The 113,186-nt window shown below is 60.4% G+C and carries 107 protein-coding genes, 1 other RNA gene and 2 pseudogenes (1 of these 110 running past the window's edge); 40 read left to right on the plus strand and 70 right to left on the minus strand.

Annotated elements, in window-relative coordinates; all coding sequences use genetic code 11:
• Together HU727_RS09320 and HU727_RS09325 are read left to right on the plus strand one after the other, a co-directional pair.
• Nucleotides 1-225 (plus strand): annotated as a pseudogene (locus HU727_RS09320) (hypothetical protein); the annotation flags it as partial.
• Nucleotides 226-238: 13 nt separating this feature from the next.
• Complete coding sequence (locus tag HU727_RS09325) at nt 239-2,419, plus strand: lipase family protein (RefSeq protein WP_186530730.1); 2,181 nt, start codon at nt 239-241, stop codon at nt 2,417-2,419.
• Between the two features lie 123 nt (nt 2,420-2,542).
• Here HU727_RS09325 and HU727_RS09330 read toward each other — a convergent pair whose 3' ends face one another.
• A complete protein-coding gene (locus HU727_RS09330) occupies nt 2,543-3,406 on the minus strand; it encodes a LysR family transcriptional regulator (RefSeq protein ID WP_186530732.1) in 864 nt (287 codons plus the stop codon).
• Nucleotides 3,407-3,421: 15 nt separating this feature from the next.
• Nucleotides 3,422-5,725: a heavy metal translocating P-type ATPase gene (locus tag HU727_RS09335; RefSeq protein ID WP_186530734.1), complete on the minus strand. Its 2,304-nt coding sequence runs from the start codon at nt 5,723-5,725 to the stop codon at nt 3,422-3,424.
• Nucleotides 5,726-5,809: 84 nt separating this feature from the next.
• Here HU727_RS09335 and cadR point away from each other — a divergent pair, with 84 nt between their 5' ends.
• Entirely contained in the window at nt 5,810-6,259 is a 450-nt protein-coding gene (cadR, locus tag HU727_RS09340) for a Cd(II)/Pb(II)-responsive transcriptional regulator (RefSeq protein ID WP_186530736.1), read from the plus strand.
• Between the two features lie 61 nt (nt 6,260-6,320).
• Here the strand turns inward: cadR and HU727_RS09345 are convergent, their stop codons facing one another.
• The 3 genes from HU727_RS09345 to HU727_RS09355 form a co-directional block, all read right to left on the minus strand.
• The gene (locus HU727_RS09345; protein WP_186530738.1) at nt 6,321-7,292 is read right to left on the minus strand and encodes a thymidylate synthase; all 972 of its coding nucleotides are present in this window, start codon (nt 7,290-7,292) and stop codon (nt 6,321-6,323) included.
• Between the two features lie 50 nt (nt 7,293-7,342).
• Nucleotides 7,343-8,158, minus strand: a complete 816-nt coding sequence (lgt, locus tag HU727_RS09350) for a prolipoprotein diacylglyceryl transferase (protein ID WP_101161410.1) — start codon at nt 8,156-8,158, stop codon at nt 7,343-7,345.
• 79 nt (nt 8,159-8,237) lie between these two features.
• Complete coding sequence (locus HU727_RS09355; RefSeq protein WP_186530740.1) at nt 8,238-9,020, minus strand: sulfite exporter TauE/SafE family protein; 783 nt, start codon at nt 9,018-9,020, stop codon at nt 8,238-8,240.
• Between the two features lie 130 nt (nt 9,021-9,150).
• On the opposite strand from HU727_RS09355, the gene HU727_RS09360 reads away from it, so the two are divergent.
• Nucleotides 9,151-9,897 carry an NRDE family protein gene (locus HU727_RS09360; RefSeq protein WP_186530742.1) on the plus strand — a complete coding sequence of 249 codons (747 nt, stop codon included), beginning with the start codon at nt 9,151-9,153 and terminating at the stop codon, nt 9,895-9,897.
• A 194-nt stretch (nt 9,898-10,091) separates the two neighbouring features.
• Here the strand turns inward: HU727_RS09360 and ptsP are convergent, their stop codons facing one another.
• Together ptsP and HU727_RS09370 are read right to left on the minus strand one after the other, a co-directional pair.
• Complete coding sequence (gene ptsP / locus HU727_RS09365) at nt 10,092-12,371, minus strand: phosphoenolpyruvate--protein phosphotransferase (protein WP_186530744.1); 2,280 nt, start codon at nt 12,369-12,371, stop codon at nt 10,092-10,094.
• 22 nt (nt 12,372-12,393) lie between these two features.
• Nucleotides 12,394-12,873, minus strand: coding sequence for an RNA pyrophosphohydrolase (locus tag HU727_RS09370; RefSeq protein WP_003229203.1), 480 nt, complete (start codon nt 12,871-12,873; stop codon nt 12,394-12,396).
• A gap of 143 nt (nt 12,874-13,016) precedes the next feature.
• Between HU727_RS09370 and HU727_RS09375 the strand changes: the two genes are divergently transcribed.
• The gene (locus HU727_RS09375) at nt 13,017-13,673 is read left to right on the plus strand and encodes a histidinol-phosphatase (RefSeq protein ID WP_186530746.1); all 657 of its coding nucleotides are present in this window, start codon (nt 13,017-13,019) and stop codon (nt 13,671-13,673) included.
• A gap of 106 nt (nt 13,674-13,779) precedes the next feature.
• Here the strand turns inward: HU727_RS09375 and HU727_RS09380 are convergent, their stop codons facing one another.
• Nucleotides 13,780-14,193, minus strand: a complete 414-nt coding sequence (locus HU727_RS09380) for a DUF2269 family protein (protein ID WP_186530748.1) — start codon at nt 14,191-14,193, stop codon at nt 13,780-13,782.
• Nucleotides 14,194-14,234: 41 nt separating this feature from the next.
• The gene (gene ilvA, locus HU727_RS09385; protein WP_186530750.1) at nt 14,235-15,749 is read right to left on the minus strand and encodes a threonine ammonia-lyase, biosynthetic; all 1,515 of its coding nucleotides are present in this window, start codon (nt 15,747-15,749) and stop codon (nt 14,235-14,237) included.
• Nucleotides 15,750-16,040: 291 nt separating this feature from the next.
• On the opposite strand from ilvA, the gene rpiA reads away from it, so the two are divergent.
• The gene (rpiA, locus tag HU727_RS09390; protein ID WP_186530752.1) at nt 16,041-16,715 is read left to right on the plus strand and encodes a ribose-5-phosphate isomerase RpiA; all 675 of its coding nucleotides are present in this window, start codon (nt 16,041-16,043) and stop codon (nt 16,713-16,715) included.
• A 144-nt stretch (nt 16,716-16,859) separates the two neighbouring features.
• Here the strand turns inward: rpiA and HU727_RS09395 are convergent, their stop codons facing one another.
• From HU727_RS09395 to HU727_RS09410, 4 genes are all read right to left on the minus strand, one after another.
• Nucleotides 16,860-17,777, minus strand: coding sequence for an SdiA-regulated domain-containing protein (locus tag HU727_RS09395; RefSeq protein ID WP_186530755.1), 918 nt, complete (start codon nt 17,775-17,777; stop codon nt 16,860-16,862).
• A 105-nt stretch (nt 17,778-17,882) separates the two neighbouring features.
• Nucleotides 17,883-18,806: an SdiA-regulated domain-containing protein gene (locus HU727_RS09400; protein ID WP_186530757.1), complete on the minus strand. Its 924-nt coding sequence runs from the start codon at nt 18,804-18,806 to the stop codon at nt 17,883-17,885.
• Nucleotides 18,807-19,071: 265 nt separating this feature from the next.
• The gene (locus HU727_RS09405) at nt 19,072-19,737 is read right to left on the minus strand and encodes a fumarylacetoacetate hydrolase family protein (RefSeq protein WP_186530759.1); all 666 of its coding nucleotides are present in this window, start codon (nt 19,735-19,737) and stop codon (nt 19,072-19,074) included.
• 41 nt (nt 19,738-19,778) lie between these two features.
• Nucleotides 19,779-21,173 (minus strand): D-2-hydroxyglutarate dehydrogenase, encoded by a 1,395-nt coding sequence (locus HU727_RS09410; protein ID WP_186530760.1) that lies wholly within the window; start codon nt 21,171-21,173, stop codon nt 19,779-19,781.
• Nucleotides 21,174-21,377: 204 nt separating this feature from the next.
• Here HU727_RS09410 and serA point away from each other — a divergent pair, with 204 nt between their 5' ends.
• The gene (gene serA / locus HU727_RS09415) at nt 21,378-22,607 is read left to right on the plus strand and encodes a phosphoglycerate dehydrogenase (protein ID WP_186530762.1); all 1,230 of its coding nucleotides are present in this window, start codon (nt 21,378-21,380) and stop codon (nt 22,605-22,607) included.
• Between the two features lie 50 nt (nt 22,608-22,657).
• Here the strand turns inward: serA and HU727_RS09420 are convergent, their stop codons facing one another.
• The gene (locus HU727_RS09420) at nt 22,658-23,083 is read right to left on the minus strand and encodes a DUF4399 domain-containing protein (protein WP_186530764.1); all 426 of its coding nucleotides are present in this window, start codon (nt 23,081-23,083) and stop codon (nt 22,658-22,660) included.
• A 135-nt stretch (nt 23,084-23,218) separates the two neighbouring features.
• On the opposite strand from HU727_RS09420, the gene HU727_RS09425 reads away from it, so the two are divergent.
• The gene (locus HU727_RS09425; RefSeq protein ID WP_186530766.1) at nt 23,219-23,803 is read left to right on the plus strand and encodes a transporter substrate-binding domain-containing protein; all 585 of its coding nucleotides are present in this window, start codon (nt 23,219-23,221) and stop codon (nt 23,801-23,803) included.
• Between the two features lie 116 nt (nt 23,804-23,919).
• Here HU727_RS09425 and HU727_RS09430 read toward each other — a convergent pair whose 3' ends face one another.
• Both HU727_RS09430 and HU727_RS09435 read right to left on the minus strand, forming a co-directional pair.
• Nucleotides 23,920-24,405, minus strand: coding sequence for a 2-thiouracil desulfurase family protein (locus HU727_RS09430; RefSeq protein WP_186530768.1), 486 nt, complete (start codon nt 24,403-24,405; stop codon nt 23,920-23,922).
• 2 nt (nt 24,406-24,407) lie between these two features.
• A complete protein-coding gene (locus HU727_RS09435) occupies nt 24,408-25,040 on the minus strand; it encodes a 2OG-Fe(II) oxygenase (RefSeq protein ID WP_186530770.1) in 633 nt (210 codons plus the stop codon).
• A gap of 108 nt (nt 25,041-25,148) precedes the next feature.
• On the opposite strand from HU727_RS09435, the gene HU727_RS09440 reads away from it, so the two are divergent.
• The gene (locus HU727_RS09440) at nt 25,149-25,880 is read left to right on the plus strand and encodes a DUF2059 domain-containing protein (protein ID WP_186530772.1); all 732 of its coding nucleotides are present in this window, start codon (nt 25,149-25,151) and stop codon (nt 25,878-25,880) included.
• Nucleotides 25,881-25,984: 104 nt separating this feature from the next.
• Here the strand turns inward: HU727_RS09440 and bipL are convergent, their stop codons facing one another.
• Nucleotides 25,985-26,932, minus strand: a complete 948-nt coding sequence (gene bipL / locus HU727_RS09445; RefSeq protein ID WP_186530774.1) for a phospholipase BipL — start codon at nt 26,930-26,932, stop codon at nt 25,985-25,987.
• Between the two features lie 99 nt (nt 26,933-27,031).
• Between bipL and HU727_RS09450 the strand changes: the two genes are divergently transcribed.
• Both HU727_RS09450 and HU727_RS09455 read left to right on the plus strand, forming a co-directional pair.
• Nucleotides 27,032-27,610, plus strand: coding sequence for a DUF6436 domain-containing protein (locus tag HU727_RS09450; RefSeq protein WP_186530776.1), 579 nt, complete (start codon nt 27,032-27,034; stop codon nt 27,608-27,610).
• 102 nt (nt 27,611-27,712) lie between these two features.
• Nucleotides 27,713-30,124 (plus strand): penicillin acylase family protein, encoded by a 2,412-nt coding sequence (locus tag HU727_RS09455; protein WP_186530778.1) that lies wholly within the window; start codon nt 27,713-27,715, stop codon nt 30,122-30,124.
• A gap of 114 nt (nt 30,125-30,238) precedes the next feature.
• On the opposite strand, the gene HU727_RS09460 is transcribed toward HU727_RS09455, so the two are convergent.
• Nucleotides 30,239-31,204, minus strand: coding sequence for a GlxA family transcriptional regulator (locus HU727_RS09460; protein WP_186530780.1), 966 nt, complete (start codon nt 31,202-31,204; stop codon nt 30,239-30,241).
• Nucleotides 31,205-31,406: 202 nt separating this feature from the next.
• On the opposite strand from HU727_RS09460, the gene HU727_RS09465 reads away from it, so the two are divergent.
• On the plus strand, nt 31,407-32,048 hold the full coding sequence (locus tag HU727_RS09465) for an HD domain-containing protein (protein WP_186530782.1): 642 nt from the start codon (nt 31,407-31,409) through the stop codon (nt 32,046-32,048).
• A gap of 142 nt (nt 32,049-32,190) precedes the next feature.
• On the opposite strand, the gene HU727_RS09470 is transcribed toward HU727_RS09465, so the two are convergent.
• The 8 genes from HU727_RS09470 to HU727_RS09505 form a co-directional block, all read right to left on the minus strand.
• A complete protein-coding gene (locus HU727_RS09470) occupies nt 32,191-33,081 on the minus strand; it encodes an ABC transporter permease subunit (protein ID WP_186530784.1) in 891 nt (296 codons plus the stop codon).
• Nucleotides 33,078-33,959: an ABC transporter permease subunit gene (locus HU727_RS09475; protein WP_367617001.1), complete on the minus strand. Its 882-nt coding sequence runs from the start codon at nt 33,957-33,959 to the stop codon at nt 33,078-33,080. Before HU727_RS09475 ends, HU727_RS09470 begins: the two co-directional genes overlap by 4 nt.
• 35 nt (nt 33,960-33,994) lie before the next feature.
• Nucleotides 33,995-35,137, minus strand: a complete 1,143-nt coding sequence (locus HU727_RS09480) for an ABC transporter ATP-binding protein (RefSeq protein ID WP_186530788.1) — start codon at nt 35,135-35,137, stop codon at nt 33,995-33,997.
• 66 nt (nt 35,138-35,203) lie between these two features.
• The gene (locus HU727_RS09485) at nt 35,204-36,301 is read right to left on the minus strand and encodes a polyamine ABC transporter substrate-binding protein (protein WP_186530790.1); all 1,098 of its coding nucleotides are present in this window, start codon (nt 36,299-36,301) and stop codon (nt 35,204-35,206) included.
• A gap of 187 nt (nt 36,302-36,488) precedes the next feature.
• Complete coding sequence (locus HU727_RS09490) at nt 36,489-37,601, minus strand: polyamine ABC transporter substrate-binding protein (protein ID WP_186530792.1); 1,113 nt, start codon at nt 37,599-37,601, stop codon at nt 36,489-36,491.
• Between the two features lie 170 nt (nt 37,602-37,771).
• Nucleotides 37,772-39,136, minus strand: coding sequence for an aspartate aminotransferase family protein (locus tag HU727_RS09495; protein ID WP_186530794.1), 1,365 nt, complete (start codon nt 39,134-39,136; stop codon nt 37,772-37,774).
• 56 nt (nt 39,137-39,192) lie between these two features.
• Nucleotides 39,193-40,551: a glutamine synthetase family protein gene (locus HU727_RS09500; RefSeq protein ID WP_042607058.1), complete on the minus strand. Its 1,359-nt coding sequence runs from the start codon at nt 40,549-40,551 to the stop codon at nt 39,193-39,195.
• A gap of 92 nt (nt 40,552-40,643) precedes the next feature.
• Nucleotides 40,644-41,012, minus strand: a complete 369-nt coding sequence (locus HU727_RS09505) for a glutamine amidotransferase (protein ID WP_186530796.1) — start codon at nt 41,010-41,012, stop codon at nt 40,644-40,646.
• Between the two features lie 278 nt (nt 41,013-41,290).
• On the opposite strand from HU727_RS09505, the gene HU727_RS09510 reads away from it, so the two are divergent.
• Both HU727_RS09510 and HU727_RS09515 read left to right on the plus strand, forming a co-directional pair.
• Nucleotides 41,291-42,667 carry a glutamine synthetase family protein gene (locus tag HU727_RS09510; RefSeq protein ID WP_186530798.1) on the plus strand — a complete coding sequence of 459 codons (1,377 nt, stop codon included), beginning with the start codon at nt 41,291-41,293 and terminating at the stop codon, nt 42,665-42,667.
• A 227-nt stretch (nt 42,668-42,894) separates the two neighbouring features.
• The gene (locus tag HU727_RS09515) at nt 42,895-43,527 is read left to right on the plus strand and encodes a TetR/AcrR family transcriptional regulator (protein WP_186530800.1); all 633 of its coding nucleotides are present in this window, start codon (nt 42,895-42,897) and stop codon (nt 43,525-43,527) included.
• Nucleotides 43,528-43,687: 160 nt separating this feature from the next.
• On the opposite strand, the gene HU727_RS09520 is transcribed toward HU727_RS09515, so the two are convergent.
• The 8 genes from HU727_RS09520 to HU727_RS09555 all read right to left on the minus strand — a co-directional run bounded on the left by HU727_RS09520 (nt 43,688) and on the right by HU727_RS09555 (nt 50,948).
• A complete protein-coding gene (locus HU727_RS09520) occupies nt 43,688-43,903 on the minus strand; it encodes a TOBE domain-containing protein (RefSeq protein WP_003229256.1) in 216 nt (71 codons plus the stop codon).
• Between the two features lie 29 nt (nt 43,904-43,932).
• On the minus strand, nt 43,933-44,739 hold the full coding sequence (gene ssuB / locus HU727_RS09525; protein ID WP_186530802.1) for an aliphatic sulfonates ABC transporter ATP-binding protein: 807 nt from the start codon (nt 44,737-44,739) through the stop codon (nt 43,933-43,935).
• The gene (ssuC, locus tag HU727_RS09530; RefSeq protein WP_186530804.1) at nt 44,736-45,518 is read right to left on the minus strand and encodes an aliphatic sulfonate ABC transporter permease SsuC; all 783 of its coding nucleotides are present in this window, start codon (nt 45,516-45,518) and stop codon (nt 44,736-44,738) included. The genes ssuB and ssuC overlap by 4 nt, the downstream gene beginning before the upstream one ends.
• A 9-nt stretch (nt 45,519-45,527) precedes the next feature.
• Nucleotides 45,528-46,676: an FMNH2-dependent alkanesulfonate monooxygenase gene (gene ssuD, locus HU727_RS09535; RefSeq protein ID WP_186530807.1), complete on the minus strand. Its 1,149-nt coding sequence runs from the start codon at nt 46,674-46,676 to the stop codon at nt 45,528-45,530.
• A gap of 25 nt (nt 46,677-46,701) precedes the next feature.
• Nucleotides 46,702-47,667 carry a sulfonate ABC transporter substrate-binding protein gene (locus tag HU727_RS09540; RefSeq protein ID WP_186530809.1) on the minus strand — a complete coding sequence of 322 codons (966 nt, stop codon included), beginning with the start codon at nt 47,665-47,667 and terminating at the stop codon, nt 46,702-46,704.
• Between the two features lie 100 nt (nt 47,668-47,767).
• The gene (gene ssuE / locus HU727_RS09545; RefSeq protein ID WP_186530811.1) at nt 47,768-48,361 is read right to left on the minus strand and encodes an NADPH-dependent FMN reductase; all 594 of its coding nucleotides are present in this window, start codon (nt 48,359-48,361) and stop codon (nt 47,768-47,770) included.
• A gap of 310 nt (nt 48,362-48,671) precedes the next feature.
• Nucleotides 48,672-49,310 (minus strand): peroxiredoxin, encoded by a 639-nt coding sequence (locus tag HU727_RS09550; RefSeq protein ID WP_186530813.1) that lies wholly within the window; start codon nt 49,308-49,310, stop codon nt 48,672-48,674.
• Nucleotides 49,311-49,604: 294 nt separating this feature from the next.
• The gene (locus HU727_RS09555; protein ID WP_186530815.1) at nt 49,605-50,948 is read right to left on the minus strand and encodes an OprD family porin; all 1,344 of its coding nucleotides are present in this window, start codon (nt 50,946-50,948) and stop codon (nt 49,605-49,607) included.
• A gap of 364 nt (nt 50,949-51,312) precedes the next feature.
• Between HU727_RS09555 and tauA the strand changes: the two genes are divergently transcribed.
• Nucleotides 51,313-52,302 carry a taurine ABC transporter substrate-binding protein gene (tauA, locus tag HU727_RS09560; RefSeq protein ID WP_186531490.1) on the plus strand — a complete coding sequence of 330 codons (990 nt, stop codon included), beginning with the start codon at nt 51,313-51,315 and terminating at the stop codon, nt 52,300-52,302.
• A gap of 154 nt (nt 52,303-52,456) precedes the next feature.
• Here the strand turns inward: tauA and argA are convergent, their stop codons facing one another.
• Both argA and argE read right to left on the minus strand, forming a co-directional pair.
• Entirely contained in the window at nt 52,457-53,758 is a 1,302-nt protein-coding gene (gene argA, locus HU727_RS09565; RefSeq protein ID WP_186530817.1) for an amino-acid N-acetyltransferase, read from the minus strand.
• A 161-nt stretch (nt 53,759-53,919) separates the two neighbouring features.
• Nucleotides 53,920-55,065 carry an acetylornithine deacetylase gene (gene argE / locus HU727_RS09570; protein ID WP_186530819.1) on the minus strand — a complete coding sequence of 382 codons (1,146 nt, stop codon included), beginning with the start codon at nt 55,063-55,065 and terminating at the stop codon, nt 53,920-53,922.
• A 156-nt stretch (nt 55,066-55,221) separates the two neighbouring features.
• Here argE and HU727_RS09575 point away from each other — a divergent pair, with 156 nt between their 5' ends.
• Nucleotides 55,222-56,592, plus strand: a complete 1,371-nt coding sequence (locus tag HU727_RS09575; protein WP_186530821.1) for a CYTH domain-containing protein — start codon at nt 55,222-55,224, stop codon at nt 56,590-56,592.
• Nucleotides 56,593-56,670: 78 nt separating this feature from the next.
• Here HU727_RS09575 and HU727_RS09580 read toward each other — a convergent pair whose 3' ends face one another.
• Entirely contained in the window at nt 56,671-57,153 is a 483-nt protein-coding gene (locus tag HU727_RS09580) for an Lrp/AsnC family transcriptional regulator (protein ID WP_186530823.1), read from the minus strand.
• Between the two features lie 126 nt (nt 57,154-57,279).
• On the opposite strand from HU727_RS09580, the gene HU727_RS09585 reads away from it, so the two are divergent.
• From HU727_RS09585 to HU727_RS09595, 3 genes are all read left to right on the plus strand, one after another.
• Nucleotides 57,280-57,618, plus strand: coding sequence for an ACT-like domain-containing protein (locus HU727_RS09585; protein ID WP_186530825.1), 339 nt, complete (start codon nt 57,280-57,282; stop codon nt 57,616-57,618).
• A gap of 92 nt (nt 57,619-57,710) precedes the next feature.
• Entirely contained in the window at nt 57,711-59,495 is a 1,785-nt protein-coding gene (tfpB, locus tag HU727_RS09590; RefSeq protein ID WP_186530827.1) for a type IV pilus assembly ATPase TfpB, read from the plus strand.
• A 67-nt stretch (nt 59,496-59,562) separates the two neighbouring features.
• On the plus strand, nt 59,563-59,883 hold the full coding sequence (locus HU727_RS09595; protein ID WP_169843014.1) for a DUF2388 domain-containing protein: 321 nt from the start codon (nt 59,563-59,565) through the stop codon (nt 59,881-59,883).
• A 226-nt stretch (nt 59,884-60,109) separates the two neighbouring features.
• Here HU727_RS09595 and gcvH read toward each other — a convergent pair whose 3' ends face one another.
• The 9 genes from gcvH to HU727_RS09640 all read right to left on the minus strand — a co-directional run bounded on the left by gcvH (nt 60,110) and on the right by HU727_RS09640 (nt 69,689).
• On the minus strand, nt 60,110-60,493 hold the full coding sequence (gcvH, locus tag HU727_RS09600; protein ID WP_186530828.1) for a glycine cleavage system protein GcvH: 384 nt from the start codon (nt 60,491-60,493) through the stop codon (nt 60,110-60,112).
• Nucleotides 60,494-60,541: 48 nt separating this feature from the next.
• Nucleotides 60,542-61,624, minus strand: coding sequence for a glycine cleavage system aminomethyltransferase GcvT (gene gcvT / locus HU727_RS09605; RefSeq protein WP_186530830.1), 1,083 nt, complete (start codon nt 61,622-61,624; stop codon nt 60,542-60,544).
• A 155-nt stretch (nt 61,625-61,779) separates the two neighbouring features.
• On the minus strand, nt 61,780-63,396 hold the full coding sequence (locus HU727_RS09610; RefSeq protein ID WP_186530832.1) for an ABC transporter permease: 1,617 nt from the start codon (nt 63,394-63,396) through the stop codon (nt 61,780-61,782).
• 356 nt (nt 63,397-63,752) lie between these two features.
• Nucleotides 63,753-64,757 (minus strand): extracellular solute-binding protein, encoded by a 1,005-nt coding sequence (locus tag HU727_RS09615; RefSeq protein ID WP_186530834.1) that lies wholly within the window; start codon nt 64,755-64,757, stop codon nt 63,753-63,755.
• A gap of 120 nt (nt 64,758-64,877) precedes the next feature.
• On the minus strand, nt 64,878-66,095 hold the full coding sequence (locus tag HU727_RS09620; protein ID WP_186531491.1) for a 2-octaprenyl-3-methyl-6-methoxy-1,4-benzoquinol hydroxylase: 1,218 nt from the start codon (nt 66,093-66,095) through the stop codon (nt 64,878-64,880).
• A gap of 9 nt (nt 66,096-66,104) precedes the next feature.
• The gene (locus HU727_RS09625; RefSeq protein ID WP_186530836.1) at nt 66,105-66,590 is read right to left on the minus strand and encodes a DUF4442 domain-containing protein; all 486 of its coding nucleotides are present in this window, start codon (nt 66,588-66,590) and stop codon (nt 66,105-66,107) included.
• On the minus strand, nt 66,583-67,770 hold the full coding sequence (gene ubiH, locus HU727_RS09630; RefSeq protein WP_186530838.1) for a 2-octaprenyl-6-methoxyphenyl hydroxylase: 1,188 nt from the start codon (nt 67,768-67,770) through the stop codon (nt 66,583-66,585). Before ubiH ends, HU727_RS09625 begins: the two co-directional genes overlap by 8 nt.
• The gene (gene pepP, locus HU727_RS09635) at nt 67,767-69,101 is read right to left on the minus strand and encodes a Xaa-Pro aminopeptidase (protein WP_186530840.1); all 1,335 of its coding nucleotides are present in this window, start codon (nt 69,099-69,101) and stop codon (nt 67,767-67,769) included. The genes ubiH and pepP overlap by 4 nt, the downstream gene beginning before the upstream one ends.
• A 27-nt stretch (nt 69,102-69,128) precedes the next feature.
• Nucleotides 69,129-69,689 carry a YecA/YgfB family protein gene (locus tag HU727_RS09640; protein ID WP_186530842.1) on the minus strand — a complete coding sequence of 187 codons (561 nt, stop codon included), beginning with the start codon at nt 69,687-69,689 and terminating at the stop codon, nt 69,129-69,131.
• 118 nt (nt 69,690-69,807) lie between these two features.
• Here HU727_RS09640 and HU727_RS09645 point away from each other — a divergent pair, with 118 nt between their 5' ends.
• The 4 genes from HU727_RS09645 (at nt 69,808) to HU727_RS09660 (ending at nt 71,223) form a co-directional block, all read left to right on the plus strand.
• Nucleotides 69,808-70,017, plus strand: coding sequence for a TIGR02449 family protein (locus HU727_RS09645; RefSeq protein WP_016985919.1), 210 nt, complete (start codon nt 69,808-69,810; stop codon nt 70,015-70,017).
• The gene (locus HU727_RS09650; RefSeq protein WP_186530844.1) at nt 70,014-70,331 is read left to right on the plus strand and encodes a cell division protein ZapA; all 318 of its coding nucleotides are present in this window, start codon (nt 70,014-70,016) and stop codon (nt 70,329-70,331) included. Before HU727_RS09645 ends, HU727_RS09650 begins: the two co-directional genes overlap by 4 nt.
• Nucleotides 70,332-70,361: 30 nt before the next feature.
• A non-coding RNA gene (gene ssrS / locus HU727_RS09655) (6S RNA) lies at nt 70,362-70,540 on the plus strand.
• Between the two features lie 77 nt (nt 70,541-70,617).
• Nucleotides 70,618-71,223 carry a 5-formyltetrahydrofolate cyclo-ligase gene (locus HU727_RS09660; RefSeq protein WP_186530846.1) on the plus strand — a complete coding sequence of 202 codons (606 nt, stop codon included), beginning with the start codon at nt 70,618-70,620 and terminating at the stop codon, nt 71,221-71,223.
• Between the two features lie 35 nt (nt 71,224-71,258).
• Here HU727_RS09660 and HU727_RS09665 read toward each other — a convergent pair whose 3' ends face one another.
• Nucleotides 71,259-71,414 carry a hypothetical protein gene (locus HU727_RS09665; protein WP_086792358.1) on the minus strand — a complete coding sequence of 52 codons (156 nt, stop codon included), beginning with the start codon at nt 71,412-71,414 and terminating at the stop codon, nt 71,259-71,261.
• Nucleotides 71,415-71,611: 197 nt separating this feature from the next.
• Here HU727_RS09665 and HU727_RS09670 point away from each other — a divergent pair, with 197 nt between their 5' ends.
• Nucleotides 71,612-72,061, plus strand: coding sequence for an EVE domain-containing protein (locus HU727_RS09670; protein ID WP_186530848.1), 450 nt, complete (start codon nt 71,612-71,614; stop codon nt 72,059-72,061).
• 97 nt (nt 72,062-72,158) lie between these two features.
• Here HU727_RS09670 and HU727_RS09675 read toward each other — a convergent pair whose 3' ends face one another.
• Nucleotides 72,159-72,566: a flagellar basal body-associated protein FliL gene (locus HU727_RS09675; protein WP_186530850.1), complete on the minus strand. Its 408-nt coding sequence runs from the start codon at nt 72,564-72,566 to the stop codon at nt 72,159-72,161.
• A 150-nt stretch (nt 72,567-72,716) separates the two neighbouring features.
• Between HU727_RS09675 and HU727_RS09680 the strand changes: the two genes are divergently transcribed.
• Nucleotides 72,717-73,694 (plus strand): NADPH:quinone oxidoreductase family protein, encoded by a 978-nt coding sequence (locus tag HU727_RS09680; protein ID WP_186530852.1) that lies wholly within the window; start codon nt 72,717-72,719, stop codon nt 73,692-73,694.
• Between the two features lie 276 nt (nt 73,695-73,970).
• A complete protein-coding gene (gene glpT, locus HU727_RS09685) occupies nt 73,971-75,320 on the plus strand; it encodes a glycerol-3-phosphate transporter (RefSeq protein ID WP_186530854.1) in 1,350 nt (449 codons plus the stop codon).
• Here glpT and HU727_RS09690 read toward each other — a convergent pair.
• From HU727_RS09690 to HU727_RS09720, 7 genes are all read right to left on the minus strand, one after another.
• Nucleotides 75,296-75,964, minus strand: a complete 669-nt coding sequence (locus tag HU727_RS09690; protein ID WP_186530856.1) for a gamma-glutamylcyclotransferase — start codon at nt 75,962-75,964, stop codon at nt 75,296-75,298. The two genes, glpT and HU727_RS09690, sit on opposite strands and share 25 nt — an antisense overlap.
• Before the next feature lie 197 nt (nt 75,965-76,161).
• Nucleotides 76,162-77,130 carry a CDP-6-deoxy-delta-3,4-glucoseen reductase gene (locus HU727_RS09695; RefSeq protein WP_186530858.1) on the minus strand — a complete coding sequence of 323 codons (969 nt, stop codon included), beginning with the start codon at nt 77,128-77,130 and terminating at the stop codon, nt 76,162-76,164.
• A complete protein-coding gene (gene ubiD / locus HU727_RS09700; RefSeq protein WP_186530860.1) occupies nt 77,130-78,596 on the minus strand; it encodes a 4-hydroxy-3-polyprenylbenzoate decarboxylase in 1,467 nt (488 codons plus the stop codon). The genes HU727_RS09695 and ubiD overlap by 1 nt, the downstream gene beginning before the upstream one ends.
• Nucleotides 78,597-78,676: 80 nt before the next feature.
• Nucleotides 78,677-80,638, minus strand: a complete 1,962-nt coding sequence (locus HU727_RS09705; protein ID WP_186530862.1) for an acyltransferase family protein — start codon at nt 80,636-80,638, stop codon at nt 78,677-78,679.
• A gap of 129 nt (nt 80,639-80,767) precedes the next feature.
• A complete protein-coding gene (gene rho / locus HU727_RS09710; RefSeq protein ID WP_057712815.1) occupies nt 80,768-82,027 on the minus strand; it encodes a transcription termination factor Rho in 1,260 nt (419 codons plus the stop codon).
• 247 nt (nt 82,028-82,274) lie between these two features.
• Nucleotides 82,275-82,604 (minus strand): thioredoxin TrxA, encoded by a 330-nt coding sequence (trxA, locus tag HU727_RS09715; protein ID WP_003206727.1) that lies wholly within the window; start codon nt 82,602-82,604, stop codon nt 82,275-82,277.
• 120 nt (nt 82,605-82,724) lie between these two features.
• Nucleotides 82,725-83,429 carry a FadR/GntR family transcriptional regulator gene (locus HU727_RS09720; RefSeq protein WP_186530864.1) on the minus strand — a complete coding sequence of 235 codons (705 nt, stop codon included), beginning with the start codon at nt 83,427-83,429 and terminating at the stop codon, nt 82,725-82,727.
• A 256-nt stretch (nt 83,430-83,685) separates the two neighbouring features.
• On the opposite strand from HU727_RS09720, the gene HU727_RS09725 reads away from it, so the two are divergent.
• From HU727_RS09725 to ppx, 5 genes are all read left to right on the plus strand, one after another.
• Nucleotides 83,686-84,471: a transporter substrate-binding domain-containing protein gene (locus HU727_RS09725; RefSeq protein ID WP_186530866.1), complete on the plus strand. Its 786-nt coding sequence runs from the start codon at nt 83,686-83,688 to the stop codon at nt 84,469-84,471.
• Between the two features lie 21 nt (nt 84,472-84,492).
• Complete coding sequence (locus HU727_RS09730; protein WP_186530868.1) at nt 84,493-85,161, plus strand: amino acid ABC transporter permease; 669 nt, start codon at nt 84,493-84,495, stop codon at nt 85,159-85,161.
• Nucleotides 85,158-85,808, plus strand: a complete 651-nt coding sequence (locus HU727_RS09735) for an amino acid ABC transporter permease (protein ID WP_186530870.1) — start codon at nt 85,158-85,160, stop codon at nt 85,806-85,808. The genes HU727_RS09730 and HU727_RS09735 overlap by 4 nt, the downstream gene beginning before the upstream one ends.
• A complete protein-coding gene (locus HU727_RS09740) occupies nt 85,795-86,532 on the plus strand; it encodes an amino acid ABC transporter ATP-binding protein (protein WP_186530872.1) in 738 nt (245 codons plus the stop codon). The genes HU727_RS09735 and HU727_RS09740 overlap by 14 nt, the downstream gene beginning before the upstream one ends.
• Before the next feature lie 207 nt (nt 86,533-86,739).
• Complete coding sequence (ppx, locus tag HU727_RS09745; RefSeq protein WP_186530874.1) at nt 86,740-88,242, plus strand: exopolyphosphatase; 1,503 nt, start codon at nt 86,740-86,742, stop codon at nt 88,240-88,242.
• Nucleotides 88,243-88,394: 152 nt separating this feature from the next.
• Here ppx and ppk1 read toward each other — a convergent pair whose 3' ends face one another.
• Nucleotides 88,395-90,620: a polyphosphate kinase 1 gene (gene ppk1, locus HU727_RS09750; protein WP_186530875.1), complete on the minus strand. Its 2,226-nt coding sequence runs from the start codon at nt 90,618-90,620 to the stop codon at nt 88,395-88,397.
• An 18-nt stretch (nt 90,621-90,638) separates the two neighbouring features.
• Nucleotides 90,639-91,652 (minus strand): porphobilinogen synthase, encoded by a 1,014-nt coding sequence (gene hemB, locus HU727_RS09755; protein WP_186530876.1) that lies wholly within the window; start codon nt 91,650-91,652, stop codon nt 90,639-90,641.
• A 207-nt stretch (nt 91,653-91,859) separates the two neighbouring features.
• On the opposite strand from hemB, the gene HU727_RS09760 reads away from it, so the two are divergent.
• Nucleotides 91,860-92,519 carry a DedA family protein gene (locus tag HU727_RS09760; RefSeq protein WP_186530877.1) on the plus strand — a complete coding sequence of 220 codons (660 nt, stop codon included), beginning with the start codon at nt 91,860-91,862 and terminating at the stop codon, nt 92,517-92,519.
• A gap of 169 nt (nt 92,520-92,688) precedes the next feature.
• Nucleotides 92,689-93,357, plus strand: coding sequence for an isoprenoid biosynthesis glyoxalase ElbB (gene elbB / locus HU727_RS09765; protein ID WP_186530878.1), 669 nt, complete (start codon nt 92,689-92,691; stop codon nt 93,355-93,357).
• A 128-nt stretch (nt 93,358-93,485) separates the two neighbouring features.
• On the opposite strand, the gene HU727_RS09770 is transcribed toward elbB, so the two are convergent.
• Both HU727_RS09770 and HU727_RS09775 read right to left on the minus strand, forming a co-directional pair.
• The gene (locus tag HU727_RS09770) at nt 93,486-93,941 is read right to left on the minus strand and encodes a YaiI/YqxD family protein (RefSeq protein ID WP_186530879.1); all 456 of its coding nucleotides are present in this window, start codon (nt 93,939-93,941) and stop codon (nt 93,486-93,488) included.
• 102 nt (nt 93,942-94,043) lie between these two features.
• Entirely contained in the window at nt 94,044-95,942 is a 1,899-nt protein-coding gene (locus HU727_RS09775) for an FTR1 family protein (RefSeq protein ID WP_186530881.1), read from the minus strand.
• A 166-nt stretch (nt 95,943-96,108) separates the two neighbouring features.
• Here HU727_RS09775 and HU727_RS09780 point away from each other — a divergent pair, with 166 nt between their 5' ends.
• From HU727_RS09780 to HU727_RS09800, 5 genes are all read left to right on the plus strand, one after another.
• The gene (locus HU727_RS09780) at nt 96,109-97,512 is read left to right on the plus strand and encodes a COG3014 family protein (RefSeq protein WP_186530883.1); all 1,404 of its coding nucleotides are present in this window, start codon (nt 96,109-96,111) and stop codon (nt 97,510-97,512) included.
• Nucleotides 97,513-97,719: 207 nt separating this feature from the next.
• The gene (locus HU727_RS09785) at nt 97,720-99,114 is read left to right on the plus strand and encodes a COG3014 family protein (RefSeq protein WP_186530885.1); all 1,395 of its coding nucleotides are present in this window, start codon (nt 97,720-97,722) and stop codon (nt 99,112-99,114) included.
• Nucleotides 99,115-99,129: 15 nt separating this feature from the next.
• The gene (locus HU727_RS09790) at nt 99,130-99,501 is read left to right on the plus strand and encodes a YcfL family putative periplasmic lipoprotein (protein ID WP_186530887.1); all 372 of its coding nucleotides are present in this window, start codon (nt 99,130-99,132) and stop codon (nt 99,499-99,501) included.
• Between the two features lie 36 nt (nt 99,502-99,537).
• On the plus strand, nt 99,538-100,125 hold the full coding sequence (lpoB, locus tag HU727_RS09795; RefSeq protein ID WP_186530889.1) for a penicillin-binding protein activator LpoB: 588 nt from the start codon (nt 99,538-99,540) through the stop codon (nt 100,123-100,125).
• Nucleotides 100,126-100,128: 3 nt separating this feature from the next.
• Nucleotides 100,129-100,872, plus strand: coding sequence for a penicillin-binding protein activator LpoB (locus HU727_RS09800; protein WP_186530891.1), 744 nt, complete (start codon nt 100,129-100,131; stop codon nt 100,870-100,872).
• Nucleotides 100,873-101,042: 170 nt separating this feature from the next.
• On the opposite strand, the gene rhtB is transcribed toward HU727_RS09800, so the two are convergent.
• From rhtB to HU727_RS09815, 3 genes are all read right to left on the minus strand, one after another.
• The gene (rhtB, locus tag HU727_RS09805; RefSeq protein WP_186530893.1) at nt 101,043-101,675 is read right to left on the minus strand and encodes a homoserine/homoserine lactone efflux protein; all 633 of its coding nucleotides are present in this window, start codon (nt 101,673-101,675) and stop codon (nt 101,043-101,045) included.
• An 82-nt stretch (nt 101,676-101,757) separates the two neighbouring features.
• The gene (locus HU727_RS09810; protein ID WP_186530895.1) at nt 101,758-102,339 is read right to left on the minus strand and encodes a mechanosensitive ion channel family protein; all 582 of its coding nucleotides are present in this window, start codon (nt 102,337-102,339) and stop codon (nt 101,758-101,760) included.
• On the minus strand, nt 102,339-104,249 hold the full coding sequence (locus tag HU727_RS09815) for an ATP-binding cassette domain-containing protein (protein WP_186530897.1): 1,911 nt from the start codon (nt 104,247-104,249) through the stop codon (nt 102,339-102,341). Before HU727_RS09815 ends, HU727_RS09810 begins: the two co-directional genes overlap by 1 nt.
• Before the next feature lie 50 nt (nt 104,250-104,299).
• On the opposite strand from HU727_RS09815, the gene HU727_RS09820 reads away from it, so the two are divergent.
• The gene (locus tag HU727_RS09820; RefSeq protein WP_186530899.1) at nt 104,300-104,761 is read left to right on the plus strand and encodes a TIGR02444 family protein; all 462 of its coding nucleotides are present in this window, start codon (nt 104,300-104,302) and stop codon (nt 104,759-104,761) included.
• On the opposite strand, the gene HU727_RS09825 is transcribed toward HU727_RS09820, so the two are convergent.
• On the minus strand, nt 104,758-105,897 hold the full coding sequence (locus tag HU727_RS09825; RefSeq protein ID WP_186530901.1) for an AlgP family protein: 1,140 nt from the start codon (nt 105,895-105,897) through the stop codon (nt 104,758-104,760). The two genes, HU727_RS09820 and HU727_RS09825, sit on opposite strands and share 4 nt — an antisense overlap.
• Before the next feature lie 192 nt (nt 105,898-106,089).
• Between HU727_RS09825 and HU727_RS09830 the strand changes: the two genes are divergently transcribed.
• Complete coding sequence (locus tag HU727_RS09830) at nt 106,090-106,755, plus strand: FKBP-type peptidyl-prolyl cis-trans isomerase (protein WP_186530904.1); 666 nt, start codon at nt 106,090-106,092, stop codon at nt 106,753-106,755.
• 60 nt (nt 106,756-106,815) lie between these two features.
• On the opposite strand, the gene rsd is transcribed toward HU727_RS09830, so the two are convergent.
• The 7 genes and pseudogenes from rsd to HU727_RS09860 all read right to left on the minus strand — a co-directional run.
• Nucleotides 106,816-107,274 (minus strand): sigma D regulator, encoded by a 459-nt coding sequence (rsd, locus tag HU727_RS09835; RefSeq protein WP_186530906.1) that lies wholly within the window; start codon nt 107,272-107,274, stop codon nt 106,816-106,818.
• Nucleotides 107,275-107,457: 183 nt separating this feature from the next.
• On the minus strand, nt 107,458-108,009 hold the full coding sequence (locus tag HU727_RS09840; protein WP_186530908.1) for a disulfide bond formation protein B: 552 nt from the start codon (nt 108,007-108,009) through the stop codon (nt 107,458-107,460).
• 226 nt (nt 108,010-108,235) lie between these two features.
• A complete protein-coding gene (locus HU727_RS09845) occupies nt 108,236-109,474 on the minus strand; it encodes a heme biosynthesis protein HemY (RefSeq protein ID WP_186530910.1) in 1,239 nt (412 codons plus the stop codon).
• Entirely contained in the window at nt 109,471-110,613 is a 1,143-nt protein-coding gene (locus tag HU727_RS25715) for a uroporphyrinogen-III C-methyltransferase (protein ID WP_367617002.1), read from the minus strand. The genes HU727_RS09845 and HU727_RS25715 overlap by 4 nt, the downstream gene beginning before the upstream one ends.
• 36 nt (nt 110,614-110,649) lie before the next feature.
• A pseudogene (locus tag HU727_RS25720) lies at nt 110,650-111,396 on the minus strand (uroporphyrinogen-III synthase); the annotation flags it as partial.
• On the minus strand, nt 111,393-112,334 hold the full coding sequence (gene hemC / locus HU727_RS09855) for a hydroxymethylbilane synthase (protein WP_186530914.1): 942 nt from the start codon (nt 112,332-112,334) through the stop codon (nt 111,393-111,395). The gene hemC and the pseudogene HU727_RS25720, both read right to left, overlap by 4 nt.
• Nucleotides 112,335-112,469: 135 nt before the next feature.
• Nucleotides 112,470-113,186, minus strand: the 3' portion of a protein-coding gene (locus HU727_RS09860; RefSeq protein ID WP_186530916.1) for a LytR/AlgR family response regulator transcription factor. Its footprint extends 30 nt past the window's final position; only the last 717 of its 747 coding nucleotides appear in the window; the start codon falls outside the window, past its right edge; the stop codon is at nt 112,470-112,472.

The raw sequence follows: 113,186 nt of genomic DNA on the forward strand, positions 1-113,186 counted from the left end.
GACCAACTAGCGGGTAAGAAGGTGAGGATGCACATCAAATTGGCCAGCGAGGAAGTGCCGGCCTTCAAGGATACGTGGGTCAGGGTGCAGAACGGCTGGAAGCGTTGTATGGGCAAAAACTTTGAGGATCAAGACGCTTATTGCTTTGGCAATTACAAAGACTTCAGCGGCTTTCAAATGCCTGGCGGTAAGCAATGCACCATCTACCCCGGCTGCACCGAATAGGGAGGTTTTCGACATGACATCAATGGAAAAAGAACTGGAATCGCCGCTCAGTAGCCGTGTATTGGCATGTCCGGCACAGGGTCGATGGAGCAGCTTTCAACTGGTCGATGAGTTTGGTTCTGGTGAACCCTATGCAGGACTGGCCTACGTTGTAATTGATTCCGAGGGAAAGAATTACGATGGCAACTTGGACGCCACAGGCTCTGGCAAGATTGCTGATCACTTTGCAGGCCCGATTGCGCTCACTCTCGAAAAAAAATATCAAGGCGAAGATATGGCGTATGTGCGTGCGGTCAACAGACGTCACTACCCCCTCGAAATCACGGAACTTCAAGTACGCGCCGAACAAACCCGCTATGTGAACCACAACTCCACTCGCACCAAAGAAAACCCCGCACGAACCTGCGCCGATGAATTCTTTCAAGTGGAAGTACGCCATCTGGTCCAGCATGTTTCGCATTTACCACCGCAGGTTTACAGCCTTTACCCGACCGGGTCCGGGCCGGCGAAAATCATGGGCAAGCATTATGAACGCGGTGTTGTCCTCATGCCGCTGCAACACACGGTGCTGGAGGTGCGTCCGATGCGGGCGTTGCGGCCCATGCTGTCAACCGACCCGGCGTTCTGCGCGCTCAACCTCTATCAACTGGCGCTTATGGCCACTCTGAGCTATTGCCCCTTTGGTCAGGAGCCGAAAAAACACCCCGTCGAAACAAAGACCGTGAGCTTCCCTGTGAAACCCACCGTGGGTAACTGGTTCGGGGATGCACTGGCCAAATTCGAAGAGCTTGGGAAAGTCGATGCAACGCAGGAAAAAGCGTATTACCCCTTGTTTGAAGATGTGCCGTATTCCCGGCGACTGGAGGTCGTGCCTTTCGACCCGACTCTCTATTCGGCAAACGATCCGCAACTGGGTGTAGATCAGGAACACCCCGCCAACATCCATTTCTTCGACGACAGGATCTCAGGCAAACAGTCTACCGATACCCAAGCCTTTATTACCCACCACGACGAGCTGATCCTGATATCAGTGCGTGGCACCTATGAACTCATCGCGGATGGCTTGCGTGACGCCGATGCCTTTCAAGTGCCGTTCGAAGACACCGACAGCAAGGTTCACCGAGGCTTTTATGAGGCCGCACAGAAGGCAGCTGTGTTCGTCGCGCGATACCTCGACAGGTTCTATGCCGGACAAAAACTACTGATCTGCGGCCACAGCCTCGGGGGCGCAGTGGCGTTGCTGCTCTCGGAAATGCTGCGTCGCAGACCGGAAGGCTACAACATCCAGCTCTACACCTACGGCGCCCCCCGCGCCGGTGACGCAAATTTCACCCTCGGCGCAAAAGATCTGGTGCATCACCGCATGGTCGCCCATAACGATCCGGTGCCGAGCGTACCCGGCACCTGGATGAACACCAAGACGAGTGTTTTCGGCACGGGCGCTGTGCTGACCTTCGTCAACGTGCCCGTCGGCCTGTCGGTATTCGTCGCCGGTATCACCAACTGGACCGGCGAACCTTATGAACATCACGGCACGCTGTACCACGCGATGCAGGTGCAATTTGATCGCAATGAAAAGTCCATGATCCTCTGGAAGCCCGGTTGTGACACCGTGGCCCAGCATGCCGCCTGCTCGGTGGCCATCCAGCTACAAAACGGCCTGCCGGATCGACCTTCGTTGCTGGCTCAGCTGTTCAGTGCCGGCAGCCACTCGATGGTCGGCAGCTACATCCCGGCGTGCTGGGCGACGCTGAAGCGCTGGCAGGAAGCGCAAACGATGAAGCGCCCGATCGTGACAGAGGGGGAGTTCAAGTGGGTAGAAACAGCGCTGCTGAGCATCACAGCGCAGTTGCGGTACAAGCGTGGACAAACACGCCCCGATGCTTACGTTCGCCATGATGAAAAAATCAACGTGGCGCTGAATCTTGAGATCGATCGAATACAAGTGACAATCAAGCGACTGCGCAAATTGCAGTGCGAGCGCACCACCGAACAGCAGGTCTACGGATCGCTCTCGACTCAGCCTGAACAGTTATCTGCAAGCCTGTCGCGCTGGCTTGCCCATGCCGAAAACCAGGTCGTTGAGCAGTTGGCCATGGCGCCGACCAGCAAAAGTGACAACGGACTGCTGGCTTCGATTTACGGCCATACCGTGGGCGCGCCCCATAAGCTGGATATCGATTCGTACATCTGAAACCAATCCAGCATCGTCTCCCTTTGCGAATGTCGCGGGGTAGCGCGCACGCAACGCGTGACTGCTTTCGACATCAAGAGATCGTCCGAAGGCTCGGGCCGCGTTCGGACGATCTTTTGACCTTCAGGCGGGGGACATCTCTTGGGCCAGGCCGAGGAACGCCGCCGGCAACCGCGCATTCTTGCGCTCCTTGAGGCAATACAGGTATTCGGGAATCTGCGGCGCATTCTCGATGGTCAGCACGCGCAGCAGCGGATCGTGCGGCACTTCCTGGCGGGCGATGATGCTGATGCCGATATTGCGCAGCACCGCCTCGCGAATCGACTCGCGGCTGCCGATCTCCAGCAGCGGCCCGAAACTCACCCCGGCGCTGCTCAGCAATTCCTCGGTCAGCTTGCGCGTCGTCGAGCCCGCTTCGCGCATCAACAAGGTATGTCCAGCCAACGCACTCAACCTCACATGCTGCTGCGCGGCCAGCGGATGATTGCGGTGCACCGCCAGCACCAGCGGATCGGTGCCGAGCACCCGGCGAATCAGCCGCGCGTCATCAAGCAATTGCGAAGACGCTGCGACATCGACCCGGTACTCCTCAAGCGCCTCAATCACTTGCTGCGAATTACCGATTTCCACCGACACTTCCACCTGTGGCAGACGCTCGCGGAAGGTCTTCACCAGATCGAGGATGTAATACGGCGCCGTCGCGGCAATGCGTAACGTGCCCTGCACCTGACCGCTGTTGCGCAGGAAGAACTCGATGTCGGCCTCCTGCTGCAGCAGCGCTTTGACCATCGGTAGCAACCGCGCGCCCTCGTCGCTGACACTCAGTCGGCGGCCGCCCCGGTAAAACAGCTCCACTGAATACTGGCTTTCCAGATTGCGGATCTGCGTGGTCACGGTCGGTTGGCTGAGGCCAAGCTTTTTCGCCGCCAGCGTGATGCTGCCCAGCCGGGCCACCATGTAAAACGCCTTCAGCTCGGCACTCAGCACAACCTTCCCTCACGTCTATTTACGCAGCAGGCGTAAACCGTTGAACACTACCAGCAGGCTCACGCCCATGTCGGCGAACACCGCCATCCACATGGTGGCGAGCCCGGCGAAGGTTACCCCAAGAAAGATAGCCTTGATCACCAGCGCCAACGCAATGTTCTGTTTCAGGATGCTTGCCGTGTTGCGCGACAGGCTGATGAAGGCCGGGATCTTGCGCAGATCGTCGTCCATCAGGGCGACATCGGCGGTTTCTATGGCGGTGTCGGTACCGGCCGCAGCCATCGCAAAACCGATCTCGGCGCGGGCCAGTGCCGGCGCATCGTTGATGCCGTCGCCCACCATGCCGACTCGATGGCCCTGTGCATAAAGGTCTTCGATGGCTTGCAGCTTATCGGTCGGCAGCAAGTCGCCACGGGCCTCGTCGATGCCGACCTGTTCGGCAATCGCTCGGGCGGTGTGGGCGTTGTCACCGGTGAGCATCAGGGTCTTTACCCCAAGTTCATGCAACTGACGGATCGCCTCGCGGCTGGTTTCCTTGACCGTATCGGCCACGGCAAACAGCGCCAGCGGGCCGGACTGGTCGAGCAGCAGCACTACGGACTTGCCCTGTTTTTCCAGCGCAAACAGCTTTTCTTCCAGTTGCGGCGAGCACAGGCCCAGTTCTTCGACCAGACGATGGTTGCCCAAGTGGTAGGTCTTGCCGTCGATATCGCCTTTGACGCCACGCCCGCCCAGCGCGGCGAAGTTATCCACAATCAGCGCGGCGAAGTGTTTATCCACAGCGGCGTTGGCGATGGCCAGCGACACCGGATGATCGGAGCGCCCAGCCAGCGCGGCTGCGATGGCCGGCGCCGTGGCATCGGCCGTCGGATCCAGCGACAGGTAATCGGTCTGCACCGGTTTGCCGTGGGTGATCGTGCCGGTTTTATCCAGCGCCAGATAATCAAGCTTGAAACCGCCCTCCAGGTACACGCCGCCCTTGACCAGAATGCCTTTGCGCGCCGCCGCCGCGAGGCCGCTGACGATGGTCACCGGGGTGGAAATCACCAGAGCGCATGGGCAGGCAACCACCAGCAAAACCAGCGCGCGGTAGATCCAGTCGAACCACGCCGCGCCCATGAACAGCGGCGGAATCACCGCCACGGCCAGGGCGAAGACGAACACGGCCGGGGTGTAGATTTTCGAGAACTGGTCAACGAACCGCTGGGTCGGAGCGCGGGCGCCCTGGGCCTGTTCGACCGCATGAATGATTCGCGCCAGGGTCGAGTTATTTGCGGCGGCGGTGACCGTGTACTCCAGCGAACCGGCCTGGTTAATGGTACCGGCGAAGACTTTGTCGCCAATGGTTTTCTCGATCGGCAGGCTCTCGCCGGTGATCGGTGCCTGATCGATGGTAGAACTGCCGCTGACCACTTCGCCATCCAGCGCGATACGCTCGCCCGGCTTGACCCGCACGCGGGCGCCCAGTTCGACGTTTTTCACCGCTTGCTCAAGCCACGCACCGTCAGCCTGCAACACCGTCGCTTGCTCCGGCGTCATTTGCATCAGACCGCTGATGGCGTTGCGCGCACGATCCAGCGAACGCGCTTCAATCAACTCGGCCACGGTGAACAGGAACATCACCATCGCCGCTTCCGGCCACTGGCCAATCAGGATTGCGCCCGTGACGGCGATGCTCATCAGCGCATTGATGTTGAGATTACGGTTCTTCAGGGCGATCCAGCCCTTTTTGTAGGTGCCGAGACCGCCGCTGAGGATTGAGACCAGCGCAACGAGCGCCACCACCCAGTCCGGCGCGGCGCTGGTGAAGTGAATGACTTCGGCTGCCAACGCCGTTACGCCAGACAGCGCCAGCGGCCACCAGTGTTTTTTCAACGGCGGCGGAGCGGGCGTTTCAGCGCCTGCTTCCATGGGCTCGGCGTGCATGCCCAGCGACTTGATGGCTTCGGTGATGGGCGCGGTGTGCGGCAGATTGTGGGTCACGCCGAGCACGCGGTTGATCAGGTTGAATTCCAACTGCTGCACCCCGGCGAGTTTGCCGAGTTTGTTCTGTATCAGCGTCTGTTCGGTCGGGCAATCCATTGCTTCGATGCGAAAGCTGCTCACCCGCGCATCGGCGCTGGTCTTTTCACTGAGTTGAACCCGCGCAGGCGCAGCGGCCCTGGATGAACAGCAGGTGTCTTCGCGTGGCTGAACCGGCGCAGGCGCTTTCGATCCGCAGCAAGCGTCGCCGCCATGCGAATGTTTTTGCACAGGCTGCAATTTATGGCTGGGATCAAAGCCGTCGCCGGTTTTGTGGGTGTGCAGGGAATCGCTCATCGGTTGCGTCCATGAAGGTGCCTGTTGCCAAGTAAAGACCCTGTAGCCACTATAGGGTCAAGCACCCTTTTGGAGAACGCTGCGATGAAGATTGGAGAACTGGCCAGACTCACCGATTGCGCCGTCGAAACCATCCGCTACTACGAGCGCGAAAACCTGTTGCCGGAACCGGCCCGCAGCGACGGCAACTACCGCGTGTACACCCAGGCCCACGCCGAACGCCTGACTTTCATCCGCAACTGCCGCACCCTCGACATGACCCTCGAAGAAATCCGCAGCCTGCTCGCCCTGCGCGACAGCCCGCAGGACCAATGCGAAAGCGTCAACGCACTGATTGATGAACACATCCAGCATGTGAAGGCGCGGATTGATGGGTTGTTGGCCTTGCAGACACAACTGCTCGACCTGCGCCAACGCTGTGGCGAAGGGCCGGGGGTGGATCAGTGCGGGATTCTGCAGCGACTGGAAGTGAGTGGCGGGGTTGTTGCGACGGAGGTTGAGCATTCCCATGTAGGGCGTAGCCACGCGCACTAACGGTTGACGCTCGTTCCCATGCTCTGCGTGGGAACGATCAGTCGAGTATATGTACAGCCTGTCAGACCGCCATCGGCGCAGTCATTGGCGCATGGTGCTCGTAGCCTTCCAGCGAGAAATCGCTCGGCTCCACCAACTCCAGCCACTCCGGCTGATACACGCCAGTCTTGGCAAACTCCGGCACACGATCCGAGATTTTCAGTGTCGGCATGGCAAACGGCTCGCGCTTGAGCTGTTCGTTGAGCATGTCCAGATGGTTTTCGTAGACGTGGGCATCACCGATGAAATAGGTGAACCAGCGCGGCGTGTAGCCGGTCAGGCGACCAATCAGGCTCAGCAGCGCGGCGCCTTCGGTGAGGTTGAACGGCGTACCGAGACCCAGGTCGTTGGAGCGAATGTACAGGGTCAGCGAAATTTCCTTGGTCTCGACATTCGGGTGGAACTGGTAAAGCAGATGGCACGGCGGCAGGGCCATTTCATCGAGCTGCGCGCAGTTCCAGCCGTGGAACAGGATGCGGCGGCTGCCAGGATCCTTGATGATCGTGTCGACGCACTGGCGCACCTGATCGATCGCCTTGTACAACACAACGTAGGCCTGGCCGTCTTCTTCGCCCTGAGCGATCTGCTTGTAGCCGTTGCTCAAGGTTTGTTCGATGGCGGCAGTGTTGCTCAGCGGGATCTGCTTGTACGCCGGCCATTTGCGCCATTGCACGCCGTAGATTTCGCCAAGGTCGTCGTCGCCCTGGCGGAATGGGTTGGCCAGCCACTGCGCGTTTTCGTTGGCGTTCTGGTCCCAGACCTTGCAGCCCAGCGCACGGAATTGCGCGGCGTTGTTCACGCCACGCAGAAACCCGCACATCTCGCCGATGGCGGACTTGAAGGCCATCTTGCGCGTGGTGATCGCCGGGAAACCTTCCTGCAGATCGAAACGCAGCATCGCCCCCGGAAAACTGATGGTGTTGATGCCGGTGCGGTTGGCCTGTTTGGTGCCGTTCTGAATGACGTGCGAGACCAGTTCGAGATATTGCTTCATGAGTTACCTGTGTCCTTGGAGCCCCGGCGTCGCGCGCCGGGGTCCGTAGTTTACGCGGTCGGAGCGAGCGGTGCCGCCGGTGCGCGACGATAGGCCAGCCAGATCAGGAACAGCCCGCCGACGATCATCGGTACGCAGAGCACCTGGCCCATGGTCAGCCAGTTCCAGGCCAGATAGCCCAGTTGCGCATCCGGAACGCGAACGAATTCGACGATGAATCGGAAGATGCCGTAGAACAGCGCGAACATGCCGGAGACCGCCATGGTCGGACGCGGTTTGCGCGAGAAAATCCACAAGATCAGGAACAGCGCCACGCCTTCGAGCGCGAACTGATAAAGCTGCGAAGGGTGACGAGGCAGTTGGGCTGGATCGCTGAACGGCGGAAAGACCATCGCCCACGGCACGTCGGTGGCCTTGCCCCACAGCTCGGCGTTGATGAAGTTGCCAATGCGCCCGGCGCCCAGACCGATCGGCACCATCGGCGCCACGAAGTCCATCAGCTGGAAGAACGACTTGCCATTGCGCTTGCCGAACCACAAGGCCGCGAGCATCACGCCGATGAAGCCGCCGTGGAATGACATGCCGCCCTTCCACACTTCAAAAATCAGCGTCGGGTTGGCCAGGTACGCGCTCAGATCGTAGAACAGCACGTAACCCAGACGTCCGCCGACGATCACGCCCATCGATAACCAGAACACCAGGTCGGAGAGTTTCTCCTTTGTCCAGGTCGGGTCAAAGCGGTTGAGCCGGCGCGACGCCAACAGCCACGCGCCGCCGATGCCGATCAGGTACATCAGACCGTACCAGTGGATTTTCAGCGGACCGATGGCCAGGGCCACCGGGTCGATCTGCGGGTAAGGCAGCATTGCGACTCCTCGTTAGAGTTGAAAGCGAAATTCCCGGGCGACGCTGCCACCTCAGGATTAAGCCAGGATTGCCACACGGTTAAAGCAAAAAGCTCAAACCCACGCAAAACAGCAAAGCGGCGAACAGCCTTTTCAGCAAGCGCGGCGACAACCTGTGCGCCAGACGCGCGCCGAGACGGGCGAACACCATGCTGGTCAGGGCGATGCCCAACAATGCCGGCAGATAAACAAAACCGAGACTATGGGCCGGCAACAACGGATCGTGCCACCCCAGAATCATGAAACTTGCTGCACTGGCCAGCGCGATCGGCAAACCGCAGGCCGACGACGTCGCCACGGCTTGCTGCATCGGCACGCTACGCCAAGTCAGGAACGGCACAGTCAGCGAGCCGCCGCCAATACCGAAAATCGCCGAAGCCCAGCCGATCACGCTGCCGGCCACGGTCAGACCGAGTTTACCCGGCACCGTTCGGCTGGCCCTGGGTTTGACATCCAGCGCCAGTTGCACGGCAATCACCAGGGCGAACACACCAATGATTTTTTGCAGGTTCGGCCCGGAGATCGCTTCGGCCGTGAGCGCACCGAAACCGGCGCCGAGCAGGATTCCGACGGTCATCCACCTGAAAATCGGCCAGCGCACCGCGCCGATACGGTGGTGCTCACGCACGGCATTGATCGAAGTAAAAATGATCGTCGCCAGCGACGTCCCGACCGCCAGGTGCGTGAGAATCGACTGATCGAAACCCTGCAGGGTAAAACTGAACACCAGCACCGGGACGATGATGATTCCGCCGCCGACACCAAACAGCCCGGCGAGCACGCCCGCACAGGCGCCCAGCGCCAGATAGAGCAGAAATTCCATGACTGTCTCCCGAACACGTCCCCGAAACAGGAGCGGCATGGTAACGGATGCGCAGCCTTCTGCTCCACTGGCGATGGATGCACGGACGCCGGATGCGTAGAGTGAGCAAAAAACACACAAGGACCACCTTATGTGCCTGATTGTTTTCGCCTGGCGCCCGGGCCATGCCCAGCCGCTGATCGTCGCGGCCAACCGCGACGAGTTCTATGCCCGGCCCAGCCTGCCGTTGGCCCAATGGCCAGAGGCGCCGCACGTTCATGCCGGGCGGGATCTGGAAGCCGGGGGCACCTGGCTGGGGATCGGCGCCAACGGACGCTTTGCCGCGCTGACCAATATCCGCGATCCGCTGCAGCCGCCGGCAAGCAAGTCGCGAGGAGAGCTGGTGGCGCGGTTTCTCACGGCTGATCTGTCGATTGACGATTATCTGAGCGATGTGGTCGGCCGTGCGCCGGAATACGCCGGCTTCAATCTGCTGCTCGGCAATGCCCATGAACTCTGGCATTTCAATGCGCGGGCCTCGGAGCCGGTGATGCTGCAACCTGGGGTTTATGGATTATCGAATGCGGGCCTGGATACACCGTGGCCGAAACTGCTCAAAGCCAAGGCTGCGTTGAGCGCGGTGCTGGATGATCCGCAACCAGAGCGCTTGTTGGCTTTGCTGGCCGATGCGCAGATTGCGCCGCAGGCGGAGCTGCCGGATACCGGGGTGGGCCTTGCGACTGAATCGCTGCTGTCGAGTGTGTTTATCGCCAGCCAGAGTTATGGCACACGAGCGAGTACAGCGTTGATCGTGCAGGCGGACGGCACGCGGCGGATGGTAGAGCGCAGTTTTGGGCCGTATGGCGGGCATCTCGGGGAAGTTGAGGTTTGTGTCTAACAGCAGCCCCTCACCCCAGCCCTCTCCCGGAGGGAGAGGGGGCCGACCGAGGTGTCTTGCGGTATACATCGACCTGAAAGATCGAGTCGATTATGGATTCAGCAAAGCACTTACAGGTCGACGGAGTTCTGCAGCATCCCCCAATCAGTCCCCTCTCCCTCTGGGAGAGGGCTAGGGTGAGGGGCTTTTGATCTTTAGAGAGCCTTGGTCACCGTCGGCGAATTCATCTTCGCCAAGCCAAGATTCTTCAGCGCCAACTGCAGCGAGCTGTGGATAACTTGCGGGTTGTCGATCTTCATCAACTCCGCCAGCAACTCCTGAGCCTTGCTCAAGTTCACCTGACGCAACATCCACTTCACCTTCGGCAAGTTGGTGGCGTTCATCGACAGGCTGTCAAAACCCATCGCCATCAACAGCACGGCCGCTGCCGGATCACCGGCCATCTCACCGCAGATGCTCACCGGTTTGCCTTCGGCATGAGCGTCGGTGACGACCGTTTGCAAGGCTTGCAGCACGGCCGGGTGCAGGTAGTCATAGAGGTCGGCGACGCGCGGGTTGTTGCGGTCGACCGCCAGCAAGTACTGGGTCAGGTCGTTTGAGCCGACCGACAGAAAGTCCACCATCCGCGCCAGTTCCTTGGTCTGGTAAACGGCAGCGGGAATTTCGATCATCACCCCGATCGGCGGCATCGGCACGTCGGTGCCTTCGTCGCGCACTTCGCCCCAGGCCCGGTGGATCAGGTGCAGCGCCTCTTCGAGTTCGTGAGTGCCGGAGATCATTGGCAGCAGAATCCGCAGATTGTTCAGGCCCTCGCTGGCCTTGAGCATTGCGCGGGTCTGCACGAGGAAGATTTCCGGGTGATCGAGGGTCACGCGGATGCCGCGCCAGCCGAGGAACGGGTTGTCTTCCTTGATCGGGAAGTACGACAGCGATTTGTCACCGCCAATGTCGAGGCTGCGCATGGTCACCGGTTGCGGATGGAACGCGGCTAGCTGTTCGCGGTAGATCGCCAGTTGTTCCTTTTCGCTCGGGAAGCGCTGGTTGATCATGAACGGCACTTCGGTGCGGTACAGGCCGACACCTTCGGCGCCGCGCTTCTGCGCCCGCGCCACGTCCGCCAGCAGGCCGGTGTTGACCCACAACGGCATGCGGTGGCCGTCGAGGGTTATGCACGGCAGGTCGCGCAGGGTATCGAGGCCCAGCGCCAGTTGTTTCTCTTCTTCCACCACTTCGGCGAATTGCTTGCGCAGCACTTCGCTGGGGTTGGTGTAAACCTCGCCACGCGTGCCATCGACGATCATCTCGATGCCATCGACCTTGGCGTACGGCAGGTCGACCAGGCCCATCACCGTCGGAATGCCCATGGCCCGAGCGAGAATCGCGACGTGGGAGTTGCCCGAGCCCAGTACCGAAACCAGACCGACCAGCGTGCCTTCCGGCACTTCGCCGAGCATGGCCGGAGTCAGCTCTTCGCTGACCAGAATGGTTTTTTCCGGGTAGACGAGGTTTTGCTGACGTTCTTCCTGCAAGTAGGCGAGGAGGCGGCGGCCAAGGTCTTTGACGTCCGAGGCGCGCTCACGCAGGTAGGCGTCGTCCATCAGTTCGAAACGGTTGACGTGCTCGGTGACCACCTGGCGCAGTGCGCCCTGGGCCCACTGGCCGGTCTTGATCACCGTGGTGATTTCGCTGCCCAGCGAGGCGTCGTCGAGCATCATCAGGTAGACGTCGAACAGCGCGCGCTCTTCAGGGCGTAACTGCGTCGCCAGTTTCGCCGACAAGGCACGCATGTCGGCGCGTACGCCTTCGATAGCGGTCTTGAACAGCGCCAGCTCGGCGTTGATGTCAGAGATGGTCTTGTCCGGTACCACGTCCAGATCGGCCGGCGGCAGCATGACCACCGCCGTACCGACCGCAGCGCCCGGCGAGCCCGGCACGCCAACAAACTTGGCTTCCTGGATGCCCTTGCCCTGACGGCCCAGACCGCGGATCGAGCCGGTAGCCTCGGCGTGGGCGATAACGCCGGCGAGCTGCGCGCTCATGGTCACGAGGAAGGCTTCTTCACCTTCGTCGAACTGGCGGCGTTCTTTTTGCTGGATGACCAACACGCCGACGACGCGGCGGTGGTGGATGATCGGCGCACCGAGGAACGAGGCGTAGCGCTCTTCACCGGTTTCGGCGAAGTAGCGGTAGCGCGGGTGATCCGCTGCGTTTTCGAGGTTCAGGGGTTCTTCACGCGTGCCGACCAGACCGACCAGGCCTTCGTTGGGTGCCATGCTGACCTTGCCGATCGAGCGCTTGTTCAAGCCCTCGGTGGCCATCAGGACGAAGCGATTGGTCTCGGGATCAAGCAGGTAGACCGAGCAGACCTGGCTGCCCATGGCCTCTTTGACGCGCAACACAATAATCCCCAACGCCGCCTTGAGATCCTTGGCGGAGTTAACTTCCTGGACGATCTTGCGCAGCGTATTGAGCATGGCTCGGGGTCGAACTCCGTCGTCAGTCGCGCGCTAAAAGGCGCGGGGCAAGCTCTTTGAGGGCGCGTCGATACACCTCGCGCTTGAATGTCACCACCTGGCCCAACGGATACCAATAGCTGACCCAGCGCCAGCCATCGAATTCCGGTTTACCGGTCAAATCCATCCGCACCCGCTGCTCGTTGGAGATCAGGCGCAGGAGAAACCATTTCTGTTTCTGGCCGATGCACAGCGGCTGGCTGTGGGTACGCACCAGACGTTGCGGCAAACGATAGCGCAACCAGCCTCGGGTACAGGCCAGTATTTCAACATCTTCACGTTCAAGGCCAACTTCTTCGTTCAGCTCGCGGTACAAGGCGTCTTCCGGCGTCTCTTCAGGGTTGATTCCCCCTTGCGGAAACTGCCAGGCATCTTGATTGATACGGCGAGCCCATAGCACCTGGCCGGCGTCATTCGTCAGAATGATCCCGACATTGGGGCGGAAACCATCGGGGTCGATCACGGCAACAACCTCGCAAACGCATGTCGCCGCATTGTTCCACAAAGCTTGATAAGGCGGCAACGAAGGTTCCTACCTTATGTGCACTCTTGTGAAAAGACCGTATTCTTGTCGCCTTTTTACTGACTTTTCAGCGGGTAACTGCAATGCGCCTGGCTCTATTCGATTTGGACAACACCCTTCTGGGCGGCGACAGCGATCACGCCTGGGGCGATTATCTGTGCGAGCGCGGCTTCCTCGACCCGATCGCCTACAAGGCGCGCAACGACGAGTTCTATCAGGATTACCTGGCCGGCAAGCTGGATAACGCTGCGTACTTGAACTTCTGCCTGGAAATCCTGGGCCGCACCGAGATGGCCGTGCTTGATGCCTGGCACAGCGACTACATGCGCGACTGCATCGAACCGATCGTGCTGCCCAAGGCGCTCGATCTGTTGAAAAAGCACCGCGACGCCGGCGACAAACTGGTGATCATTACCGCGACCAACCGCTTCGTCACCGCGCCGATTGCCGTGCGCCTGGGCGTTGAAACGCTGATCGCCACCGAATGCGAAATGATCGACGGCCGCTACAGCGGGCGCAGCACCGACATCCCGTGCTTTCGTGAGGGCAAGGTGACGCGACTGAATCGCTGGCTTGAAGAGACCGGGTATTCGTTGGAAGACAGCTATTTCTACAGCGATTCGATGAATGATTTGCCGTTGCTGGAGCAGGTGGCGAATCCCGTCGCTGTCGATCCGGATCCGAATCTGCGCGCCGAGGCCGAGAAGCGTGGCTGGCCAGTGATTTCGTTGCGCGGCTGATTATGCCTTCGCGAGCAGGCTCGCTCCCACATTGGATCTGTGTAAGTCACCAATCCCCCTGTGGGAGCGAGCCTGCTCGCGAATGGGGTCGACTCGGTACCAGGCCTTAAACAGGCTTGGCCCCCATCAACGCCGCAATAGCGAGAAATCCGACGCCGCTGACAATCGCCAGCGCCAGATTGAATTTCAGGTTGCCCACTCCACTTGTCCATAGCCGATTAAGCCGAACAAGCAGCCAGACGGCACTGAACGTGGCCACCGCATAGATCACGCCGGACCCCAGAATCCAGAATTGGCCCAATGGCCAGCCAACCAGGTGCGCCAACCACCAGCCGGTGAAAGGCATGCTGAACATGCCAATCAGCATCAGACACCAGACAAACAGCCAGGGACGCTGCATCGTACTGGCCGCCCCTTCGCTGCGATTACGCCAGGTCAGTAAGGCGAGCCCCAGCCCGCTCGCGAGTATGACCACGGTCGCCGCGACGTGAAGGACTTTCAGGGTTGTCAGGGTTTCCATGTATTTCTCATCCGTAGGTCCATGCCCATCAGCGTAGCCGTTCAGCCGAGAAACAGCTGATAGGCCGGGTTGTCGCTTTCATCCCAGTACGGGTAACCGATTTCTGCAAGCGCCGCCGGCACCAGATGCCGTTCGTCATGGGGCACCTGCAAGCCCGCGACCACCCGGCCATCCGCCGCGCCGTGGTTGCGGTAGTGGAACATCGAGATATTCCAGCGTCCGCCGAGTTTGTTGAGGAAGTTGAACAGCGCGCCCGGACGCTCCGGGAACTCGAAGCGCAACACCACTTCATCGATGACATGCGCCGCGTGCCCGCCGACCATGTGGCGGATGTGCAGCTTGGCCAGTTCGTTGTCAGTCAGGTCGACCACCGGAAAACCCTGCTCGGTCAGGCTCGCCAGCAATGCACTGCGCGGGTCATTTTCCGGGTGGGTCTGCACGCCCACAAAAATATGCGCTTCGCTGCCGGTGTTGTAGCGGTAGTTGAATTCGGTGATCTGGCGCTTGCCGACGGCCTCGCAGAACGCCTTGAAGCTGCCGGCCTTCTCGGGGATGGTGACGGCGATGATCGCTTCGCGGCCTTCACCCAGCTCGGCGCGCTCGGCGACGTGGCGCAAGCGGTCGAAGTTGACGTTGGCGCCGGAATCGATGGCCACGAACGTCTGGCCGCTGACGCCGCGCTGCTCGACATACTTCTTGATACCGGCCACGCCCAGCGCGCCGGCAGGTTCGGTGATCGAGCGGGTGTCGTCGTAGATATCCTTGATCGCCGCGCAGATCTCGTCAGTGCTGACGGTGATCACTTCATCGACGTAATCCTTGCAGATTTCGAAGGTGTACTGGCCGATCTGCGCCACCGCGACGCCGTCGGCAAAGATGCCCACGGTCGGCAGCACCACACGCTCGCCCGCCGCCATCGCGGCTTGCAGACAGTTGGAGTCGTCCGGCTCGACGCCGATGACCTTGATGTCGGGACGCAGGTATTTCACATACGCAGCGATACCGGCGATCAGCCCGCCACCGCCGACCGGGACGAAAATCGCGTCCAGTGGCTGCGGGTGCTGACGCAGAATTTCCATCGCCACGGTGCCCTGCCCGGCGATGGTGTGCGGATCGTCGTATGGGTGGATGTAGACGTAGCCTTTTTCATCGACCAGTTTCAGCGAATAGGCCAGCGCCTCCGGGAACGTATCGCCGTGCAGCACGACTTTGCCGCCCCGCGAGCGCACGCCTTCGACCTTGATTTCCGGGGTGGTCTTGGGCATGACGATGGTGGCTTTCACGCCGAGCACTTTCGCCGCCAGGGCCAGACCTTGCGCGTGATTGCCCGCCGACGCGGTGACCACGCCACGGGCGCGTTCTTCTTCGCTCAGTTGAGTCAGCTTGTTGTAGGCGCCGCGAATCTTGAACGAGAACACGGGCTGCAAGTCTTCGCGCTTGAGCCAGATGTCATTGCCCAGCCGCTCGGAGAGCTGGCGGGCGTTCTGCAGCGGGGTTTCTACGGCAACGTCATAAACGCGCGAGGTGAGGATCTTTTTGACGTACTGTTCGAGCATCGGAAAGCATCACTGAGCGGGTTGGGCGGGACCGAGGAGTCTAACCCGGCTTTTGGGCACACGACCACACGAATACAGAGGTTTTAGCCCTGTGGCGAGGGAGCTTGCTCCCGCTGGAGCGCGAAGCGGTCCCCGTGCATTCGCTCTGGCAGATCGCTTGCACCAGTTTTTGCGTCTGCTGCGCAGCCGAGCGGGAGCAAGCTCCCTCGCCACAGGTGTTTCCTCCTGCACCACGGTGGGGCCTATAATGCCGGCCTTTCTGCCCAACCCCTTGCCCGCTTCGGAGCCCACATGACCCAGGATCAACTCAAACAGGCAGTGGCTCAGGCCGCAGTCGACTTCATCCTTCCGAAACTCGACGACAAGAGCATCGTCGGGGTCGGCACCGGCTCCACCACCAACTGCTTCATCGATGCACTCGCCCAGCACAAGGGCGCGTTCGATGGCGCGGTCGCCAGTTCCGAAGCCACCGCCGCGCGCCTCAAGGGTCATGGCATCCCGGTGTACGAACTGAACACCGTCAGCGATCTGGAGTTCTACGTCGACGGCGCCGATGAAAGCGACGCACATCTGAACCTGATCAAGGGCGGCGGTGCTGCGCTGACCCGCGAGAAGATTGTCGCGGCCGTGGCCAAGACCTTCATTTGCATCGCCGACGCCAGCAAACTGGTCCCGGTGCTGGGCGAATTCCCGCTGCCGGTGGAAGTGATTCCGATGGCCCGCAGCCACGTTGCCCGTCAGCTGGTGAAGCTGGGCGGCGACCCGGTTTATCGTGAAGGCGTGCTGACCGACAACGGCAACATCATCCTCGACGTGTTCAATCTGCAGATCACCAACCCGGTTGAGCTGGAAGCGCAAATCAATGCAATTGTCGGTGTCGTCACCAACGGCCTGTTCGCGGCGCGCCCGGCAGACCTGCTGTTGCTGGGCACGAGTGAAGGGGTGAAAACCCTGAAGGCTGAGTAAGCCGGACTGCCCGAATTCATGGGCAGACCAATAAACCTGTGGGAGCGAGCTTGCTCGCGAAAGCGTCGGGTCAGTCAACATATCCAGTGACTGATCAACCGTATTCGCGAGCAAGCTCGCTCCCACAGTGTTTTGTGGTGTTGGTTAGTTTTGTGTGGGCTTTTTGAAGACATAGAACAGGTTCGGCTCGCTGACCAGGTACAACGTCCCGTCATCATCCATTGCGATACCTTCCGCCTGCGGCACGGTTTTCTGCAAACCCTGGCGGCCGCCGCTGATGGACATGGTGCTCAACGGACGCCCGTTCACATCCAGCTCGATAATCAGCCGCGACTCATCCGAAAGCGCCAGCAAATGCCCGCTGCGCTCGTCGTATTGCAGGCTCGACAGATCGCGCACGAACATCCCCGCGTCACGCTTGGGGTTGTTGATCACATGCACCGCGTAGGATTTTTCCGGATTGAAGTGCGGAAAGCCGTGGACTTCGTAAATCAGCATCGGGTCGCGCTCTTTCGCCACGAACAGGCGTTTGCCCACCGAATCGTAAGCCAGCCCCTCAAAGCCCTTGTTGCTGGCCATGTGCACGCCCAAGGTCATTTGCTCGGCATCTTCAGCGTCGAGGAACGTGGTGTCGGCGTCGAGGTGAATCTTGATGAGCCGTTGCTGGCGCTCGTCGGTGATCACGTAAGTGTCGGCGCTGATGTACTCCACCGCCTCCGGATCGCCAAAACCGACCAACGCAATACGCCGCAGGATCTTGCCCTCCAGCGACAGCTCGATCAGTTCGGAATTCTTGTTGGTGACGGTGAACAGGCTTTTGCGCACCGGATCGTAGGTCAGCGCCGAGACGTCATCGTCGAGGCCTTCGATTACCCGCGCTTCGATCTCGACTCGATAGTGGTCCAGGCCAATAGATTCGCTGCTCAGCGGTTGCCAGAGCAGGTGCAGATTGAACCAGGCGCGTTCGAAAAGGCGCATGTATTGCCCGATCACGATCAGCGTGATGAGGGCAATCACCGAGAGGATGACAAACAGAGGCTTGGGACGGGCAAGTCGACGCATTCGGGCGGGCTCGATTCAAAACAGGCCGATGAAATATCACGCCCGTCTGAATTGAAGCTTAATGGCCACTTGCCTCAGACCACAAGCCGACCCTTGCAGGATGCATTACCGGTGTTTTTCGAAGCGATAGAACAGGTTTGGCTCGCTGACGATGTACAGCGTACCGTCCTCGTCCATGGTCACGCCTTCGGCGCGGGGGATGGTGTCTTTCAAACCATTGAAATTGCCGAGCAACGTCATGAAGCTGACCTGATCGCCGGCCTCGTCCAGTTCCAGCAACAGGTGCGAGTCGGCTGACAACACCAGCAGGTGGCCGGTACGGGGGTCCACCGCCAGCGCCGAAAGGTTGCGAATATCCAGCTCATCGCTCGCCAGCTTTTGCTTGTCGCCGGTCAGAGTCTGGCTGCCATCGCTTTTCCAGGTGAACAGCGCCGCAGGTCGCTCTTCACCCAGCACTAGCTGCTGATTGCGCGGATCCCAGGTGAGGGCTTCGAAGGCTTTGTTCTGGTCTTTCGAGGGCCCGAGGTCGTATTTCGGGAAATCGGCAATGTTCAGCTCGCGCGTACCGGCATCGACCTTGACGATCGACAACGTATGTTGACGCTCATCGATAATCGCCAACAGGCCGTTCTCCATCACCGTCAAGCCTTCCGGGTTGCTCCAGCCCACCAGCGGCATCTTGCGCAGCACATCCCCTTGCAGCGTCAGCTCGGCGAGGAAGGGGTTCTTGCCCATCACCGCGAACAGGGTTTTGGTCTGCGGGTTGTAGGCCAGATCCGAAGCCTCGTCCTTTTCCATGCCCGGCAACGGCTTGGCATCGATCACCACCTGATAGTCAGGCAGCCAGACGCTCTCTTTACGCTCGGCCTTGCTCTCGAAACGTTCCAGCACCCAAAGCACGCCGCGATCATCCCAGTGCATGGCAAACGCCAGCCCGTAGGCTGCGGCCACGACCAGCAATAGCCAGACGTACCAGCGCAGGGCGAAACGGGAGCGAGGGGCAGATTTTTGCTGAGTTTGAGATGACATCAAGGGACGCGTTCCGAAAATTCAGGCTAAGGGTAATAGCACAAACAGGCCGGCTCAGACGCCAGAATCAGGGGAATTATCCAGAGGGGATGTGAAAAAAACGGGAAATGGCGGGATTGCCATGTATCAACTATTTCCGGAACAACCTAAAACCCCTTGTGGTAGCGAGCCTGCTCGCGAATGCGTCGAGTCAGACAACATCATCGTCGACTGACGTTTCGCCTTCGCGAGCAGGCTCGCCCCCACAGGGCTCGCAGTGATCGGTTTAGCGCACGCTGCTGGTAAAGCTGCGAGCGCCTGGCAATTCAAGAACAATCTCATCGCCGACATTCAACGGGCCGACGCCCACTGGCGTGCCGGTGAGGATCACGTCACCGGCCTGCAGCGAGAAGCAGCCGGCCATGTGCTGGATCATCGGCACGATCGGGTTGAGCATCGCGCTGCTGTTGCCGTCCTGGCGCACTTCGCCATTGATGGTCAGGCGAATGCCGATGTCGGTGAGGTCGGCAAACGTGCTGCCGACCACAAACGGAGCAATCACTGCCGCGCCGTCGAACGACTTGGCGATTTCCCACGGCAGGCCTTTGGCTTTGAGTTCGGCCTGTTTGTCGCGCAGGGTCAGATCCAGCGCCGGGGCGAAGCCGGAGATGGCGTCGAGCACTTCTTCGCGGCTCGGCTTGGTCGACAATGGCTTGCCGATCAACACGGCGATTTCCGCCTCGTAATGCACCGAGCCACGCTCGGTCGGAATCGTGAAACCGCCTTCCAGCGGCACCACGCAACTGCCTGGCTTGATGAACAGCAACGGCTCGGTAGGCACCGGGTTGTCCAGCTCCTTCGCGTGTTCGGCGTAATTGCGGCCGATGCACACGACTTTCCCTATCGGGAAGTGAATGCGCGTGCCGTCGACGTACTGGTGCTGATAGCTCATTTACCGACTCCTGCCTTCATTGATTCAACAGAGATTACCAATCAAACCGCGAAAATCTTGCCTGGGTTCATGATGCCGTTCGGGTCGAACACGGCCTTGACCGCTTTCATGTATTCGATCTCGACCGGCGAACGGCTGTAGGTCAGGTAATCGCGCTTGGTCATGCCCACGCCGTGCTCGGCGGAGATCGATCCGTTGTACTTCTCGACAGTCTCGAACACCCACTTGTTGACGGTGGCGCACTTGGCGAAGAACTCGTCCTTGCTCAGGTTTTCCGGTTTGAGAATATTCAGGTGAAGGTTGCCGTCGCCGATGTGGCCGAACCAGACAATCTCGAAATCCGGATAATGTTCGCCAACGATGGCGTCGATTTCCTGTAGAAACGCAGGCACTTTCGACACTGTTACCGAGATGTCGTTCTTGTAAGGCGTCCAGTGCGAGATGGTTTCGGAAATGTATTCGCGCAACTTCCACAGGTTCTGCAGCTGGGTTTCGCTCTGGCTCATCACGCCGTCCAGCACCCAGCCCTGTTCGACGCAGTGCTCGAAGGTTTCCAGCGCGCTGTTGGCCACTTCTTCAGTGGTCGCCTCGAATTCCAGCAGGGCGTAGAACGGGCATTCGGTTTCGAACGGCGCTGGCACGTCGCCGCGACCCAGGACCTTGGCCAGAGCCTTGTCGGAGAAAAACTCGAAAGCCGTCAGGTCGAGCTTGCCCTGGAACGCGTGCAGCACCGGCATGATCGAATCGAAATCGGCGGTGCCGAGGACCATGGCGGTGAGGTTTTTCGGCGCGCGGTCCAGACGCATGGTCGCTTCGACGACGAATCCGAGTGTGCCCTCGGCGCCAATAAACAGCTGGCGCAGGTCGTATCCCGTGGCGTTCTTGATCAGGTCTTTGTTCAGTTCCAGCACGTCGCCCTTGCCGGTGACGACTTTCATCCCGGCAACCCAGTTGCGGGTCATGCCGTAGCGAATCACCTTGATCCCGCCGGCATTGGTGCCGATATTGCCGCCAATCTGGCTGGAACCCGCCGAGGCGAAATCCACCGGATAGTACAGGCCGTTTTCTTCGGCGACGTTCTGCAGGTGCTCGGTGACCACGCCCGGCTGGCACACAGCGGTGCGATCGGTGAGGTTCACGTCCAGAATCTGGTTCATGTAGTCGAACGACACGACCACTTCGCCATTGGCAGCCACCGCAGCGGCTGAAAGCCCGGTGCGGCCGCCCGACGGCACCAGCGCAACCTTGCGTTCATTGGCCCAGCGGACGATCGCCTGCACCTGTTCGATGGTCTTGGGAAACACGATGGCGCTCGGCGCCGGGGCGAAGTGTTTGGTCCAATCCTTGCCGTACGCATTCAGGGAGTCGGCATCGGTCAGGACCTTGCCAGGCTCGACCAGGGTCTTCAGTTCATCAATCAGCGCAGGATTGGTCATCGACAGAACTCTCGAACAATTCATGGTCATCCTGAGAACGCTTCACGTCGCAGGTATGAGTGTTTAGCGGGGTGGCTATGCTAGCATACCGACCCCGCAGGACAGTGCCCAAGGCCAGATCCGCGGTGACGGCATTCTTGTCGTCCGGGTCAGCGTCTGCTGGCTATTTCCTGCCAATTTTCTCCGGGATACAGGTTTACGCAGATGAGCAAGACTTCTCTCGATAAGAGCAAGATCAAGTTCCTTCTTCTCGAAGGCGTCCACCAATCGGCTGTCGACGTCCTAAAGGCGGCGGGCTACACCAGCATCGAATACCTGACGGGTTCCTTGCCGGAAGCCCAGCTCAAGGAAAAGATCGCTGACGCTCACTTCATCGGCATTCGCTCGCGCACACAACTGACCGAAGAGATCTTCGATCACGCGAAGAAACTGGTAGCGGTCGGCTGTTTCTGCATCGGCACCAACCAGGTGGACCTGGGCGCTGCCCGTGAGCGCGGTATCGCCGTGTTCAACGCGCCGTATTCCAACACCCGCTCCGTTGCCGAGCTGGTGCTGGCCGAAGCGATCCTGCTGCTGCGCGGTATCCCCGAGAAAAACGCTTCCTGCCACCGTGGCGGCTGGATCAAGAGCGCGGCCAACTCGTTCGAGATCCGTGGCAAGAAACTGGGCATCGTCGGTTACGGCTCGATCGGTACGCAGCTGTCGGTTCTGGCTGAAGGTCTGGGCATGCAGGTGTTCTTCTATGACACCGTGACCAAGCTGCCGCTGGGCAACGCGACGCAGGTCAACAATCTGCACGAGTTGCTGGGCATGTCCGACATCGTCACCCTGCACGTCCCGGAAACCGCAGCGACCCAGTGGATGATCGGCGAGAAGGAAATCCGCGCCATCAAGAAGGGCGGCATCCTGATCAACGCTGCTCGCGGCACCGTGGTCGAACTGGACGCCTTGGCGGAGGCGATCAAGGACAAGCACCTGATCGGCGCAGCCATCGACGTGTTCCCGGTAGAACCACGCTCCAACGACGAAGAGTTCGAAAGCCCGCTGCGTGGCCTCGACAACGTGATCCTGACCCCGCACATCGGCGGTTCCACCGCTGAAGCGCAAGCCAACATCGGTCTGGAAGTGGCGGAAAAACTGGTCAAGTACAGCGACAACGGTACGTCCGTTTCGTCGGTGAACTTCCCGGAAGTGGCCCTGCCGGCTCACCCTGGCAAGCACCGCCTGCTGCACATCCACGAGAACATTCCGGGTGTGATGATGGAGATCAACAAGGTCTTCGCCGAAAACGGCATCAACATCTCCGGTCAGTTCCTGCAGACCAACGAGAAGGTTGGCTACGTAGTAATCGACGTCGACGCCGAATACTCAGAGCTGGCCCAGGAGAAGCTGCAACACGTCAACGGCACCATCCGTAGCCGGGTGTTGTTCTAAGAGCAGCTTGAAGCAGAATAAAAAAGGGAGCCCCGAAGGGCTCCCTTTTTTTATTTCACATTGACCGTGATTTTTTCGGAAACGATGGACGGGTCGAACGGCATGTGGCCGCTGTCGCCGAGAATCAGCTGCAGGGTATGTTTGCCCGGTGCCAGTTTGATCGTCGCTTCAGTCTGCGCCTTGCCGAAATGCATGTGGTGGGCGTCGGTCGGAATCGGTGCGCCTTCCTTTGGCAGGTCGTCGACATCGATCAGCAAATGATGATGGCCGGTGTTCTTGGTGACGTCGCCCGCCGGGGCCAGCGCGATGTTCTTGACGCCGAACTTGACCTTGAACTCCTGGGAGACCGTCGCCCCGTCCTCGGGAGAAACGATGAACACTTCAGCATCCTTCGGCGCCGGCGTCGCCGCACTGGCCAGCACCGAAACACCCATCAGCACACCGGCCAACGCTGCACGTGACATAAAGCTTTTCATTTTCTTCTCCAGTTTTTCCGTAAAATCCGCACGGTCATGACAACTTCATGACCATTCGTTGTCGAAGGCACTCGACAACCATAGCAAAGCGAGCCTGAATCAGAGCATCGCGATAATGATTTCAAAGGAGTGACCATGCGCTTGCTGCCTGGCCTGATCTGCCTGCTACCCCTTTTGAGCCCGCTGGCTCATGCCGAACTGATTGATGACGTCAACGACCGTGGCGAGCTGCGCATAGCCCTTGAGGCTAATACACCGCCCTTCAATTACAAGGAAGGCGACACCCTGACGGGGTTCGAGGTCGAGCTTGGGCAACTTCTGGCCCGGGAGCTGGATGTGCGCGCCGACTTCATCGTCACCGACGAGGGCGATCTGCTCCAGGGCGTTGAAAGCGGCAAGTACGACGTCGCGCTCAATCACATAGCACTGACACCCGAACTCAAGGATCGTTTCGACTTCAGCCAGCCTTACGGCAAGGTCGATGCGCAACGGCTGGCGAAGAAGGATGAGTCACCGCGCCCGATGGTATTGGTGCAGGCGTTGACTGATGAGAAGCCAAAAGCGGCGCAGCCACTGGAATTGGCCATTCCGTTTCAGAAAGGGAATCCGGCGTTTCAGGCCAGCCTTGAAAGTGCGATGCAACGGATCAAGGCCGATGGGCGCCTCGATGCGCTGACCGAGAAGTGGCTCAGCGGGAATGGCCCCGAAAGCTTGAAATAACACAAAACCTGTGGGAGCGCGCCTGCTCGCGAATGCGTCAGGCCAGTCGACAACTTCGGTGCCTGACACGACCTCTTCGCGAGCGGGCTCGCTCCCACAGGTTCTTGCACTGTTCGTCAGATCAGGTTTGCCAGGGCCTGCGCAGCTTGCGGCAGTTCAAGTTCGCTGAAGACTTGAACACCATGGCGCTTGAGCAGCGCCGCCGTCACGCCTTCGCCAGCCACTTTTACCCCACTGAACGTCCCGTCATACGTCAGCAGATTTCCGCAGGATGGACTGTTGGCCTTGAGCACCGCCACCCGAATCCGGTGCGTGCGCACCAACGCCAGCGCCTGCCTTGCACCGTCCAGAAACTGCGCACTGACGTCCTCACCTTCCGTGGTGACCACCGCGGCGACGCCATCCAGCACCTCACCGCCCTGCCCTCCGGGAATCTCCGCCGCCGCCCGGGGCGTCGGCAAACCACCGGCCACTTCAGGACACAACGGCACCACGCGCCCTTGCGCGACCCATTGTTCAAGCAGATCAAAAGGCCCGCTGGCCCCGCCGTCGTAACGCACGCGATGGCCCAGCAGGCAACGGCTGACCAGAATCTTTTCCATGCTCAGAACGGCTCGTTGCCGCGCCGACGGAACCATCCGGTCAGCGACAGACGTTCGCGGTTGGCAGGCAAGACCTCGTGGGGCACTTCGCCGGAGAGAAACACCACCAGGCAACCGCCGGTAGGTTGCACGTCATGGACGCGCTCCTCGTTCAGGTACATACGCAACTGGCCGCCGTCCTCCGGCAGCCAGGCATCGTTGAGGTAAATCACTGCCGAGACCATGCGCCGGTCGTCATCACGAAAGCGGTCGACGTGCTTGCGATAGAACGCACCCGGCGGATACAGGGCGAAATGGCATTCGAAGTCTTCAAGGCCCAGAAACAACCCACGATTGAGCGCCTCGCGCAGGCTGTCCATCAGGCTCAGGTAACGGTCAGTGGCCTCGGCCTGGCCCGGGTCGATCCATTGGATATGATCGCCGCGAATGCCTTCGCGAATTTCTGAAAACGGCCCGCGCCCTACCGCCGCTGGCGCCAGCTCACCCTCGGCCTCGCGTTTACGGCACTCGGCCGCCAGCGCCCGGGTCAAACCAGGGGGCAGGAAAATGTTCTGCTGCGACCAGCCATGCTCGGCCACGTCGTCGACAATGCGTAACAGCAGCGGGTGTTCAGAGGATATCGGCATGGCGCGCATAGTATGCCGGCGGCAACAAATCCGACAGAGCCACGCGGCGCCTTGATACGAATTCTCGACAAGTACCGGCACCGCACGGAGAATAGTCCGCTGCTGACAGGAGTCCCTATGCGCCGTTTGCTTTTTTCACTGTTGATGTTCTGTGTTTTGCCCGCTTGGGCGGACGGCTACGATCAGCTCTACAAGGTCGCCGGCTGGCCAGAACAACGCGCGCATTTCAACGATGCCTTGAGTGCTGCGCAGCAGCGCTATCAGAACAGCCTGCCGCCCGCCGTGTTTCAGGCGCTGGTGAATAACAGCAACCAGCGTTTCGCGCCGCAGGCCATGGACCAACGCGCCGAAGCCCAGTTGCGGCAGAAGCTCGCCGATCCGAAACCGGCCCTGACCTTCTTTCAATCTCCGCTGGGCAAGAAAATCGTCGCCGCCGAACTGCTCGCGACCCGTCGCGATCAACTTGCGAAAAATGCCCAGGGCCTGCCGAAAATGCAGGTCAGCGACAGCCGCTTGCTGATTATCGGCCACCTCGCCCAGGCCTTGCCCGCCCGTGAAGCCGGCGCCGAAGTCAGCCTGGCAATTGCCGGCGTGGCGGCGGACAGCCTGAGTTCGATGATCCCCGGCCTGCTCGGCGGTGGTCAGGCGCAGGGCATGCTGAACGGTCAGCGTCAGCGCCTGATGGATCAGATTGGCGCCGACGTGAACAACACGCTGCTCTACGTTTACCGCGACTTGTCGGATGAAGAGCTGGAAGAGTTTGCGACGTTTGCCGAATCGACCGAGGGCAAGGCCTACTATCAAGCGGCATTGGCGGCGATTCGGGCGGGGTTGGCGGTCGGCCAGTGATGTTCGTTACCTGAAAGATCGCATTCGCGAGCAGGCTCGCTCCCACAGTTGTAACGCATTCCCCTGTGGGAGCGAGCCTGCTCGCGAAGAGGCCCTCCCAGGCACTAGAGATTCCGCCCCCTGATCCGCTTGCTCAGGAACTCGAAATACTCCTCGCGCATCTCCGCTGTCTCATTCGCCAGATGATGCCGCGCCTCGGCCAGCAGCAGAATCTGCGGCCGGTCAAACTTCCATTTCAACACCTGCAGATTGTGCTGCCAGTCCACGGTCATGTCCGCCTGCCCCTGAATGATCAGCGGCCGTCGCGGACTTTTTTTCGCGTGCTCGACGCGAATGATCCAGCGCGACAAGGCGCCCACCCATCGCGTCGGCAAGCGCCGCGGCTGCAACGGATCGGCCTGGAGAAAAGGCAAGAAATCCGGATCGTTGGAATTCTCGCTGAAGCGTCGCGCGACACCTCGCACAAACGGCCGAAGCAGGTAGTAACTCAGTTGCGACCAGCCCCACGCCCGAGGCCGCACCAACGGCGCCATGAGAATCACCTGCCCCTGCGCCGGGCTGTTCTCGCCATGGTTGAGCAGGTGATCGACGACAATCGCGCCACCGGTGCTCTGCCCGCACAAATGCCACGGCTGCGGCAGCGAGATTGAATTCGCTTCGGCGAACAGCGCCTGCAACACATCCTGGTATTCGGAAAAATCGCGAATGCTCGCTCGCGGCCCGCTCGACAGACCATGCCCCGGCAGGTCGCAGGCGATCACGGCGAAATCCTGATCCAGCGCCCACTCGATCACATGCCGGTAGAGCCCGATGTGATCGTAGTAACCGTGCAGCAGAAAAAGCGTTGCCTTGACCTTCTCCGGCCACCAGCAATGGCTGACCAGTTCATAACCATCCACTTCGAAACGGCCCATCCCGCGCCAGACATCCCGTTCGGGAAAATCGGTCTGGTAAAAGCGCTGATAGGCCTTGGCCTCGTCCGATAACGGCTGCCACTGGGCCAATGGCTTGAGGCTGGCGCGTAAATGATCGGGGTCGAAGGTATCGGGCATGCGGACTTTCCAAAGCGGTAAACGGACTTTATCGGCCTGCGATATTCATCTGTCGTGACAGACATGGCAAGCTAGCCGGCCTTTCGAGGATCGAAAACCATGCGTTCGCCCTACCGCACCGCACTGTTCGCCAGCCTGCTCGCGCTGATCTGCGCCGGGGTGCTGTGGGCGGCGTATGACTGGTTTCAGGGCCGTTATCTGCGCGCATTCAGCGAACACACGGCGGTGTTTTCCGGCGATCCGCTGCGCCTGCCGGACAATCTCGCCGGTCCGGGCAATATCCGCTTCGTGCACTTCTGGGACCCGGCCTGCCCGTGCAATGTCGGCAATCAACAGCACCTGACGGAGATGGTCGAACAGTTCGGCGCCAGGGGTGTGGAGTTTTTCGCAGTGCAGAAACCTGGCAGCCACGGCCAATTGCCCGCCACCCTCGCCGGCGTGAAAACCATCATCGTGTTACCCGGCTCCGAACAGATCCCCGCCAGCCCCGCCGTGGCGATCTGGGACCGCAGCGGCAAACTCGCCTACTTCGGCCCGTACAGCGAAGGGCTGACCTGTAATTCCAGCAACAGTTTTATCGAGCCGATCTTGCATGCCCTGACAGAAGATCGTCCGGTCAATGCTACGCGCACGCTGGCGGTGGGTTGTTACTGCCCCTGGCCGGTTGAAACGAAGTAAGGCATTCCGGACTTTTCAAGGATAACGCTGCACCGCACAGAACCTCTGTGCTAAATCTCTGCAGCCCGACGGGCGACCCTTTCGCCTGCACAAGGAGTCACCATGAAGCGTGCGTTCATCATTGTTGCCTTGCTAATCGCTGTCGTGCTCTGCGCTGCCGGCGGATATATCTACAGCAAGCAACCGACGCGCCAGGGCCAGGTGGAGTTGCGCAACCTGACCGGTTCGGTGACCGTGCGTTACGACGAGCGAGGGGTGCCGCATATCCGTGCCGGTAACGAGGCCGATCTGTATCGCGCCCTCGGCTATGTGCATGCCCAGGATCGTCTATTCCAGATGGAAGCCATGCGCCGCCTCGCCCGGGGCGAGCTGGCCGAAGTGCTCGGGCCGAAACTGCTCGACACCGACAAACTGTTTCGCAGCCTGCGGATTCGTGAACGCGCGGCCAGTTATGTCGCCGGTCTCGACAAGCAATCGCCAGCGTGGAAAGGCCTGCAAGCTTATCTGGACGGCATCAACCAATATCAGGACACGCACGCCGCGCCGATCGAGTTCGACGTGCTGGGCATCCCCAAGCGGCCGTTCACTGCCGAAGACAGCATCAGCGTCGCCGGTTACATGGCCTACAGTTTTGCCGCCGCGTTTCGCACCGAGCCGCTGCTGACTTACGTGCGCGATCAGCTCGGCACCGACTACCTCAATGTCTTCGACCTGGACTGGCAGCCCAAAGGCGTGCTGGCCGGCGGTCACAGCAAACCAACACTCGCCCTCGGCGCCGAGGACTGGAAAGACCTCACCGCCCTCGCCCGCGTCAGCGAACAGGCGCTGATCGACAACGGTCTGCCGCAGTTCGAAGGCAGCAACGCCTGGGTCATCGCTGGTAGCCGCAGCCAAAGCGGCAAACCGCTGCTGGCTGGCGACCCGCACATTCGGTTCTCGGTGCCGTCGGTGTGGTACGAGGCGCAGCTGTCGGCACCGGGCTTCGATTTGTACGGGCATCATCAGGCGCTGGTGCCGTTCGCGTTCCTGGGGCACAACCTGGATTTCGGCTGGAGCCTGACGATGTTCCAGAACGACGATCTCGATCTGATCGCCGAGAAAGTCAACCCGAACAACCCGAATCAGGTCTGGTATCGCGGCCAGTGGACCGACATGCTCGTCAGCGAACAACAGATCAATGTGAAGGGCCAGACGCCGGTGACGATTACCTTGCGTCAATCGCCCCACGGCCCGATCGTTAATGATGCCCTCGGCACTGCGGCGGGCAAGACGCCGATTGCGATGTGGTGGGCCTTCCTCGAAACGCCGAATCCGATCCTCGATGGTTTCTATCAGCTCAACCGCGCCGACACTCTCGCCAAGGCGCGCGCCGCTGCGGCCAAGGTGCAGGCGCCCGGCTTGAATTTGGTGTACGCCAACGCAAAAGGCGATATCGCCTGGTGGGCTTCGGCCTTGCTGCCCAAGCGCCCGGCTGGCGTCAAACCGGGCTTCATTCTCGACGGCAGTACGCCCGAGGCGGACAAGGACGGTTACTACCCGTTCAGCGCCAACCCGCAGGAAGAGAACCCGGCGCGCGGCTATATCGTCTCGGCGAACTTCCAGCCCGTGTCGCCGACCGGCATGGAGATTCCTGGTTACTACAACCTTGCTGACCGTGGCCAGCAGCTTGATCGTCAACTCAGCAACAAGAGCGTGAAGTGGACCAACGAAGCCAGCCAGAAACTGCAACTCGACACCGCCACCGCGTACGGCCCGCGCCTGTTGGCGCCGCTGTTGACGGTGTTGCGGCAGGTGGTGAGTGATCCGGCGCAGTTGAAACTGGTAGAGCAACTGGCGCAGTGGCAAGGCGACTATCCGCTGGGTTCGGTCAGTGCAACGGTGTTCAACCAGTTCCTCTATGACCTTGCCGTCGCGGCGATGCGTGATGAGTTGGGCAATGACTTTTTCGAAACACTGTTGTCGACGCGGGTGATCGATTCCGCGTTGCCACGCCTGGCCGCCAATGCCGACTCACCCTGGTGGGACAATCGCAACACGCCGGACAAAGAGACCCGCGCCGATGTCGTGCGCACGGCATGGGCGGCGAGCATGGAGCATCTGAAGCTGACTCTTGGCGACGACGTGGCGGGCTGGCAGTGGGGCGCGGCGCACACCCTGACCCACGGCCATCCGTTGGGGCAGCAGAAGCCGCTGGATCGGATCTTCAACGTTGGCCCGTTCGCGGCGCCGGGCAGTCACGAAGTGCCAAACAACCTTTCGGCGAAGATCGGCCCCGCCCCGTGGCCGGTGACGTATGGGCCGTCGACGCGGCGGCTGGTGGATTTTGCTGATCCGGCGCATGGCTTGACGATCAATCCGGTCGGGCAAAGCGGTGTGCCGTTCGACAGCCACTATGACGATCAGGCCGAAGCGTTTGTGGAGGGGATTTATGTGCAGGCGCACTTCAGTGAGGAAGAGGTGATGGCGAATACGCGCAGTACGTTGAAGCTAATGCCGGCGCGGGCGGGGCAATAGATTTTTGCCGTATGCACCGGCCCATTCGCGAGCAGGCTCGCTCCCACATTGAAATGCGTTCCACTGTGGGAGCGAGCCTGCTCGCGAAAGGGCCATCAGCGACGTCGCAAGGCTTCAGAGCGGCACGGCAAAATTCAGCCGAAACTGCTGCGGGGTCACGCCCAGCCGGCGGTTGAAGACGCTACGCATATGCTGCGCATCGCGAAATCCGCATTGATACGCCACGGTCTTCAGCGGTGCCGTGGTGCTTTCGAGCATCACCCGCGCAGCATCCACTCGTGCCTGCTCGACGAATTCTGCCGGGGTGACCCTGGCTTCGCGGGCGAACACCCGAGAAAAATTGCGCGCACTCATGTTCGCCGCATTCGCCAGATCGGCAATGGTCAAATCCCCGGTGAGGTTGGCCAGAACATACAGCTGCACCATCGCCACAGCCGACGTCGGCTCCGCGTGGGGCGTCAGGAACGGGCTGAACTGTGATTGCCCGCCAGAGCGCTGGGTGAACACCACCAGCCGCTTGGCCACGCTCAACGCCACTTCGGCGCCGTGGTCCCGCGCCAGCAGATACAGCGACAGATCGATGCCCGCCGTGACCCCGGCCGAGGTATAGAGCGTGCCGTCCTCGACATACAGGCGATCCGCCTCGACCCGCGTGGTCGGGCATAACTGCGCCAACACCTCGGCATCGTTCCAATGCGTGGTGACGGTGCGCCCATCCAGCAACCCCGGTCGCGCCAGCATGAATGCACCGTTGCAGATCGAGCCGAAGCGACAGGCACGGCCACAGGCGTCACGCAGCCAGGCGTCGAACGTCGGGCCGAAATCCATGAACGGCAGCTGCGGGCCGCCGGCGACCAGCAGCAGGTCATAAGCATCGAGTGCTTCGCTGAAATGGCGATGAGCAGTGAGCATCAGGCCGTTGGAGCAAGCCATCGGCCCGTGCTCAATGCCGATCACCTCCAATCGATAATGATCCTGCGGCGGCAGAAAACGGTTGGCCTCGGCAAACACGTCCATCGGGCCGGAGACGTCCAGCGACTGCACGCCGGGGAACAGCACGATGGCGACGGATTTGTTCATCTCCCTCAAGATCTCCTTTTAACCCGTGGCGAGGGAGCTTGCTCCCTCGCCACGATGATCGCACGATGCCAAAGGGGATGGTTGGCACGATTCGCAGGCGGATTGGCAAGGATCGCAGCCATGGCTTGATTGTGACGCCCCTGCCCTGAGAACAGACTTCCCCCATCAGCGCCACGACGGCGTTTTCGATGAGGAAGCCCACATGACCACCACCATCGCCGGCATCAAGATCCCTGACAGCGCCTTCGCCCGGGCGACCACCGAATACATTCGCGACATCGAATCCGACCTGCTCTACCACCACTCACGCCGGGTATTTCTGTTTGGCGCCTTGAGCGGTGAGCGCCGGCAACTGGCCTACAACCCGGAATTGCTTTACGTCGGCGCGATGTTCCATGACCTTGGTCTGGTCGAAGGTCATCGCAGCGATGACGAGCGCTTCGAAGTGGACGGCGCCAATGCAGCGGCAGCGTTTCTCAAGCCGTATGGACTGAGTGATGACGATATCGAGCAGGTGTGGCTGTCGATCGCTCTGCACACCACGCCAGGCGTCCCCAAACACCTGCGCCCGACCGTGGCGCTGGTTACTGCCGGTGTGGAAATGGATGTGCTGGGCATGGACTACGCGGCATTTACCACCGTGCAGCGTGAGGCCGTGGTGCATGCGCATCCGCGTGGGGAAGGTTTCAAGGCGTGCATTATCTGCGCGTTTGCCGACGGCTTGCGCCATCGTCCGCAGACTACGTTTGGCAACGTGAAAACCGATGTGCTGGTCGATCAGGAGCCGGGGTTCACGCCGATGAATTTTGTCGAGGTGATCCGCAATTCTCCCTGGAATGCGTAAAACGAAAGGTGGGAGCGAGCCTGCTCGCGAAAGCGGTATGTCAGCCAACTTTTGAGTCAACTGACACTCCGTCTTCGCGAGCAGGCTCGCTCCCACATTTACATCCAGGTTGGTCTCGAGGTTGAGGCCATCCTCATATTGCTTATGCCGCTCCCGGCGCCGGTGCGCGACGTGCGTCCGGCTGTTTCCACGAATCGGCTGCGCTTTCTTCGATCGCTTGCTGAATCGCTTTCTTGCGCGCTTCTTCGGCACGGCGGCTGAAGAACCACACCAGGAACGTCACCAGCGACACCGCCAGCAGAATCAGACTGGCCACGGCGTTGATCTCGGGTTTTACGCCCAGACGCACCGCCGAGAAGACTTCCATCGGCAGGGTCGTCGAACCCGGGCCCGAAACGAAGCTCGCCAGCACCAGATCATCCAGCGACAGGGCGAACGACATCATGCCGCCCGCCGCCAGCGACGGCGCGATCATCGGGATGGTGATCAGGAAAAACACCTTCCACGGCCGCGCACCCAGGTCCATCGCCGCTTCCTCGATCGACAGGTCCAGCTCACGCAGACGCGCCGACACCACCACCGCCACGTAGGCGGCACAGAATGTAGTGTGGGCGATCCAGATGGTGACGATGCCGCGCTCCTGCGGCCAGCCGATCATCTGCGCCATGGCCACGAACAGCAGCAACAACGACAGACCGGTGATCACTTCCGGCATTACCAGCGGCGCCGTCACCAGGCCGCCAAACAGCGTGCGGCCCTTGAAGTGAGTGATGCGCGTCAGCACGAACGCCGCCAGCGTACCGAGCGCCACAGCCGCCACCGCCGTGTAGCAGGCGATTTCCAGCGAACGCAGCACCGAGCCCATCAGTTGCGAGTTGTCGAGCAGACCGACGTACCACTTCACCGACCAGCCGCCCCACACCGTCACCAGTTTCGAGGCGTTGAACGAATAGATCACCAGGATCAGCATCGGCAGGTAGATGAATATCAGGCCCAACACCAGCATCAGGCTGGAGAAACGGAAGTTCTTCATTCTTTACCCTCCATTTCCTTGGCCTGACTGCGGTTGAACAGAATGATCGGCACAATCAGGATCGCCAGCATCACCACCGCCAGCGCGGACGCCACCGGCCAGTCACGGTTATTGAAGAATTCTTGCCACAGCACTTTACCGATCATCAACGTTTCCGGGCCGCCAAGCAGTTCCGGAATGACGAACTCGCCAACCACCGGGATGAACACCAGCATGCAGCCGGCAATGATCCCGTTCTTGGACAGCGGAATGGTGATCTTCCAGAAACTGTTGAAGGTGCTCGAACCGAGGTCCGATGCGGCTTCCAACAGGCTGTTGTCGTGTTTCACCAGGTTGGCGTAAAGCGGCAGGATCATGAACGGCAGATAGGAGTAAACGACCCCGATATAGACCGCCAGGTTGGTGTTGAGAATCTGCAAGGGCTCGTCGATCAGGCCCATGCTCATCAGGAAACCGTTGAGCAGGCCGTTGTTGCTGAGGATGCCCATCCACGCATAAACGCGGATCAGGATCGCCGTCCAGGTCGGCATCATGATCAACAGCACCAGCACCGTCTGCAGTTCCTTGCGTGCGCTGGCGATGGCGTAGGCCATCGGATAGCCAATCAGCAGGCAGAGCACGGTGCTGATGAAGGCCATCTTCAGCGAGCCGAGGTAGGCGGCGATGTACAGCTCGTCGTCGCCGAGCATCGCGTAGTTACCGAGATTCAGCAGCAGTTGCAGCTTCTGCTCGGCGAACGTGTAAATCTCGGTGTACGGCGGAATGGCCACGTCGGCTTCGGCGAAGCTGATCTTCAGCACGATGAAGAACGGCAGCATGAAGAACAGGAACAGCCAGATGAACGGCACCCCGATGACCAGCTGCCGGCCATTGGGGATTATTCGGTTGATGCGGCGTTTGAATTTGCGCATGTTCATGAGCGAAGCACCACGCCACTGTCGTCTTCCCACCACACGTAAACCTGATCGCCCCAGGTCGGACGGGCGCCACGGCGTTCGGCGTTGGCGACGAAGGACTGCACCAGCTTGCCGCTCGGCAGTTCGACGTAGAACACCGAGTGACCGCCCAGGTAGGCGATGTCGTGCACCTTGCCACTCGACCAGTTGTATTCGCAGGTCGGCATGTCAGCGGTGACCAGCAGTTTTTCCGGACGGATCGCGTAGGTGACCGACTTGTCCTGCACCGAGGTGCTGATGCCGTGGCCGACGTAGATCTGTCGGTCGAGGTCCTTGCAGGTGATGGTCGCGTGGCCTTCGGCGTCGTCAATCACTTCGCCTTCGAAGATGTTGACGTTACCGATGAATTCACAGACCAGGCGGCTGGTCGGGGTTTCGTAGATGTCGATCGGGCTGCCGATCTGGGCGATCCAGCCCAGGTGCATGATCGCAATGCGCTCGGCCATGGTCATGGCCTCTTCCTGGTCGTGGGTCACCATCACGCAGGTCACGCCGACGCGCTCGATGATTTCCACCAGTTCCAGCTGCATCTGCGAACGCAGTTTCTTGTCCAGTGCGCCCATCGGCTCGTCGAGCAGCAGCAGTTTCGGCCGCTTGGCCAGCGAACGCGCGAGCGCCACACGCTGACGCTGGCCGCCAGAGAGTTGATGCGGCTTGCGCTTGGCGTACTGGCTCATCTGCACCAGTTTGAGCATCTCGGCCACACGGGCGTCGATCTCGGCCTTGGGAATCTTGTCCTGCTGCAGGCCGAAGGCGATGTTTTGCGCCACGGTCATGTGCGGGAACAAGGCATAGGACTGGAACATCATGTTGATCGGGCGTTCGTACGGCGGCATGTCGGTGATGTCGACGCCGTCGAGAAAAATGCGCCCCTCCGTGGGCCGTTCAAACCCTGCCAACATGCGCAGCAGAGTGGATTTGCCCGATCCCGAACCGCCGAGCAGGGCGAAAATTTCGCCTTTCTTGATTTCCAGGGACACATCGTCCACGGCAATCGTCTCGTCGAACTTCTTCGTGACCCGGTCGATTTTGACCAGCACCTGCTTCGGTGTCTGGTCGCCCTCGAGGGCTTTCTTGTAGGCGCCGGAGGCAACTGCCATTTACGAAACTCCCAGAAAAAAAGACTGCAGTTCGCCCAATGCGGACGAACCCAGGATAGGTGTGCCCTATTTGCCCGACTTGACCCTGGTCCAGCTACGGGTCATCAGACGCTGAATTTTGGCTGGCAACTCGGTCGACACGTAGGTCTTGTCGAGGACGGCTTGTGGCGGATAGACCGCTTCATCGGTGCGAATGGATTGCTCCATCAGCTTGTCCGAACCCGGGTTGGGGTTGGCGTAACCGACGTAATCACTGACCTGGGCGATCACCTCAGGTTTCAGCAGATAGTTGATGAAGGCGTGGGCCTCTTTGACGTTGGACGAATCCTTCGGGATCGCCAGCATGTCGAACCACAGCGCGCCGCCCTCTTTCGGGATCGAGTAGGCGATGTTGACGCCCTTCTTGGCTTCCTCGGCACGGTTCTTCGCCTGGAAGATGTCACCGGAGAAACCGATGGCCACGCAGATGTCGCCGTTGGCCAGATCGCCGATGTACTTCGAGGAGTGGAAATAGGTCACGTAAGGACGCACCGCGAGCAGCTTGGCGGTGGCTTTCTCGTAGTCCTTGGTGTTGGTGCTGTTGGCGTTCAGGCCCAGGTAATTGAGCATGGTCGGCATCATTTCATCGGCCGAATCGAGGAACGCGACGCCACAGCTGTGCAGCTTCTTGATGTTTTCCGGTTCGAACAGCACAGCCCAGGAATCGATCTTGTCGATGCCCAGCACGGCTTTGACTTTGTCGACGTTGTAACCAATGCCGTTAGTGCCCCACAGATACGGCACGGCGTAGAGATTGCCCGGGTCGTTCTGCTCCAGGCGCTTGAGCAGCACCGGGTCGAGGTTGGAATAATTGGGCAGTTGCGCCTTGTCGAGCTTCTGGAACGCGCCCGCCTTGATCTGCTTGCCAAGGAAGTGATTGGACGGCACGACCACGTCGTAACCGGTGCGCCCGGCGAGCAGCTTGCCTTCCAGGGTTTCGTTGGAATCGAAGACGTCGTAGACCGGTTTGATCCCGGTCTCTTTTTCGAAGTCGGCAAGGGTCGATTCGCCAATGTAATCGGACCAGTTATAAATATGCACCGTACCGGCGGCCTGGGCTCCGACAGCGATCGTCAGGCCGACACCGGCCAGCAGGGCGTTGCGCAAAGAAGAAAAAATAGGCAAGTGGAGGTCCTCTAAATTGGATGGGCCCAAGTTGCCCCGCGCTGCATGACAGCCATGGCCGCCCGACAACAAAACCGGCGCGCAACTTACCCTCGAAAAACCGTTCCAGCAAAACTTTCTGTCATTTAATTATCCCGCTGACCGCCATCGCACAGACGACGGCCAGCGGTTGCTGCCTGTAACCGGCTTATCGGCCCGATTTGATCTTGGTCCAGCTACGAGTGATCAAACGCAAAGTGGCCGCGTCCAGATCGCTGATTGCATAAAGCTGCTTCTTCACATCAGCCGATGGATAGATGCTTGGATCGCTGGTGATTTCTTTGTCCACCAGAGGCGTTGCGGCCTTGTTGCCGTTCGGGAAACGCACGGCGTTGGTGATCTCGGCCATCACTTCCGGCTGCAGCAGATAGTTCATGAACTTGTAGGCGGCTTCGACGTTTTCGGCATCCTTGGGGATGGCGACCATGTCATAGAAGGTACCGGCACCTTCTTTTGGAATGCTGTAGGCCAGTTTGACCTTGTCACCGGCTTCCTGAGCGCGGGTCTTGGATTGCTCCAGGTCACCCGAGTAACCGACGGCTACGCAGATGTTGCCGTTGGCCAGGTCAGAGATGTATTTGGAGGAGTGGAAGTAGGCGACCGAAGGACGAATCTTCAGGAACAGGTCTTCGGCGGCTTTCAGGTCAGCCTTGTCCTTGCTGTTGGTCGGCTTGCCCAGATAGTGCAAAGCCGCCGGAATCATTTCGGTCGGGGCATCGAGGAAACTCACGCCGCAGCTTTTGAGTTTTTCGATGTTTTCGGGCTTGAACACCACGTCCCAGGAATCGATCTTGTCGATGCCCAGCGCAGCCTTGACCTTGGCCGGGTTGTAGCCGATACCGATCGAGCCCCACATGTACGGGAAGGCGTGTTTGTTGCCCTGGTCGCTGGCATCGCCTACAGCTTTGAGCAGGTCTTCATCGAGGTTCTTCCAGTTCGGCAGTCTGGACTTGTCCAGTTCCTGATACACGCCGGCCTTGATCTGCTTGGCGAGGAAGTTGTTGGAAGGCACCACGATATCGTAACCGGACTTGCCGGCCAGCAGCTTGGCTTCCAGGGTTTCGTTACTGTCGAACACGTCGTAGACGACTTTGATGCCCGTCTCTTTCTCGAACTTGGCCACGGTGTCCGGCGCGATGTAGTCGGACCAGTTGTAGACGTGCAACACCTTGTCGTCCGCGTGAACCGCACCCGCCATCATGCCCGCCATGGACAGCGCGAGCAGCGTCTTGCCAGCTAGCTTTTTACCTAATGCCTTCATGCGTCATGCTCCAAATTTTTCTTTTTTGAACCACATTGATCAACGGCCGAACCCGGACAACTGGAACCGCGGCTAGTCTGGCAAGATCCGAGGCGGACTTTCAAGAAAAGACCGGCCTTTATGACAGCTTTGAGCGAGCGTGCCGCAGCTTCCCGCTCAAAGCCTAGCACCTAGGCCTGCAACGCACCGAGGGTCAGGTCCAGACACTTGCGTGCTTTTGTAACCAGCTCATCGATCTCCGCTTTGCTGATCACCAGCGGCGGCGCGATGATCATGGTGTCGCCCACGGCGCGCATGATCAGGCCGTTGTCGAAGCAGAACTGCCGGCAGATCATGCCGACGCCCTTGCCTTCATAACGCTTGCGCGTGGCCTTGTCCTGCACCAGCTCGATCGCCCCCAACAGACCGACGCCGCGAACTTCGCCCACCAACGGGTGATCGTTCAGCTCGCGCAGACGTTTCTGCAAATACGGTGCCGTTTCGTTGTGGGCGTTTTCGATAATTTTTTCATCACGCAGGATACGGATGTTTTCCAGGCCTACCGCCGCTGCCACCGGGTGGCCGGAATAAGTGAAACCGTGATTGAAGTCGCCGCCCTCGTTGAGCACCGCGACCACCTCGTCGCGCACGATCAGGCCCCCCATCGGGATGTAACCGGAGGTCAGGCCCTTGGCGATGGTCATCATGTCGGGTTTGAGGTCGTAGAAATCGCTACCGAACCACTCACCGGTGCGGCCGAAACCACAGATCACTTCGTCCGCCACGAAGAGGATGTCGTACCTGGCGAGGATTTCCTTGATGCGCGGCCAGTAGGAGTCGGGCGGAATGATCACGCCGCCGGCGCCCTGAATCGGCTCGGCAATAAAGGCACCGACGTTGTCGACGCCGACTTCGAGAATCTTCTCTTCCAGTTGATTGGCCGCCCAGATGCCGAACTCTTCCGGCGTCATGTCGCCACCTTCGGCGAACCAGTACGGTTGGGCGATGTGGACGATGCCCGGGATCGGCAAGTCGCCCTGCTCGTGCATGTAGGTCATGCCGCCGAGGCTTGCGCCGGCCACGGTGGAGCCGTGATAACCGTTCTTGCGGCTGATGATGACTTTCTTGTTCGGCTGACCCTTGATCGCCCAGTAATGGCGGACCATGCGCAACATGGTGTCATTGCCTTCGGAGCCGGAACCGGTGAAGAACACATGATTCATGCCTTGCGGCGCCACGTCGGCGATCGCCTTGGCCAGTTCCAGCGCCGGCGGGTGGGCGGTCTGGAAGAACAGGTTGTAGTACGGCAGCTCGCGCATCTGTTTGGCGGCGGCATCGGCCAGCTCATCGCGACCGTAACCGATGGCCACGCACCAGAGCCCGGCCATGCCGTCGAGAATCTTGTTGCCTTCGCTGTCCCAAAGATAAACGCCCTTGGCGTTGGTAATGATCCGTGGGCCCTTCTCTTTCAGTTGCTTGAAGTCACTGAACGGGGCCAGGTGGTGATCGCTGCTCAGCGCTTGCCACTCACGGGTTTGCGGGTTGTTGCTGGTCATGCCAATTCTCCTTGTTATCGGTGAAGGCGCAGCGGCTGGCCGCCGCGCCGGGCGCATCAGACGGCGAAGAGCAGGTATTCACGCTCCCAGGAACTGATCACGCGCTTGAAGTTTTCATGTTCGGCCCGCTTGACCGCGACGTAACCCGTGATGAAGGTCTTGCCCAGGTATTTCTCGACGGTCTTGCTGTTTTCCATGCGCTCCAGGGCGTCTTCGATGGTCAGCGGCAGGCGCAGGTTGCGGCGTTCGTAACCACGGCCGACGACCGGTGCGCTCGGGTTGAGGCCTTCGACCATGCCGATGTAACCGCAGAGCAGACTCGCGGCAATCGCCAGATACGGGTTGGCATCGGCGCCCGGCAGGCGGTTCTCCACACGGCGGTTCTGCGGGCCGGCATCCGGCACACGCAGGCCCACGGTGCGGTTCTCTTCGCCCCACTCGACGTTCACCGGCGCCGAGGTGTCCGGCAGGAAGCGGCGGAACGAGTTGACGTTCGGTGCGAACAGCGGCAACAGCTCGGGGATCAGTTTCTGCAGACCACCGATGTGGTGCAGGAACAACTGACTCATGGTCCCGTCTTCGTTAGAGAAGACGTTCTTGCCGGTCTGAATGTCGATGATGCTCTGGTGCAGGTGCATGGCGCTGCCCGGCTCGCCGGTCATCGGTTTGGCCATGAACGTCGCTGCCACGTCATGCTTGAGCGCGGCTTCGCGCATGGTGCGCTTGAACACCAGGATCTGGTCGGCCAGCGACAGCGCGTCACCGTGACGGAAGTTGATTTCCATCTGCGCCGTGCCGTCTTCGTGGATCAGCGTGTCGAGGTCCAGCTCCTGCAGTTCGCACCAGTCGTAAACGTCCTCGAACAGCGGATCGAACTCGTTGGCAGCTTCAATGGAGAACGACTGACGACCGATTTCCGGACGGCCCGAGCGGCCGATCGGTGGCTGCAGCGGATAGTCGGGGTCGTCGCTGCGTTTGGTCAGGTAGAACTCCATCTCCGGCGCCACGATCGGCTGCCAGCCCTTGTCGGCATAGAGTTTGAGGACTTTCTTGAGGACGTTGCGCGGCGACAGCTCGATCGGGTTGCCTTGCTTGTCGTAGGTGTCGTGGATCACCTGCGCGGTCGGCTCGATGGCCCACGGCACCAGGTAGACGGCGTTCTGGTCGGGGCGGCAGATCATGTCGATGTCGGCCGGGTCGAGCAGCTCGTAATAGATGTCGTCTTCTACATAGTCGCCAGTCACGGTCTGCAACAGCACGCTTTCCGGCAGGCGCATGCCCTTTTCGGCGATGAACTTGTTGGTCGGCGAGATCTTGCCCCGGGTGATCCCGGTCAAGTCGGCGATCATGCATTCGACTTCTGTGATCTTGCGGTCTTTCAACCAATCGGTGAGCTGGTCGAGGTTGTTGCTCATAAATGCCTCTGGGCTGAGTCTCCTGACGTGATGTCAGGCAAGTTTGACGCCGTAGCGTCGCGTTAAAGGGGGCTTGCTCGCGCAGTGCCGGCTTACGCCTGGCACCGCGCATAGACAATGAAAGAGGAGCTTACCTGCCCTTTGCGCTGGCGTTGCATTTGCTGTGCACTTTCAAGACAACCCGCCAGACGTGCAGAATCACGAGCATGCCGCCGGGTGCGGCACGGGCTTTGGGAGTCAAAGAGTTCTATAGTGGAGGGAGACGCCATAAAGCGGATGCTGTGCCCGACGTCCAGAATATCGGACGCTGCCGTTTTGTCGGTTGTTGACGACACTGTCGTCGACAGGCTGCGCGCCTTGCTGGCTGCGCTACGGACGGATGGATCGCCACTGATGTGATGAGCATGCAGACCGGACTGTTGCGAGCAGTCGGTGATGCCGATTAACGGCAGGCGAGACATGAAGCACCCCGGTATTATTGCTGTTATGGGTTTGACCGGAGCTTAGCCTTGTTCATTTTTTTACACAACACCCCCGTAAAAAATACAACACGGCCTGCTCAAGCCTGCGGCTGACCGATGTTCAAGGCGCGAAAAAACGCCCCAAAGTGCCCCATAAATGCCCTCGAAGCGCTTTTTCGGGGCAAAAAAGGCCTTGCTTGACTTCGGCAGGCCGTTCGGGTTGACTGAAACCAGAAAAGATCAATGATTGATATTTTTAACAACAAAGGTGTTGCATCATGTCGGTACCCCCGCGTGCCGTTCAGCTCAACGAAGCGAACGCGTTCCTTAAGGAACATCCTGAGGTTCTGTACGTTGACCTTCTGATTGCGGATATGAATGGTGTGGTGCGCGGCAAGCGCATCGAACGCACCAGCCTCCACAAGGTTTACGAGAAAGGCATCAACCTGCCGGCCTCTCTATTTGCTCTGGATATCAACGGTTCCACGGTGGAAAGCACCGGCCTGGGCCTGGACATCGGCGACGCCGATCGAATCTGCTATCCAATCCCCGACACCCTGTGCAATGAGCCATGGCAGAAGCGCCCCACCGCGCAACTGTTGATGACCATGCACGAACTCGAAGGCGACCCGTTCTTCGCCGATCCGCGTGAAGTGCTGCGCCAGGTCGTGACCAAGTTCGATGAACTGGGCCTGACCATCTGCGCCGCGTTCGAACTCGAGTTCTACCTGATCGACCAGGAAAACGTGAACGGCCGTCCACAGCCGCCACGCTCGCCGATCTCCGGTAAACGTCCGCATTCGACTCAGGTCTACCTGATCGACGACCTCGACGAATACGTCGACTGTCTGCAGGACATTCTGGAAGGCGCGAAAGAGCAAGGCATTCCCGCCGATGCCATCGTCAAGGAAAGTGCCCCGGCGCAGTTCGAAGTGAACCTGCACCATGTGGCCGACCCGATCAAGGCGTGCGACTACGCGGTACTGCTCAAGCGTCTGATCAAGAACATCGCTTACGACCATGAAATGGACACCACCTTCATGGCCAAGCCGTACCCGGGCCAGGCAGGCAACGGTCTGCATGTTCACATTTCGATTCTGGATAAAGAAGGCAAAAACATTTTTGCCAGCGAGGATCCCGAGCAGAACGCCGCGCTGCGTCACGCGATCGGCGGTGTGCTCGAGACCCTGCCCGCGCAGATGGCTTTCCTCTGCCCGAACGTCAACTCGTACCGTCGCTTCGGCGCGCAGTTCTACGTACCGAACTCGCCGTGCTGGGGCCTGGACAACCGCACCGTGGCGATCCGCGTACCGACCGGTTCTGCCGATGCCGTGCGTATCGAGCACCGCGTGGCCGGTGCCGACGCCAACCCGTACCTGCTGATGGCTTCGGTATTGGCTGGCGTGCACCACGGTCTGGTCAACAAGATCGAACCGGGCGCGCCCGTCGAGGGCAACAGCTACGAGCAGAACGAACAAAGCCTGCCGAACAACTTGCGCGATGCCCTGCGTGAGCTGGACGACAGCGAAGTGATGGCCAAGTACATCGATCCGAAGTACATCGATATCTTCGTCGCCTGCAAGGAAAGCGAGCTGGAGGAGTTCGAACACTCCATCTCCGACCTTGAGTACAACTGGTATCTGCATACCGTTTAAGCGGGTTGCAGTAATAAAAAGCGCTGCCGGCTATTTCAGCCCGCAGCGCTTTTTTGTACCCGCCTGCGGCGGATCGCTGGCAAGCCAGCTCCCACAGGGTTCTGTTGTGTACTCAAATTCTGTGTTCGACACAGATCACTGTGGGAGCTGGCTTGCCAGCGATGGTGGCCGACAAGACAACACACAAACCGGCTCGTACAATGCCCGCTGCCCCGCAGGAGACTTCCATGACGCGTCCCGCCCCCGTCCGCAAACCCCGTGCCCGCAGCCAGGCGCGCATCGATTCGATACTCGACGCCGCGCGTACGCTGATGGCAGCCGAGGGTGTGGCCAGCCTGTCGATCTACAGCGTGGCCGAGCGCGCGCAGATTCCGCCCTCCTCCGTTTACCATTTCTTCGCCAGCGTACCGGCGCTGCTCGAAGCGTTGACGGCCGATGTGCACGCGGCGTTTCGTGCCTGCCTGCAGGCGCCGATCGATCACGATGCGTTGCGAGACTGGCGCGATCTGTCGCGACTGGTCGAACAACGCATGCTGGAGATTTACGCCGAAGACGCCGCGGCGCGTCAGCTGATTCTTGCGCAGCACGGGCTCACCGAAGTCACCCAGGCCGACCGCCAGCATGATTTGGAGCTGGGCGAACTGATGCATAAGCTGTTCGATCACCATTTCGAACTGCCGAGACTGCCGGACGACGTCGATGTGTTTGCCCTGGCGATGGAGTTGGGCGATCGGGTGTATGCGCGCTCGGTGCAGCAACACGGGCAGATCACCCCGCGCATGGCCGAAGAAGGGATGCGGGTGTTTGATGCTTACATTGGTCTGTATCTGCCGCCGTATCTGCCGAAGAGAAGTCTCTAGCGCACTCACTGCCCCTTCGCGAGCAGGCTCGCTCCCACATTTGAAATGCGGTCCTCTGTGGGAGCGAGCCTGCTCGCGAAGGCCGCACCGCCGGTTTCAAGCCAGGCACAAAAAACCCCGAAGGGCTCACGCCGTTCGGGGTTTGTCGTTTCTCACCGGCTCACAACTTGGCGATCGACACCTCGGTGGATTTCACGAAGGCAATCACTTCGCTACCGACCACCAGTTCCAGCTCCTTGACCGAACGCGTGGTGATCACCGAAGTGACGATACCCGAAGCGGTCTGCACGTCGATTTCCGACAGCACGTCGCCGAGAACGATTTCCTTGATCGAGCCTTTGAACTGGTTGCGTACGTTGATGGCTTTGATAGTCATGGCGTTCATTCCTGTCATAGATAAGTGAGTCATTGCGCCCAACGCAGTTGCGCGGGCAGGGGTGAAACGGGGTCCGGCGCCGGCGGTTCGCCGGGCAGGGAAAGCACACGGTTGAGCACTTCGGTTTCCAGGGCGGCGAGTCGATGCGAGCCGCGTACCCGAGGGCGTGGCAACTCGACGTGCAGGTCGAGGCCGACTTCGCCGTCCTCGATCAGAATCACGCGGTCGGCAATCGCTACCGCTTCGCTGACGTCATGGGTCACCAGCAGCACCGTGAAACCGTGCTGCTGCCACAAACGCTCGATCAGTTGTTGCATCTCGATGCGGGTCAGCGCATCCAGCGCGCCCAGCGGCTCGTCGAGCAGCAGCAGACGCGGCTGATGAATCAGCGCCCGTGCCAGCGCGACCCGCTGCTTCTGCCCACCGGACAACGCGGCGGGCCACTCATCGGCGCGATCCGCCAGACCCACCGCGTCCAGTGCGTCCAGCGCCTGCTGGCGCCAGTTGCCCTTGAGACCGAGGCCGACGTTGTCGATGATTTTTTTCCACGGCAGCAGACGCGCCTCCTGAAACATCAATCGCGTGTCGTCCCGCGCATCGCCAAGCGGCGCCGAGCCGGCGAGCAGGTCGCCGCCAGTCGGTTGATCGAGGCCGGCAAGCAAACGCAGGAACGTGCTCTTGCCACAGCCGCTGCGCCCGACCACGGCGACGAATTGTCCCGCCGGAATGTGCAGATCGATATCGCGCAGCACCTGGCGTGAGCCGAAGGTTTTCCGCAGGTTACGCACCCCCAGCGGAATTCCGCGCAGCAGGCGTGGAGGTTGTTGAGCGGTCATGCCGCACCTCCCTTGGCAACTTGATAAGCCGGATGCCAGCGCAACCACACGCGCTCAAGTCCGCGGGCCGCGAGGTCGGCGAGCTTGCCCAGCACCGCGTAAAGCAGGATCGCCAGCACCACCACGTCGGTCTGCAAAAACTCGCGAGCATTCATCGCCAGATAGCCGATGCCGGAGCTGGCCGAGATGGTTTCGGCGACGATCAGCGTCAGCCACATGAAGCCCAGCGCAAAACGCACGCCGACCAGAATCGATGGCAGCGCGCCCGGCAGAATCACTTGCCAGAACAGGCTGAAACCGCTCAAACCATAACTGCGCGCCATCTCCACCAGCGCCGGATCAACGTTGCGGATGCCGTGGTAGGTGTTGAGGTAAATCGGGAACAACGTGCCCAGCGCCACCAGAAAAATCTTCGCTGACTCATCGATGCCGAACCAAAGGATCACCAGTGGAATCAGCGCAAGATGCGGCACGTTGCGGATCATTTGCACCGAACTGTCGAGCAGGCGTTCGCCCCACTTCGACAGGCCGGTGATAAAGCCCAGCACCAGGCCGATGCTGCCGCCGAGGGTGAAGCCCAGTGCCGCGCGCCAACCGCTGATGGCCAGGTGCGTCCAGATCTCGCCGCTGCGCACCAAGTTTGCGCCGGCCTCGATCACCGCCACCGGCGCCGGCAGAATCCGTGTCGACAACCAGCCCGCCGACACCGACAACTGCCACACCGCCAGCAGCAACACCGGCAACGCCCAGGGCGCCAGGCTGTGGATAAGTTTCTTCATGGTCGCACCTCAGCTCTGCGACGCGGCTTTGGGCAGGATGTCGTTGGCGACCATCTCGCCGAACGGGCTGACGTAACCGGCGCTCTTCGGCAGTTCCGGCCGCTCGACGTCGAGGTGCGGGAACAGCAATTCGGCGACGCGGTAGGATTCTTCGAGGTGTGGATAACCGGAGAAGATGAAAGTGTCGATGCCCAGATCCGCGTATTCCTTGACGCGAGCGGCCACGGTCGGGCCATCGCCGACCAGCGCCGTACCGGCACCACCACGTACCAGACCGACGCCGGCCCAGAGGTTGGGGCTGACTTCGAGGTTGTCGCGGCTGCCGCCGTGCAGCGCGGCCATGCGTTGCTGGCCGACCGAATCGAAGCGCGCCAGCGAGGCTTGAGCACGGGCAATGGTGTCGTCGTCCAGGTGCGAAATCAGGCGATCCGCCGCTTGCCAGGCTTCGGCATTGGTTTCACGCACAATCACATGCAGACGAATGCCGAAACGCACGGTGCGCCCGAGCTTGGCGGCCTTGGCTCGCACTTGCGCAATCTTCTCGGCGACGGCTGCCGGTGGCTCGCCCCAGGTCAGAACCATCTCGACCTGTTCGGCAGCCAGATCCTGCGCGGCTTCTGAAGACCCCCCGAAATACAAAGGCGGACGCGGTTGCTGGATCGGCGGATAGAGCAATTTGGCGCCCTTCACGCTGATGTGCTCGCCATCGTAATCAACGGTTTCGCCTTCCAGCACACGGCGCCAGATGCGGGTAAATTCCACTGAGGCCTGATAGCGTTCTTCGTGGCTGAGGAACAGACCGTCACCGGCCAGCTCTTCCGGATCACCGCCGGTGACCAGATTGAACAACGCACGCCCACCAGACAAACGATCCAGCGTGGCTGCCTGCCGCGCGGCCACTGTCGGGGAAATGATCCCGGGGCGCAGGGCAACGAGAAATTTCAGGCGCTGAGTCACCGGAATCAGTGACGCCGCCACCAGCCAGGAATCTTCGCAAGAGCGTCCGGTGGGAATCAGCACACCGCCGAACCCCAGACGATCCGCCGCTTGCGCGACCTGTTGCAGATAACCGTGATCGACAGCGCGGGCACCTTCAGCGGTGCCAAGGTAATGGCCGTCGCCGTGGGTAGGCAGGAACCAGAAAATATTGAGGCTCATGGAGTGGTGTCCTTGGGGATTCGAATTACCGGGCGTTGGCCACAGCGGCCGCAGGGGTCCAGATCACGTCCTTGATGCTCAACGGCTTGGGAATCAGCTTGAGCTGGTAGAACGTGTCGGCGATTTTTTGTTGCGCGGCGACCACTTCCGGGGTCAGGAACAGCGCGCCGTAACCCTGGCGTTTCACCGAAGTCAGGGTGATGTCCGCTGACAGGCCGAGCAGCGGCGCGACCTGACGGGTCACGTCTTCGGGATTGGCTTGCGACCACTCGCCCACCGCGCGCACTTCGTCGACGAGGGTCTTGATCACCTCGGGATTTTTCTGCGCGTAAGGTTTGGTCGCGAGATAGAACTGGTGGTTGTCGACGATGCCTTTGCCATCGCGCAAGGTGCGCGCCTGCAATTGCTGCTCGGCGGCGGCCTGGTACGGATCCCAGATGACCCAGGCATCGACGCTGCCACGTTCAAACGCGGCGCGGGCATCGGCCGGCGGCAGGAATACGGTCTGGATATCGCTGTATTTGAGGCCGGCATCTTCCAGCGCACGCACCAGCAGGTAGTGAACGTTGGAGCCTTTGTTCAGGGCGATTTTCCTGCCCTTGAGATCGGCCACCGATTTGACCGGTGAGTCTTTCGGCACGAGGATCGCTTCACTGTTCGGCGCGGGCGGCTCGTAGGCAACGTAGAGCAGATCGGCGCCAGCTGCCTGAGCGAAGACCGGCGGGGTTTCGCCCGTCACGCCGAAGTCGATTGAACCGACGTTCAAGCCTTCGAGCAGTTGCGGGCCACCGGGGAATTCAGTCCACTGCACATCGACGCCTTGCGCGGCGAGACGTTTTTCCAGAGTGCCTTTGGCCTTGAGCAGCACCAGCGTGCCGTATTTCTGATAACCGATCCGCAATGTCTCGGCTTGAGCTTGAGTGATGGCGCCGAAGGTGACAGCCGCAGCAAACAGAGCGACCAGACCACGACGCAAAAATACAGTGCGCATAACGCTCTCCTTTTTGCTGTTGGGTGTTGGCTGCACCTGCTTGCCCGTTGGCGGGCGAGTAAGGCGAGTCCTTCAAATTCAGACGTGACGCAAAACCGGATCAAATGCTCCAGCGAGCACTCAACAAACGTTCGTTCAACAGGCCCGGCTCCAGCGGTTTCGGCCGGCGCGCCATGGCGCCGATGAACTGGCCCAGCGCCTCGTGCAACCGCTGCTCCAGCGCCGGCGCAAGTTGCGCAGCAGAACTGCCCTCGCCGTAAGCGATCTGGCTGTCCTCGGCGAAAATCCCCTGGAGCATTTCCTGGGCTTTAAGAGCCGACAGCACGGGCTTGAGTGCGTAATCGACCACCAGCATGTGGGCGATGCTGCCGCCCGTGGCCATCGGCAAGACAACCTTGTGGCTCAAGGCACGCTCGGGCAACAGGTCGAGCAAAGTCTTCAGCGCACCGGAAAACGACGCCTTGTACACCGGCGTGGCGATGAGCAGGCCATCGGCGTTTTCAATCTGTTGCAACAGGTCGAGGACCTTAGGGCTGTCGAAGCGGGCATGAAGCAAATCTTCGGCCGGGAAGTCCCGCACCTGATAACTCACCACTTCCACCCCTTGCTGCTGCAACCAGCGTTGCGAACGCTCCAGCAGCACCCCGGAGCGGGAGCGCAGACTGGGACTGCCACCGAGTGAGACGACCAGCATTGCAGATTCCTTCAAGCGTTACCGGCGATTCGCGGGCTGCGATCTCGCTTCATTGGTAGTGACCTTACCAGTTGATTCATATATCCATAAATCATATTTATTCATTTGGTTATTCGTTTTAGAGATATGCGTTGCGGCGCTTTTCGGACGAAAAAAAGGCCGTCGAAACGGCCGAAATTCCCCTGCTTGTGTTCTAGCTTGTATTGACCGAACTGACGCCTTCGCGAGCAGGCTCGCTCCCACAGGGGAATGCATTGCAAATGTGGGAGCGAGCCTGCTCGCGAAAGCGGTGGCGGCTATACCGCAGATCTCACTTATTCGGCTGCGGCGTCAGGCGCAGGTACGGCTTCACCGCGCGATAGCCTTTCGGGAAGCGCTGCTTGATCTCGTCCTCATCCTTGAGCGACGGCACGATGACCACCTCGTCACCGTCCTGCCAGTTGGCCGGCGTGGCCACCTTGTAGTTGTCGGTGAGCTGCAGCGAATCGATCACCCGCAGGATCTCGTGGAAATTGCGCCCGGTGCTCGCCGGGTAGGTGATGGTCAGGCGAATCTTTTTGTTCGGATCAATGACGAACAGCGAACGCACCGTCAGGGTGTCGCTGGCGTTCGGGTGAATCAGGTCATAGAGATCCGAGACCTTGCGATCGGCATCAGCCAGGATCGGGAAGTTGACGAGGGTGTTCTGGGTCTCGTTGATGTCTTCAATCCACTTGTGGTGCGAGTCCACCGGGTCGACCGACAGCGCAATGGCCTTGACGCCACGCTGGCTGAATTCATCCTTGAGCTTGGCGGTGAAACCCAGTTCGGTGGTGCACACCGGGGTGAAGTCCGCCGGGTGGGAAAACAGCACGCCCCAGCTATCGCCCAGCCACTCGTGGAAACGAATCTTGCCGGCGCTGGAGTCTTGTTCGAAATCGGGGGCGATGTCGCCGAGTCTGAGGCTCATGATGCTGCTCCTTGAAAAGGGAAGAGAGACACCAACTGTAGCTCGGGATCAGACAGCGTGAAAAAGAATAAATAACGCGATATCTAGATCGTTAGCGAATATTAAATATCTGTTCACTGGACGCTTTCGGGCATCGAGACGAATATCCAACGCAAGGTTCGAGAAGGCCTTGAGTTGCAGCAAAGAGGGAAAATCGGGGAGGGCTTACGGGGGTGAGCCTGACTCGAAACGCAAAAGCCCCGTCCGGCGCGATGCCGGACGGGGCTTTTTTACATCAGGTACCTGAACGCGCGATTACAACAGCGGGATCGAGTAGCTGAGGATCAGGCGGTTTTCGTCCTGGTCGCGTTGACCGGCAATATCGGAGCGCCACGAAGCGTTTTTCCACATGAAGCCGACGTTTTTCAACGGGCCTTCCGGAACAACGTACGCTACGGTCAGATCGCGTTCCCACTCGGAAGCGCCGTTCGAGGTCTGGACGCGACGAGCGTTATAGGTGTCAACGTTATCGCCACGCAGGTACACCATGCCAGCCGTCAGGCCAGGCACGCCAACCTTGGCGAAGTCATAGGAGTAGCGTGCTTGCCAGGTACGTTCACCGGCACGGTTGAACTTCTGGATCTGCATGTCGGTGATGGTGTAGTTCGAAGAACCGTCACCCTGGTTCAACCAAGGGAAGTCGCTGCTGCCGTTGCTCACCTGATAGCCGCCACCAAAAGTGTGACCGGCAACGGTGTACAGGAACAGGCCGCTATACAAGTTGTTGTCGACTTTGCCTTTGCCGTTTGCCGCGTGGCTGTAAGCTCCAGAGCTGAAGTAGGCTGGGTCGTGACCATTTGCGCCGTCGTCGGAACTGTTGAAGTAACGGAAGTCAGACTTCAGCACGCCTGGACCGATGGACCAGTTGTGAACCAGCCCAAGGAAGTGTTGTTTGTAGAACTCTTCCAGGTTGCCGTAGTAGTACTGGGCAGTCAGATCTTTGGTGATCTTGTAGTCACCACCCGCGTAAATGAATTTGTTGCTATCGCGGAAGTTCGGACCGCGAGAGTTGGCACCGCCAATGCTCAGCTGTTCATTGTTGCTGGAGTTACGGCCTTTGACGTGCTCGATCTGACCACCCACCAGAGTCAGGTCCTTGATCTCGCCGGAAGTGATCTGGCCGCCCTGCCAGGTTTGCGGCAGCAGACGACCGTCGTTGGTGACGATGACCGGGTTCTTCGGCTGCAAGGTACCCAGCTTCAATTCAGTCTGGGAGATCTTGGCTTTGGCAGTCAGGCCCAGGCTGGAGAAGTTGTCCACGGCTTTGCCGTTGGACTCGCTTGGGAACACGGTGCCGCCATAGGCGGTGCCACTGTTGCCGTTGGTGCCGCCGCCCGAATCAAGGCGGATACCCAGCAAGCCGATCGCGTCTAGACCGAAACCGACGGTGCCTTGGGTGTAGCCAGAGATGAAGCGCAGATCGAAGCCTTGACCCCACTCTTCGTTCTTGTTGGCACCAGTGCCGTTACGGTTGTCAGTGTTGATGTAGAAGTTGCGCAGACCCAGAGTAGCCTTGCTGTCTTCAATGAAACCGGCGGCGCCTGCCTGCTGCGCCATTACCCCAACGGCCACAGCCAGGGCCAAGGTGGACTTGTTCATGTATCGCTCCTCTCGTTCTAATTCTTGTGTTCCTGGTTCGGGGTCGATTTGCCCTGAATCCTAAGATGCGCGATTAGCGCCAGACCGTGACTGACAAGTCAATCGTAACCTTGTGTGTCTACGACCATGGTCTAATCGCAAGTGATTTGGTCCCTGCAGGGTAAAGATTTCCTGATAAACCCAAAAAGAATTATTTCATTCTTTTTCATACCATTCGGATATATGGCCCACTAATGGCCATCCACGCCGGGAAACAGCGTATCGGCGCCTAAGCTCATTCCTAAATGGTATTTGTTGACCTTTTTTTAGATCGATTAGCTTTGCCGTGCTCCCTACACGTCAAATCCCATCGAAAAGGCGACGCATCATGGCGAAACGCGCACTATCTAGTCAATTTGTTACAGTTTGTGTGTCGGCACTGTTTTCTTTTTCCGCACATGCCGCTGGTCTGACCGTGGGCTATCAAACCGGCATCGACCCCAGCAAAGTCCCTCAGGCTGACGGCGTTTACGAGAAGGCCATCGGCGAGAAAATCGACTGGCGTCGCTTCAACAGCGGCCCGGAAGTAGTGACAGCCATTGCGTCCGGCGACGTCCAGATCGGTAACCTCGGCTCCAGTCCGCTGGCAGCGGCGGCCTCGCGCAATCTGCCGATCGTGGCATTTATCGTTTCGGCACAGATCAATGCCGCTGAAGCACTGGTGGTGCGCAACGGTAGCGGCATCGATACGCCGCAGGACCTGGTCGGCAAAACCATCGCCACGCCGTTCGTATCCACCTCTCATTACAGCCTGCTCGGAGCGCTGAAACACTGGGGGCTGGATACGTCAAAGGTCAAAGTGGTCAATCTGCAACCGGCGGAAATCGCCGCCGCGTGGAAGCGTGGTGACATCGACGGTGCGTTTGTCTGGTCGCCGGCGTTGGGCGAGATTCGCAAGACCGGCAAGACCTTGACCGACGCCGCACAAGTCGGGCAGTGGGGTGCGCCGACATTCGAGGTATGGGTCGCCCGGAAGGATTTCGCCGAGAAACATTCCGAGATCGTGGCGAAATTTGCCAAGGTCACCCTGGACTCGTTCGCTGACTACGCGGCGCACAAGGACAGCTGGACGGCCGATTCAGTGCCTGTACAAAAAATCGCCAAATTGACCGGTGCCAATGCGGCTGATGTACCGGAACTGCTCGCCGGCTCGGCGTTTCCGGATGCCAGGGCGCAGCAAACCTCGGCACTGCTGGATGGCGGCACGGCAAAGGCGATTGGCGAAACGGCGAAATTCTTGAAAGAACAAGGCAAGGTCGAGACGGTGCTACCGGATTACTCGCCGTACGTCAGCGCCAAATTCGTCACCCAGTAAAGCTTCACGAGCAGGCTCGCTCCCACACTGATCGTTCCCACGCTCTGCGTGGGAATGCAGCCCGGGGCGCTCCGCGTCCCATCAAAAGCCGAACGCGGAGCGTCCGTTGAGGCATTCCCACGCGGAGCGTGGGAACGTCACATTGGGCTTTTTCTCAGAGGGTCTTTTCGAAGATTTTCGAGTTGCGCTGGAAGTTGTACAGCGAAGCCCGCGCCGCCGGCAGGCGTTCAACCGAACTCGGTTCGAAGCCGCGCTCGCGGAACCAGTGCGCGGTCCGCGTGGTGAGGACAAACAGCGTCTTCAGACCCTGTGCCCGCGCCCGCGTCTCGATACGCTCAAGCAATTCATCGCCACGACCGCCGTGGCGGTACTCCGGGTTCACTGCCAGGCACGCCAGTTCACCGGCATCCGAATCGGCAATCTGATACAGCGCTGCACAGGCGATGATCATGCCCTCACGCTCAACGACGCTGAACTGCTCGATCTCGCGCTCCAGCACTTCGCGGGAACGGCGCACCAGAATCCCCTGCTCTTCCAGCGGACTGATCAAGTCGAGCAAGCCGCCGACGTCTTCAATCGCTGCCTCGCGCACCAGCTCGAACTGCTCTTGCGCGACCAGCGTACCGCCACCGTCGCGGGTGAACAGTTCGGTCAGCAGCGCACCATCCTCGGCATAACTGACAATATGGCTGCGCGCCACACCGCCACGGCAGGCCTCGGCGGCGGCGTCGAGCAATTCCGCCTGATAGTTGCTGCTGCCCAGACGCTGCAGGTGCGCCGGCACTTGCTGCGGACGCAGTTCGCGGACCAGTTTGCCGTTCTCGTCGATCAGCCCGAGCTCGGCACCGAACAACAGCAATTTGTCGGCGCCAAGATCGATGGCCGCACGGGTTGCAACGTCCTCGCAGGCAAGGTTGAAGATTTCACCGGTCGGCGAGTAACCCAGCGGCGACAACAGCACGATCGAACGCTCGTCGAGCAGGCGATTGATGCCCTTGCGGTCAACCCGGCGCACTTCGCCGGTGTGGTGATAGTCGACACCTTCCAGCACGCCAATCGGCCGTGCCGTTACGAGGTTGCCGCTGGCCACGCGCAGACGCGAGCCTTGCATCGGCGAAGACGCCATGTCCATCGACAGGCGCGCTTCGATGGCGATGCGCAACTGGCCAACCGCATCGATAACGCATTCCAGCGTCGAGGCATCGGTGATGCGCATGCCGTGGTGGTAATGCGGGGTCAGGCCGCGGGCGGCAAGGCGGGTTTCGATTTGCGGGCGCGAACCGTGCACCAGCACCAGACGCACGCCCAGGCTGTGCAGCAAAACCAGGTCGTGAACGATGTTGCCGAAATTCGGATGCTCGACACCGTCGCCGGGCAGCATGACGACGAAGGTGCAATCGCGGTGGGCATTGATGTAAGGAGACGCGTGGCGAAGCCAATTGACGTATTCGGGCATGAACCTGGGCCTGTAATAAAGAGCAGCCAAAAAAGGGGCGAAACGAAAAACGCACAGCGGGCTGATGGTTATCGTCGGAACAGGCTTGGCGACACGCGCGCTCTCCTCATGAATACGGGTTGGATTCTCACTGATTTAACTGTGCCCTGTAGGAGCGGCGTTCACCTCTTCAGGCAGTAATGTTCAATCAACTGCCGAAGTAGATGCACGGTAGGCTGCAAACGTGACATTTCAAGGTACTCGCCCGGCTGGTGCGCACAAGCGATGTCACCGGGGCCGAGCACAATGGTTTCGCAGCCGAGGCGCTGAAGATAAGGCGCTTCAGTGCCGAACGCTACTGCTTCGGCGCGGTGGCCAGTGAGTTTTTCCGCGATGCGCACCAGTTCGGCGTCTTCGGACTGCTCGAATGGCGGCACTTCCGGGAACAACGGCTGGTAGTCGATTTTCACGCTGTGCCGTTCTGCCACCGGGGCAAGTTTGCGCAGGATTTCCGCCCGCAGCACTTGCGGATCCATCCCCGGCAACGGCCTCAGGTCGAACTCCAGCGAACATTGCCCGCAAATACGGTTCGGGTTATCGCCGCCGTGGATGCAGCCGAAATTCATCGTCGGTTGCGGCACGCTGAACTGGGGATTGCGGTGCTCGCGCTGCCATAACAGACGCAGGCCGCGCAGTTCGCCGATGGCATCGTGCATGGCTTCGAGGGCGCTGTGGCCCAGGCGCGGATCCGACGAATGACCGCTCTGCCCGAGGATGTCGATGCGCTCCATCATGATGCCTTTGTGCATGCGGATCGGCTTGAGCCCGGTCGGTTCGCCAATCACCGCCGCGCGGCCCAGCGGCTGCCCGGCCTCGGCCAGCGCGCGGGCGCCGGACATTGAACTTTCTTCATCGCACGTGGCAAGGATCAGCAGCGGTTGCCTGAACGGCTGATCCAGCAGCGGTTGCACAGCTTCGATGACCAGTGCGAAGAACCCCTTCATGTCGCAACTGCCCAGGCCCACCCAGCGGCCATCGACTTCAGTGAGCTTCAGCGGATCGGTCTGCCACAAGGCATCGTCGTACGGCACCGTGTCGCTGTGCCCCGCCAGCACCAGCCCGCCGGGACCGCTGCCGAAACTGGCGAGCAGGTTGAATTTGCCGGGGCTCACTGGCTGAATATCGCAACTGAACCCCAAGTCGCCCAGCCAGCCCGCCAACAGGTCGATGACAGCGCGGTTGGACTGGTCGAGGCTCGGCTGGGTACAGCTGACCGATGGCGCAGCAATCAGCGCAGCGAACTGGTCTTGCATGGACGGCAAAGGCATCGCTGACTCCAACTCCCGAATTAAGCCCCATCATAGAACCATCCGGCGCGCGGAATAAACCGTCGCAGGGCGTAGGAAGTTTGAGTCCTGTACACTGCACGGCCTTGGCAGCCACACCTTCCCCCGGCTGCGCTCCCGATCCTGGATTTTCCGGCCATGCAGAAAGAAACCGAAATCAAACTCCGCGTCAGCCGCGAAACCCTCGCCGCGCTGCGCGAGCACCCGCTTCTGAAAAAACGCAACAAAAATGGCTGGGAACGCCGTGAGTTGATGAACCAGTACTTCGACACCCCCGAGCGCGACCTGGCCCAGGCCAAAGTCGCCCTGCGCCTGCGCAAGGACGGTGACGAAGTGATCCAGACCCTCAAGACCCGTGGCCAAAGCATTGCCGGCCTGTCCGAGCGTAACGAGTACGACTGGAAATTGCCCAAAGCCAAGCTTGACGTGAAGAAACTCGACGGCGAATGCTGGCCCGAGTCGCTGGTCGATCTGGACAAGAAAACCCTGAAGCCGATCTTCACCACCGATTTTGTCCGCGAACGCGCGGAAATCGCCTGGGGCCGTGGCAAGAGCAAAGTGGTGATCGAAGCCGCCCTGGACCTCGGTCATGTCGTGGTCGGCAAGCGGAAAGAAGAAATCTGCGAGCTGGAGCTCGAACTGCGCGAAGGCGAGCCTGCCGCGCTGCTGGAACTGGCCGCCGAACTGGCTGCCACCCTGGCATTGATGCCGTGCGACATCAGCAAGGCCGAGCGCGGCTACCGTCTGTACGACGCCAACAGCTACTCGCTGAGCCTGCCGGCGCCGCAACTGACCCCGGAAACCCGACTCGACGACGCCTTTGCCGCGCTCAGTTGGCATTTGCTCGGCAGCAGCCAGCGTCTGGCCGAACAGTATCGCTTCAACGGCCACTGGCGCCTGTTGCTGGACTGGGTCGAAAACCTCGCCGAACTGCGCGCCCTGCTCAGCAGCCTCGGCCAGGCCGCGCCGCGCCAGTCGACCCACGATTTGCGCGTGGCCCTGGATGCCTTGCTGGAAGACTGGCGTCCGCTGGTCCAGGCCGGAATTGAAGATGAAGACGTGCGCAAAGCCGCGCCGGAGCAGTTTCTTGAGGAGCTGGAAGATCCGCGTTGGGGCCTGTTCTCGCTGAGCACTTCGCGCTGGCTGCTGGCCCGCGCCTGGACCGCCGACCGCAACGTGCGCGGTAACCGCCAGGGTGACGCCCAACTGCACAGCTGGTTGCCACGCCTGTTGGGCGAAGAAGCCACGGCCCTGCAGCTGCAGCGCTACCAGCAGCAGCCGGAAGACCTCGCCGAACAACTGCCGCGCATCGAGCGCATCCAGGTCTGGCTGCACCACGCGCGCAACGTGCTGGATATCCCGGAAATGGATCGCCTGTACGGTGAGCTGAACAAACTGGCGCAACTGGCCAACGAGCCGACCATCACTGACGAACTGCTCGATGCGCGCAAGCAGCAGGCGATTGCGGTTTATCAGAATCGCGCCTGGAAAATGCTCCTGCGCAGCTGACAACGCTTTCGCGAGCAGGCTCGCTCCCACACTTGGAATGCAGTCCCTGTGGGAGCGAGCCTGCTCGCGAAGAGGACATCACAGACGCCCGGACATTCCGACCGGCAAGCTGGTGGTGGACTTGATTTCCGACAGCGCCACAATCGAATTCACTTCCTGTATCCCCGGCACCAGCGACAGCTTCTCGAAGAAGAAACGCTCGTACGCCTCGATGTCCGCCGCGACAATGCGCAACAGAAAATCCACCGCTCCCATCAGCACGTAGCACTCCAGCACTTCCGGAAAACCCCGAATTGCCTCGGTGAACTCAGTGAAGTTCGAGCGCCCGTGGGCATTGAGTTTGATCTCGGCAAAAATCTGCGTGTTCAGGCCGATCTTTTTGCGATCAAGCAATGTCACCTGCCCGCGAATGATCCCCTCCTCCTTCATCCGTTGTATGCGCCGCCAGCACGGGGATTGCGACAGCCCCACCTGCTCGGCAATCTGGGCGCTGGAAAGCGAGGCGTCCTCTTGTAGCAGGGCAAGAATCCTGCGGTCGTAGCTGTCCAGTTCACCGTGCATACAAAAACCTCGATATCGCCGTTTCGCGAATTGAATCATTCAATCAATCGCCCATATTGCCGATCATAGCCAAGAAATACCCCGAATCGAATGTAAAAATACCTCCAGAAAACTTGGAGACTTGCCATGCCGTACCTTGAAGCCGTGAACAGCGCACCTGCCCGCGCCGATGTCTGGAACGTCAGCAACACTCATTGTCTGGCGCAGTACCAGATCGTTGCCGAGGCGGAGCCGGACCTGCTGGTGCGGGTGCTCAACCTGTTTGCGCTGCAATGCCTGACGCCGCAGCAGATGAATGTGCAGCGACTGGACGATCTGCTATCGGTCGATCTGGTCATGGGCGGGCTCAGCTGGCATCGCGCCCAAGTGATCGCGGAAAAACTTCGTAACCTGATCAGTGTGTGTTCGGTGGATCTGCGAAACGCCGACACCACCTGGGACATGCCAGCCCAGGCCGCCGGCTGAAAAATCCGGCAACGGCTTCGTCGGGTAGTGGCCCAACGGTCAGCGGGGCCGCGTCTATCCTTTTGCGCACTGTCGCAAAAAAGGAAGCCCGCATGTCCGTTCAACACGCCACTCAGGACCGCTGGCTGGACCTCAACGATGTCTTGCGTGAATTGGTCGCTCAAGGTTTTATTGGCCAGGACTCGGCAGAGCAGGCGCTCAACGCCCGTCGTCGTCACGCCGCCCATGGCCAGATGCATCCGCTGGAGTTCATCGCCAGCCAGCAACTGGACGACCTCAGCCGCCCCGGCAAACACCTGGACCTGGAAAGCCTGACCCTGTGGCTGGCGCAACAAGCCGGCCAGCCGTACTTGCGCATCGATCCGCTGAAGATCAACGTCGCGGCGATCACACCGCTGATGTCTTACGCCTTCGCCCAGCGGCACAAGATTCTCGCCGTCGCCGTGGATCGCGATTCGGTGACCGTGGCCAGCGCCCAGCCCTATGTCACCGGTTGGGAGGCCGATCTCACCCACGTTCTGAAACTGCCGATCAAACGGGTCGTGGCCAATCCGGTGGATGTCCAGCGCTTCAGCGTCGAGTTCTTTCGTCTGGCCAAGTCGGTCAGCGGCGCCAGCAATGCCGACGCTCAGGGCGGTAACCTCGGCAACTTCGAACAGTTGCTCAACCTCGGCGCCAGCGATCAGGAGCCGGACGCCAACGACGCGCACATCGTCAACATCGTCGACTGGCTGTTCCAGTACGCCTTCCAGCAACGCGCCAGCGATATCCACATCGAACCACGCCGCGAGCACGGCACCGTGCGTTTTCGCATCGACGGCGTGCTTCACAACGTCTATCAATTCCCGCCGCAGGTAACCATGGCGATCGTCAGTCGCCTGAAAAGCCTCGGGCGTATGAACGTCGCGGAAAAACGCAAACCCCAGGACGGCCGGGTCAAGACCAAGACCCCGGATGGCGGCGAAGTGGAGCTGCGCCTGTCGACCTTGCCGACAGCGTTCGGCGAAAAAATGGTCATGCGTATTTTCGACCCGGAAGTGCTGCTGAAGAATTTTGACCAATTGGGCTTCAGCGCCGACGACCTGCGCCGCTGGCAGGACATGACCCGCCAGCCCAACGGCATCATTCTGGTCACCGGGCCGACCGGTTCGGGCAAGACCACCACCCTGTACACCACGCTGAAAAAACTGGCGACGCCGGAGGTCAACCTTTGCACCATCGAAGACCCGATCGAAATGGTCGAACCGGCCTTCAACCAGATGCAGGTGCAGCACAATATCGAGCTGACCTTTGCCGCCGGGGTGCGCGCGCTGATGCGACAGGATCCGGACATCATCATGATCGGCGAGATCCGCGATCTCGAAACCGCCGAAATGGCGATTCAGGCCGCACTCACCGGGCATTTGGTGTTGTCGACGCTGCACACCAACGATGCGCCCAGCGCCATCAGTCGTTTGCTTGAACTCGGCGTTCCGCACTACCTGATCAAGGCCACAGTGCTCGGGGTCATGGCCCAGCGCCTGGTGCGCACCCTATGCCCGCATTGCAAGGCGCCATTGACCCTTGAGGATGAAGACTGGCAAACCCTGACCCGGCCGTGGCAGGCGCCACTGCCGGGCAATGCCCAACGCGCCATCGGTTGCCTGGAATGCCGCGATACCGGTTATCGCGGCCGCGCCGGCGTTTACGAAATCATGCAACTGAGCGACGGCCTCAAGGCGCTGATCACCCCGGACACCGACCTCACTGCAATTCGACGTCAGGCGTTCAAGGAAGGCATGCGCAGCCTGCGCCTGTCCGGCGCGCAGAAAGTCGCGGCGGGGCTGACCACGGTGGAAGAAGTGCTGCGGGTGACACCGCAAAGTGAGTTGAAATAAGTCAGCACGGAACTGGATCGGGGGATCGGCAATCCAACGCCGTAGTTAATCCCCCAGGAGTCACCTCATCATGCGTCTCAAACTTGCTGTTGCTACCTTGGCCCTGCTGTCGCTTCCCGTTGGTTCGGCCATGGCGGACAGCTTTTGGCGTAACGTCATTTCCTCCGGCGCCACCACTGGCTCGACCTACCTGACCTTCAAGGATCACAAGCTGATCGTCGCCGCCCAGGACGATGCCGGCAGCTTCGTCGCCAGTGACGGCGGCATCCGTGGCCCGTATCTGGAAGCAGCAATGCAGAAAGTCCGCGCCGACAACCCGGGCCTGCAGGCTACGGACATGGAACTGGCGAACGCGATTCTGGCGAAAAACGCCGTGGCGTCCGAATAAACCGGTCGCAAACAAAAATGCCGCTCGATTGAGCGGCATTTTTTTTGCCTGCAGTAAGCCGGGTTACCTGAGAGCCCTGTGGGAGCGAGCCTGCTCGCGAAGGCTTTATGGCAGTAAACATGACATTGCCTGCACCACCGCTTTCGCGAGCAGGCTCGCTCCCACTATGAAAATCATCGACCACAAAAAAGCCCCGACGAATCGGGGCTTGGATATGGCTCGAGGCTTACTCGCCGATGGCAGTCTTGTACGCCGCCGCGTCGAGCAGCTTGTCCAGCTCGGCCTTGTCGCTTGGCTTGAGCTTGAAGATCCAGGCGCCGTAAGGGTCGGAGTTCAGCAGTTCGGGCGAGCCGCCCAGTTCTTCGTTGATCGCGATGACTTCACCGCTGACCGGAGCGTAGATGTCGGACGCGGCTTTCACCGACTCGACAACGCCGGATTGGTCACGGGCCGCAAACACCTTGCCCACTTCAGTCAGCTCGACGAACACCACATCGCCCAGCGCTTCCTGTGCGTGATCGCTGATGCCCACGGTGACGGTGCCGTCGGCTTCCACACGCGCCCACTCATGACTTTCGGCAAAACGCAGTTCGGCAGGGATATTGCTCATCTTCAGTGTCCTCGGGAAAGGGTCAGCGGTCGGCCCGCCGGAAATAGGTTAGATCAAAGTTTTGCCATGGCGCACGAAGGTCGGTTTGACCACGCGTACCGGGTACCACTTGCCACGGATTTCCACTTCGGCGCGGTCGGCGGTTGCCATCGGAACACGCGCCAGGGCAATCGACTTGCTCAGCGTAGGTGAGAAACTACCACTGGTGATCTCCCCTTCGCCAACATCGGCGATGCGAACCACCTGATGGGCGCGCAAAACCCCGCGCTCCTCCAGCACCAGACCGACCAGTTTGTGCGCAACCCCGGCGGCTTTTTCCGCCTCCAGCGCCGCGCGACCGATGAACTGACGCGAGGCCGGTTCCCAGGCAATGCTCCAGGCCATGTTCGAGGCGAGCGGCGAAACGTCCTGGTGAATGTCCTGACCGTAGAGGTTCATACCGGCCTCGACTCGCAACGTATCGCGGGCACCGAGGCCAATCGGGGAAATGCCGGCGCCGACCAGATCGTTGAAAAAACCGGGGGCCTGGCTGGCAGGTAGAACAATTTCCAGACCATCTTCACCGGTGTAGCCGGTGCGGGCAATGAACCAGTCGCCGTCGATCGCGCCTTCAAAAGGTTTGAGCTGCTGGATCAACGTGGCGCGGGACTGGGTCACCAGTTCGGCAATCCTGTGCCGGGCCTGCGGGCCTTGAATGGCGAGCATCGCCAGCTCGGAGCGTTCATGCAGTTGTACGTCGAAGCTGCCGAGTTGCGCCTGCATCCAGGCCAGATCCTGATCGCGGGTGGAAGCGTTGAAGACGAGACGATAACCGTCTTCGAGACGATAGACGATCATGTCGTCGACGATGCCGCCGCGCTCGTTGAGCATGGTGCTGTACAGCGCGCGGCCGGGGCGTTGCAGGCGTTCGACGTCATTGGTCAGCAAATGCTGAAGCCAGGCCTTGGCCTGGTTGCCGGCGACATCGATCACGGTCATATGGGACACATCGAACACCCCGCAATCGCGGCGCACTTCGTGATGCTCCTCGACCTGCGAGCCGTAATGCAGCGGCATGTCCCAACCGCCAAAATCGACCATCTTCGCGCCGAGCGCGAGGTGCAGGTCATACAGAGGCGTACGCTGTCCCATGGGTTTCTCCTTCCGGGCGTGGCGAAGGTGCGGACCGCCGCTATACGGGTGAAAGTCTTGATGAATAAGGCTTTCAGCCGATTCCAGCGAGCGGGTCTGTCAGACGGACCGCACCGAATGCCGCGCATTGTAGCCGCATGATGTAGGACTGACGACTAAGTGTTTCGGTGCGCTGAACGTCGGATCAGGCCGATGACCGGCAACAGGCCAACCAGCACCAGGGTCAGCGCCGGCAATGATGCCCTCGCCCACTCGCCTTCGCTGGTCATTTCGAAGATGCGCACCGCCAGCGTGTCCCAGCCAAACGGGCGCATCAGCAGGGTCGCGGGCATTTCCTTGAGCACATCGACGAACACCAGCAACGCGGCGCTGAGCGTGCCGGGCAGCAAGAGCGGCAGATACACTTTGAAAAACAGTCGCGGCCCACTGACACCCAGGCTACGTGCTGCTTCGGGCAAAGACGGCCGTATACGCGCCAGGCTGCTTTCCAGCGGCCCGTAAGCGACGGCGATAAAGCGCACCAGATAAGCCGTCAGCAATGCTGCGAGGCTGCCGAGCAGCAACGGCTTGCCGGCACCACCGAGCCAACCGGACAGCGGAATCACCCATTCCCGATCCAGATAACTGAACGCCAGCATGATCGACACCGCCAGCACTGACCCCGGCAAGGCGTAGCCGAGATTGGCCAGACCGACGCCGGAATTGATTGCCTGCGTTGGCGCCAAGCGGCGAGCGAAAGCCAGCAGCAACGCGACGCTGACCGTGATCAGCGCCGCCATGGCGCCCAGATACAAGGTGTGCAGGATCAGCCCGGCGTAACGTTCGTCCAGATCGAAACGCCCGCGTTGCCAGAACCACACGATCAGTTGCAGCACTGGAATGACGAAGGCGCAGGCGAAGACCAGCCCGCACCAGCTCATCGCCGCGAATGCCTTGAGCCCGCGCAGGTGATACAGCGCTTTTACCCTGGGCCGCTCGTTACTCGCCCGGTTCGCACCGCGGGCGCGACGCTCGCCGTAGAGCACCAGCATCACCACCAGCAGCAACAGGCTGGCCAACTGCGCCGCGCTCGACAGGCTGAAGAAGCCATACCAGGTCTTGTAGATAGCGGTGGTGAAAGTGTCGAAGTTGAACACCGACACCGCGCCGAAATCCGCCAGGGTTTCCATCAACGCCAGCGCCACGCCGGCACCAATCGCCGGGCGCGCCATCGGCAGGGCTACCCGCCAGAACGCTTGCCACGGCGACTGCCCGAGCACACGCGCCGCTTCCATCAGACCTTTGCCCTGGGCGAGAAACGCGGTGCGCGCGAGCAGGTAAACGTAGGGGTAGAAAACCAGCACCAGCACCACAATCACCCCGCCGGTGGAGCGCACACGCGGCAGGCGCAGGCCGTTGCCAAACCATTCACGCAGGAGGGTCTGCACGGGGCCGGCGAAATCGAGCAGGCCGACGAACACAAAGGCGAGCACGTACGCAGGAATGGCAAAGGGCAGCATCAGCGCCCAGTCGAGCCAGCGCCGACCGGGGAATTCGCAGAGGCTGGTGAGCCAGGCCAGGCTGACGCCGAGCAAGGTCACACCGACACCGACGCCAAGTATCAGCGTCAGGGTATTGCCCAGCAGGCGCGGCATCTGGGTTTCCCACAGGTGCGCCCAGATTTGTTGATCGATGGTTTGCCAGGACAGCAGCAGAACACTCAGCGGCAACAGCACCAGCGCGGCGATGGCGAAGACGATGGGGTACCAGCGGCGTTGGGCGGGGTGGGCCACTTTTGAATCTCTGGAGGATTGGCGTGTTCTTGGATTGCGTATTCCAGGTTGAGATTGCTGCCCTCACCCTGGCCCTCTCCCGGAGGGAGAGGGGACTGACCGCGCAGTTTATGGCAATTACGCGGAACTGGAATATCGAGTCGAACTCAGGATTTCAAAACACCCTGCATCTGCTCCCTCTCCTAGAGGGAGAGGGTGCTGACCGTGTAGCTCTTGCGAGCTACACCGACCTGCAATATCGAGCCGAACTCAGGTTTTGAAAGCCTTACAAATCTGCTCCCTTTCCCCCTCTCCCTTGGGGAGAGGGCTGGGGTGAGGGGCCGGATCCTGAAGCAGACACAGCAATCAAAAAAGATTCAGTTCCAGCCCGCCCGATCCATCATCCGGATCGCTTCGGCCTGACGCTTGCCAGCCACTTCCACCGGCAGGGTGTCAGCGATGAACTTGCCCCACGCTGCCACTTCTTCCGAAGGTGCCACCGCCGGGTTGGCCGGGAACTCCTGGTTCACGTCGGCAAAAATCTGCTGCGCCTCAGGCGTGGTCATCCACTCGACCAGTGCCTTGGCCGCTTCCGGGTGCGGCGCATGCTTGGTCAGGCCGATGCCCGAAAGGTTAACGTGCACGCCGCGGTCAGCCTGGTTCGGCCAGAACAGTTTCACCGGCAGGTCCGGCTTCTGCTTGTGCAGGCGGCCGTAGTAGTAGGTGTTGACGATGCCAACGTCGCATTGACCGGCGTTGATCGCTTCGAGCACCGCAACGTCATCGGAAAAGACGTCGGTGGACAGGTTATTGACCCAGCCCTTGAGGATTTTCTCGGTCTTCTCGGCGCCATGGACTTCGATCATGGTCGCGGTCAGCGACTGGTTGTAGACCTTCTTCGCCGTGCGCAGGCACAGGCGCCCTTCCCAGTTCTTGTCGGCCAGTGCTTCGTAGGTGGTCAGCTCGCCCGGCTTCACTCGCTGAGTGGAATAGGCGATCGTCCGCGCGCGCAGGCTCAGACCGGTCCAGGCATGGGTGGACGAGCGATATTGCGCAGGTATGTTGGTGTCGATGGTTTTCGAGGTGAACGGCTGGAGGATGCCCATCTGCTCGGCTTGCCAGAGGTTGCCGGCATCGACCGTGAGCAACAGGTCGGCGGTGGCGTTTTCACCTTCGGCCTTGATGCGCTGCATCAGCGGCGCTTCCTTGTCGGTGATGAACTTGATCTTCACCCCGGTCTTGGCGGTGTAGGCATCGAATACCGGTTTGATCAGTTCATCGATGCGCGACGAGTAAACCACCACCTCATCGGCAGCCTGGACAGTGGTGCTGCCGATCAGGGTCAAGGCCAGTGCAGTCAGAAGACGCTTGGGTGCCAACATGGGAGCGGTCTCTCGGTCGGGAAATGTGGGCCAAATGATAAGGACTCACATTTACTACCACAATCGAACACTGGGTGAAGGCGTTACCAGATGTTGCACAGCAATGATTGCCCCTGTGGCTCAGGGCTTGGCCAGTTTCGGCAGGTCGCCCGTCAACCCAAGCGCTTCGCGCACAAACAACGCCTTGGCCTCGGGCATCTGATCGACCAGCTTCAACCCCGCGTTGCGCAACCAGCGCAGCGGCAGCGGATCGGCCTGGAACAACCGTTCAAAGCCCTCCATCGCCGCCATCAGCGCGAGGTTGTGCGGCATGCGCCGGCGCTCGTAACGGCTCAGCACTTTCACGTCCGCCAGGCGCTCGCCACGTTCATGAGCTTGCAGCAGCACTTCCGCGAGCACGGCGGCGTCGAGGAAACCGAGGTTCACGCCCTGCCCCGCCAGCGGGTGAATGGTGTGCGCCGCATCACCGATCAAGGCCAGACCCTCGGCCACGTAGCGCTTGGCGTGACGCTGACGCAGCGGCACGCAAAGGCGCGGATCGGCGCTGACGACTTCACCAAGGCGCCCTTCGAAGGCGCGTTCCAGCTCGGCGCAGAACGCAGCATCTTCCAGCGCCATCAAGCGCTCGGCTTCACTCGGCGTGGTCGACCAGACGATCGAGCACCAATCCTGCTGCCCGTCGCGCTCCAGCGGCAGGAACGCCAGCGGGCCGTTATCGGTAAACCGCTGCCAGGCGGTTTGGCGGTGCGGTTTGCCGCTGCGCACGCTGGTGACGATGGCATGGTGCAGATAATCCCACTCACGGGTCGCCACGCCGGTCAGGCGGCGAACGGCCGAGTTCGCACCGTCGGCGGCAATCACCAGTGGCGCGCGTAACGTGCGGCCATCGGCCAGGGTCAGGAGCCAGTCATCGCCCGAGCGACGCATCTGTTCCAGCCGTGCGTTGGCCAGCATGCCCAGATCGCAGTCGTGCAGGCGGTCAAGCAACGCATCCTGCACCACGCGGTTTTCGACGATATGACCAAGCACGTCGGCATGCACGCTACTCGCCGAGAAATGAATCTGCCCGGTGCCGCTGCCGTCCCAGACGTGCATGTCGGTGTACGGGCTGCTGCGTCGCTGGGCAATGCCATCCCAAACGCCGAGGCGTTCGAGGATCCGCTGGCTGGCCGCCGACAATGCACTCACCCGAGGCTCAAACACGGCTTCGGCATCGAAGGGTTTGACGCTCAAGGGACTGCCGTCGACCAGCAGGACTTCCAGCCCGCTGTCCTGTAGCGCCAGCGCCAGGGCGCTGCCAACCATTCCGGCTCCGACAATCAGCAGATCTGCGCGCATTTCCATGCCTTATGCCTGTCTCGCTTGCGGCTTGAGCCGCACGTAAAGGGTTTTACCGACTCGCGCCACGAGGTTGCCGGCGCCGTCATGAATGTCGACCTGCAACTGCGGCAGGTATTTCTCGCCGCTGGCGGTCTGCCGGCGAATTTCGTCGAGCAAGGTCTGGTCGATGTTGAACCGGGCGAACACCGGGCCTTTGCCTGGCGCAATGAAATCGATGTCGGCCGCCTTGTCCCAGACGATGTATTTTGATCCGAGGTTTTCCATCAGCATCAGCATGAAAAACGGGTCGACCATCGAATACAGGCTGCCGCCAAACTGGGTGCCGACATAGTTGCGGTTGTACCAGCCCAACCCCATGGACACCTGAACGTCGCGAAAGTCGTCGCTGATGTGCCGAACGCGCACCCCGGCGCCCAGGTACGGCGGATAAAAGGTCATGACCCAGCGCATCAAACGCGCCTTGCCAAACTTTGCGCTCAGCCACTCAAGCATCCGGACGTGTTCCCAGACCCATCGCCTGACGGGCGAACCAGCGCTTGGCAGGTGGCAGCAGATCGAGACCGAGCAAACCGATGTTGCGGCCCAGCGACACCAGCGGCTGATTGCTGCCGAACAGGCGCGTGACCTGATCGGAAAAACCCACCGTCAGTTCCTGATCCAGACGCTGGCGCTCGCGATACGCCTGCAACGTGGCCAGGTCGCCCAGCGGTTTATCGCTGGCGAGCAACGCTGCGGCGAGCGCATCGGTGTCGCGCAAGGAAAGATTGAAACCCTGCCCGGCGATCGGGTGCAGGCTGTGCGCGGCATTGCCGAGCACGGTCAGGTGCGAGCGCACCTGCTCTTCAGCTTCGACCAGTGACAGCGGATACAAATGCCGCGCGCCGACCTGCTTCAGCGTGCCCAGCCGATAGCCGAATACGCCCTGCAATTCGCTGAGGAAATCGCGCTCGCTCAGTTCGACCAGACGCTGCGCATCCATGCCCAGGCGGGTCCAGACCAAAGCGCAGCGATTGTCCGGCAGCGGCAACAGCGCCATCGGCCCTTCGTCGGTGAAACGCTCGAACGCCATGCCGTTGTGCGCTTCGCTCGGGGTGATGTTGGCGATCAGCGCGCTCTGGTTGTAAGGACGGGTGCGCACGTTGATGCCCAACTGCTCGCGCAAACCGGAACGGCCGCCATCGGCAAGCACCGCCAGGTCGCATTCAAGCGTGGTTTCATCGTTGAGCGTCAAACGATAACCATCGGGCAGCGGCTCCATGCGCGCCACTTCAGCCGGACAGCGCCAGGTGATCACGTCCTTGTCGAGGTGCTGCCACAGGCACTGACCGAGCCAGGCGTTTTCCACCACGTAGCCGAGCGCCGGCACGCCCTCTTCCATCGCCGACAAGCACGCGGTGGAGAAGCGACCACGGTCGGACACGTGAATCTGTTTGATCGGCTCGGCACGGCGGGAAATCTCCTGCCAAACGCCCAGTCGTTGATAAATCTGTCGCGAACCAAACGACAACGCCGACGAACGTGCGTCATAGCTCGGCTGCCAGGTATCGCCCGGAGCAAAGGGCTCGATCAGGACGATCTTCCAGCCGCGCGCCTTGGCTCCGGCCTGCAGCGCCAAGGCCAGACTGGCGCCAACCAGACCGCCACCAATGATTGCCAGATTGACTCGACTCATGCTGCGTGTGCCCGTGCTTGCGCCATCAGCGCTTCGATTTCGGCTACGGTTTTCGGTACGCCGCCCGTGAGGATTTCACAACCGGTCCTGGTGACCACCACGTCGTCCTCGATGCGCACGCCGATGCCGCGCCATTTCTTCGCCACGTTCTGATTATCCAGTGCGATGTAGATGCCCGGCTCCACGGTCAGCGCCATGCCGACCTCCAGCACCCGCCATTCGCCGCCGACCTTGTACTCTCCGACATCGTGCACATCCATGCCCAGCCAGTGGCCGGCGCGGTGCATGTAAAACGCTTTGTAGGCTTCGCTGGCAATCAACTCGTCGACCTCGCCCTGCAACAGACCGAGCTTCACCAGGCCGGTCGTGATCACTCGAACCGTGGCTTCGTGCGCCTGATTCCAGTGCTTGTTCGGCGCGATTTCGGCGAAGGCGGCTTCCTGCGAGGCCAGCACCAGCTCATAAATCGCCTTCTGCTCCGGCGAGAACTTCCCGTTCACCGGCCAGGTGCGAGTGATGTCGCTGGCATAGCAGTCGATCTCGCAGCCCGCGTCGATCAGCACCAGATCGCCGTCCTTGAGCGGTGCGTCGTTCTGCTGGTAATGCAGGATGCAGCTGTTGCGTCCGGCCGCGACGATCGATCCGTAGGCCGGCATCTTCGCCCCGCCCTTGCGGAATTCATAATCCAGTTCGGCCTCAAGGCTGTATTCATACAACCCGGGACGGCTGGCCTGCATCGCGCGGACATGGGCCTGGGCCGAGATCCTCGCGGCTTCGCGCATCACCTTCACTTCTGCCGCCGATTTATACAGACGCATGTCGTGCAGCAGATGATCCAGGGCAACAAATTCATTCGGCGGCTGGGCGCCGAGGTGCGCCTTGGAGCGGATCACGTTGATCCAGTCCATCAGGTGCCGGTCGAATTCCGGGTTGCTGCCCATCGCTGAATACACCCGATCGCGGCCTTCGATCAGCCCCGGGAGAATGTCGTCGATGTCAGTGATAGGGAACGCATCGTCGGCGCCGTATTCGCGGATCGCGCCTTCCTGACCTGCGCGCAAGCCATCCCACAATTCGCGTTCGGCGTTGCGCTCACGACAAAACAGCACGTATTCGCCATGCTCGCGACCGGGCATCAATACGATGACAGCTTGCGGTTCGGGAAAGCCGCTGAGGTACTGGAAGTCGCTGTCCTGACGGTAGACGTGCTCGACGTCGCGGTTGCGGATGGCGACCGCGGCGGCGGGCAGGATCGCGATGCTGTTGGGTTCCATCTGCGCCATCAGGGCCTTGCGGCGACGGCTGTATTCCGCTTTGGGGATATGGGTCATGGGCAGATGGCTTTCCCTGGCACGCGATTAATGCAACGACGGCTTGGCGGCTGGCGGCACATCGGCTTTTTTGGTTTCCGAGAACAGCAGCAGCGGCGCGACGCGCAGGTATTCCATCACTTCCATGTAGTCGGACTCGCCGTCTTCGGACTCTTCCAGCGCATCCTGCACCTGAGAAATGGCGGCCAGATCCTGCAGCACTTCGGTGGCTTCAACGCTGAGCATGCTGCTGTCACGGCAGTTGAGGCCGAAACCGCTGAGGAAGCCCTGGCACCATTCGCCCAGCGCAGCGGCGCGGTCGGTCAGTGGAGCATCGTCGGTCGGCAGCAACAGAACGACGGTGACGTCGTCGCCGGTCAGCTCGCCCTTGACCATCTCTTGCAGGCCGATCAAGGCGTTGCGGACGTTGTCCTGGATATCGCCTTCGAGCAGTTCGGCAGCGTCGATCAGCCAGCCTTCGTTATCGAAACCCGCGCCGGCGCAACTGCGCCCGAGCAGCACGCCGTGCAGTTCGGCAGGCGAGACGTTGTGGCCGCTGGAAGTCAGCAGGGTGGCAAAGGCTTGGTACGGGGAATTCGCAATGGTCATGGGCAGCTAGGCGCCAGACGGCGCTATGTCTAGAATGGAGGCCTTGTATCCTACATCGACAGACTCGCCAAGACTATTAAAGGCTGTCCGCCAGTTAACCCATCAGACAGTGAAACCAATGGAAGACAATGACCTGCAAGCGCTGATGGCCAGACTCGAACTGCTGATTGGCCGAGTCGAGCAACTAAAGAGTCAAAACGCACTCTTACTAGCTCAGGAAAAGACCTGGCGCGAGGAACGCGCTCACCTCATTGAAAAAAACGAAATCGCCCGGCGTAAGGTCGAATCGATGATTTCGCGCCTCAAGGCCCTGGAGCAAGACTCATGAGTTCAAGCAATAGCGTTACCGTGCAGATCCTCGACAAAGAGTATTCGATCATCTGCCCCCAGGAAGAGCGCAGCAATCTGGTCAGCGCCGCCCGTTATCTGGACGGCAAGATGCGCGAAATCCGCAGCAGCGGCAAAGTCATCGGCGCCGACCGCATCGCCGTGATGGCCGCGCTGAACATCACTCACGACCTCTTGCACAAAGAAGAGCGCCCGGATATCCAGGCCAGCGGTTCGACCCGTGAACAGGTGCGCGACTTGCTCGATCGTGTCGATCTGGTACTGGCCGACGATCAGAACACAGCCAAGGGCTGATTCGACTGGCTGCTTGAGGTATACTCGCGGCACTCCCTGGGGTGCTTGCCAGTTGACGATGTCCCGGAGCCGATTCGCACTACCCTGGAAGTTGCACGTTGGGCTGGTGTGCATGTCCGCCAGACGGAAAGCCTTAAAGTCTACTGCTTCTTCCACCTTGAACTTTCGGGTTCAAGGGCTGAGTTGACAGCGGTTCATCCGGGGAGCCTGATTCGAATCCGATGTCGGAAAACCGACATCGGATTTTTTATGCGTACGTTTTCGTCCAACCTGCCGAAGCCGAACCATGACCGAACCCGCGCTGCTGCCACGTCCGCAACTCCGCCGCCTGCTACGCAAGGCACGCCGCGCGCTGACGCCGAGCGAACAACGGCAGGCCGCCAAGGGCCTGTTCCGGCAATTGGCCCAAGACCCGCACTTTCGCCGGGCCAGACACATTTCCCTGTACCTGCCCAATGACGGTGAAATCGATCCGCGCCTGCTGCTGCGCGAAGCACAGCGTCGCGGCAAGGCGACCTACCTACCGGTGTTGAGCGCGTGGCCGCGCACCAAAATGGTTTTTCAACGAATCCGTCCCGGCGAGAAACTCAAACCCAACCGTTTCAAGATCCTCGAGCCACGCGCCAATCTGGCTCGCCAGCGCAAGGTCTGGACGCTCGACCTGGTGTTGTTGCCGCTGGTGGGTTTTGACGATGTCGGCGGAAGGCTGGGGATGGGCGGCGGTTTTTATGATCGCAGCCTGGCGTATCTGGCGCGGCGCACTCACTGGCGCAAGCCGACATTGCTGGGCCTGGCGCATGAGTGTCAGAAGGTCGAGCGCCTAGCGCAGGCGAGCTGGGATGTTCCGTTACAAGGCACGGTCACCGACAAGGCGTGGTATTTCGCGCGATAGACGCCGCGCAGAACAGCGGCGTCGAGAAAGCAGAATCAGCGTTTGAAGGCTGTTGACTGTTGCACCTGTTGCGCCACTTCAATCGGCGCATCGGTCTTGCTGGTCCACAGGCTTTGCGCGTAACCGGTGGTCACGACACCCAGGCCAAACAAAATTACCAAAGTCCATAGCAAATCCGGTTTGCGTTTCATCGATTGCCCCCCTCAAGGCACATCATCACGATGACAGCAGCGGTTTCCATTCGTAGGCCGTGCAGCAGCGTCAAGCTTTAAAGGCCGGCATTTTGCGGCAACGTGAACCTGTGCGCAAACGCTGACGTCAACCGACTGTCGGTTTGTCATAAAATTGCCCGACAACCTGCCCAATGACCGCATCAGGAGCAAACGACATGGCCTATTGGCTGATGAAATCAGAGCCCGACGAACTCTCGATCAAGGGTCTGGAAACGCTCGGCAAGGCGCGCTGGGACGGCGTTCGAAATTATCAGGCGCGGAATTTTCTGCGGGCGATGGCGGTGGGTGACCAATTCTTCTTCTACCACTCCAGCTGTCCGGAACCCGGGATTGCCGGGATCGGCAGTATCATCGAAGCGGCCTATCCCGATCCGACAGCGTTGGAGCCGGAGAGTCATTACTTCGATCCGAAGGCTACGCCTGACAAAAATGCGTGGAGTGCGATCGATGTAGCGCATGTCGAGACGTTTGCGCGGGTATTGAAGCTCGACTATCTGAAGCAGCAGACAGCGTTGGCCGAGATGCCACTGGTACAGAAAGGCTCACGGTTGTCGGTGATGCCGGTGACGGCGGAGCAGTGGGCGGCGGTGTTGAAATTGCGGTAGCGGCCACAAAAAAGATCGCAGCCTTCGGCAGCTCCTGCATTTTGAGATGCGGTCCCTGTAGGAGCTGCCGAAGGCTGCGATCTTTTGACTTCGGTGCTTACTGAATGATCAGGTTGTTGAACAACAGATCCTCGACCACCGGCTTGCCAGTCTCGTCATTCATCACTTGCTGCGTCTGCTTCAACGCTTCCTGACGCAGCTTCTCCTTGCCTTCAATACTGCCCATCGCTTCGGTCGATTGCTGAGTGAACAACGCCACCAGCTGGTTGCGGATCAGCGGCTCGTTGGCCTTGACCAGTTTGGTCGACTCTTCTCCGGTCACGCGCAGGGCCACGTCGGCCTTGAAGACCTTCAGCTTCGTCGTGCCGTCCAGCCCATAGTTACCGACGAATGGCGGGCTCAGGGTGATGTAATTGACCTTCGGCGCCTCGCCCTCTTTGGCTTCTTCGGCCGAGGCTGCCACAGGCAGAGACAGGGCCAGCAACAACATGATCCACGCTTTCACAATTCGCTCCTTATCCGGTTTGCGGCCTAGCATAACGACCCGCCGCGCAAGCACAAGCTTATGGCTGCCTATCAGGGTCGGGCATGCTCGTTGACCCGTTTATTCACACACCTACACTTATCGGCCATCACTCCCAAAGGAATAGCCCTGATGAAAGCCGTGCTGTGCAAAGCCTTCGGCCCTGCCGAATCGCTGGCGCTGGAAGACGTCGCCAGTCCTGTCGCGAAGAAGAACGAAATCCTGCTGGACGTGCACGCCGCCGGGGTCAACTTCCCGGACACGCTGATCATCGAGGGCAAGTACCAGTTCAAACCGCCCTTCCCCTTTTCGCCAGGTGGTGAGGCGGCGGGCGTCGTGCGCGAAGTCGGTGAGAAGGTCAGCCATCTCAAGGTCGGCGACCGGGTCATGGCCCTGACTGGCTGGGGCAGCTTCGCCGAGCAGGTCGCCGTGCCGGGTTATAACGTGCTGCCGATTCCGCCGTCGATGGATTTCAACACCGCCGCCGCCTTTAGCATGACTTACGGCACTTCGATGCACGCGCTCAAGCAACGCGCCAATCTTCAGCCCGGCGAAACCCTGTTGGTGCTCGGTGCATCCGGCGGCGTCGGCCTTGCAGCAGTGGAAATCGGCAAGGCCATGGGCGCGCGGGTGATCGCCGCTGCCAGCAGCAGCGAAAAACTCGCCGTAGCCAAAGCTGCTGGCGCCGATGAGCTGATTAACTACAGCGAGACCAGCCTCAAGGACGAAATCAAACGTCTGACCGACGGCCAGGGTGCCGATGTGATCTACGACCCGGTTGGCGGTGACCTCTTTGACCAGGCGATCCGCGCCATTGCCTGGAACGGCCGCCTGCTCGTCGTCGGTTTTGCCAGCGGCCGCATCCCGGAATTACCCGTCAACCTCGCCCTGCTCAAAGGCGCGGCCGTGCTCGGTGTTTTCTGGGGTTCCTTCGCCCAACGCCAGCCGCAGGACAACGCGACGAACTTCCAGCAACTGTTCGGCTGGTTTGGCGAGGGCAAGCTCAAACCGCTGGTGTCGCAGGTGTACCCGCTGAGCGATGCCGCGCAGGCGATCAATGATCTGGGCCAGCGCAAGGCGGTGGGCAAAGTTGTGGTGCAGGTTCGTTGACCCTGACAGGCGATCCGGACCCATGACCGGATCGCTTTCTCTCCCTGCGTGGGACATTTCCCAAAGACTTGCCTTGGTTCGATCTGCAAACCGCAGAAACCCGACAAGGTAACTATTCCCACAACGCCTCGTTCTTATACCTGAGCGACATGTTCATAAAGGAACGCTCGACGGCCAACATTTCTCCTTTTTCGCCGACGCGAAGCGGTGCTATTTTCGGTAACGAAACTGTAACATTCGCATCCGCAGTCAAAACAAGAAAACTGGAGCTCTTGAATGTTTGCTTTCTTTCGTCCCGCCGCACATCAGGCTCCTTTGCCTGAAGAAAAAATCGACAGTACTTATCGGCGCCTGCGCTGGCAGATCTTCGCCGGTATCTTCATCGGCTACGCCGGTTACTATCTGCTGCGCAAGAACTTCTCGCTGGCAATGCCGTACTTGATCGACGAGGGCTACAGCCGTGGCGACCTCGGTCTGGCGATGTCGGCAATTGCTATCGCTTACGGTTTGTCGAAATTCCTCATGGGCCTGGTGTCCGACCGTTCCAACCCGCGCTTCTTCCTGCCGTTCGGCCTGTTGGTGTCGGCTGGCGTGATGTTCGTTTTCGGTTTCGCACCGTGGGCGACGTCCAGCGTGACCATGATGTTCATTCTGCTGTTCATCAATGGCTGGGCTCAGGGCATGGGCTGGCCGCCGAGCGGGCGGACGATGGTGCATTGGTGGTCGCAGAAAGAACGCGGCGGCGTGGTTTCGGTGTGGAACGTGGCGCATAACGTCGGCGGTGGCTTGATTGGCCCGCTGTTCCTGCTTGGCATGGGCCTGTTCAACGACTGGCACGCGGCGTTCTACGTACCGGCAGCGGTAGCGCTGGGCGTTGCGGTGTTTGCCTTTATCACCATGCGTGACACCCCTCAATCGGTAGGCCTGCCACCGATCGAGCAATACAAGAATGATTACCCGGAAGGCTACGACGCCAGCCACGAAGATGAATTCAGCGCCAAGGAAATCTTCGTCAAATACGTGCTGCGCAACAAAATGCTCTGGTACATCGCTCTGGCCAACGTCTTTGTCTATCTGCTGCGCTACGGCGTGCTGGATTGGGCACCGACCTATCTGAAGGAAGCCAAGGGCTTCACCGTGGATAAAACCTCGTGGGCCTACTTCTTCTACGAGTGGGCGGGTATTCCGGGCACGCTGCTGTGCGGCTGGATGTCGGACAAGATCTTCCGTGGCAACCGCGGCCTGACCGGCATGGTGTTCATGGCGCTGGTGACGGTGGCGACTCTGGTTTACTGGCTGAATCCACCTGGCAACCCAATGGTCGACATGATTGCCCTGCTGTCGATCGGTTTCCTGATCTACGGCCCGGTCATGCTGATCGGCCTGCAGGCGCTGGAACTGGCGCCGAAAAAGGCCGCCGGTACAGCGGCGGGTTTCACCGGCCTGTTCGGCTACCTCGGGGGTTCGGTCGCGGCCAGTGCGGCGATGGGTTACACCGTCGACCACTTCGGATGGGATGGCGGGTTCGTCCTGCTGGTGGGCGCTTGCCTGCTGGCAATGGCCTTCCTCGCGCCAACGCTATGGCACAAGCAAGTCGCCAGTCAGAGCCGTGAAGCGGTCGCCTGATCGCTGTGTGATTTACAGCGCTTGAGCCGCGCCTCCAGATTCCGGTCTGGCATGGCGTGGCTGCGCAGGGCGTGCGCGGTCTGCTCGACATAATCGCGAGTGGTGCCGTAACGCCCGCTGGCGCTGGCGAACACCTGGCTGAGCACATGATCCGGCAAGTTGCCGGCATAGCTCGGCAGGTGACGCTCCAGAACGAATCCCAGTGCCTGAACCTGAGTGCCATCTTCGAGCCGGCAATTGAGCCAGTGCGGGCGATAGGAAGGGAATGGCATCTCGCGCTTCCACAGGGCATAAAGCGCGGTATCGAGATTGTCTTCCGGCAGCCGGTAGGCGAATCCGCTGCATGAACCGCCGCGATCCAGACCAAACACCAGACCCGGCATTTCCGGCGTACCACGGTGTTCGTGCGACCACAGGTACAAGCCGCGGTGGTAGCCATGCACGCGACCGCGCACCCGTTCCACTGCTGTGCATTCCGGTCGCCAGATCAACGAACCATACGCGAACAGCCACACCGGCCCGCCCTTGTGGCGCGCCATCGTCGATTGCATGGAAGCGAGAAGTTGTTCGTGCGTCAGCTGCGGCCCAAGATCGAGCCGCGGAGGGTAAGCCAGGTTCAGTATTGCGTTTTCAATGGCGCTCATGGCGAATAGCGTTCAGCTCCCCGCGGGTGAAGAATTACTTAATAGAACGCACCGCTGTAACAATAAGGCACATATGTTTCCAGGCAAATTAAGTGCCATTGCACTGTTCGTTATTAATTGCCTGATTGGTATATAACCTAGCGGTATTTATTTAATTACATAAATACCGTTCGGCTATATACCCGGTTATAAGGGAATCAGGAGCGAGGCGCGTAGGCGAAGACGTCGGCGCGCATCTGGTGAGCGTCCATCCCTGCGTCAACCAACGCATCGAGCGTGCCATAGACCATGGCCGGCGAACCGCTGGCGTAGACGTGCAGTGATTTCAGGTCAGGGAAATCCTCGCAAACCGCCTCATGCAACATCCCGCAGCGCCCTTCCCAGCCGCACTGATCGCTGACGACCTTGTGCAGAAACAGGTTGGGCAGCTTCAGCCATTCGTCCCAATGTTCGATCTGATAAAAATCTTCCGGACGGCGCACGCCCCAGTACAGATGCACCGGATGCTTGAAGCCCTCGGCGCGGCAATGTTCGATCAGGCTGTGAATCTGCCCCATGCCGGTGCCAGCGGCGACCAGTACCAGCGGACCGTCGGGCAGCTCGGCAAGATGGGTATCGCCGAACGGCAGTTCGACACGCACCATCGCGTTGCGTTGCAGTTGCTCGATCAGGCTCAGCGCACTGGCTTCGCGCGCCAGCACGTGGATTTCCAGGTCTCGCCCGCCGTGCGGTGCCGAAGCCATGGAGAATGCCGATTTCTCGCCCGTCTCACGTTCGATCATCAGATACTGCCCAGCGTGATAGCGCGGCGACTTACCCGCCGGCGCGCGCAATCGCACACGCCACGTATCACCGCCGACTTCGCGGCATTCGATGACCTGACACGACAGACTGCGCACCGGCAGTTCGCCCAGAGCGAGCACGCCATCCCACAACAGCACGCAGTCTTCCAGCGGTTCGGCGATGCAGGTGTAGAACTCGCCGTGATCATGGACTTTACCGGCCTGCTCCACACGCCCTTCAACAAGCAGCGCCGCACACACATGGCAATTGCCGTTGCGGCAGCTTTGCGGGCAGTCATAGCCCAGGCGCCGCGCGCCATCGAGAATCCGCTCACCGGGCTGTATCTCGAGTACCGCTCCGGAAGGCTGCAGGGTTACACGCATCAATCTATTCCTAACTGATTCCAGATGGCATCGATCCGTTGGGTCACGGCGTCGTCCTTGACGATCACACGACCCCATTCGCGAGTGGTCTCGCCTGGCCACTTGTGAGTGGCATCGAGGCCCATTTTCGAGCCCAGACCGGAGATCGGCGAGGCGAAGTCGAGGTAGTCGATCGGCGTGTTATCGATCATCACTGTATCGCGCTTGGGATCCATGCGCGTGGTGATGGCCCAGACAACGTCGTTCCAGTCGCGGGCATTGATATCGTCGTCGGTGACAATAACGAACTTGGTGTACATGAACTGTCGCAAAAACGACCAGACACCGAGCATCACGCGCTTGGCGTGTCCCGGATACGACTTCTTCATGGTCACGATGGCCATGCGATACGAGCAGCCTTCCGGCGGCAAATAGAAGTCGGTGATCTCCGGGAACTGCTTCTGCAGGATCGGGACGAACACTTCGTTCAGCGCCACGCCGAGGATCGCCGGCTCGTCCGGCGGACGCCCGGTGTAGGTGCTGTGGTAAATCGGTTTGACCCGGTGGGTGATGCGCTCGACGGTGAACACCGGGAAGCTGTCGACTTCGTTGTAGTAACCGGTGTGGTCGCCGTACGGGCCTTCATCGGCCATCTCGCCTGGATGGATCACCCCTTCGAGGATGATCTCGGCAGTGGCCGGCACTTGCAGATCGTTGCCACGACACTTGACGAGTTCGGTGCGGTTACCGCGCAGCAGACCGGCGAAAGCGTATTCGGAAAGGCTGTCCGGCACCGGCGTTACGGCGCCGAGGATGGTCGCCGGGTCCGCGCCAAGCGCCACGGACACCGGGAAAGGCTGGCCCGGATGCTTCTCACACCACTCGCGAAAATCCAGCGCGCCACCACGGTGGCTGAGCCAGCGCATGATCACCTTGTTGCGGCCGATCACCTGCTGACGATAGATGCCGAGGTTCTGGCGCTCCTTGTTAGGGCCCTTGGTGACGGTCAGGCCCCAAGTGATCAGCGGGCCGACGTCGCCCGGCCAGCAGGTTTGCACCGGCAGCATCGCCAGGTCGACATCGTCACCTTCGATGACCACTTCCTGACAGGCGGCGTCTTTGACGACCTTTGGCGCCATCGAAATGATCTTGCGGAAGATCGGCAGTTTCGACCACGCGTCCTTCAAACCCTTCGGCGGCTCCGGCTCCTTGAGGAAGGCCAGCAGCTTGCCGATTTCGCGCAGTTCGCTGACCGACTCGGCGCCCATGCCCATGGCCACCCGCTCGGGTGTGCCGAACAGGTTGCCGAGCACCGGAATGTCGTAACCGGTGGGTTTTTCGAACAGCAGCGCCGGGCCTTTGGCTCGCAACGTGCGGTCGCACACCTCAGTCATCTCCAGCACCGGCGAGACGGGAATCTGGATGCGTTTCAACTCTCCGCGCTGCTCAAGCTGCTGCACGAAATCCCGAAGATCCTTGAATTTCATTGACGATGGCACCCTCAAAATAGGCGTACATCCTACCTGCTCTGACGGGCAAACAGCAGCCCGTCAGTGTCCGGCATCGCTCAATGGTGGCTTGCGCCCAACAACATCGGCGCAAACAACGGGCTGAGCCTGGCGCTGCCGGCGTCGGAAAGATGGTCGGCATCCTTGTACTGCGAATGGCCGTCGACATCGATCATGCACAGGCCGTCCTTGCACATCAGCGGCGTCGGATCGATGACGTGCACGCCGGCATCCGCAGCATTCATCGAGCCGAACAGGCCGGTGAAAAACTGCTGCCGAGCCAGATGCTCGCCGAGCGGGCGACCCAGCCCCTCGGCGGAACGGCCGATGCGCGCCAGACTGGTCAGGCGACTGATGTAGCTTTTGTGCTGCAGCGGCACTTCCTTGAACAGCCAGACCCGCGCCCCGGCGTCGCGCAGTTCACTGACCTGAGCCTTGATCGCCGCAGCCATGCGCTGCTCGGATTGCGCGACATTTCGCGAGGGATCCAGCAGGAACTGCTTGTCACCATCGCCGTCTTCACGACCGTAGACGTACAGGCTCCAATTCGCCGCCAGCACCACGTCCCTGATGCCCAGTTCACGGACAAGTTGCATATTGCGCTGATTGAATTCCTTGCACTGTGGGCGCAGGCCGCCATCGATGATCGGTGGGCACCCCGTGAGGCTGTAGAGCCACACCGGCTGGCCGTCACGCTGGCTATTGCCTTCGATGGCCGGCAGCAGCGCCGCGGCGTGACTGTCGCCCCAGAACATTTTCGTCGGGGCAATCCTCTGATCGCCTCCCACGCGACACGCCTTGTCCAGAGTCTTGTCCTTGCTCATGTGCATGCATTTCATTTGCCCGGCGTTCCATTCCTGGGACTGGGCATATTCCAGAGCTTTACCGCTCAGGCGCTGGGGCACACCGTCCGCCGAGCGAATGGCCGAGCCGACCACCGCCAGCGCGGCAATGGACACCAGGCCGCCCACCAGCACTGAGTTGCGGCTGGCGAACACCCGCTTCTCGCGAAACGGCAGCTCGACAAACCGCAGGCTCAGCCACGCCAGCGCTACCGCCAGTGCGATCCAGCCAAGCGCTTCAAGCGGCTGGATGCCGTCGATGGAGATCGCGTTGGCATATACGTAAATCGGCCAATGCCAAAGGTACAGCGAATACGACAGCAAACCGATCCACACCATCGCTGGCAAGCTCAGCAATCGGCCGGCCAGGGTTGGCCCCCGTGCGCCCGACCAGATCAGCGCCGTGGTGCCCAACACCGGCAACAACGCCGCCCAGCCCGGAAACACAGTGGATTTGTCGAAGGTGAACACTGCCAGCAGCACCGCCGCCAGGCCGGCGACGCCCACTGTCTGTCGAACCCACAACCGCGGGGCATGTTTCGCAGCAGGCAGCACCGCCAACATGGCGCCACAAAGCAGTTCCCAGGCGCGGGTCGGCAGAGAGAAAAAGGCAAATTCCGGCCGGCGCTCGATGTACACGATGTTCAGCCCGAACGACACCAGCAACACCGCGAACAGCATCCAGCGCCAATGCCGGACATAACGCATCAACAGCACCATCATCAGCGGGAAGAAGATGTAGTACTGCTCTTCCACAGCCAGCGACCATGTATGCAACAGCGGTTTGAGATCCGACGCCGGCTCGAAATAGCCGTCTTCGCGCATGAACAGGATGTTGGAAATGAACAACGACTGGTAACGAATCGTCCGCCCCAGATCCGACAGGTCTTTGGCCGTCAGCAACAACCAGCCCAACGCCAGTGTCACCACCACGACCAGCGTCAGCGCCGGCAAAATACGCCGGGCGCGGCGGCCCCAGAAATCGAGGAAACTGAAGCGCTGCGCGCTGATGTCGCGAAACAGGATCGAGGTGATCAAAAATCCGGAGATGACGAAGAAAACATCCACGCCGACAAAGCCGCCGCTGAATGTATTGAATCCGAAATGAAACAGCACGACGGGAAGTACCGCGAGTGCGCGTAATCCGTCGATATCACGGCGATTGCCAAACGTGTGCATAGCCCTTCTTATCCTTGTAGGTACAAATCCGATCCAAACAAGGACAGTTGCGCTTCAAGAAAGTTATGCACGACAAAGGCAAAAAAAAACGCCCCCTCGCGGGAGCGTTTTTTTTCAACGGCTTACGTATTACTTGCGCTTCATCGACAAAAAGAACTCGTCGTTGGTCTTGGTCGTTTTCAGCTTGTCGACCAGGAACTCAATGGCGGCGATTTCGTCCATCGGGTGCAGCAGCTTGCGCAAAATCCACATGCGCTGCAGCTCGTCGTCGGCAGTCAGCAACTCTTCGCGGCGGGTGCCGGAACGGTTGATGTTGATGGCCGGGAACACACGCTTCTCGGCGATCCTGCGATCCAGAGGCAGCTCCATGTTGCCGGTACCCTTGAACTCTTCGTAGATCACTTCGTCCATCTTCGAGCCGGTTTCAACCAGCGCGGTGGCGATAATGGTCAGCGAGCCGCCTTCTTCGATGTTACGCGCAGCGCCGAAGAAACGCTTTGGCTTCTCCAGGGCGTGGGCATCGACACCACCGGTCAGAACCTTGCCGGAGCTCGGGATCACGGTGTTGTAGGCACGGGCCAGACGGGTGATGGAGTCGAGCAGAATCACCACGTCTTTCTTGTGTTCGACCAGGCGCTTGGCCTTCTCGATCACCATTTCGGCAACCTGAACGTGACGGGTCGGCGGCTCGTCGAAGGTCGAGGCCACCACTTCGCCGCGCACGGTGCGCTGCATTTCGGTCACTTCTTCCGGACGTTCGTCGATCAGCAATACGATCAGGTGAACTTCAGGGTTGTTACGGGCGATGTTCGCTGCGATGTTCTGCAGCATAATCGTCTTGCCGGCTTTCGGCGGCGCTACGATCAGACCGCGCTGGCCCTTGCCGATCGGCGCGCACAGGTCGATCACACGACCGGTCAGGTCTTCGGTGGAACCGTTACCGGCTTCCATCTTCATGCGCACGGTCGGGAACAGCGGGGTCAGGTTCTCGAAGAGAATCTTGTTCTTCGCGTTCTCGGGACGATCGAAGTTGATCGTGTCGACCTTGAGCAGGGCGAAATACCGCTCGCCTTCCTTCGGAGGGCGAATCTTGCCAACGATGGTGTCACCGGTGCGCAAGTTGAAGCGGCGGATCTGGCTCGGCGAGACGTAGATGTCGTCAGGGCCGGCGAGGTAGGAAGCGTCTGCGGAGCGCAGGAAGCCGAAGCCGTCCTGGAGAATCTCCAGCACGCCATCACCGGAGATTTCCTCGCCGCTTTTAGCGTGCTTTTTGAGCAGGGAGAAAATCACGTCCTGCTTGCGCGAACGGGCCATATTTTCTATGCCCATCTGTTCGGCCAATTCGAGCAGTTCGGTAATCGGCTTTTGCTTGAGTTCAGTCAGATTCATATAGGAATGACGTAATCATTTATGGAGGGGGGAAATTAAGCTTTTGGCTTAATGAGGCCGCGCCGCGGAGAAGGCGACAGGATCGCGAACTAATTCGAAAAGGAGTGCGTCGGCGACGGCTAGCAGGGGGCAATGGAGAAACCAGTGCGGGGCCGAATGTACCACCTGAGTTTCGGAGCGTCTAGCCCTGAATACGCAAAAAGCCCCGCCAATTGCGGGGCTTTTTTCAAGCGTTTTACTGCGACGCTTAGATGTTGGCGTCGAGGAACGCCGCCAGTTGCGACTTCGACAGCGCGCCGACCTTGGTCGCTTCAACGTTGCCGTTCTTGAACAGCATCAGCGTCGGGATACCACGCACGCCATGCTTGGCCGGGGTTTCCTGGTTTTCGTCGATGTTCAGTTTGGCAACGGTCAGCTTGCCCTTGTAGGTCTCGGCAATCTCGTCCAGAACCGGTGCGATCATTTTGCAAGGGCCGCACCATTCAGCCCAGTAGTCGACCAGGACAGCGCCTTCGGCCTTGAGTACGTCGGCTTCGAAGCTAGCGTCGCTAACGTGTTTGATCAGATCGCTGCTCATGGAATTCTCCAGGTTGTAAGCAAAAAAACGTGGCCCATCATAGCCGCCCTTCCCGTGTTCAGGAAGCCGCAGATGATTGAGTGTTGCTATGGCCCTTGATGAGTTTGGGTATAGCTCAAGTCACGCCGTGGCGGGAGCGATGAAGGTGATTCCGGTACGCAGGGCCGCGTTGCGTACGTGTTCCTGCATGGCTTTCTGTGCCGCGCCCGAGGCGCGACGGGCGAGCGCACGGAGGATCTTGCGGTGTTCCTGCCAGGTTTCCATGGCGCGTTCGGCGCGGATGAACGGTAGTTTCTGGCTCTCCAGAAACAGCTCGGCGCTGGCGGTGAGGATGCTCAGCATCGCTTGATTGCCGCTGGAGAGCAGGATGCGCCGATGAAATTCGAAGTCGAGTTTCGCCGCCGCATCAAAGTCGCCCACGCGCAATTGCTCGCGCATCGCCGCGACATTGTCTTCCAGCGCGTCCAGATCAACTGTACTCAACGTTGTCGCGGCCAATCCGGCGGCGAAGCCTTCCAGGGCATAGCGCAGCTGGAAGATGTCCAGCGGCGACGCCTGCGCCGCGAACGGCCAGCCCGGCGCTTCGCCGCGCGGCAGCTCAACCGGCGGTTGCACGAATACGCCCTTGCCCGGCTGAATGCTGACCACGCCCAACGCGCTCAGCGACGACAGCGCTTCACGCAAGGAGGCCCGGCTGACGCCCAGTTGCAGCGCCAGATCCCGTTGCGAAGGCAAGGCCTCGCCGGGGCCGAAGCCCTGTTCGGTGATCAGTTTGCGGATCGCTTGCAGCGCCACTTCGGGTACGGCGCGGGAAATCGAATTCATGGTTTTCGAACGCGTCAGGGCCAAGGTGCGGCTAGTTGTAAAGCTATTCGCCGAGTCCGGCAAGTCGTGCCCCAGCGGGGTTCGGCGCGCGCGACCGATGCGCCATCGCAGTGCGTAAACGGAGCTGACTGTTCAGACCAGTAAGACCGAAAGAACCCGCTGATACCGCGGCCTGCCGAGGCGAACGCCGGCTCTTGGCACGGCCCATGCTCTGTCCGATCACAGAAATCACTTCCCGCCGATCCGGAGATAGTCCATGACCCAGCGTTACAGTGCCCTCCTCGCTTCTTTGTTTGCCGGCCTGCTGCTGTGCCAGGCCCCCGCTCACGCCGACGGTCTGGACGACGTGGTCAAGCGCGGCACATTGAAAGTCGCCGTGCCTCAGGACTTTCCACCGTTCGGCTCGGTCGGCCCGGACATGAAGCCGCGCGGCCTGGATATCGATACGGCGAAACTGCTGGCCGACCAGCTAAAGGTCAAACTTGAATTGACTCCGGTCAACAGCACCAACCGCATTCCGTTCCTGACCACCGGCAAGGTCGACCTGGTGATTTCCAGCCTCGGTAAAAACGCCGAGCGCGAGAAAGTCATCGATTTCTCCCGCGCCTACGCACCGTTCTACCTCGCTGTGTTTGGCCCGCCAGACGCCACCATCACCACCCTCGACGACCTGAAAGGCAAAACCGTCAGCGTCACTCGTGGCGCCATCGAAGACATCGAACTGAGCAAGGTCGCCCCCGAAGGCGTGACCATCAAGCGCTTCGAGGACAACAACTCAACCATTGCCGCCTACCTCGCCGGCCAGGTCGATCTGATCGCCAGCGGCAACGTGGTGATGGTCGCGATCAGCGAAAAGAACCCGAAACGCGTGCCAGCGCTGAAAGTGAAGCTCAAGGATTCGCCGGTCTACGTCGGCGTGAACAAGAACGAAGCGGCGTTGCTGGCCAAGGTCAACGACATCCTGAGCACGGCGAAGGCTGACGGCGCGCTGGAAAAAAATTCGCAGACCTGGCTGAAAGAGCCGCTGCCGGCCGATCTCTGATCGACTGCGCGGGAGACCTTCATGGCTTATCAGTTCGATTTCCTGCCGGTGGTGGAAAACACTGACCTGCTGCTGCGTGGCGCGTTGTTCACTCTTGAGCTGACCGCCATCGGCGCGTTGCTCGGCGTGGGCGTGGGCATTGTCGGGGCGTTGGTGCGAGCGTGGAATATCCGCCCTTTTTCGGCAATATTCGGCGTTTACGTCGAATTGATCCGCAACACGCCGTTTCTGGTGCAGTTGTTCTTCATCTTCTTCGGCCTGCCGTCGCTCGGCGTGCAGATTTCCGAGTGGCAGGCGGCGGTGCTGGCGATGGTGATCAACCTTGGCGCCTATTCGACCGAAATCATCCGCGCCGGCATCCAGGCGATCCCGCGTGGGCAGTTGGAAGCCGCTGCGGCGTTGGCAATGACGCGCTTTGAAGCGTTCCGCCACGTAGTGTTGCTGCCGGCGCTGGGCAAGGTCTGGCCGGCCCTGAGCAGCCAGATCATCATCGTCATGCTCGGGTCGGCAGTGTGCTCGCAAATCGCCACCGAAGAGTTGAGCTTCGCCGCCAACTTCATTCAGTCGCGCAACTTTCGCGCGTTTGAAACCTATGCGCTGACCACCCTTATTTATCTGTGCATGGCGCTGCTGATTCGCCAGTTGCTCAACTGGTTCGGACGTCGATTCATCGCAAGGAGCAGCCTGTGAGCGATTTCACTTTCTGGGACATTCTGCGCAACCTGCTCACCGGCCTGCAATGGACGCTGGCGCTGTCTCTGGTGGCGTTCATTGGCGGCGGCCTCGTCGGGCTGCTGATTCTGGTGATGCGCATCTCGAAAAACGCCTTGTCGAGCAACATCGCCCGCACCTGGATCGAGTTGTTTCAGGGCACGCCGCTGTTGATGCAGCTGTTTTTGGTGTTCTTCGGTGTGGCCCTGGCCGGGATAGAGATTTCACCGTGGATGGCAGCTGCAATAGCGCTGACGTTATTCACCAGCGCCTATCTGGCGGAGATCTGGCGCGGTTGCGTCGAATCAATTCCCCACGGGCAGTGGGAAGCCTCGTCGAGCCTGGCGCTCAACCCGCTGGAGCAACTGCGCTACGTGATCCTGCCGCAGGCGCTGCGCATCGCCGTGGCGCCGACCGTGGGTTTTTCGGTGCAAGTGGTCAAAGGCACGGCGGTGACCTCGATCATCGGTTTCACCGAACTGACCAAGACCGGCGGCATGCTCGCCAACGCCACGTTCGAACCGTTCATGGTCTATGGCCTCGTCGCCCTCGGCTACTTCTTGCTCTGCTACCCCTTGTCCCTCAGTGCGCGCTACCTGGAAAGGAGACTGCATGCCTCTGCTTAGAATTTCCGCCCTGCATAAATACTACGGCGATCACCACGTACTCAAAGGCATCGACCTGAGCGTCGAGGAAGGCCAGGTCGTGGCAATCATCGGCCGCAGCGGCTCGGGCAAATCGACCCTGTTGCGCACACTCAATGGCCTGGAGTCGATCAACGACGGCGTGATCGAAGTCGACGGCGAATACCTCGACGCCGCCCGAGCCGACCTGCGCAGCCTGCGGCAGAAAGTCGGCATGGTGTTCCAGCAGTTCAACCTGTTCCCACACCTCACGGTGGGTGAAAACGTCATGCTCGCGCCGCAGGTGGTCCAGAAAGTGCCGAAAGCCAAGGCTGCGCAGCTGGCGCGCGAGATGCTGGAGCGGGTCGGGCTTGGGGAAAAATTCGATGCCTTTCCGGATCGGTTATCCGGAGGGCAGCAACAGCGCGTAGCGATTGCCCGGGCGTTGGCGATGTCGCCGAAAGTGCTGCTGTGCGATGAGATCACCTCGGCCCTGGATCCGGAGCTGGTCAATGAAGTGCTCAGCGTGGTGCGGCAACTGGCGAAGGAAGGCATGACGCTGATCATGGTCACCCATGAGATGCGTTTTGCCCGCGAAGTCGGGGATAAACTGGTGTTCATGCACCACGGCAAGGTACACGAGGTGGGGGATCCGAAGGTGTTGTTCGCCAATCCGCAGACGGCAGAGCTGGCGAATTTTATTGGCACCGTGGAAGCGACAGCCTGAAGATTTTCTGAGGCAGTGATGCCCTCTTCGCGAGCAGGCTCGCTCCCACATGGGAATGCGGTCACCTGTGGGAGCGAGCCTGCTCGCGAATGGCCGCGCCGCGATCTCCAGACTTTCTGCACTGAATCAACGGTTTGAGCCGCGCGCGTTGGCGTCAGCGTTTGATCGTGGCACGATGTCGGGGTTATCGACCGAGACCCCCTCACCATGCCGCAATCCCAAGCCAAGAATCTGTCCCTGATCGCCGCGATCGACCTGGGCTCCAACAGCTTCCACATGGTCGTGGCCAAGGCCCGGAACGGTGAAATCCGCATTCTCGAGCGCCTCGGCGAGAAGGTTCAACTGGCGGCCGGCATCGACGATGCACGCCAGCTCAACGAAGAATCAATGCAACGCGGCCTCGATTGCCTCAAGCGTTTTGCCCAGCTGATCAACGGCATGCCTCTGGGCGCCGTGCGCATCGTTGGCACCAACGCCTTGCGTGAAGCGCGCAACCGTGTCGAGTTCATCCATCGCGCCGAAGAAATCCTTGGCCATCCGGTGGAAGTCATTTCCGGCCGTGAAGAGGCGCGCCTGATCTATCTCGGCGTGTCGCACACCCTCGCCGACACCCCGGGCAAACGTCTGGTCGCCGACATTGGCGGCGGCAGCACCGAATTCATCATCGGCCAGCGTTTCGAACCGCTGCTGCGCGAAAGCCTGCAAATGGGCTGCGTCAGCTTCACTCAGCGCTACTTCAAGGACGGCAAGATCACCCCGGCCCGCTACGCCCAGGCGTATACCGCAGCGCGGCTGGAGATCATGAGCATCGAGCACGCCCTGCATCGCCTGACCTGGGATGAAGCCATCGGCTCATCGGGCACGATCCGCGCGATCGGTCTGGCACTGAAGGCCGGCGGCCACGGCACTGGCGAAGTTAACGCCGAAGGTCTGGCATGGCTCAAGCGCAAGCTGTTCAAGCTGGGGGATACCGACAAGATTGATTTCGAAGGCATCAAGCCTGATCGCCGGGCGATTTTTCCCGCAGGCCTGGCCATTCTCGAAGCCATTTTCGACGCCCTCGAACTGCAACGCATGGATCATTGCGAAGGCGCGCTACGCGAAGGCGTGCTGTATGACCTGCTGGGTCGCCACCATCACGAAGACGTGCGCGAGCGCACCCTGACCTCGCTGATGGAGCGCTATCACGTCGATCTGGAACAGGCCGCGCGGGTCGAGCGCAAAGCCCTGCACGCCTTCGATCAGGTGGCCTCGGACTGGGAGCTGGACGACGGCATCTGGCGTGAACTGCTTGGCTGGGCGGCAAAAGTGCACGAAGTCGGTCTCGACATCGCTCATTACCATTATCACAAGCACGGCGCTTATCTGATCGAGCACTCCGACCTGGCCGGGTTCTCCCGTGTAGACCAGCAAATGCTCGCCCTGCTGGTGCGCGGTCATCGCCGCAACATTCCCAAGGACAAATTTGCCGAGTTCGGCGACGACGGGATCAAACTGATCCGCCTGTGCGTGCTGCTGCGCTTCGCGATCCTGTTCCATCACATTCGCGGGACCCAGACGATGCCAGAGGTGACGCTGTATGCCCGTGGCGAAAACCTGGATGTGCAGTTCCCCGAGCACTGGCTGGAAGAGAATCAACTGACCCAGGCGGACTTCGGCCTTGAAGCGGATTGGCTGACGCGGGTGGGCATCGTCCTCACCGTTCGCTGACATCTGTCGAGAAACGCCATGCGATTTCGATCTTGTTTATGAAAAGCAAGATCAAAAGATCGCAGCCTCGTTTTACTCGACAGCTCCTACAGGTGGGGAAATCAGGCACAAAAAAGGCGATCCGTGGGATCGCCTTTTTTATTGCCCTGAAGTCAGCTGCTCACCGGCAGGATCGGGCTGCCCAAACGCTCCAGCAACGTCGCCTGCGCGCTGCGCGGGTTCTGGTTACCGGTGGGCGTGTTGCGGATGTAACGGCCATCCGACTGCAGGCTCCAGCTGTGGGTGTTGTCGGTCAGATACAGCTCGAGCTCCTTCTTGACCCGGGTCAGCAGCTTCTTGCCTTCCACCGGGAAGCAGGTCTCGACACGCTTGTCGAGGTTGCGCTCCATCCAATCGGCGCTGGACAGAAACATCTGCTCTTCGCCGCCGTTGAGGAAGTAGAACACCCGCGTGTGCTCCAGGAAACGGCCGATGATCGAGCGCACGTGGATGTTGTGCGAGACCCCCGCAATGCCCGGGCGCAGGCAGCACATGCCACGCACCACCAGATCGATGCGCACGCCCGACTGGCTGGCCTTGTACAGCGCGCGGATGATCTTCGGATCGGTCAGCGAGTTGAACTTGGCAATGATGTGCGCCGGTTTGCCGTCAATGGCGAACTGGGTTTCCCGGGCAATCATGTCGAGCATGCCCTTCTTCAGGGTGAACGGCGCATGCAGCAGCTTCTTCATGCGCAGCGTCTTGCCCATGCCGATCAACTGGCTGAACAGTTTACCGACGTCTTCGCACAAGGCATCGTCGGAGGTCAGCAAGCTGTAGTCGGTGTAAAGCTTGGCGTTACCGGCGTGATAGTTACCGGTGCCAAGGTGCGCATAACGGACGATTTCGCCAGCCTCACGACGCAGAATCAGCATCATCTTGGCGTGGGTCTTGAAGCCGACCACGCCGTAGATCACCACTGCGCCCGCGGCCTGCAGACGGCTGGCCAGTTGCAGGTTGGACTCTTCATCGAAGCGTGCACGCAGCTCGATGACCGCCGTCACTTCCTTGCCGTTGCGCGCAGCGTCGACCAGTGCATCGACGATTTCGGAGTTGGCGCCGGAGCGGTACAGCGTTTGCCGAACTGCCAGTACATGCGGATCTTTTGCGGCCTGACGCAGCAGGTCGACCACCGGGGTGAAGGATTCGAAGGGGTGCAGCAAGAGGATGTCCTGCTTGCTGACCACGCTGAAAATGTTTTCGCTGTTCTGCAGCAGTTTCGGGATCTGCGGGGTGAACGGCGTGTATTGCAGCTCTGGATGACTGTCCAGACCGGTGATACTGAACAGGCGGGTCAGGTTGACCGGGCCGTTGACCTGATACAGCTCGGTTTCGCTCAGGTTGAATTGCTTGAGCAGGTAATCCGAGAGGTGTTTTGGGCAGGTGTCGGCCACTTCCAGACGCACCGCATCGCCGTAACGACGCGAGAACAATTCGCCGCGCAGTGCGCGGGCCAAGTCTTCGACGTCTTCGGAGTCGAGCGCCAAATCGGCATTTCGGGTCAGACGGAACTGGTAGCAGCCCTTGACCTTCATGCCCTGGAACAGGTCATCGGCGTGAGCGTGGATCATCGACGACAGGAACACATAGTTGTCGCCAGCCCCACCAACCTCTTCCGGCACCTTGATGATCCGCGGCAGCAGACGCGGCGCAGGGATGATCGCCAGACCCGAATCGCGACCGAAGGCATCGATACCTTCCAGCTCGACGATGAAGTTCAGGCTTTTGTTCACCAGCAACGGGAACGGGTGCGTCGGGTCGAGGCCGATCGGGGTGATGATCGGCGCAATCTCGTCGCGGAAATAGCGGCGCACCCAGGTCTTGAGTTTGGTCGTCCAGTTGCGCCGACGGATGAAGCGCACCTGATGCTTTTCCAGCTCCGGCAACAGAATGTCATTGAGGATCGCGTACTGGCGATCAACATGTCCGTGAACCAGCTCGCTGATCCGCGCCAGCGCCTGATGCGGCTGCAAACCATCGGCCCCGGCCTGCTCACGGGCGAAGGTGATTTGCTTTTTCAGCCCGGCGACGCGGATTTCGAAGAATTCGTCGAGGTTGCTGGAGAAGATCAGCAGAAACTTCAACCGCTCCAGCAACGGATAGGACTCGTCCAGCGCCTGTTCCAGCACGCGGATGTTGAACTGCAATTGCGAAAGCTCGCGGTGGATGTACAGGCTGCTGTCATCCAGACCCGGGATGGCAATCGCCGGCACCGCCGCAGCGGCTTCGGCCACCGGCGCGGGCGGCGCAGGTTCCAGTTCCGGCGGGGTTTCGGTGATTTGCTCGACCACCGGCTGAGCTTCTTTTACGGCAACTTCAGTGAGTCCTTCGGTATTCATGGAATGTTCCTGGGAGGGCTATTTCTGCTCTCGTAACAATTGAGCGGCACGAACGGCAAAGTAAGTCAGGATGCCATCTGCACCGGCACGTTTAAAGGCGGTCAATGACTCGAGGATCACCGCTTCGCTCAACCAGCCATTCTGGATGGCGGCCATGTGCATGGCGTATTCGCCACTGACCTGATAGACGAAGGTCGGCACCTTGAAGGCATCTTTGACCCGAAAAAGAATGTCCAGGTAGGGCATGCCCGGTTTGACCATGACCATGTCCGCGCCTTCAGACAAGTCCGCACCGACTTCGTGCAGCGCTTCATCGCTGTTGGCCGGGTCCATCTGATAGGACGCCTTGTTCGCTTTGCCGAGGTTCGACGCCGACCCCACTGCATCGCGGAACGGCCCGTAATAGGCGCTGGCGTACTTGGCCGAGTAGGCCATGATGCGCACGTTGACGTGACCGGCAATTTCCAGCGCTTCGCGGATGGCCTGGATGCGACCGTCCATCATGTCCGAGGGCGCAACCACCTGCGCGCCGGCTTCGGCATGAGACAACGCCTGGCGCACCAGCGCATCGACGGTGATGTCGTTCTGTACGTAGCCGTCTTCGTCGAGAATGCCGTCCTGACCGTGAGTGGTGAACGGATCCAGCGCCACGTCGGTGATCACACCCAGTTCAGGGAAACGCTCACGCAGGGCGCGGGTGGCGCGCTGGGCAATGCCCTCGGGGTTCCAGGCTTCGGCGGCGTCGAGGGATTTCAGTTCGGGCGGGGTCACCGGGAACAGCGCCAGCGCCGGAATGCCCAGCTCGACCCATTTCGCGGCTTCTTCAAGCAGCAGGTCGATGCTCATCCGCTCTACACCTGGCATCGAGGCTACAGCTTCGCGGCGGTTTTCACCGTCGAGCACAAACACCGGCAGGATCAGGTCATCGACCGTCAGAACATTTTCCCTGACCAGGCGACGCGAAAATTCATCGCGGCGGTTGCGGCGCAGACGGGTCGCAGGGAACAGACGGTTGGCGGGGGTAAAGCTCACGGCAGACTCCTGAGCCCGCGCAAACGGGCGAGCGTGACAGTTATAGACGGCCATTATGACCAACAGATGACAGTTGTGTGTGCCCTGTGACAGGTGGCCGCAATCCATTGTCGGGGCAGGAAATGTTCACGTCGAGACACATTTGGACACTTTCATGAATGTGTCCGAAGGGTTAGGCTGCGCGTTCATTTCGCCAGCACCCAGACAATGCTCCAACAATTTCTGCATGACTTTGGCTACTTTGCCTTGTTCCTCGGCACGTTCTTCGAAGGCGAAACCATTCTGGTGCTCGCAGGCTTCCTCGCGTTCCGCGGATACATGGACATCAACCTGGTGGTGGTTGTGGCGTTCTTCGGCAGCTATGCCGGGGATCAGCTGTGGTACTTCATGGGCCGCAAGCACGGGCGCAAGTTGCTGGCGCGCAAACCCCGCTGGCAGATGATGGGCGACCGGGCGCTTGAGCACATTCGCAAGCATCCGGACATCTGGGTCCTGAGCTTTCGCTTCGTCTACGGCTTGCGCACGGTGATGCCGGTGGCCATCGGGCTGTCGGGCTATCCGCCGGGACGCTATCTGGTGCTCAACGGCATCGGCGCCGCGATCTGGGCCACCGCGCTGGCCGCTGCAGCCTATCATTTCGGCGCAGTGCTGGAAGGCATGCTCGGCAGCATCAAGAAGTATGAGCTGTGGGTGCTTGGCGCCTTGCTGCTGCTCGGGCTGGGCTTGTGGCTGCGCCGTCGGTTCAAGAATGCGCGATTGGCAAAACAGGTGCATCAGGACGAGCAGATTGCCAAGGCCGCCGAGGCTGAACAGCTGCGCCAAGCCGAATCGACACAGCCTGCCGGGCCGAAAACGCCAGCCGAATAAGCATTTCGCTGGCGGTTGCCATACGCAACCACGCCAAATAATGAACACCCCGCCGCCGTTGCGATCCATTGAGAGAGCGCTCTGCCCCCCTGCGTGTCGTCGTCATGAGCCTATGGCAACGCGCGACGATTTGAGGGACATTGAGCGCCATGAATCTGGAGAGAAGCCCATGAGCAAAAAAGTTGCAGTGATCCTGTCCGGCAGTGGCGTGTACGACGGCGCCGAAATCCAGGAAAGCGTCATCACCCTGCTGCGCCTCGACCAACGCGGCGCGCACGTGCAGTGTTTCGCACCGAACATCGCGCAGTTGCATGTGATCAATCACCTGACCGGTGAAGAAATGCCGGAATCGCGCAACGTGCTCGTGGAATCGGCGCGGATTGCTCGCGGCAACGTCAAGGACATCCGCGACGCCGATGTCGAAGACTTCGATGCGCTGATCGTGCCCGGAGGTTTCGGGGCAGCGAAGAACCTGTCGAACTTCGCCATCGAAGGCGCAGGCTGCACCGTGCAGCCCGAAGTTCTGGCCCTGGCCGAGGCGTTTGCCGAAGCCGGCAAACCGGTCGGGCTGATCTGCATCTCACCGGCGCTGGCGGCAAAAATCTATGGCCCCGGCGTGACCTGCACCATCGGCAACGATGCCGACACCGCTGCGGCGATGAACAAAATGGGCGCCACCCACGAAGAATGCGCCGTGACGGAAATCGTCGAAGACAAGGCGCGCAAGCTGGTCACTACCCCGGCGTACATGCTGGCGCAGACCATCAGTGAAGCGGCTTCGGGGATAAACAAACTGGTCGACCGCGTGCTCGAACTGACCCACGAAAACGACACCTGATCCCTGACTGCACGCAAACCCAACTGTGGGAGCGGGCCTGCTCGCGACAGCGGAGTGTCATTCAATTAATTCTGTCTGATACGACGCCTTCGCGAGCAGGCTCGCTCCCACAGCGATTTGTGCAAGCCTCAAGGTTTGCGGGTGAGCCGGGTCAGGATCCGGTCCAGCGCATTGGCAAACGCCTGTTTCTCCCGCTCACCAAACGGTGCCGGCCCGCCGCTCACCTGGCCCTGCTCCCTTAAGTCGGTAAACAGATTACGCACCGCCAATCGCTCGCCCATGTTCTGTGCATCGAATTCCTTGCCGCGCGGATCCAGCGCTGCAACACCCTTCTTGACCAAGCGATCGGCCAGCGGAATATCACTGCAAATCACCAGCTCGCCCGGCACCGCGCGCTCGACCAGATAATCATCCGCCGCATCCGGCCCGCTCGGCACCACGATCAACTTGACGATGGCCAACCCTGGCTTGGTCTGCGGCTGCCCGGCCACCAGCACCACTTCGAACTGACGCTTGAGCGCGAACTTCACCACCAGGTCCTTCGCGGCCCGCGGGCAGGCATCGGCATCGATCCATACACGCATATTTCTTACCTCCAAAAAGTTCGCGAGCAGGCTCGCTCCCACAGAGTACATACCCTCCCTGTAGGAGCGAGCCTGCTCGCGAATGTGAGCGCAGCGAATGCCTTAAGCAGCTGAAACCCGACGCTTCTCAGCCACCCAACTACGCCCATACAACACGACAATCGCCAGAATCGCCACCGCTTGCGCGATCAGCGAATAGGCGTCGGCATGTATGCCAAGCCAATCAAACTCGAAGAACGCCACCGGCCGCGTACCGAAGATTCCGGCTTCCTGCAACGCCTTCACGCCGTGCCCGGCGAACACCACCGACAGCGCGCACAGCAGCGCGGCGTTGATGCTGAAGAACAGCGTCAGCGGCAGTTTCGCCGAACCGCGCAGAATCACCCAGGCGAGACCGACCAGCAGCACCAGTGCCGTCGCACCGCCGGCGAGCACGGCGTTGTGTCCGGCGGGCCCGGCCTGCAGCCACAGGGTTTCGTAGAACAGGATCACCTCGAACAGTTCGCGATACACCGAGAAAAACGCGAGGATCGCAAAGCCGAAACGGCCACCGCCGCCCACCAGGCTGCTCTTGATGTAATCCTGCCAGGCGGCGGCATGGCGGCGGTCGTGCATCCACACGCCGAGCCACAGCACCATGACGCTGGCAAACAGCGCAGTGGCGCCCTCCAGGAGCTCACGCTGCGAACCGCTGACATCGATCACATACGCCGCCAACGCCCAGGTGCCCAAGCCCGCCAGCAACGCCAGGCCCCAGCCGACATTGACGCTTCGCACTGCCGACTGCTGGCCGGTATTGCGCAGGAAAGCAAGAATCGCCGCCAGCACCAGAATCGCTTCCAGGCCTTCGCGGAGCAGAATCAGCAGACCGGAGATGTAGCTCAGCGACACACTCAGGCCATCGCTGCCAAGCAGGCTGGCCGATTCCTTGAGTTTGGCCTTCGCCGCTTCCAGACGCTGCTCGGCCTGTTCGACCGGGAGACCATCCTGCAGCGACTGCCTGTACGCCATCAGCGATTTTTCGGTGTCCTTGCGCACGTTGGCGTCGACGTTATCCAGCGAGCTTTCGACCAGTTCAAAGCCTTCCAGGTACGCCGCCACAGAAAGATCGTAAGCCTGATCGTGTTCACCCGCCCGGTACGCCGCGCGGCTCTTGTCCAGCGTGGCGGCGGTGTAATCGAGCAACTGCGCCGGGCCGCGCTTGACCTGCGGCGGCTGCGCGCGTTGAGCCCGGAACGTCGCCGCAACCTGCGCCCCTTCGGCAGCCTGCACTTCGGCCGGGGTTTGTCGGGCCAGATCGGCGATGTTGTAGACCTTGTCGGCCTTGGCCGCTGCCGCATCCGCACTGAACCCGGCGATGTAAGTGGCCAGGTCCCAGCGCTGGCGATCATCGAGCTGATCGGCAAACGCCGGCATGTCGGTGCCCTCGACGCCTTGGCCGAGGGTGCTGTAAATCGCGTACAAGCTCAGGTGATCCATCCGCGTCGCGTCGCGCAGGTTGGCTGGGGCGGGTGTCAGACCAACGCCTGCTGGGCCGTCACCAGCACCCGTGTCACCGTGGCATACCGAGCAGTTCTGCGCGTATAACGGCGCACCACGCGCGGGATCCGGGGTGATGATCGGTGCCTGGGTGACTTCATAGGCCACGGCAAGTTTCGCGCCCAACTGGCGTGCCTGACGGGCGACATCGGCGCCCTCCTGCTTCGCACTGATGGCGGCATGCAAAGACTTGACGCCCTGTTCCAGCGCGGCTTTTTCCGGCCTGGCCGGCAAAGCGGCGACCAGTCCTTGCAGAACCTGAGTGAATTCCAGCTGTTCGCGGTATTCGCCGTCGTCGATGACTTTTCCCTCCGCGACCGTCGGCGGGTAATCGGCACTGATGTAATCGAGCAGGTGCAACGCTTGCGGCGCGCCTTCCACGGTATCGGCCAGCAGCGGCAGGCTGCTCAGGGACAATAACGGGAGCAGCAGCCAGCCCAGCAATCGGGACGAGGCAGTCATGAACGAATCTCAAATGGAAATGCGAAGTTACATATTGTTCACTTCGCAGACGTTTCCCTCAAGCTTTGTCGGTGTTGACAGCGAATGATTCATATCGCTGAAGCGATGTGCCACCATCGGCTCCAATAACGTAATGCTCCCGCTTTGTTCAAGGAAGACCCCTTCAATGCGCCCTTGCCTTCTGCTTACCCTGCTGCTGACCGCCATTACACAACTGGCGGGTTGCGCGGCTTATCGCAATTACGATCTGGAGCTGGAACAGACCACCGAGCAATTGAAGCAAGGCAATGTCGCCGGCTCACTGGCTTTGATCGAAGCGCATAACCCGGACGAGCAAAAGGATCTGCTCTATTACTTCGAGAAAGGCGCGGTATTGAGTGCGGGCGGCGAACTGCCGCAGAGTCAGGCGGCATGGCGCAGTGCCGAGCAAATGGTGGTCGAACGCCAGGACACCATTGAAACCACGGGGGACAAGCTCTTGACCGCCATGGGTAATCACTGGGGCAGCATCATCAATGACAAGCTGCGGCGCTACGATGGCTATGACTATGAAAAAGTCATGCTGACCACGCAGATGGCCCTCAACCAGCTGGCCGTGAATGATTTCGACGGTGCCCGCGCCGACATCAAGAAAACCCATGAGCGCGAAGCGCTGATCGCCCGGCAGCGCGAGCTCGAATATGAGCGCGTCGAAGAGGTAGCGAAACAGCAAGGCGTGCGCGTGCACTACAAGGATCTGCAGGGCTATCCGGTAGTCATGCTGGACGCGCCGGCGGTGATCGCCTTGAAGAACGGTTACCAAAGCGCGTTCAGTCACTACCTCGCAGGCTTTACCTATGAAGCGCTCGGGGAAAAGAATCTCGCCGCGCCCGGCTATCGCCACGCCATCGAATTACGCCCGGACCTGCCGTTCTTCCAGCAGGCATTGCGCGACCTCGACAGTCCCGGCCTCAAGGGTGACGAAAGCGACGTGCTGATTATCGTGCAAAGCGGCCTCGCTCCCGCACGCAGTTCGCTGCGTGTGCCGTACCCGGTGAAGCTGGCAGACGGTCAGGTCATTGTCGCCAACATCTCGTTCCCGGTGATGGTGCCCGACACTTCGACGCGGTCGTTCAGTCAGATCGGCATCGATGGACGCCAGAAGAAACTGATCCCGGTCAACAGTATCACCGACATGTCCTTGCGGACGCTGCGCGATGACATGCCCGGCATCATCCAGCGCACCACCTACAGAGCCTTTCTGGCAGCCGATGTGCAAGCCACCGACAACCGACGCGACCCGAGCAAAGCATCGTACGTGACCCATTGGGATGGTTTCGAACAGGCCGATACGCGTACCTGGCGCACACTGCCCAACCTGACTCAGGTGCTGCGCCTGCGCCTGAAGAAAGGTGAACACACGCTCACCCTGCCCCACCTCAACAGCGCCGCGCCGCTGAAGATCCGGATTGATCAGAACCGCCAGGTCATCACCCTGCGCGCCCTCGGCGATCGGGTTTTCGCCAATGGCAGCGCGTTCGGGCCCGGCAAAACAGTGGCCGAACGCGTCGTGAACAACTTGACCAGATGATGGCGCGACCGTTCGTTAGGCCATTAAAAAGATATTACATAGCCATCACCCCGCGCTTATAATGCCGCGCCCTCGCCCAGCGAGCCGGCATCAAAGCTCCTCACACATGAGGAATTGGCAGGAGGCCAACGCCACCGTCGATAGGTCCCCACCAGCCCGACCAGCACCCGCGGCTGCAAGTTATCGTTACTCAGGGAAGAAGTACCCATGGCATTCCGCGCTCCTGTTTTGCTTGCGCTCAGCGCCGTCACTCTGCTGTCAGGCTGTGCGGCGTTTCGCAATTACGATTCCGAACTGGCCCAGACCAACCAGCAACTGGCCTCCGGCAATGTCGACGCTGCTCTGACTTTGCTTGAAAAGAACAACACCGGCACCGACAAAGACCTGCTTTATTACTTCGAGAAAGGTGAACTGCTGCGCGCCAAGGGCGACCTCTCGGGCAGCCAGAACGCCTGGGGCAGCGCCGATCAGGTGGTCGGTCGGTGGGAAGACGCGGTCAAGCTCGACTCGGCCAAATACCTTGCGCAATTCGGCAGCTTCATCGTCAATGACAAGGTTCGTCGTTATGAAGGCTATGACTATGAAAAAGTCATGCTGACCACGCAGATGGCGCTGAACCTGCTGGCGGTCAACGATTTCGATGGTGCTCGCACCGCAATCAAGAAAACTCACGAACGTGAAGCGGTGATCGCCGACCTGCGCGACAAGGAATACCTCAAGAGCGAGCAAGAGGCCGAGAAAGAAGGCATCAAGACGCAGTACAAGGATTTGCAGGGTTATCCGGTCGCCAGCCTCGACGCGCCGGAAGTGGTCGGCCTGAAAAACAGCTACCAGAGTGCGTTCAGCCATTACCTGGCCGGTTTCGTCTACGAAGCCCTCGGCGAGAAAGATCTGGCGGCGCCGGGCTATCGCAAAGCCGCGGAACTGCGCCCGAATACGCCGCTGCTCGAACAGGCCCTGGTCAACCTCGACAAGCCTTCGAAGTCTGACGACAGTGACATTCTGATCGTGGTGCAGAGCGGTCTGGCGCCGGCCCGCGACTCGATTCGCGTACCGCTGCCGCTGCCGATTTCCAATAACGTGGTGATCACCCCGCTGTCGTTCCCGATCATCAAGCCGGACACCTCCACCGCGCCGTTTGCGCAGATCGGTGTCGATGGCAAACAAGTCGACCTGACCGCCCTCAACAGCACCACTGCAATGTCCCGTCGCGCCCTGCGTGATGACATGCCGGGGATCATCGTACGAACCACCGTGCGCGCGATCACCAAAGGCGTGGCGCAAAAGCAGATCAACGAAACCAACCCGCTGGCCGGTCTTGCCGTGGGCATTTCTTCAGCGGTGCTCGAAGGTGCCGATACCCGTACATGGCGCACCCTGCCGGATAACACCCAAGTGGTGCGTCTGCGCCTGAAAAAGGGTGAGCATCAGGTTACCCTGCCGAGCGCTGTCGGCGGCTCGGTGGTCAAGGTTACCGTCGATCAGCGTTATCAAGTGGTCAGCCTGCGCGCCGTGGGCAACCAGGTGTTTGCCGGCGGTATCGCCGCTCACGTAATGCCGAGCGCTGGCGCGACCAACGTCGCCAGCCTCAAACAACCTTAAGAACGGAGTCTTTGCATGCGCTTCAAGATCATCGCCGTCGCCGCCCTCGCCTTGCTGGCAGGCTGTGCCACCCCGCCACCACCTGAGCCGGGCAGCGCCGCGAGCAAAGTCGTGGCCATGGGCCCGCAGAAACACATCGTCGTCGGTGCCATGCGCGTAGCCCGTGAAAACGGCTTCATGACGGTCAACGTGCAGTTGAGCAACACCCTCAACAGCAACAAGATCTTCTACTACCGTTTCGCCTGGCTTGGTGCGGAAGGTTTTCCGGTTGCCGAAGAAGAAGTCTGGAAAAGCCAGATGATGTACGGCGCCCAGACCAGCTTCATTCAGGGCATCGCCCCAACGCCGAAAGCCGTGGACTTCCGTCTGGAAATCAAGACGCCTTAATCCCGCCACCCTATTTCTGATTCAGAGAGACTTCTCATGTTTGCACGCTTTTCCTGCATCGCCGTTATCGCCCTGCTCGCCACTGGTTGCGCCAACACTTCGCCGACTCTGGGCAGCAAGAACATCAGCTACGGTGACACCAAAGCGGTTGAAACCGTGACCAATGAATTCGGTTCGACCGACCTGCAAATGATCGCCGAGTCGATGACCCGCTCGCTGGCCCAGTCCGGCATTCTGCAGGGCCGTCCGGTGGTTCAGGTCTACGATGTGAAGAACAAGACCAGCGAGTACATCGACACCCGCGAAATCACCACCAGCATCAAGACCCAACTGATGAAGACCGGCGTTGCGCGTTTCGCCAGCGACAACAATGCGATGCAGAGCCAGGTTGACCAGCTCAAGCTGCAAAACCAGAGCGGTCTCTACAAGAAAAGCACCGTGGCCAAGACCGGCAACATGGTTGCCGCCAAGTACCGCATCGAAGGCTCGATCAGCTCGATCGTCAAGCGCAGCAGCGACTACAAGGACGTCTTCTACAAGTTCAGCCTGCAATTGATCGATGTCGAAAGCGGACTGGCCGAGTGGATGGATGAAAAAGAGATCCGCAAAACCACGGAGCGTTAATCGATGCGCACATGGATTGGCATGATGGCCCTGGCTTGCGCGCTCAGCGTGCAGGCGGCCCCTAAAGTTGCGGTGACGGACCTTGCGTATCAGGAGCGCGTGGAGCAATACATCCACATCGTTTCGGCGCAGAGCAATCACCGCGAAAGTTATTACAGCGCCAGCGGTTCTTCGAGCTACAACGAAATCGAAGCAACCACTAGCTACATCGAACAGGGCGAGTTGCGCAAATTCACCGGCGACATCAAAGGTGAAATCCTCCGTACCGGGATGTTCCAGCTGGTGCAGGGCACGCCTTACACCGCCTCGTCCAAAGGCGATGTGTATGACGTGATCAAGCGCATCAAGGCCGGCAACTTCAAAGGGGCCGACTACGTGCTGTTCGGCACTGTGTCCGACATCGACTTCACCCAGGACATCAACGAGCTGGCGCACACCGACAGCTATTCGGCAGTGCTGGGTCTGACGCTGGTGGCGGACTTCAGTCTGATTAACACCAAGACCTACGAGATTACTTCGGCCTTCACGGCGATGGGCGAAGCGCAGGACACCAAACTGGTGAACCATCGCGACATCAAGATCTCGCTGAACCGTCCTCGGGTGGTGCGTGAAGTGTCGAAAGCGCTGGGTGAGGACGTGGCCGGGCAACTGAGCATGCAGCTTGGCGGCGGCGGTTACGAGCAGCCACGTGAAGCACCGCAGCGCAACAACCTGCCGCGTGATACCGCACCGGTGATTTTGCGCTGAGTCTTTCCTGTGGCGAGGGAGCTTGCTCCCGCTGGGCTGCGAAGCAGACCCAAGAGCTTGTGAGCGCTGCGCACTCAAGCGCGAGCTAAGCTCCCTCGCCACAGTTGAGCGCCAGGCAGGGCAATAAAAAAGGCGACCTCGCGAGGTCGCCTTTTTTGTGCCTGAGCGGTTTACACAGCCGCTTTACGCAACGTCGCCATAAATGCCGCCGCGCCGATAAACAGCCCGGCAAATGTTCGATTCAGACGTTTCTGCTGCTTGGGCGTGCGCAGCAGACGCAGCACCTTCGACGCCAGCCCGGTGTAGCCGGCCATGACAATCAGATCGACGAACACCATGGTCACGCCAATCACCACGTACTGAATCAGGAGCGGTGCGTGAGGATTGATGAACTGAGGCAACACCGCGAGCATGAACACCAGCGCCTTGGGGTTGCTGATGTTTACCAGAAACCCGCGAAACATCAGCGCCAGCGGCTTGCCAATCGGCCTTACCGCCGCGTCGTCGCTCATGTCCATCGGTAGCGCGCGCCATTGCTTGATCGCCAGATACACCAGATAAGCAACGCCGAACCATTTGATTGCATGGAACGCGGTGGCCGACGCCGTCAGCACGGCGCCAACGCCAGCACCGACAATCGCGATCTGCACCGCGAGGCCGATTTGCAGGCCGAGCGCATTCCAGTAGCCGCGCCAGAAACCATATTGCAGACCGCTGGACATCGACGCGATGGCGCCGGCGCCCGGGGACAGGCTGATCACCCAGCAGGCGGCAAAAAATGCCAGCCATGTTTGAAGCTCCATCGCACACCTCGACTGATGCTTGTGACAAGACGTCAAAGCTAATGTGCTTCAGGGCTAAAAGCAAAAGATCGTCCTTGAAAATCTACTTCTCGAACCCGCTGGAAGGCAACACATCCGTCCCGCGCCAACGTCGCACCGAACGCTGGAAGAACAGGCTGTTCGGCACTTGCACCATGGCGCTGCCGGTGCCCAGTTCTTCAGCCTCGACCAGCGTTGTGTAGAGCAGATTGATCGCGATCACCCGGCCTTTGACGCCGGGCTTGTCGGTGGTGTCCACCAGTTCGACCACATCACCCAGACGGAACGGCCCGACGGTGAAGATCAGAATCGCGCAAAGCAGGTTCGACAGCACGCTCCACATGGCGAAGAACGCCACCGCCGCCACGGCGACAAACCCGGAGAGTGCCGTCCACAACACCGTGGCGGAAACACCCAGGCGCTCAAGTACAAAAAGCAGCGCACTGCCCATGATCAGCCAACGCAATACGCCGCGCAGCGGCATCAGCAACTGCGGCGGGAACGGATAGCGCTCGCCCAAACGCGTGAGGCCTTTGGCGACGAAACGCTGCGTCAGGTAACCGGCCAGCAGAATCAGCAGAATCTGTGCGGTGAACCAGATCGGCTCGACCCACACAGCCGAGAAGGGCAGCTTGAAGGCTTCCATCAGGACAATGCCTCCAGCTCCGCCTGCATGCTTTCCAGCGTTTCCAGAGCTTCCATCCACGCCTCTTCAAGCTCAGCTTCACGAACCTTCAATTTGGCCTGCTCGGCCAGCAGATCGCGCAATTCATTCTTGCGCGCCGGCTCGTAGATATCGCTGTCACCCAGACTGGCATCGACCTTGGCCAGCTTCTCGTGGAGCTTGCCCAACTCGGCTTCGAGCTTGTCGGCCTCGCGCTTGTGCGGCGCCAGTTGCTGACGCAACGCTGCGGCCGCCTGGCGCTGAGCCTTCTTGTCGGTCTTGTCCGGGTTGACCGGCGTGTTGTTCACCGGCGCATTGCGTTGACGGTATTCCACCAGCCAGCGTGCGTAGTCTTCCAGATCGCCGTCGAACTCTTCGACCTTGCCATCGGCGACCAGATAGAAGTTATCGGTGGTGCTCTTGAGCAAATGCCGATCGTGAGAGACCACCAATACCGCGCCGCTGAACTCCTGCAACGCCATGGTCAGCGCCAGGCGCATTTCCAGGTCGAGGTGGTTGGTCGGTTCGTCGAGCAGCAACAGGTTCGGCCGTTCCCAGGCGATCAGCGCCAGGGCCAGACGGGCCTTTTCGCCACCAGAGAAATTGAGCACTGGCTCATCGATGCGCGCGCCGCGGAAGTCGAAGCCGCCGAGGAAGTCGCGCAAAGTCTGCTCGCGCTCGTTCGGCGCCAGCCGCTGCAAGTGCAGCAACGGGCTGGCCTTGGAGTCCAGCGAGTCGAGCTGATGCTGAGCGAAGTAACCGACCACCGTGTTTTCGCCACGGGTCAGACGCCCGGCCAACGGTTCAAGCTCGCCGGCGAGGTTCTTGATCAGGGTCGATTTACCCGCACCGTTTGGCCCGAGCAGACCGATACGTGCGCCCGGGGTCAGTTGCAGCTTGACCTTCTCCAGGATGGTTTTGTCGCCGTAGCCCAGCCGCGCATCGGACAGGTCGATCAACGGGCTGGAGATTTTCGTCGACTCGCGAAAAACGAAATCGAATGGCGAATCGACGTGAGCGGCCGACAGCTCTTCCATGCGCTCCAGCGCCTTGATCCGGCTCTGCGCCTGGCGAGCCTTGGTGGCCTGCGCCTTGAAGCGGGCGATGTAGCTTTCCATGTGCGCACGTTGCGCCTGCTGCTTCTCGTAAGCCTGTTGCTGCTGAGCCAGACGCTCGGCACGGGCGCGTTCGAACGCCGTGTAGCCACCCCGGTAAAGGGTGATCTTGCGCTGATCGACATGCGCCACGTGGTCGACAACTTCGTCGAGGAAATCGCGGTCGTGGGAAATCAGCAGCAAGGTGCCCGGATAGTTCTTCAACCATTCCTCGAGCCAGATGATTGCATCCAGGTCCAGGTGGTTGGTCGGTTCGTCGAGTAGCAGCAAGTCCGATGGGCACATCAAGGCCTGCGCCAGGTTCAGACGCATCCGCCAGCCGCCGGAGAAATCACCGACCTGACGGTCCATCTGCTCATTGGTGAACCCCAGACCGGCGAGCAATTTGCGCGCCCGCGCATCGGCGGTGTAGCCGTCGGCACTGTCGAGCTCGGCATGCAGACGGGCCAGAGCGGTGCCATCGTGAGCCTCCTCGGCAACAGCGAGGTCACGTTGCACCTCGCGCAGACGCAGGTCGCCATCGAGCACATAATCGACCGCCAGGCGTTCGAGCGTGTCGACCTCCTGGCGCATGTGCGCGATCCGCCAGTCAGCGGGCAACAGGCAATCGCCCGAATCCGGGTGCAATTCGCCTCGCAGCAAGGCAAACAGGCTGGATTTGCCGGCGCCATTGGCGCCGATGAGGCCAGCTTTGTGGCCGGCGTGCAGGGTCAGCTCGGCGTCTTCTAGCAGACGTTGCGGGCCACGCTGTAAAGTCAGGTTCTGAAGTCGGATCATAATGGCGGCGGAGTCTACCAGCTTCGCTCACAACTGGCGCGAGTAGCACGATGTCCTCTGACCTGTGGAGCTTTGCCCTTAACGTCTACGCCCGGCCGGGCGTGGAAGATGCCTGCCTGCAACTGCAAACGGCGGGCGCCAATGTCTGCCTGTTGCTGTGTGGTTTGTGGCTGGAGCAGCGCGCAGTGACCTGCGATGAACAGCGCGTGCGCCTGCTAAAGGCGTTGACCGATCCCTGGGATATCGAAGTGGTCCAGCCGCTGCGAACCTTGCGCATGCAATGGAAAGCGCGAGCCATGGATGATGCGGTTGTGAAAGGCATGCGCGAACAGATCAAATCACTCGAGCTTGAAGCTGAGCGAACATTGCTGTCACGGCTCGAAGGCGTTGCGCAGGAGTGGACGCGAAACGATGCAGGCTCGGCGACCTGGCTTGAGGGGTTGGCCGGCAGCGCGGCCAGCCTGAACCGCGACGCGCTGCAAGTGCTGCGCGTCGCGGCAACCAGCGTTTAGGAAGCGCTGGTGGGCGAGCTGCTGATACTCGGCGTTGCAGCTGGCGTTGGCGCAGTCGAAGACGTCGAGGTAGTGGCAGCGACTGCGGGCGCAGCCGGTGTCGCCGGTGCGGCAGGCTTCGCCGCCGGGGCGGTAGCCGGTTTGGCGGCTGTGGTTTTTTTCACGGCTGGCTTTGCAGCTGGCTTGGGCGCTGGCTTGGCGGCGGCAGGCTTGGCGGCGGCCGTTGCGGGCTTGGCGGCAGCGGGTTTCGCAGCTGGCTTGGCTGCCGGTTTGGCGGCGACTTTTGCGGCTGGTTTTGAAGCGGTTTTTGCCACAGGTTTTGCGGCAGCTTTAGCAGCAGGTTTGGCAGCTACCGGTTTCGCGGCAGTCTTGGCAGCGGGTTTCGCAGCGGCGGTTTTGGCAGTTGGTTTGACTGCCGGTTTTGCCGCCGACTTGGCAGCGGGCTTGGAGGGTGCGGCCTTGGTTGCTTTTGCGGCAGGTTTGGCAGTGGCGGCTTTCGTCGCGGGCTTGGCTGCGGCAGGTTTCGCTGCCGTGGTCTTGGCCGCCGGTTTCGCAGCGCTGGCTGCAGCCGGTTTCTTCGCTGCTGGTTTGGCAGTCGCTTTCACAGCCGCCTTCGCTGCTGGCTTGGGCGCGGTTTTGGCTGTAGCGGGTTTGGCAGCGGCGATCTTCGCCGGCGCTTTGCCTGCGGCTGGTTTGGCGGCAATTTTCTTCGCCGGTGTCGCTGCAGGTTTGGCCGAGCGCGACGACAACGCTTTGCCCACGGCCTCTTGAACACGGCCAATACCCTGGGCCAGTTTCAGACTTTCCTGAGCATCGCGCTTGAGTTGCAGAATGTAGCCGCGCGTATCGGACTGACGATCTTTCAGCGCGTCGAGCAGGTCTTCAAGTTCTTTCACCGAAGCCTTGGCTTTGTTCTGCGCCTTGGCTTTACCGGCGGTGGCAGCGTCCTGCAGTTTGGTGCGGGATTTGTGCAGTTTTTCTTGCGCCTTGCCACGCTGCTTTTCCAGTTTGGCGAGCAGTTTTTCAGCATCAGCCAAGGCTTGCGAGCAAGCGTTTTCCAAATGCTCGAGCAGGCTGCCCGACAGTTGTTGGAGTAAGTGCAACGGAGTATTTACAGGCTTCTTGGTGGCCGACATGGTTTACCTCCTGGCTGACGTGAGTGCGGCTCATACTAGACCTCTGCTGATACCGCCGCTAGGGCATGTTGACAGTATCGCAACCGTTGCGTTGCACCGAAGCCAAAATGTTCTGCATTCATGCAAAAGCAGTTCACCGTTGCGGACGTTCGCGCTGGCATAATCCACCGCATCTCAGGTCGGAGAGTGCCCATGTCGCGCTACCTTTTTTTATCCCTCTGCCTGGTTTTTTCGGCTGCCCACGCCGATGAAAAAACCACGGCGAACGAAGCTCATGACCTGGCGTACAGCCTCGGTGCAAGCCTGGGCGAGCGGCTGCGCCAGGAAGTGCCGCAATTGCAGATCCAGGCGTTGATCGAAGGCCTGCAACAGGCTTATCAAGGCAAGCCGCTGGCACTCAGTGAGGCGCGCATCGAACAGATTCTCGCTGACCACGAATCACGGAATGCCGAGCAGGCATCGCGCCAGTCCAGCGAAGCAGCGATGGAAAACGAGCAGCGTTTTCTCAACGCAGAAAAAGCCAAACCGGGTGTGAAAGAATTGGCCGACGGCATCCTGCTGACCGAACTGACGCCTGGCTCTGGCGCCAAGGCCGGCCCCGATGGAAAGGTGCAGGTGCTGTATGTCGGCAGGCTGCCGGACGGCACGGTGTTCGATCGGAACAACCAGCCGCAATGGTTCAACCTCGACAGTGTGATCGCCGGTTGGCGCACGGCACTGCAGAACATGCCGGTGGGCGCGAAATGGCGACTGGTGATCCCCTCTGATCAGGCTTACGGCGCCGACGGTGCCGGCGACCTGATTGCGCCGTTCACACCGTTGGTGTTCGAAGTTGAATTGCGTGGCGCGACGAGTTGATCGGGCATAAAAAAACGGTGCGCTTTCGGGCGCACCGTTTTTTTTGCTCAGAGTATGAGATCAGGCTTGAACCGGATCTTCTACCTTGTGTGCCGTGTGCAGCACTTCAATCAGGCAGTCTTCGAGCTCGAAGCGCTCGTGCAGCAGACCGCCGAGTTCTTTGAATTTCTCCGCGACGCATTTGCCTTCATCGCAAAGATCGTTGAAGGCGAGAAGCTTCTCGGTGATGACGTCAATGCGCGGGTAGATCGTATCGGCGAGTTCCAGACCGCGTTTGTCATTGAACGCCTTGGCTTCGCCCGTCAGCTGTTCGTAGATTTCGAAGTGTCCGGCCGATACGTAATCGACCAGCACGCCGCAGAACTCCTGCAAAGGCTTGCGGCTTTCCGACAGCGCTTCAGGCCTGTCACCGAGCTTGTCGTAGGAATCGATCAGATCTTTGCGCTCCTGCAACCAGCGGTCGATCAGCAGATGAACTCCACCCCAGCGTTCCTGAGCATTCTGACAACTTTCGAGCATGGCGGTCTCTCTTCCCTTGTGGGTCATGCTGCTCTACACCCGCGCCCTGTTTCTGGTTTTTGCTAAAGGGACGTCGGGCAGAGCGTCATCGAGCAACATAAATCCAAATGACACGTGCGGGCCAGATTATGCCCGCGCGCTTATGGCTTCAAGGTACGCAGGCGATAAAGTTCATACAAGTGTTTAATCCTGCAACGGCTGCCGGTGCGACGCTTCGCCGCTCAATGGCCGTTGCAGAGCATTGCAGACCAGTCGCAACAACTGGTACACGGCAAGAATCGACACCGCGACAAAGAGCAACAGGCTCCACTCCGGGATACTCAGGTCAAACAGTGTCCAGGAGATTTCTGCGCAATCGGCACCGCCTTTAAACATTTTCCGCAATGCGCAAACCCATTGAAAACCATCTGGCAGCGGCTCTGTAACCGGCGAGCAGTGGACCAGTTGCAACACTGGATCACTTTGAATCAATACCTGCCGCCAGGCCGCGGTAGTGCCACCCAGGCTCGCCCCCAGCGCGACCATCCAGTAAAGCCACAGGCTTGCGCGATCAGGCCCGTGCACCGCCGCCGCTCCACAGCATGCGCACAACAGCGTGAGGAACAGCCGCTGCACCAGGCACAAACTGCACGGCGTCAGGCCGACGGCGTATTCAAGATAATAGGAAGCTCCCAGAGCAAAGGCCCCCGCAATGAAAGCGATGAAGAACAAGGAGCGTGAGCAGGCCAACGACATGGCTTTTCCGTAACAGTAGAGACAGAAGGTTACGGTAGAGGAAAGCGTGTCAGCCTTTCAAGGCGATGCCCTGCCGACAGTTCACCAGATTTGTGAGGAAAACCCGACAGGTTCGAGAGGAATATTGGAACGCTTGTGTAGGACTCTTCCTTGAGCACTTCAATGAGGCTGAATTCCGGTGACCCAGGCAGACGAGGGAGACGAGGGAGCAAGCTCCCTCGTGGCTTCAAACTCGCGCCGGAACCGGCAGGGGCGCGGCTAGCAGGCGCTCGTCCAGCAGTCCAAGGCCTTCCTGGAACAACTGATTGCTGCGCTCGGTATCGCCGAGCTGTGCAAGCAAACGGGCCAACTCCGCGCAGGCCTCCGGGTTGCGCTGCACCCGCAGACTGCTTTCCAGGTAATCCCGCGCCTTGCCCCACAGGCTGATTTGCAGGCAAAGACGACCCAGGGTCAGCAGCAGGCTCGGATCGGCCGGGTGCTCCTTGAGCCAGCCTTCAGCGGTCTGCAATTGTCGCGCTGGATCAGTGCCGCGAACCAATCCATAAAGACGCGCCAGATGGCTATCGTATTTACGCTTGAGCGCCGTGCGCAGAACCTCTTCCGCCTCGACCTGAGCCCCCAGTTGACGCAACTGCTCTGCGTAAGCCAGCACCAGCGGCGACTCCTGACGCTGTGCCGAAGTAAGCTGCTCCCACGCACGCTTGAGCGATTGCAGCCCCACGGTGCCGTCCTCTTCGCGATGCGCTGCCAGAGACAGATTTTCACCCCAGGCACGGCGCTCCAGCTCAGCAAGTTCCGCCGGCGGCAAAACCTTGTCCTTGCGCAACTCCGGCAGCAGACGAATCACCGCTGACCACTCCCCACGCTGCTGGTACAAACGCTGCAATTGACGCAACGTCTGCGCGCTGCGTGGATGCCGCTCGTGCATGGCCTGCAACGTCACCAGCGCACCATCGGTGTCGCCGCGATCGGTCTGCAGTTGGGCGTGACTCAAGGCAATCGCCAACTCGGCTTGCGGCTGACGCTCCAGTGCCCGCTCGAGCAACCGATCGGACTCTTCGTAGTGACCTTGCTCGTTCGCCGCGCGGGCAGCGCCCAGGTAGTACAGCAGCGGCTGGCGCTCGGCTTCGGCTGCGCGAGTCAAATGACGCTGCGCGCTGGCCCAGCGCCCTTCCGCCAGATCCAGTTGACCGTGTTCGATGGCCACTTGCACGCGGCGGCTGCGATTGCGTCGTGACCAGGGATTGACCACACCCGTAGAGGCCATCACCAGCTCGATCAACACTTTGATGCCCCAGAACAGCAGCCACAACACCGCGATCACCGCCAATGTCGCCCACAGGCTCGACTCGTAGCGGAACCCTTTGTAGGCCACCAGCACGTAACCGGAATGCTCGGCAACCGCCAGGCCCAACGCTGCGGTCGCGGCGATGACCAGAAACACGATCACATACAGGCGTTTCATGGCATTGCCTCCTGCGCCGCGTTGGCGGCAGGCTTGGCGAACGGTTTCACCGACTCTTCGGCATTGACGTTACGTCGCTCCAGATACGCCTGCACCGCACTCAAGGTGCCGGTCAGATCCGGCGTGTTGACGGTGACCGGTTCCTTGCTGAGCTCGGCGACCTGTTCCAGCATGACTTTGCTTTGCGGATTGTCCGGGTTGAAATTGCCCTTGAGCACATCGCGCGCCTCAGCCATCGCCTGGGTGTAGACCGGTGCCTGACCATTGAGCGCCGCCCATTGCGCTTGTTCCAGCGCCAGGCTCAGGGCCAGGCGCACCTGACTCAGGCTCTGTCCGGCCAGAAGAGGTTTCACGTTCTTGTCGGCGTTGAAATCGATACGGATGTAGTGCGAAACCTTGTCCCACCATTGCGCCCAGCGACTGGCGCCATCGCCGTCGGCCGTCAGGCCAGGCAGCGACTCACCGCGATCCTTGTATTCCGGCGCCAGCTCGGTGAGTTCGATAACCTGGTCGCGCAGTGCACCAAGGCGCAGGAACAAACCAGTGCGATCCGGCTGTTCGGTGCTGCGCAAAGCGACGAGGGTTTTCGCTACCTGTTCGCGGGCGGCAAAGGAACCCGGATCGTTCTGTTCACGCAGGATTTCGTCGGCGCCCTGCACCAGCGCCTGAGCGCTGCTGATGTCCTGCAACGCCGACAGACGCAGGCTGGCGAGGCGCAGCAAATGCTCGGCTTCGGCGAGGCGCCAATCCTTGCGGCTGGCGCCGAGAACGGTTTCCAGTCGTTGATTGAGGCGCTGCTGATCGCCTTGCAACTGCGTCACCAGACGCTGGCGCTCGGCAAGTTCGTCGGCGCCCGGCAATTGCGCGAGGCGCTCGGTCAGGCGCTGCTCATTGAGTTTCAGACTCTGCGCCTGATCGTTCAACGCCTGCACCTGACTCGACTGCTGCTGAGTGTTGCTCTGCAGGTGGCGCACCTGCCAGACACCCCAGCCACCGACAGCAACACCGGCAGCGCCCAGCAACAAAGCGACAATCGCCAGCCCATTGCCTCGGCGCGGCTCTTTGGCCGGTAGTGGAGTTTCAACCTGGGCATCGCGCGCAGGCTGGACATCATCTTTTGGCAAGGCTGTTTCGCTCACGTATCCATCCTTTGCATTAGAAAACGGCACGGGACATTCCCGTAACGCCGTCAGCAAAGCCGCGGCACTAGCGCCGCGGCAATCCACAACTGTTAGAGCCCCGGCGGCACGTGCCAGCTCGGCGACTCTTGGGCTTGGAACAAACAACGGCAACTGCGCAATGCTCGGCCAGGCATCGCCAGCCATTCGCCGCAGGTGCTCGAAACCCTGTCCACTGCTGACCACCAGCCCGTTCAAGCGTTCCGCTTCGATCCGCCGTGGCAACTCGTTCGGCGGGTAGGCTGGCAGGTCACGACGATACAACTCCAGATATTCGACACTAGCACCAAGCGCGCGCAGGCGCTCGGCGAGCAGTTCACGGCCGCCCTCGCCGCGCAGAATCAACACCTGAGCGCCAGGCCGGCTGACCGCCTCGCGCAGCCGCGGCAATTGCAGCAACGCTTCGCTGTCATCGCCGTCTGCGGGAAAGCTTACATCGAGGCCATGATCGCGCAGAATTTCTGCGGTCGCCGCGCCGACGCTGAACCAAGGCACCGTCAATGACGAGATGCCTTCGGATTTCAGCAGATCCACCGCAATGCGCGCCGCCGGCTTGCTGACCACAATCACTGCACTGCAAGCAGGCAATCGCGCGATCGCCTGACGAATCGTGTCAGAGATCGGCAGCGGGACAATGTCCAGAAGCGGCAGGCAACTGCTGAAAATCCCGTGTCCGGTCAACTGTTCGGCCAGCGCCACACAGTCGTGCTCAGGACGCGTCAGCAGCAGGCGCCAGCCGGTCACTCGTGACCCGCCTCGCCATACACTGCCTTGAGAATGTCACCGGCGCCCTGCTTGAGCAGATCTTCGGCGACCTGCACGCCCAGGGCTTGGGCGTCAGCACGTGGCGCCCGCGCCTGGGCGCTGAGCAGCTTGCCACCGCTCGGCTCACCGACCAGACCGCGCAACCACAACTGCTCGCCTTCAAGCACGGCGTAGCAGGCGATCGGCACTTGGCAGCCACCGTTCAAATGTTTGTTGAGGGCACGTTCGGCGTTCACGCGCGAAGCGGTGTCGGCGTGGTGCAAAGGCGCGAGCAAGGCGTGAATTTCGCTGTCGGCGCTGCGGCATTCGATGCCCACTGCGCCCTGACCGCCGGCCGGCAGGCTGTCATCAACGCTGATCGCCGAGGTGATGCGATCCTCAAAACCGAGACGGATAAGACCCGCCGCCGCCAGAATGATCGCGTCGTACTCGCCGGCGTCAAGCTTGGCCAGTCGGGTGTTGACGTTGCCACGCAGGAAACGGATCTGCAGGTCCGGGCGCCGGGTCAGCAACTGCGCCTGACGACGCAAGCTGGACGTACCGACAATGGCCCCGGCGGGCAGAGCCTCAAGGCTTGCGTAGGTGTTGGAAACAAACGCGTCGCGTGGATCTTCGCGCTCGCAGATGCAGAACAGGCCCAGCCCCTGAGGGAAGTCCATCGGCACGTCTTTCATCGAGTGGACGGCGATGTCGGCTTCGTTTTCCAGCAGCGCGGTTTCCAGTTCCTTGACGAACAGACCCTTGCCGCCGATCTTCGACAGCGGCGAGTCGAGCAGCTTGTCGCCGCGACTGACCATGGGCACCAGCGTCACCAGCAAGCCCGGATGGGCCGCCTCAAGACGGGCTTTTACGTATTCGGCCTGCCAGAGGGCCAGCGCACTCTTACGGGTGGCGATGCGGATTTCGCGAGGGGACATGGAACAATCCGTACTGAAAAGATACGGCGGATAATAACAGCTCAGCCAAATCCACTTTGACTTGAATCAGAAAACGGCCTGGCCTCCCTGGCCTGCCATGCCGATTGGAATTCGCAAGGCCCGGTATAGACCGGCTCAAAGCCCCTGCATCATCTTGCGTACACCGGCCACATGCCGACGGCTGACAATCAGCGCATCGCCATTGAGGCCTTTGAGGAACAACTGGAAATGCCCCAGCGGCGTGCGCTGCAAACGCTCGATGCGGTCGCGGGCGACCAGCGCGTTGCGGTGGATACGCACAAAGCGTTCGCCGAATTCGTCTTCCAGGGCTTTGAGGGGTTCGTCGAGCAACACCTCCCCGGCTTCGTGGCGCAGGGTCACGTATTTGTGGTCGGCGATGAAATAGACCACCTGATCCAGCGGGATCAGCTCGATGCCTTTACGGGTACGCGCACTGATGTGGCTGCGTGGACCGTTGCCACTTTCGGCAGCGGGGCGGGTCAAGGCCGAGAGCTGCGTCCGATTGGGACGATCGGCCCGTTTCAGAGCGTCATTCAAGTGTTCGGTTCGCACAGGTTTCACCACATAGCCCACGGCGCTGGCCTGCAGGGCTTCCACGGCAAATTCATCGGGGCTGGTGCAAAACACCACGGCCGGCGGCGTTTCTCGTTCGCAAAGTCTGGCAGCGACTTGCAGGCCATCGAGGCCCGGCATGCGGATATCGAGCAGCACGATATCCGGCTTGTGGCTGTCGATCAGCGCCAACGCCTCCTCGCCATTCGTGGCACTGGGCTCCAGGACTGTGTAACCCTCGAGTTCGCTCACCATTCGGCTGAGGCGCTCGCGAGCCAG

Origin of the sequence: Pseudomonas khorasanensis (assembly GCF_014268505.2) — a bacterium.
GTDB lineage: Bacteria > Pseudomonadota > Gammaproteobacteria > Pseudomonadales > Pseudomonadaceae > Aquipseudomonas > Aquipseudomonas khorasanensis.

Coding starts and splice junctions, on each gene's coding strand:
- rpiA (WP_186530752.1), top strand. CDS start 16,041: ATGACCCAGGATCAACTCAAACAGGCAGTGGCTCAGGCCGCAGTCGAC.
- argE (WP_186530819.1), bottom strand. CDS start 55,065: ATGCCTTTGCCGTCCATGCAAGACCAGTTCGCTGCGCTGATTGCTGCG.
- rho (WP_057712815.1), bottom strand. CDS start 82,027: ATGAATCTGACTGAACTCAAGCAAAAGCCGATTACCGAACTGCTCGAA.
- hemC (WP_186530914.1), bottom strand. CDS start 112,334: ATGTCCCCTCGCGAAATCCGCATCGCCACCCGTAAGAGTGCGCTGGCC.
- HU727_RS09440 (WP_186530772.1), top strand. CDS start 25,149: ATGCGCCGTTTGCTTTTTTCACTGTTGATGTTCTGTGTTTTGCCCGCT.
- ubiD (WP_186530860.1), bottom strand. CDS start 78,596: ATGAAATTCAAGGATCTTCGGGATTTCGTGCAGCAGCTTGAGCAGCGC.
- HU727_RS09665 (WP_086792358.1), bottom strand. CDS start 71,414: ATGAAACGCAAACCGGATTTGCTATGGACTTTGGTAATTTTGTTTGGC.
- HU727_RS09345 (WP_186530738.1), bottom strand. CDS start 7,292: ATGAAGCAATATCTCGAACTGGTCTCGCACGTCATTCAGAACGGCACC.
- HU727_RS09810 (WP_186530895.1), bottom strand. CDS start 102,339: ATGGAAGCCTTCAAGCTGCCCTTCTCGGCTGTGTGGGTCGAGCCGATC.
- ppk1 (WP_186530875.1), bottom strand. CDS start 90,620: ATGAATACCGAAGGACTCACTGAAGTTGCCGTAAAAGAAGCTCAGCCG.
- HU727_RS09790 (WP_186530887.1), top strand. CDS start 99,130: ATGCGCTTCAAGATCATCGCCGTCGCCGCCCTCGCCTTGCTGGCAGGC.
- HU727_RS09650 (WP_186530844.1), top strand. CDS start 70,014: ATGAGTTCAAGCAATAGCGTTACCGTGCAGATCCTCGACAAAGAGTAT.
- HU727_RS09725 (WP_186530866.1), top strand. CDS start 83,686: ATGACCCAGCGTTACAGTGCCCTCCTCGCTTCTTTGTTTGCCGGCCTG.
- HU727_RS09480 (WP_186530788.1), bottom strand. CDS start 35,137: ATGGCAGTTGCCTCCGGCGCCTACAAGAAAGCCCTCGAGGGCGACCAG.
- pepP (WP_186530840.1), bottom strand. CDS start 69,101: ATGACCCATATCCCCAAAGCGGAATACAGCCGTCGCCGCAAGGCCCTG.
- HU727_RS09395 (WP_186530755.1), bottom strand. CDS start 17,777: ATGCGTCGACTTGCCCGTCCCAAGCCTCTGTTTGTCATCCTCTCGGTG.
- HU727_RS09830 (WP_186530904.1), top strand. CDS start 106,090: ATGTCGCGCTACCTTTTTTTATCCCTCTGCCTGGTTTTTTCGGCTGCC.
- HU727_RS09775 (WP_186530881.1), bottom strand. CDS start 95,942: ATGACTGCCTCGTCCCGATTGCTGGGCTGGCTGCTGCTCCCGTTATTG.
- HU727_RS09640 (WP_186530842.1), bottom strand. CDS start 69,689: ATGACCATTGCGAATTCCCCGTACCAAGCCTTTGCCACCCTGCTGACT.
- HU727_RS09845 (WP_186530910.1), bottom strand. CDS start 109,474: ATGAAACGCCTGTATGTGATCGTGTTTCTGGTCATCGCCGCGACCGCA.
- HU727_RS09405 (WP_186530759.1), bottom strand. CDS start 19,737: ATGAGCTATCAGCACCAGTACGTCGACGGCACGCGCATTCACTTCCCG.
- lgt (WP_101161410.1), bottom strand. CDS start 8,158: ATGCTGCCTTACCCGCAGATCGACCCGGTGGCCCTGGCCATCGGTCCG.
- HU727_RS09510 (WP_186530798.1), top strand. CDS start 41,291: ATGTCGGTACCCCCGCGTGCCGTTCAGCTCAACGAAGCGAACGCGTTC.
- ssuC (WP_186530804.1), bottom strand. CDS start 45,518: ATGAAGAAACTTATCCACAGCCTGGCGCCCTGGGCGTTGCCGGTGTTG.
- HU727_RS09420 (WP_186530764.1), bottom strand. CDS start 23,083: ATGAAAAGCTTTATGTCACGTGCAGCGTTGGCCGGTGTGCTGATGGGT.
- serA (WP_186530762.1), top strand. CDS start 21,378: ATGAGCAAGACTTCTCTCGATAAGAGCAAGATCAAGTTCCTTCTTCTC.
- HU727_RS09585 (WP_186530825.1), top strand. CDS start 57,280: ATGCCGTACCTTGAAGCCGTGAACAGCGCACCTGCCCGCGCCGATGTC.
- HU727_RS09625 (WP_186530836.1), bottom strand. CDS start 66,590: ATGCTTGAGTGGCTGAGCGCAAAGTTTGGCAAGGCGCGTTTGATGCGC.
- HU727_RS09720 (WP_186530864.1), bottom strand. CDS start 83,429: ATGAATTCGATTTCCCGCGCCGTACCCGAAGTGGCGCTGCAAGCGATC.
- lpoB (WP_186530889.1), top strand. CDS start 99,538: ATGTTTGCACGCTTTTCCTGCATCGCCGTTATCGCCCTGCTCGCCACT.
- HU727_RS09460 (WP_186530780.1), bottom strand. CDS start 31,204: ATGAACAAATCCGTCGCCATCGTGCTGTTCCCCGGCGTGCAGTCGCTG.
- HU727_RS09670 (WP_186530848.1), top strand. CDS start 71,612: ATGGCCTATTGGCTGATGAAATCAGAGCCCGACGAACTCTCGATCAAG.
- HU727_RS09540 (WP_186530809.1), bottom strand. CDS start 47,667: ATGCGCACTGTATTTTTGCGTCGTGGTCTGGTCGCTCTGTTTGCTGCG.
- ptsP (WP_186530744.1), bottom strand. CDS start 12,371: ATGCTCAATACGCTGCGCAAGATCGTCCAGGAAGTTAACTCCGCCAAG.
- HU727_RS09515 (WP_186530800.1), top strand. CDS start 42,895: ATGACGCGTCCCGCCCCCGTCCGCAAACCCCGTGCCCGCAGCCAGGCG.
- HU727_RS09680 (WP_186530852.1), top strand. CDS start 72,717: ATGAAAGCCGTGCTGTGCAAAGCCTTCGGCCCTGCCGAATCGCTGGCG.
- rsd (WP_186530906.1), bottom strand. CDS start 107,274: ATGCTCGAAAGTTGTCAGAATGCTCAGGAACGCTGGGGTGGAGTTCAT.
- HU727_RS09465 (WP_186530782.1), top strand. CDS start 31,407: ATGACCACCACCATCGCCGGCATCAAGATCCCTGACAGCGCCTTCGCC.
- elbB (WP_186530878.1), top strand. CDS start 92,689: ATGAGCAAAAAAGTTGCAGTGATCCTGTCCGGCAGTGGCGTGTACGAC.
- ssuB (WP_186530802.1), bottom strand. CDS start 44,739: ATGACCGCTCAACAACCTCCACGCCTGCTGCGCGGAATTCCGCTGGGG.
- HU727_RS09520 (WP_003229256.1), bottom strand. CDS start 43,903: ATGACTATCAAAGCCATCAACGTACGCAACCAGTTCAAAGGCTCGATC.
- HU727_RS09450 (WP_186530776.1), top strand. CDS start 27,032: ATGCGTTCGCCCTACCGCACCGCACTGTTCGCCAGCCTGCTCGCGCTG.
- HU727_RS09360 (WP_186530742.1), top strand. CDS start 9,151: ATGTGCCTGATTGTTTTCGCCTGGCGCCCGGGCCATGCCCAGCCGCTG.
- HU727_RS09620 (WP_186531491.1), bottom strand. CDS start 66,095: ATGCGCGCAGATCTGCTGATTGTCGGAGCCGGAATGGTTGGCAGCGCC.
- HU727_RS09410 (WP_186530760.1), bottom strand. CDS start 21,173: ATGACCAATCCTGCGCTGATTGATGAACTGAAGACCCTGGTCGAGCCT.
- HU727_RS09375 (WP_186530746.1), top strand. CDS start 13,017: ATGCGCCTGGCTCTATTCGATTTGGACAACACCCTTCTGGGCGGCGAC.
- HU727_RS09400 (WP_186530757.1), bottom strand. CDS start 18,806: ATGTCATCTCAAACTCAGCAAAAATCTGCCCCTCGCTCCCGTTTCGCC.
- gcvT (WP_186530830.1), bottom strand. CDS start 61,624: ATGGGACAGCGTACGCCTCTGTATGACCTGCACCTCGCGCTCGGCGCG.
- ilvA (WP_186530750.1), bottom strand. CDS start 15,749: ATGCTCGAACAGTACGTCAAAAAGATCCTCACCTCGCGCGTTTATGAC.
- HU727_RS09575 (WP_186530821.1), top strand. CDS start 55,222: ATGCAGAAAGAAACCGAAATCAAACTCCGCGTCAGCCGCGAAACCCTC.
- HU727_RS09580 (WP_186530823.1), bottom strand. CDS start 57,153: ATGCACGGTGAACTGGACAGCTACGACCGCAGGATTCTTGCCCTGCTA.
- glpT (WP_186530854.1), top strand. CDS start 73,971: ATGTTTGCTTTCTTTCGTCCCGCCGCACATCAGGCTCCTTTGCCTGAA.
- HU727_RS09430 (WP_186530768.1), bottom strand. CDS start 24,405: ATGGAAAAGATTCTGGTCAGCCGTTGCCTGCTGGGCCATCGCGTGCGT.
- HU727_RS09695 (WP_186530858.1), bottom strand. CDS start 77,130: ATGCGTGTAACCCTGCAGCCTTCCGGAGCGGTACTCGAGATACAGCCC.
- HU727_RS09705 (WP_186530862.1), bottom strand. CDS start 80,638: ATGCACACGTTTGGCAATCGCCGTGATATCGACGGATTACGCGCACTC.
- HU727_RS09325 (WP_186530730.1), top strand. CDS start 239: ATGACATCAATGGAAAAAGAACTGGAATCGCCGCTCAGTAGCCGTGTA.
- gcvH (WP_186530828.1), bottom strand. CDS start 60,493: ATGAGCAATATCCCTGCCGAACTGCGTTTTGCCGAAAGTCATGAGTGG.
- HU727_RS09800 (WP_186530891.1), top strand. CDS start 100,129: ATGCGCACATGGATTGGCATGATGGCCCTGGCTTGCGCGCTCAGCGTG.
- ssuE (WP_186530811.1), bottom strand. CDS start 48,361: ATGCTGGTCGTCTCACTCGGTGGCAGTCCCAGTCTGCGCTCCCGCTCC.
- ubiH (WP_186530838.1), bottom strand. CDS start 67,770: ATGAGTCGAGTCAATCTGGCAATCATTGGTGGCGGTCTGGTTGGCGCC.
- HU727_RS09840 (WP_186530908.1), bottom strand. CDS start 108,009: ATGTCGTTGGCCTGCTCACGCTCCTTGTTCTTCATCGCTTTCATTGCG.
- HU727_RS09425 (WP_186530766.1), top strand. CDS start 23,219: ATGCGCTTGCTGCCTGGCCTGATCTGCCTGCTACCCCTTTTGAGCCCG.
- HU727_RS09825 (WP_186530901.1), bottom strand. CDS start 105,897: ATGTCGGCCACCAAGAAGCCTGTAAATACTCCGTTGCACTTACTCCAA.
- bipL (WP_186530774.1), bottom strand. CDS start 26,932: ATGCCCGATACCTTCGACCCCGATCATTTACGCGCCAGCCTCAAGCCA.
- HU727_RS09550 (WP_186530813.1), bottom strand. CDS start 49,310: ATGAGCCTCAGACTCGGCGACATCGCCCCCGATTTCGAACAAGACTCC.
- HU727_RS09500 (WP_042607058.1), bottom strand. CDS start 40,551: ATGAGCAACAACCTCGACCAGCTCACCGATTGGTTGAAAGACCGCAAG.
- HU727_RS09615 (WP_186530834.1), bottom strand. CDS start 64,757: ATGTTGGCACCCAAGCGTCTTCTGACTGCACTGGCCTTGACCCTGATC.
- HU727_RS09660 (WP_186530846.1), top strand. CDS start 70,618: ATGACCGAACCCGCGCTGCTGCCACGTCCGCAACTCCGCCGCCTGCTA.
- HU727_RS09645 (WP_016985919.1), top strand. CDS start 69,808: ATGGAAGACAATGACCTGCAAGCGCTGATGGCCAGACTCGAACTGCTG.
- HU727_RS09490 (WP_186530792.1), bottom strand. CDS start 37,601: ATGAAGGCATTAGGTAAAAAGCTAGCTGGCAAGACGCTGCTCGCGCTG.
- HU727_RS09455 (WP_186530778.1), top strand. CDS start 27,713: ATGAAGCGTGCGTTCATCATTGTTGCCTTGCTAATCGCTGTCGTGCTC.
- HU727_RS09690 (WP_186530856.1), bottom strand. CDS start 75,964: ATGAGCGCCATTGAAAACGCAATACTGAACCTGGCTTACCCTCCGCGG.
- HU727_RS09495 (WP_186530794.1), bottom strand. CDS start 39,136: ATGACCAGCAACAACCCGCAAACCCGTGAGTGGCAAGCGCTGAGCAGC.
- ssuD (WP_186530807.1), bottom strand. CDS start 46,676: ATGAGCCTCAATATTTTCTGGTTCCTGCCTACCCACGGCGACGGCCAT.
- HU727_RS09335 (WP_186530734.1), bottom strand. CDS start 5,725: ATGAGCGATTCCCTGCACACCCACAAAACCGGCGACGGCTTTGATCCC.
- HU727_RS09505 (WP_186530796.1), bottom strand. CDS start 41,012: ATGTCTCGCCTGCCGTTAATCGGCATCACCGACTGCTCGCAACAGTCC.
- ppx (WP_186530874.1), top strand. CDS start 86,740: ATGCCGCAATCCCAAGCCAAGAATCTGTCCCTGATCGCCGCGATCGAC.
- trxA (WP_003206727.1), bottom strand. CDS start 82,604: ATGAGCAGCGATCTGATCAAACACGTTAGCGACGCTAGCTTCGAAGCC.
- HU727_RS09820 (WP_186530899.1), top strand. CDS start 104,300: ATGTCCTCTGACCTGTGGAGCTTTGCCCTTAACGTCTACGCCCGGCCG.
- cadR (WP_186530736.1), top strand. CDS start 5,810: ATGAAGATTGGAGAACTGGCCAGACTCACCGATTGCGCCGTCGAAACC.
- HU727_RS09555 (WP_186530815.1), bottom strand. CDS start 50,948: ATGAACAAGTCCACCTTGGCCCTGGCTGTGGCCGTTGGGGTAATGGCG.
- HU727_RS09435 (WP_186530770.1), bottom strand. CDS start 25,040: ATGCGCGCCATGCCGATATCCTCTGAACACCCGCTGCTGTTACGCATT.
- tfpB (WP_186530827.1), top strand. CDS start 57,711: ATGTCCGTTCAACACGCCACTCAGGACCGCTGGCTGGACCTCAACGAT.
- HU727_RS09785 (WP_186530885.1), top strand. CDS start 97,720: ATGGCATTCCGCGCTCCTGTTTTGCTTGCGCTCAGCGCCGTCACTCTG.
- argA (WP_186530817.1), bottom strand. CDS start 53,758: ATGCCCGAATACGTCAATTGGCTTCGCCACGCGTCTCCTTACATCAAT.
- HU727_RS09355 (WP_186530740.1), bottom strand. CDS start 9,020: ATGGAATTTCTGCTCTATCTGGCGCTGGGCGCCTGTGCGGGCGTGCTC.
- HU727_RS09780 (WP_186530883.1), top strand. CDS start 96,109: ATGCGCCCTTGCCTTCTGCTTACCCTGCTGCTGACCGCCATTACACAA.
- HU727_RS09815 (WP_186530897.1), bottom strand. CDS start 104,249: ATGATCCGACTTCAGAACCTGACTTTACAGCGTGGCCCGCAACGTCTG.
- HU727_RS09770 (WP_186530879.1), bottom strand. CDS start 93,941: ATGCGTGTATGGATCGATGCCGATGCCTGCCCGCGGGCCGCGAAGGAC.
- HU727_RS09380 (WP_186530748.1), bottom strand. CDS start 14,193: ATGGAAACCCTGACAACCCTGAAAGTCCTTCACGTCGCGGCGACCGTG.
- HU727_RS09760 (WP_186530877.1), top strand. CDS start 91,860: ATGCTCCAACAATTTCTGCATGACTTTGGCTACTTTGCCTTGTTCCTC.
- rhtB (WP_186530893.1), bottom strand. CDS start 101,675: ATGGAGCTTCAAACATGGCTGGCATTTTTTGCCGCCTGCTGGGTGATC.
- HU727_RS09730 (WP_186530868.1), top strand. CDS start 84,493: ATGGCTTATCAGTTCGATTTCCTGCCGGTGGTGGAAAACACTGACCTG.
- HU727_RS09740 (WP_186530872.1), top strand. CDS start 85,795: ATGCCTCTGCTTAGAATTTCCGCCCTGCATAAATACTACGGCGATCAC.
- HU727_RS09470 (WP_186530784.1), bottom strand. CDS start 33,081: ATGAAGAACTTCCGTTTCTCCAGCCTGATGCTGGTGTTGGGCCTGATA.